Origin of the sequence: Bradyrhizobium sp. BR2003, assembly GCF_009720285.1 — a bacterium.
Taxonomy (GTDB): Bacteria; Pseudomonadota; Alphaproteobacteria; order Rhizobiales; family Xanthobacteraceae; genus Bradyrhizobium; species Bradyrhizobium elkanii.
The window spans coordinates 225,540-309,139 of record NZ_SMYJ01000045.1; the positions used below are offsets into that span (position 1 = coordinate 225,540).

The following is an 83,600-nucleotide window of genomic DNA, read 5'->3' on the forward strand; positions in this document are numbered from 1 at the left end:
GATGCTGGTCGAGATCATCCTCGGCAAGAACACCGGCGACGTCGCGCTGGCGACCGCACTCGACTATGTGCGGGCGATCGGCAAGACGCCCATCGTGGTGAACGACTCCCGTGGCTTCTTCGCCAATCGTTGCGTGATGCGTTACATCTCCGAGGGCAACGAGATGCTGCTCGAGGGCGTGCCGCCGGCGATGATCGAGAACACCGCCAAGATGGCCGGCATGCCGGTCGGGCCGCTGTCGCTGCAGGACGAGGTCGCGCTCGATCTCGGCCTGAAGATCACCAAGGCGACCGAGGCCGATCTCGGCCCCAACGCGATCGACCAGGCGCAGAAGAAGCTGATGGTCGAGATGGTCGAGAAACAGGGCCGCTTCGGCCGCAAGAACGGCAAGGGCTTCTACGACTATCCCGAGAAGGGCAAGGGCCAGAAGAGCCTGTGGCCCGGGCTCGCCAATCTGCAGCCGAAGCAACTCGATCCCGACACGCTCAGCGTCGAGGAATTGAAGCAGCGCTTCCTGGTGGTGCAGGCGGTGGAGGCCGCGCGCACCGTCGAGGATCACGTCATCACCGACGTGCGCGAGGCCGATGTCGGCTCGATCCTCGGCTTCGGCTTTGCGCCGTTCACCGGCGGCGCGCTGTCCTACATCGACTTCATGGGCACCAAGAACTTCGTTGCGCTCTGCCACAGCTTCGAGAAGAAGTACGGTTCGCGCTTCACGCCGCCGAAGCTGCTCGAGGAGATGGCCGCCAAGGGCGAAACCTTCTACGGCCGCTTCCCGCCGAAGAAACAGGCTGCGTAAACTTCCGGGGCAAACTCGCGCAGGATCAAGCCGGTCATCGATCCGACTTGATCCTGTTGTGCGACGGTCATGCCCGTCAAAGTCCCGCCACGCTTGTTCCGCACTGGCACCACGCTGCTGGCATCACTCTTGCTCGTCGATCGCCGGGGCGACGATCAGCGTGAGGGTGTCGTGCGATGAGTTTTGCGCTCAAGAAAGGTGCCGCGGACGCGGAGATCGCAGCGAACGATTCCTTGCTTTCGTTGCCGCCGTCGCGGCGGTGGAAGCCACTGCGTTTGCGGGGCAAGGGCCCGTCATGGACCGGCCTCGCGCTACTCGTTCTGGCCGTGGATATCGTGCTCGCCGCGGCGGTCTGGCAGGCCGTCAATTTCTTCCGCCATTGAGTCGTTATTCGAGAGAAAAGCGCCGGCGAGATAGGCGAACTGGTTGAAGGCGAGACAGGCGACGACGATCGGAGCGCCGGTGGCAAAGGCGAAACCGTCGGATTGGAGCACGATCGCCGCGAGCACCGCGACCAGCGGTGACTCCAGCATCAATGTCCAAACCCGAAAGTACAAACTGGTTGCCAGCCCAACCAGGGTGCTGGTCAACAAAAGGGTAAAGGCGATCGTCACACTTTTAGACCAGTTGGAGCGGAGGGCGCGCCGCAGGTCATAGTCGGTCAGTTGGATCGCTCGAACAAGGACGGCCACGCCCTCAGCCGGAACTACACCGACTTAGTATTAATCGGTATAATGCAGGTTAAATTGGGACGTTCCGCCGCCGCTGTCGAGAAAAGGGATCGGCGAATCCACAACAAAGAAGAGCCGGATCGGTCGACCCGGCTCTTTCGCGGTCATGGTGAGCGAGCTCAGGCCGCCTTGAGCAGGCCTTCCTTCTTCAGCGCCTCCTGCACCTTCGGGCGCGCCGCGACGCGGGCCTTGTACGCCGTCAGGTTCGGCAGGCCGGAGAGATCGAAGCCGAGCCGGTCTTGCGCCCACATGATCATGGTGAAGAGGTAACCGTCGGCGACCGTGAACTGGTTGCCCATCAGGTAGTCGCGTCCGGCGAGCTGGCTCTCGACATATTTGAACTTGCCCATGGCGCGGTCCTTGAAGAAGGCCTTGGCGTCGTCGGCGAGCACGGGCGAGAACATCGGGCCGAGATTCTTATGCAACTCGGTCGTGGTGTAGTTCAGCCATTCGAGCAGCTTGTAGCGCTCGTTGGAGTCCCTTGCCGGCGCCAGCTTCTTGTCGGCGGCCTTGTCGGCGATCATCTGGATGATGATCGGGCCTTCGGTGACCATCTCGCCGGTATCCAGCGCCAGTGCCGGCACCTGGCCCTTAGGGTTCACATGGAGGAAATCGTCGCCGTTTTCGAGCTTCTTGGCGCGCAGATCGACCTTGACCAGGTCGTAGGGCAGCCCAGCCTCGAGCAGGGCGATATGGGGGGAGAGGGAGCAGGCACCGGGGGTGTAATAAAGCTTCATAGGGGTATTCCTTCCCTTGTTCTTGGCGTCCGGAGAGGGATTGCCTACATGCGCCTGCATGAAATAGTCAAGATTGATGCAGATGCATTCAGTGCGGTACAGTCGGTGCCGGGACCCCTATGAGCTAGACCATGAAACGCAAGCTATCGAGCGAGGCGACGGCCGCCTGGATCCGCCTGATGCGGGTGCCGAGCCGGGTGCTGGACTGCGTCGAGCAGGACTTGAAGAAGGCCGGTTTTCCGCCGCTCGCCTGGTATGACGCCTTGCTCGAGCTGTCTCGCGCGCCGTCGGGCGAACTGCGCCCGGTCGAGCTCGAGCGCCAGATGCTGATCCCGCAATATTCGACCTCGCGGCTGATCGACAAGCTGGTCGACGAGGGGCTCGCCGCCCGGCGCGAATGCAAGATCGACAAGCGCGGCCAGTTCGTCGAGATCACCGAGGCCGGGCGCGAGTTGCAGAAGAAGATGTGGAACGCCTATTCCGCCGCGATCGACAAGCATGTCGGCTCCAAATTGTCCGACGCCGACGCGACCAGGCTGTGCGGTCTGCTCGACCGGCTCGGCTGCGCCTGTGGCGACGCCAAAGGCGACGTCAAGAACGAGACCAAGGCTGATGGCAAGGCTGCGCCTGCGCGAGACGGCGTGCCTGCCCGATGATATTGCTGATTCCATCATCCGCGGCCGTTGTGGCTCGCGGATGTCCCTGCCACCGCGCGCCTTCGATCGAAGCGCCCTTGAGTTGGATTATCTATGGCGCGTGACCAGATCGACATGACGCCGCTGCAGTCGCGCGACGAACTCGTGGCGTGGCTTGAAGCCGGCGTGAAGCCTGAGTCCGAATTCCGGATCGGCACCGAGCATGAGAAGACTCCGTTCACGCTCGAGGGCCATCAGCCCGTGCCCTATGAGGGCGCCAAGGGCATCGGCGCGCTGCTCGAGGGCATGAAGCTCTTGCTCGGCTGGGAGCCGATCATGGAGCGCGGCAACATCATCGGCCTCTATGACGTCACCGGCGGCGGCGCGATTTCGCTCGAGCCGGGCGGGCAGTTCGAATTGTCGGGCGCGCCGGTCGAAACCGTGCATCAGACCCAGTCGGAATTGATGGCGCATCTGGCGCAGGTACGGGAGATTGCAACCCCGCTCGGCATCGGCTTCCTCGGCCTCGGCATGACGCCGTCCTGGTCGCGCGCGCAGATCCCCGTGATGCCCAAGGGGCGTTACAAGATCATGCGAAACTACATGCCGAAGGTCGGCAAATACGGCCTCGACATGATGTTCCGGACCTGCACGGTGCAGACCAATCTCGACTTCTCCTCCGAAGCCGACATGGTGAAGAAACTCCGCGTGTCGCTGGCGTTGCAGCCGATCGCGACCGCATTGTTCGCCAACTCGCCGTTCACCGAAGGCAAACCCAACGGCTTCCTGTCGTTCCGTTCCGAGATCTGGCGCGACACCGACAATGCGCGCAGCGGCATGGTGCCGTTCGCGTTCGAGGATGGCATGGGATTCGAGCGCTATGTCGATTACGCGCTCGACGTTCCGATGTATTTCGTCAAGCGCGGCGAGGAATATATCGACGTCTCCGGCTCCTCGTTCCGGGATTTCTTCGCCGGCAAGAATGCCGCTCTTCCGGGCGAGCGTCCGACCTTGTCGGACTGGGCCAATCACCTCTCGACCATCTTCCCCGAGGTGCGGCTGAAGCGTTACCTCGAGATGCGCGGCGCCGACGGCGTGCCGTGGGGCCGGCTGCCGGCGCTGCCGGCGTTCTGGGTTGGGCTGCTCTACGACAATGACAGCCTCGATGCCGCCTGGGACATCGTCCGCCACTGGACCGCGCCGGAGCGGCAGGCGCTGCGTGACGACGTGCCGCGTTTCGGCTTCAAGTCGCGGATCAAGGACCGCTATCTGTTCGAGATCGCCAAGGAGTGCCTGATCCTGTCGCATGCCGGATTGCGGCGGCGCGGCCGGATCGATCATCTCGGACGCGACGAGAGCCGTTTCCTCGAGCCGCTCGAACGCATCATCGAGACCGGCCGCTCGCCGGCGGAGGAGATGCTGGAGAAGTTCAACGGCCCCTGGCAGGGCTCGGTGGAACCGGCCTATCAGGAGTACGCGTTTTAATCCCCGCTTGGCCCGGTCCGGGCCCCGAAACGCGCGTGAACGGCGGTGGTGTCGCACCCGCCGTTCATCCGCCGTACAGGTTCATGGCGTTCAAATGACGCCCCGCTAAACGCGCGGGGCTGCGCGAATTTGAAAGCAATCTCATGGGGATAGGCCGCCACTTTAGGGCGTGTGTGGTGATGTTTGCGGTCCTTGCGGCCGCTGTCGTCGCGCGCCCGGCATTGGCGCAGACCAATTTCGACCGTCCCGGCGGCGACTATCTGAACGCGCCGGTGACGACGGGCGATCCGGCCGATTGCGCGCTGACCTGCGAGCGCGACCGCCGCTGCCGCGCCTGGAGCTTCAACTATCCGACCGACGCCAACAACGGCGCGGTGTGCTGGCTCAAGAGCACCGTGCCGCCTAGGGTGCAGAACGTCTGCTGCGTCTCCGGGGTGCGCGGCGCAGGCGTGGTCGAACCGCGCAACGGCGCCATCGAAACCTCGATCGACCGCCTCGGCGGCGACTACAAGAATTTCGAATTGAAGAGCAGCGACGGCGGCGACGAGGCCTGCCAGGCCGCCTGCACCGCCGACAACAAGTGCCGCGCCTGGACCTACGCCCGCCCCGGCTATGCCGGCCGCGACGCGCATTGCTTCCTGAAGAAAGAGATCAAGCCGCCGCGCCGCAAGGCGGGGTTCACGTCGGGCGTGGTGCGGTGACTCCGTAGCCCGGATGAAGCTACGACATGCTCACTCCGCCGCCAGCACCGTGATCTCCGGCCAGAGCGCCTTCCACCGCGCCGCCTTCGTCGCATAGTTCGCCGCCGAAAAGTTCGCGGTCCGGTTCGGCCGCACGATCATGCCGGCGACATCGTCGAATCCGTGCGGCGCATAGACGTCGTAGCCGCGCGTGGTGCGGCGGATGCCGATCTGCGTGTTTTCGGTGAGGAAGCGATCGATGCCGTCGGTCGAACGCGACAGCGCCGGGTAGGGCAGGCCGTGCTTGTCGGGATACCAGAGATGGACGCGGGCCTGGTTGCGTACCTCGATCGCGACACCGAGATGGCCGAGCCGTGCCTTGAGCTCGCGGATCACCGCGTCCTCGGCCTCCCATGAGGTATCCGGATCGAAATAGAAGATGTCGTGGTCGCTGATGCCGTGATCGAGCGGCCGGCTGGTCAGCACGTTCCACACGGTCTGCACCAGGCAGCCGGCGACCAGCCATGCATCGGGCAGACCGAGGCGGTACAGCTCGTCAGTGACGGCTTGATTGGCCGGGTTGCGCAGCGCGGCTGCGAGGAATTCGCCGTGCGTCACGACGAGGCGGTCGCGTCGGTGTCCCGGACCGCCTTCTTCGATGCCAGCGTGCGCCAGCGCCGGCGCAGCAAGGGCTCGACGGTGGCGCGTTTGGCCTTCGACAGGCGGATCAGGACCATCGGGTAGTCCCGGTAGTGATCGGTGAAGTAGAACACCTTGGGCTGATGCTCGACCAGCATGTCGCGCTCATCCGGCGGCACGCCCGGCATCACCAGGCTGTCGCCGTCCTCCTTGAGCCGCACCAGCATCTTGTTGCGCACCTTCAGCGCCGCGGCGTGCCGTAGGAAGAACCGTCCTCGACCTCCGGCCACGCCAGCGCGATGCGCCTGATGTCGTCGAAGGTCACGGCGTATAACCGTAGCCCGGATGAAGCGAAGAGAAATCCGGGATCGGTTGCCCATGTGAGATGCCGCGGATTGCGCTGCGCTCCATCCGGGCTACAGGTCTGTTCGAGTTCACTGCACCGAGGTGAAGAAGCGCGCGAGGCGGAAGCCTGAGAGCCAGGTCCAGACCGGCTGGCTGCGGATGCCGAGGTCCCAGGAGCCGACCACGGCGTCGGCGCGGCCGATCAGATTGTCGATCGGCAACAGGCCGACGCCGCCGTCGCGCACCGGCACGCGGCTGTCGGCGGAATTGTCCCGGTTGTCGCCGAGCACGAACAGCTTGCCCGGCGGCACCGTCACCTCTTGGGTGTTGTCGAGCCGGCCGTTGTCGCGGATCTTGAAGATCGCGTGGTTGACGCCGTTCGGCAGCGTCTCGATATAGCGATACGCCTCCTCGCCGCCGCCGCGATCGTCTTCGGCGAAGCCGGTGCCGTCGGGCTTCAGCGTCGCCGCATGATCGTTGATGAAAAGCTGACCCTGCCGCATCTGGATGCGGTCGCCGGGCAGCCCGACCACGCGCTTGACCCAGGCCTGCGAGCGGTCGCCTGGCCAGCGGAACACCACGACGTCGCCGCGCTTCGGCGTCTCGCCGAACACGCGGCCGGTTTCCGGCAGCGTGATCTGGATCGGCAGCGAAGCCGCGCCGTAGCCATAGGGATATTTCGAGGCGACCAGCGCGTCGCCGATCAGCAGCGTCGGCTCCATCGATCCCGACGGCACGTAGAACGGCTCGGCGATCGCGCCCTTGGCGAGGAACACGACGGCCACGATCGCGGCCAGTTGCACGGCCTGCCCGCGCCAGCTGGTCGGCTTGGCCGTCACGACTTCGTTTCCGCTGCTCACTAGCCCGTTCCTCCGACCGTAATCCGTTCCATCCTGAGTGTCGGCTGGCCGACGCCGACCGGCACGCCCTGGCCGTTCTTGCCGCAGGTACCGATTCCCGTATCCAGCGCAAGATCGTTGCCGATCATGGTGATCCTGTGGAGATCGGTCGGTCCGTTGCCGATCAGCATGGCGCCCTTCACCGGCGCGCCGAGCTTGCCGTTCTCGATCTTGTAGGCCTCGGTGCACTGGAACACGTATTTGCCCGAGGTGATGTCGACCTGGCCGCCGCCGAAATTGGCGGCGTACATGCCGTTCTTCACCGAGGCGATGATCTCGGCCGGGTCGCGGTCGCCCGACAGCATGTAGGTGTTGGTCATGCGCGGCATCGGCACATGGGCATAGCTCTGCCGCCGTCCGTTGCCGGTCGGCTTCATGCCCATCAGGCGGGCGTTCTGGCGGTCCTGCATGTAGCCGACCAAAATGCCGTCCTCGATCAGCACGGTGCGGTTGGTCGGCGTGCCCTCGTCGTCGATCGAGAGCGAGCCGCGGCGCGAGGCCATGGTGCCGTCATCGACCACGGTGACGCCCTTGGCCGCGACCTGCTGGCCCATCAGGCCGGCAAAGGCGGAGGTCTGCTTGCGGTTGAAATCGCCCTCGAGCCCATGGCCGACGGCCTCATGCAGCATCACGCCGGGCCAGCCGGCCCCGAGCACCACGTCCATCTCGCCGGCGGGCGCCGGCACCGATTCGAGATTGACCAGCGCCTCGCGCAGCGCGCCGTCGGCGGCGTCGCGCCAGGCCTTGGTCTCGATGAAACGCGCATAGCCCTCGCGGCCGCCATAGCCCTTGCTGCCGCTTTCCTGCCGGTCGCCCTGACCGGCGACCACCGAGATGTTGACGCGCACCAGCGGGCGGATGTCGCGATAGCTCTCGCCGTCGGGCCGCAGGATTTCGACCACCTGCCAGGTCGCGGTGAGGCTGGCGGATACCTGCCGCACCCGCGGGTCCTTGTCCCTGACATAAGCGTCTATCTCGCCGAGCAGCTTGACCTTGGCCTCGAATGCCGGCCCGTCCAGCGGGTTCTCGTCGCCATAAAGCTTGATGTTGGTGTGGGCCGGCGCCGCGGCGAAAGTGCCGGCATAGCCGCCGCGCACGGCCGCCACCGCATCCGCGGCGCGGATCAGCGCCGGGATCGAGACGTCGGAGGAATGCGCATAGCCGACCGCGTCGTCCTTGACCGCGCGCAGGCCGAAGCCCTGCGAGGTGTCGTAGGTCGCCTGCTTCAGCCTTCCGTTGTCGAACACCAGCGCCTCGGTTTGCCCAAACTCCAGGAACAGCTCGCCGTCGTCGGCGCCTTCAAGTCCACGCGCCACCTCGCGGCGGACGGCATCGCGGTCCAGATTGGCGCGGTCGAGCAGGGAGGTCGTGGCGGGATTGGTCATGGTCACTCCGACGCAGTGGCGATTCCTGGTCATCCTTGCCTGAAGCGCAACTGATTGCCAGTGGGGAACCCGCAGCAGGGATTTCGGGGGATTGAAGCAGAGACGAGCGGAAAACTCATCTTACAACCCGGAAACCTGTACCGGTCCCGGTTCAGGCCCGGACGGCGATCATCAGAGATAGTGGTTGGGGTGGCAAACCGGGAGTGCCTGCGACCATGCGGTCGATCACAGTGCCCCGTCGGTGTCCTCACCTTGTCGTCATCACCTTGAGCGTCGATCCGCCTTCCGCGGCCGGCTTTCGCGCTCGGCTATATCGCCCGATTGCGGCTTCGGCTGCGCGGTGCCCTGTGCCGAGGTCGGAAAGCCATGCTCCTGCGCCCAGCGGTACAGTTCGTCGAACACCGGCTTGAGCGCCTTGGCCGACGGCGTCATCTCGTACTCGACCCGTGGCGGCACCTCGGGATAGACCGTGCGCTTGACGAGGCCGTTGGCCTCGAGATCGCGCAGCTGCGTGGTCAGCATGTGCTGGGTCACGCCGGGGATCGACTGGCGCAACTCGCCGAACCGCCGCTTGCGCTCGACCAGTTGCCAGAGAATGTCGCCCTTCCATTTCCCGGCCAGCACCGACAGCGCGCGATGGAATTGCGCCGACAAGTCGCCGTTGCAGGGCTCGGACGCCGCCGGAGGCTCGGGAGGCTCAATAGTCAGTTTTTTCATACTACCTCACAAAAAGCATCCTACTTGTTCTTTTCATCTTACTCCCGAATTTAGACCACCGAAAGCCGCGGCCAGCCGCGGATCGGTCGGGTGGCCGCGCGGTCCGGCCTTACGAACAACTCGGGAGTCATCAATGTCAGTTGCAGTTGCCGCGGCGCCGTCGCGCTGGAAGTCCATCAGCCTCTGGGTCGTCAGGGGACTGCTCGCTTTGGCCTTTGCCGCCGCGGGCGCCGCCAAGCTCTACGGCGTGCCGATGCTGGTCGAGGAATTCGAGCATATCGGGCTCGGTCAGTGGTTCCGCTATTTCACCGGATCGCTCGAGCTGCTCGGCGCGGTCCTGATCCTGCTGCCCCCGGTCGCGGCGTTCGGCGGCGTGCTGCTCAGCTGCATCATGGTCGGCGCCACCATTACGCATCTGTTCGTGATCGGCGGCACGCCGGTGCCCGCTCTGGTGCTGCTGACATTGAGCGCGATCGTCGCCTACGCCAAGCGCAGCCAGTTCGCCCTGCTAGCGAGCGCGCCGTGAGGTGAGCGCGATGCGCGTCTCTCACCTCAAGCTGGCGGTCGTGACCGGGCTGGTGCTGGCCTTCGCGTGCCGTTCGCCGCGACGATGCTGCTCACCGGTTCGGTCGCGGCTGTCTCGAAACCCGAGCCCAAGAAACCTGAGTTCAGCAAGCCGGAGCCGCGCATGCACCGCCTGGTGCTGCCGATCAACAGCGACGACCCGACCACGATGCGGGCGCTGATCTCGACCGCGCTCAACCTCCCGAGATATTATCGGGAGCGCAACGAGCCGTTCGAGATCGAGGTCGTCGCCTACAATGCCGGCGTCCACATGCTGCGGGCCGATACCTCGCCGGTGAAGGACCTGCTCCGGATGGTGCGGGGGCTCACGCCGGACATCCGCTTCGTGGTCTGCGAAGCCACCAAGCTCGGCATGGAGCGCGCCGAGGGGCATCCGCTGGTGTTGCTCGATCATGTCGACCTGGTGCCGAACGGGCCCGGACGCATCATCGAATTGCAGGAAGCCGGCTGGTCCTACATCCGGTCCTGAGCGATATGGCCATCAAGCCAAGCGGAGAACTTGTCATGACGTCAGCTCACGCACCGACGCGCCGCGCGGTCGTTGCCGGCATGATCGGCGTCGGCGCCTCGCTCGCAATGCCCGCCGGAGTGCGCGCAGCGTCGGGACCGCCGCAATTCGGCACCATCCGGCACCAGTTCACGCAGGTCGAAGGCGCCCGCCCGGTGCCGCCGGTCGCGATCCCGGCGCTCGCCGGCGGCGCGCTCGATCTCACCGCGTTCAAAGGCAAGATGGTGCTGGTGAACTTCTGGGCCACCTGGTGCGCGGCGTGCCGGACCGAGCTGCCGATGCTGGACCGCCTTGCCGCCAGCGGCCGCAGCGATCTCGTCGTTGTCGCTGTCAGCACCGATCGCAACCGCGCGCCGGTCGCGTCCTACGTCAAGCAGCTCAAGCTGCGCCATCTCGCGATCGGCTTCGATCCGGGCGGTCTCGTCTCGCGCGTCGACGCCGCCGAGGTCGACACGCCGTTCGCGCTCTACGGCATGCCGATCTCATTTTTGATCGGCATCACCGGCCAGGTGGAAGGCTACATGACGGGAGAGGCGGACTGGCTGTCCGCCGACGCGAGCGGGCTGTTCGATTATTATGCGGGCGTCCGCTGAGATGACGAAGCCCGGATGAAGCGCAGCGAAATCCGGGAAGACACGCTCCTGCGGTGGCGCCGGTCCCGGATTGCGCTGCGCTTCATCCGGGCTACGGCCTCTGTAATTGCGACGCCAGCCTAACCCCTAGGGCAATTTGTCATACCCCTCCGACAGGCCGTTCAGGCTGAGCGGAAAGCCGATCCCTTCTTCCGGGGTCTCGAAGATGATGAAGGTCGCGGTCTTGGCGTTCTTGAGCTGGCCGAGCAGCTTGTCGTCCATCACCACCTCGGCGACGCAGCCATTGGGCAGGCAGCGGACGAAACCGGCGCGGCCGACGTCCTGATTGTCGAGCTTGAGGCCGAGGCCGGAGGGCAGCAGCACGCCGAGCGGGGCGACCACGCGCATCAGGCGGCTCTTCTGGTCGGCGGTCTTCAGCACGATCACGGTCAAGCCGGCGTTGGAGCGGTCTTCCGCTACCACGCTCTGGATCAGCGCGCATTGCTCGGCCTGGGCGCCGGGCGGGGTGTCGCAGCGGATCTGCCAGTCGCCGTGGACCGAGCGCACCGCGCCTTGCGCGTTCGCGGGCTGGGTCAGGCCAAGAGAAAGGCCGAGAGAAAGGCCAAGGCAAAGGGCCAGAATCGCGAGGCCGCCGAGCCGGCTGGCCATCGTCAAACGAGTGTTCGAAGCGCCCATCCGGGTCGATCCTTATAGATGTTCGGTCGGTCCGGCCGTCCGGCCGCCGGTAGCACGCGCGCCATGATGCGCTTCCCGGAGCGAATCATGATCTCATCTTCTTGTTTGAGCATGATCTTTCGGAAGACCAGTCTCCACTTTTCCGGATCATGCTCAGGCGTCGACTGATACCGCAATGACGGCGCCTTGAAGGCGATCTTGAAGCCATTCTCGCGCCGGATTGGGGCAGCCCGCAGCGAATCAGGTTCCTGTGCGCTGCCCTGTCTGTGGGTACATCCGGTAATCCCCCTGTCAACTGCATGCGGCGTCGTTTCGGCGACTTTCGCTTGATTTTGCGGGAAAAATCGCAAGCGGCAGCTTCATCGCAGGCGCATGGCTTTCGGCCCCACTACTGCATTGCGAGCGCCGGAGAATTATGGTTTGAGAGGCTGGATTTCGACGCGTTCTAGCGATCTGGCTCCCGTACCCACCTTGACTCAGAGACGGGTATGTCCGGAAGGCCGTTTGTCAGGGCGGATCGTGCTGCATTTTCGGCCGCATGCCGGGGGTGCTTTGGGGAATAATGCAAGGGAGCGCGAGCGGCATGAAGATGTCGATTGGCCGGTTGGGCAGGCAATTGCTGGGGTTGGCGGTGGCGGGTGTGGCGTCTGTCGCTGCGGGGTCTGCCTTCGCCGAAATGGGGCAGCCGGCGCCGTGGGAGCACACGCTGCAGGAAGGCGCGACCCCGGTGATGGAAAACATCATCTGGTTTCATAATTTCCTGCTGGTGCTGATCACCCTGATCACGCTGTTCGTACTCGCGCTGCTCATCATCGTGGTGGTGAAGTTCAACGCCAGGGCCAACCCGGTCCCCTCGAGGACCACCCACAACACCCTGATCGAGGTGGCCTGGACGCTGATCCCGGTGCTGATCCTGGTCGGCATCGCGGTGCCGTCGTTCCGCCTGCTGTTCCTGGAGCTCGACGTGCCGAAGCCGGACCTCACGGTGAAGGTCACCGGCAAGCAGTGGTACTGGTCCTACGCCTACCCGGACAACGGCAAGTTCGAGTTCGACTCGCTGCTCGACAAGGACAAGCAGCCGCGCCTGCTCGGCGTCGACAACGAGATGGTGGTCCCGGTCAACAAGGTGGTGCGGATCCAGACCACCGGCGCCGACGTGATCCATTCCTTCGCGGTGCCGGCCTTCGGCGTGAAGATCGACTCGATCCCCGGCCGCCTCAACGAGAGCTGGTTCAAGGCCACCAAGACCGGCGTGTTCTACGGCCAGTGCTCGGAACTGTGCGGCAAGGACCATGCCTTCATGCCGATCGCGGTGCGGGTCGTCAGCGACCAGGAATTCGCGACCTGGGTTGAAGGCGCGAAGAAGAAGTTTGCGACCAACCCGGCGAATTCCTACGCCTCGGCTGGTCAGGCGGCGCAGTAAGCCTCGCGGCTTACGGCGCGGATGGACAAGGGCGACGGGACCGCAAGGTCCAAGAGGGACTGCAAGGCAGGATTTTGAACATGGCGACAGGCGCAGCGACACACGACGATCACGCCCATGATGATCACGCCCACCATCCGACCGGATGGCGGCGTTATCTCTACTCCACGAACCACAAGGACATCGGTACGATGTACCTGGTCTTTGCGGTGATCGCGGGCATCATCGGCGCGGCGATGTCGATCGCGATCCGCGCCGAGTTGATGTATCCGGGCGTCCAGATATTCCACGAGACGCACACCTATAACGTGTTCGTGACCTCGCACGGTCTGATCATGATCTTCTTCATGGTCATGCCGGCGATGATCGGCGGCTTCGGCAACTGGATGGTGCCGCTGATGATCGGCGCGCCGGACATGGCGTTCCCGCGCATGAACAACATCTCGTTCTGGCTGCTGCCGGCCTCGTTCGCGCTGCTGCTGATGTCCACCTTCGTCGAGGGTGAGCCGGGCGCCAACGGCGTCGGCGCAGGCTGGACCATGTACGCGCCGCTGTCGACCTCCGGCCATCCGGGTCCTGCGGTCGACTTCGCGATCCTCTCGCTCCATCTCGCGGGTGCCTCGTCGATCCTCGGCGCCATCAACTTCATCACCACGATCTTCAACATGCGCGCGCCGGGTATGACCCTGCACAAGATGCCGCTGTTCGTGTGGTCGATCCTGGTCACCGTGTTCCTGCTGCTGCTGTCGCTGCCGGTGCTCGCCGGTGCGATCACCATGCTGCTGACCGACCGCAATTTCGGCACCACGTTCTTTGCGGCCGACGGCGGTGGCGACCCGGTGCTGTTCCAGCATCTGTTCTGGTTCTTCGGTCACCCCGAAGTGTACATCCTGATCTTGCCTGCCTTCGGCATGATCAGCCAGATCGTCTCCACCTTCTCGCGAAAGCCCGTGTTCGGCTATCTCGGCATGGCCTACGCCATGGTCGCGATCGGCGGCATCGGCTTCGTGGTGTGGGCGCACCACATGTACACCGTCGGCATGTCCTCGGCGACGCAGGCCTATTTCGTCGCCGCCACGATGGTGATCGCGGTGCCGACCGGCGTGAAGATCTTCTCGTGGATCGCCACGATGTGGGGCGGCTCGATCGAGTTCAAGGCGCCGATGATCTGGGCGATCGGCTTCATCTTCCTGTTCACCGTCGGCGGCGTCACCGGCGTCGTGCTGGCCAATGCCGGCGTCGACCGCGTGCTGCAGGACACCTACTACGTGGTGGCGCACTTCCACTACGTGCTGTCGCTCGGCGCCGTGTTCGGCATCTTCGCCGGCTGGTACTACTGGTTCCCGAAGATGTTCGGCTACATGTACTCGGAGCGCATCGCCAAGCTGCACTTCTGGTTCACCTTCGTCGGCGTCAACCTGGTGTTCTTCCCGCAGCACTTCCTCGGCCTGTCGGGCATGCCGCGCCGCTATGTCGACTATCCGGATGCGTTCGCCGGCTGGAATCTGATCTCGTCCTGGGGCTCCTACATCTCGGGCATCGGCGTCCTGATCTTCATCTACGGCGTGATCGATGCCTTCGTCCGCAAGGAGCAGGCCGCGAACAATCCGTGGGGTGCTGGTGCGACCACGCTGGAGTGGACGCTGACCTCGCCGCCGCCGTTCCACCAGTTCGAAGTGCTGCCCCGCGTGCAGTAAGTCCACGACAACGCGGCGCACTTAAGGGTGCGCCGCGCCTTTTGAGAGAAGCGAGATCTGATCTTGTCGGTTGTCGATCACAACGCCATCGAGCTGCCTCGGATCTCCGAGGCCGAAGTGGGCGACTACATCGCGCTGTTGAAGCCGCGCGTGATGTCGCTGGTGATCTTCACCGCGCTGGTCGGGCTGATGATTGCGCCAGTGCACGTGCATCCGGTGCTGGCATTCACCTCGATCCTGTGCATCGCGGTCGGCGCCGGCGCTTCCGGCGCGCTCAACATGGCCTATGAGGGCGACGTCGACGCACTGATGACGCGCACCGCCAACCGGCCGATCCCGCGCGGCCGCATCACGCAGACCGAGGCGGCCGCGTTCGGCATCACGCTCGCCTTCTTCTCGGTGATGACGCTCGGCATTTTGGTCAACTGGGTGGCGGGCGCGCTGCTTGCCTTCACCATCTTCTTCTATGCCGTGATCTACACGATGTGGCTGAAGCGCTGGACCGCGCAGAACATCGTGATCGGCGGCGCCGCCGGTGCCTTGCCGCCGGTGGTGGCGTGGGCCGCCGCGACCGGATCGCTCTCTGTCGAGCCGATCCTGCTGTTCCTGATCATCTTCTTCTGGACCCCGCCGCATTTCTGGGCGCTGGCGCTGTTCCGCAGCGACGATTATGCGCGCGCCGGCATCCCGATGCTGCCGGTCGTCGCCGGACCCGACGCGACCCGGCTGCAGATCCTGCTCTACACCATCGTGCTGGTCGCGATCGCGCTGGCGCCGTGGCCGCTCGGCTATTTCGACGCGATCTACGGCGTCACCTCGCTGGTGCTTGGCGCCGGCATGCTGGGGCTCGCCATCGAGGTCTATCGCCGCCGCGAGGGCACGGCCGCCAACCGCGCCACGCGCCGGCTGTTCGCCTTCTCGATCCTCTATCTGTTCGCGCTGTTTGCCGTCCTGCTCGCCGAGGTCGTGGTCCGCGCGATTGCGCCTGTCTTCATCGGATAGGGAGCCGGGGGGCGAGATGGGGGCGCATGGGATATCAATGGACGAGAAACGCGAACCAGAAGGAATCGTCCTCACGGAGGCGCAGCTTAGGAGCCGCCGCCAGCGCTCGATCGCCATCGCGCTCGCGCTCGGCATCCTGGTCGTGCTGTTCTTCGCCGTCACCCTCGTCAAGGGGCCAGCCGTGCTGGTGCGACCGCTGTGAGTGAGATGGCGAACCAGGGACCGCAGCAGGGTGGGGGCGCCAAGGTCACGCGCCGCACGCTGACGCGCGACGCCGTGGTTGCCTCGATCTGCGGCTTCGTGGTGGTGCTGATGGTCGGCGCGTCCTACGCGGCCGTGCCGTTCTACAACTGGTTCTGCCGCACCACCGGCTTCAACGGCACCACCCAGGTCGCGACCTCGGTGCCTTCGGATGCGCCGCTCGAGCGCACCATTGCGGTCAGCTTCGATTCCAACGTCGCGCCGGGCCTGCCCTGGAAGTTCGAGCCGGAGCAGAACATGATCGACGTCAAGATCGGCCAGGTGGTCACGGTCTACTACACCGTCACCAACCAGTCGGCGCGCTCCACGACCGGCCAGGCGTCCTACAATGTCGCGCCGCTGACGGTCGGCGCCTATTTCCAGAAGATCAACTGCTTCTGCTTCACCGAACAGACCATGGCGCCGGGCGAAAAGCGCGAGATGGCCGTGGTGTTCTATGTCGATCCGGCGCTGGCCAGGGACAGCGAGAACGACACGCTGAAGACGATCACTTTGTCCTACACCTTCTTCCCCGTGCGCGACGCCACGCCGAAGCCCGTGGCGGCCGGCGAGGCGGAGCAGCGCAAGGGCGGCTAGAGCATGATCCGGAAAAGTGGAACCCGGTTTTCCGGGAAGATCATGCTGAAGAGATTGGAATTTGAGATTTAAGACGTGCCTTGCGGCACGCGAATGGAGAGACGGCAATGGCTGAGGCGCAAGTCAAGCATCACGACTATCATCTCGTCGACCCGAGCCCGTGGCCGGTGGTCGGCTCGTTCTCGGCCTTCATCATGGCGTTCGGCGCGATCGGCTGGATGCACCACATGTTCTCCGCGGCTCCGATCGTGTTCGGCGTCGGCACCATCGGCGTGCTCTACACCATGGCGAGCTGGTGGGGCGACGTGATCAAGGAAGCCCAGTACAAGGGCGACCACACCCGCGTGGTGCAGATCAGCCACCGCTACGGCATGATCCTGTTCATCGCCTCCGAGGTGATGTTCTTCGTCGCCTGGTTCTGGGCCTTCTTCAACTCGGCGCTGTTCCCGGCCGACGCGGTGCACGCCACGCGCGACGCGGTGTTTGGTTGCGGCGCCGGCACGGCGATGGGCGCCTGCTCGGTGCCGGGCACCTGGCCGCCGAAGGGCATCGAGACCTTCGATCCCTGGCATCTGCCGCTGCTCAACACGCTGCTGCTCCTGACCTCGGGCACCACCGTCACCTGGGCGCACCATGCGCTGCTGGAGAACGACCGTCAGGGCCTCAAGCAGGGCCTGATCCTCACCGTTATCCTCGGTGCCCTTTTCACCTGCGTGCAGGCCTATGAGTACGCCCATGCGACGTTCTCGTTCGGCGGCAACGTCTATGGCGCGACCTTCTTCATGGCGACCGGGTTCCACGGTTTCCACGTGCTGGTCGGCACTATCTTCCTGCTGGTCTGCCTGATCCGCGCCTATGCCGGCCACTTCACGCCGAAGCAGCACCTCGGCTTCGAGTTTGCCGCCTGGTACTGGCACTTCGTCGACGTGGTCTGGCTGTTCCTGTTCATCTGCATCTACGTCTGGGGCCACGGCGCCGAGACGATGGCCCACGGCGCACACTAATCGCCGGCCGACGTGCTAAGAGGGGGCGGCCGAATGGCCGCCCCTTTGCTTTTGAAGAGAACAGATGACCGATACCCCCCCGACTGTGACCGAGAGCGCACTGCGCGGCATCGCCTGCCGCTGCCCGCGCTGCGGCAAGGGTAAGCTCTATTCCGGCTTCCTGACGCTGGCGCCGCGCTGCCAAGCTTGCGGCCTCGACTTCGCCTTCATCGATTCCGGCGACGGGCCGGCGATCTTCGTCATCATGCTGGCGGGCGCCATCGTGGTCGCGGCGGCGCTGATTGTCGAGGTGAAATACCAGCCGCCGTTCTGGGTGCATGCCGCGCTGTGGCTGCCGTTGATCCTGGTTACCACGATCCTGCCGCTACGATCGATGAAGGCACTTCTGATCGCGCTGCAATTCCACCACAAGGCCGCCGAAGGCCAATTGATCGAGCGCGACCCGAAATGAATGATGTGACGACGCGCCGGCCGAGCGCGGCCGGCTTCGGCATTTTCACGTTGATCCTTATCGCGGTGTTTATCGCCCTCGGCTTCTGGCAATTGCAGCGCCGGGTCGAGAAGCATGCGCTGATCGCGGCACTCGACGCGCGGCTGGCTGCCCCGACCGAGGCGCTGCCGCCGCCGTCGGCATGGCCGAAGCTGACCTCCGCCAAGGATGAGTTCCGCCGCGTCACCCTGACCGCGACCTATGCGAAGCAGCCGGACGCGATGGTGTTCAGCTCCGGCTCCGCGGTGCGCGACGACATTTCGGGTCCCGGCACCTGGGCCTTGCTGCCGGCGAAGCTCGCGAGCGGCGAGACCGTCGTGATCAACGCCGGCTTTGTCCAGAACACGATGCAGGATCGCGCTTTCGAGGATCGCGTGGTCGGCCGCCTCGTCACCGGCGCGCCGGTTGAACTGACCGGCTATATCCGCTTTCCCGAGCCGCCGGGCCGGCTGACGCCGAAGGAAGATCTACCGAAGCGGCTGTGGTTCGTGCGCGATCATCGCGCGATGGCGCAGGCGCTCGGCTGGGGCCAAGGTGGTGCTCAGGTCGCGCCGTTCTACATCGACCTCGAGGCGCCGGTGCCCGACAGCGGCACGCCGAAGCCCGGACCGCTCAAGGTGCGGCTCAAGGACGACCACATGCAATACGCCATCACCTGGTTCTCGCTGGCTGCTGCAGTCACGATCGCCTTCGGCCTGTGGTGGCGCGGGCACCGGCGGCGCGCCTCTGGTCGAACCTAGAGCCTTTTTCGTTCCGATGGCATCGGAGCGGGGCTCTAGATTCTTATTTTGACGCGTATTCTTGATGCGAACCAGTATCCACTTCGCTCGGAAACGCTTTAGTCGCTCATGGTTTGATTGGCCTGCGAAGGGGACTTCGCGGTGAACAATCAGGGTGTGCCATGGAGAAAAACGGCGGCGGGCCAATCGTTGTCCTGGACTATGACCCCAACTGGCCGGTCATGTTCGAGACGGAGTGCGCGAGGATCAAGCATGCGCTTGGCTCGCTGGCCTTGGCCATCGAGCATGTCGGAAGCACTGCGATTCCGGGATTGCCGTCGAAGCCGATCATCGACCTGATGGTCGGTGTCCCCAGCCTGGCGGAGGCACGGGAGCGCTGCATCGAGCCGATCGAGGTGCTCGGCTACAACTACATACCAGAATACGCGGCGTGGCTGCCTGGCGAGTTGTTCTTCCGCAAGGGCCCTCCGGGGCCGTGGACCCATCATCTGCATGTGATGGAACCATCCAATCCGCGCTGGGAAACGCTGCTGGTGTTTCGCGACTATCTTCGCGCGCACATCGAGGCGGCCCGCGCCTACGCGGATATCAAGAAGGCCCTTGCTGCCTCCTCAAGAGAGGACATCGCGGCCTATCGCAACGGCAAAACTCATTTCGTCGAGGAGACGACCGCGAAGGCCCGCGCGTGGCGCGCGGAGTTGTTCGGTTGATAGTGCGGCCTTGCGACGTCTGAATTCCGCCCTAGCACATCCATGTCCGCGCCGGGGATCAATGACCCATGGGGGCGGGGCCGCCGAGCTTGACCTTGCCAAGGTCAGCGCCAGCGGGATCGCCGACAGCGCGATCAGCATCAGCACCCAGAACGCATCCATGTAGGACAGGAACGAGGCCTGGGTCTGCACCTGTTGCCCGATCCACTGGATCGCCTGTTGATGCGCCTGCGCCAGCGAGTTGCCCTGGGCGACGAAGAAGTCGGTGATCTGGTGCAGCCTCTCCTGGTATTGCGGGCTTGACGGCGTCAATCGCCACCTCTGAAGAGGAAGCGCGTTGCCACAGGGCGACCCACCGGCACAGGATCAGGTCGTAAGCCCCGCCTCGGGTTCGCGGGGGGCGACCTTTTGCGTACCTTTGCGCAGCCTGGCGAACCGCCGCGTCATTCCGTCGAGATAGATGTACACGACCGGTGTCGTGAACAGCGTCATCAGCTGCGAGACGATCAGCCCGCCGACGATGGCAAAGCCGAGCGGCTGGCGCAGCTCCGATCCAGTGCCGGTGCCGATCATCAGCGGGACGCCGCCGAGCATCGCGCACATCGTCGTCATCAGGATCGGGCGGAAGCGCGCCTTGCAGGCCATATACACCGATTGCTCCGCCGAGAGATGCTGATGGCGCTCGGCCTCCAGCGCGAAATCGATCAGCATGATGCCGTTCTTCTGCACGATGCCGATCAAGAGGATGATGCCGATCAGGCCGATCACGTCGAGCCCGAAGCCGAAGGCCCACAGCGCGAGCAGCGCGCCGAGCCCGGCGGACGGCAGCGTCGAGAGGATCGTGACCGGATGGATCGTGCTCTCATAGAGCATGCCGAGGATCAGGTAGACCGCGACCACCGCGGCGAGGATCAGGATCGGCGTCGACGCCAGCGCTGCCTGGAACGCCTGCGCATTGCCCTGGAAGCTGGTGACCACGGTCGACGGCACGTTGAGGTCGGCGGTCGCCTTCTGGACGGCTGCGACCGCGGTGCCCACCGCCGTGCCCGGCGGCAGGTTGAAGCTCAGCGTGACCGACGGAAACTGGCTCTGGTGGTTCACGGCGAGCGGCGCGGTGCCGTAGTCGATGCTTGCGATCTGGCTCAACGGCACCATCGTCCCCGCGGACGAGCGGATGTAGATGCGGTTGAGCGCATAGGGGCCGAGCTGGAACGACGGATCGACCTCGAGGATCACGTAGTAGGTGTTGAGCGTCGTGAACAGCTGGGCGACGTGACGCTGGCCGAAGGAGTCATAGAGCGTATTGTCCACCGCCGCCGGATCGATGCCGAGTCGGGAGGCCGCGTCGCGGTCGATCTGCAGCTTGAGCTGACGCGCGGTGTTGGCCTGGTCGGTCGCGACGTCGGCCAGCTCGGGTAGCGTCTTTAGCTTCTGATACAGCTTGCCGGCCCACAGATTGAGCTCGTCCTGGTTCACGTCGGTGAGGGTGAACTGATACTGCGTCTTGGACAGGCGGCTGGCGAGATTGATGTCCTGCGTCGCCTGCATGAACACCGACATGCCCTTGATCTTCTGTAGCGCGGTGTCGAGCTGCCGGATCACCTGATCGGCGGAGGCATTGCGCTCACTTCGCGGCTTCAGCAGCACGAACAGGCGGCCGTTGTTCTCGGTCACGGTCGGGCCGCCCGGTCCGATATAGCCAGTCGCATTGGCGACGGCGGGGTTCGTGGAAATGACGTCGATGACGCTGCGTTGCAGCGCCGCCATCTGTGCCGGCGAGATATCGGCCGAGGCCTCCGTGATGCCGGTGATCATGCCGGTGTCCTGCTGTGGGAAGAAGCCCTTGGGGATGCCGACGAACAAGAGGCCGGTCACCACGACGCTCGCCAGCATGATCGACAGCGTCGTCGCCTTGTGGCGTAGCGCCACAGCCAGCACGGCCTCGTAGCCTGCCTGGATCGCGCCGAAGCCGCGCTCCAGCGCGCGCGAGACCACTCCGGCCTCGGTGCCCTGGTGCGGCGACAGCAGATAGGCGCACATCATCGGCGTCAGCGTCACCGAGACGATCACCGACACCACGATGGCTACGCACACCGTGACGGCGAACTCCTGGAACATGCGGCCGATCACCCCGCCCATCAGCAGCAGCGGAATGAACACCGCGATCAGCGAGACCGAGATCGAAATGATCGTAAAGCCGATCTCGCCGGCGCCCTTCAGGGCAGCCTGCATCGGAGAGAGGCCTTCCTCGATATGGCGCGAGATGTTCTCGATCATCACGATGGCGTCGTCGACGACGAAGCCGACCGCGATCGACAGCCCCATCAGCGACAAATTGTCGAGGCTGTAGTTGAGCAGATACATCACGCCGAAGGTGCCGATCAGTGAGATCGGGACCGAGACCGCGGGGATGATGGTCGCCCACAGATTGCGCAGGAACAGGAAGATTACGCCGACCACCAGCGCGATGGTCAGCACCAGGGTGAACTGCACGTCGGCGACGCTGGCGCGGATGGTCTGCGTACGGTCGGAGGCGATCTGGACCTTGATGTCGGACGGCAGGCTCGACACCAGCTGCGGCAGCAGCTTCTTGATGCCGTCGACCGTGCTGATCACATTGGCGCCAGGCTGGCGTTGGATCGCGAGGACAACGGCGGGCTTGTCGTTGTACCAGCCGTGCAGGGTGATGTCCTCGGCCGCCACCACGGCATGCCCGATGTCGCGCAAACGGACCGGCGCGCCGTTGCGATAGGCGATGATCAGATCGTCATACTTGCTCGCGACCAGCACCTGGTCGTTGGTGGCGAGCGTATAGGCTTGCTGGCTGCCGTAGAGCTCGCCCTTGGGCTGGTTCACGGTGATATTGCCGAGCGTAGCGCGCAATTGCTCGAGATCGAGCCCCGCGGCGGCGAGCTTGGCAGGATTGAGCTGGACCCGGATCGAGGGCTTCTGCATGCCGCCGATGGTGACGAGCGAGACGCCGGGCACCTGCGACAATTTCTGCGCCAGGATGCTGTCGGCATAGTCGTCGACCTTGGTCAGTGGCTCGGTGTCCGACATCAGTGCGATCAGCAGCACCGGTACGTCGGCCGGATTGACCTTGTGGAAGGTCGGCGGCGACGGCATGGTCTTGGGCAATTGCCCCGATGCCGCATCGATCGCGGTCTGCACGTCCTGCGCGGCCGCATCGACGCTGCGGTTCAGCGCGAATTGCAGCGTGATCTGGGTATTGCCGACCCCGCTGCTCGAGCTCATGCCGGTGAGGCCCGCGATCTGACCGAATTGCCGCTCCAGCGGCGTCGCGACCGAGGACGCCATGGTCTGCGGATCGGCGCCGGGCAGTTGCGCGGTGACCTGGATGGTCGGGGTATCCACCGTCGGCAGCGCCGAGACCGGCAGCCGCACGAAGGCGATCATGCCGACCAGCACGATGGCGATGGCCAGGAAGGCGGTGGCGACGGGCTTGCGGATAAAACCTGCGGAGATGTTCATGGCAGCATGCCTGCGCTTGCGGTGGTTGCGTCCTGGACCTGGTCCTTGCCGTCATCGGGCACAATCTCGACCGTCGTCCCCGGATTGAGCCGGTACTGGCCTGCGGTGACGACGGTCTCCTTGGCCGCGAGGCCCTGTTCGATCAGCACCTGCCCGTCGCGCGATTGCCCGGTCGTGACATTGCGGATGCTGACGACGTTGTTCGGGCCGACCACATAGGCGAAGCTGCCGTCCGGTCCCTGGCGTACCGCCGTCAGCGGCACCGTGAGCGCATTGTGGCGAACCGCGATCGTCAGATGGACGTTGACGAAGCTGCCGGGCCACAGCGTCTTGCCCGCATTGGGAAACGATGCCTTCAGCTGCACCGTGCCGGTCGAGCTGTCGACCTGGTTGTTGATCAGCATCAGGCTGCCGTGGTCGAGCCTGTGCTTGTTCTGTGCGTCATAAACGTCGACCGATGAGTCGCCGTTTGCCAGCGCCTGCTGCACGCCGGGGATGTCGCCGGACGGCAGCGTGAAGATCACCGCGATCGGCTGCAGCTGGGTGAGGACCACGAGCCCGTTGGTGTCGGTCGGGTGCACGATATTGCCGGGATCGATGCGGCGGATGCCGGTGATGCCGTCGAACGGCGCCGTGATCGTGGCGTAGCTCAGCTGGGTCTGCGCGGCTTCCAGCGCCGCTTTGTCGAGCGCGACGGTGCCTTCGCCCTGCGCGACCTGAGAGTCCTGGGTATCGAGCAATTGCTGGGTCGCGAAGCCGCGATTGGCGAGCGGCTGCGTTCGCGCCAGATTGGTCCGCGCGTTCTTCAGGCTCGCCTGGTCGCGCGCCAACGCGGCCTCGGCCTGGTCGACCTGGGCCTCATAGACCCGCGGATCAATTCTGGCGAGCACATCGCCGCGTTTGACCTGCTTGCCCTCGACGAAATCGACGCTGTCGAGCGTGCCCTGCACCTGGGTACGGATGGTGGCGGTGTTGATCGGCGTCACGGTGCCGAGGCCTTCGAGCACGATCGGCACGTCATGCTGCAGCACCCTCGCCGCCGTTACCGGAACGGCGGATGTTGTGGTGGTCGACTGGACCGCCGGTGCATGGTCCGTTGCTCCGTCCGGTCGATGCACGGCGTAGGCGGCGGCGCCGATTGCGGCGGCGGCCACGAGGCTCGCGGCCGTGATCCTGAAGGTCCTCGATCTCATGGGTCACCAGCTCCATCGGTTGTCCGGCGGCCGATCGTTGCGACCAGCTCCAGGACGAAGGTTTCGGTTGCGCTCGCTGCGGCCGCCTCGGCCCCGTGGCCGGCGGCTAGGTCGAGGTGGATGATGCGTGCGTCGAGATCGGCGGCGCGCAGTGCGCCGATCAGGCTGCCTTGCGGCGCATCGTCGTTGTGGTGCACGACGAGTCGGATCGCGGTTACCGTCGGCAAGATGGGAAGGGGCAGCGCGTCGGAGGCGGCGTCGATCGCGACAATGCCGCCGCAGGGCAATTCACCCCGCAGCGCCAGCTCGAGCATGCGTCGTGCGAGCGGACCCTCGCCGAGCAGGATCAGCTGCCGCGCGATCATGCCGACGCGATCGAGCGCGGCGGCAACGCCGGTCAGGATGCCGGCATAGCTGGTTTCGCGGAGCTCGATCGGCAGCCACGTCGCAAGCGGCGTGAGCCGGCGCCAGCGCGCGAAGGTTTCGGGCACGGCGATCGATGCGGTATCAGGGGCACCGAGGACGCCGACCAGCACGCGTGCGGTGGCGCGACGGGGCCGGGCTGCGATGGTGCTGTGCGGGCTTTCGGACATGTCCGGAAGCTGGGCCCTGGCCTGATATTATTCAAATGAATTGTCTTTATCTACTAATTCACATTGTGCATGATGGCGGCATGCGGATGCGCAATCTCGACCTCAATCTCCTCTTGGTGTTCGACGCCGTGATGCGCGAGCGCAGCGTGGTGCGCGCGGCCGGTGCGCTTGCCATCAGCCAGCCCGCCGTAAGCCACGCGCTGAACCGGCTGCGTCATGCGCTGAAAGACCAGCTATTTGTCCGTACACCGTCCGGCATGCTGCCGACGCCGCGGGCGGAAGCGCTCGCGTTGCCGGTCCGCAAGGCGCTCAACGAGCTGCAACTCGCGGTCGAGGGGGATCGCTTCGATCCGGCGCAGGCGGAGCGGCGCTTCGCCATTGCCGTCAACAATTATGCCGCGGTGGTCGCGGCCGGCGCGATCATCGCGGCGGTGCGCGCGCAGGCGCCCAAGGTGCGGCTGACACTGGTGCCGAGCGGGACGCTCGATCTAGCCGACCGGCTCGACCGCGGCGAGCTCGATCTAGCGATCGCCGCCCGCGCGCTGGAGAGCGAGCGCTTCGCTTCCCGCCGGTTGATCGAGGATCGCTTCGTGGCGGTGCTGCGGGCCGGTCACCCGGCCTTGCGCAAGAAGCTGACCGGCGAGGCGCTGGTCGAGCTGCCGCACCTTGCGATCACCTCCAGTGGCGAGAACCTGGATTTCATCGACGTCTGGCTGCAGACACGCAAGGCGAGCCGCACCATCGCTTCCGACGTGCCGTATCTGTCCGCCGGCGCGGTCCTGGTGCAATCGAACATGGTCGCGATTCTCGGGCGCAAGCTCGCGCTTGAATTCCGCCGCGCTTATCCGATCGAGATGCGGGAGCTGCCGTTCGATGCATCGAAGCTGCAGAGTATCATGAGCTGGCATCGCCGCTTCGACGATCTGCCGGCGCACCGCTGGCTGCGGGACACGATCGTTGCCGCAACGCGCGGCATTTGATCGTCATCGAGATGCCCGCGCCGATCCGCGGCGCGGGGTCTCGCGTCCGATCTCCGCAGGCGTTAGTGGCCGACGGGAGCGGGGCCGCCGAGCTTGACCTTGCGCAAGGTCAGCGCCAGCGGGATCGCCGACAGCGCGATCAGCATCAGCACCCAGAACGCGTCCATGTAGGACAGGAACGAGGCCTGGGTCTGCACCTGCTGGCCGATCCACTGGATCGCCTGTTGATGTGCCTGCGCCAGCGAACTGCCCTGGGCGACGAAGAAGTCGGTGATCTGGTGCAGCGTGTCCTGGTATTGCGGGCTGGACGGCGTCACCTGCTCGACCAGCCGGCTCTGGTGGAATTGCTGACGATGCGTCAGCACGTTGGACACGATCGAGACGCCGATCGAGCCGCCGGTGTTGCGCGCGGCGTTGATCAGTGCGGAGGCCTGGTCGGTCTTGTCGGGCGGAATGCCGTCATAGGATGCCGCCATGATCGGCACGAAGATGAGCGGCAGGCCGACGCCGATCAGCATGCGCGAGCGCGCCATGAACCAGAAGCCGAGATCGCCATAGACGTTGGTCATGCTGTACATCGAGGCGGCGATCACCAGCGCGCCGGCAACGATCAGATATTTCGGCTGCACCCGGGCGGCGAGCCGGCCGACCGCGAACATCATCATCATGGTGACCACGCCGCCGGGCGAGAGCACGAGGCCGGCCCAGGTCGCGGTGTAGCCGAAATCCTGCTGCACCAGCTGCGGCAAGAATTGCGTGGTGGCGAGCAGGATGGCGCCGGTCGCCAGCATCACCAGGAAGCAGGCGCCGAACTGCCGGGTTGCGACCATGCGCAGGTCGATCATCGGATTGCGCCGGGTCATCTCCCACGGGATCATCAGCACGAACGCCGTGGCGCAGATCACAGCAAAGGTGATGATGAAGGGCGAGGCGAACCAGTCGTCCTCGAGGCCGCGATCGAGCGCCACCTCGAGCGCACCGAGGAAGGTCGCGACCAGCGCGAAGCCGATGAAGTCGAACGTGTTGCCGCGGGGCTGCGCCCCCTTGGCTTTCACGGTCGCGGGCTCCTGCAGCACGGCGGCGATCAGCGCGATCGCGAACACGCCGACCGGCGCGTTGATCAGGAAGCACCAGTGCCAGGAGAGGTTGTCGGACAGCCAGCCGCCGAGCGTCGGGCCGACCACCGGCGCCACCACGACGGCAATGCCGAATACCGCGAACGCCTGCCCGCGCTTGGCCGGCGGGAACGCGTCGGCGAGAATCGATTGCGCCACCGGCACCATGCCGCCGCCGCCGAGACCCTGCAGGATGCGGAACAGCAGCAGCGCGTTCAGATTGGGCGCGAACCCGCACAGGATCGAGCTGACGGTGAAGATGCCGAGGCAGATCAGGAAGAAGGTCTTGCGCCCGAGCGTGCGGGCGAGAAAGCCGGAGGCGGTCAGGATGATGGCGTTGGACACCAGATAGGTGGTGACCACCCAGGAGGCCTCGTCCTCGCTCACGCCCATGCCGCCTGCGATATAGGGCAGCGCGACATTGGCGATGGTGGTGTCGAGTACCTCCATGAAGCTCGCGAGCGCGACCACGATGGCGATCAGCCAGGGATTGACGGTGACGCCTGGCGCCGGAACGCCTTTGGCGTCGATGGCGGCGACACTCATCACAGCCTCCCAAGATTCAACTTCTCGAGGCGCTCGAGCAGCGACGGCGCGGGATTGATCCGTACCGTCGGCACGACGGACATGCCCGGGCCGAGCGCGACGTCGGCCGGCGGGTTGTCCATCACGATCTTCACCGGCACGCGCTGCACGATCTTGACGTAGTTGCCGGTGGCGTTCTGCGCCGGCAGCAGCGAGAACGCGGTGCCGGAGCCCGGCTGCACGCTCTCGACATGGCCCTGGATGGTGCGTCCGGGATAGGCGTCGATCTTCATCGTCACCTTCTCGCCCGGCCGCATCTTGTCGAGCTGGATCTCCTTGAAGTTCGCTGTGACCCAGGTCTGGTCGGGCACGAACATCGTGAGATTGGTGCCGGCCTGCGCGAACTGGCCGACCGCGGCCGAGAGGTTGACGACGCGGCCCGGCTGCGCGGCGGTGACCGTCGTATAGGACAGATTGAGCCTGGCCTGGTCACGCTGCGCCTCGACCTGGGCGAGGTTCGCGAACGCGCTCTTGCGCTGCGCCTTCAGCGATTCGATCTGGCGCTGCGCGAGGTTGAGCGTCGCCTGCGCGCTCAGCAGCGCAGCCTGCTGCTGATGCAGCTGCGAGGTGAACTGCTCGGAATTCTGCACCGTGCCGTAGCCGGATTGCTCCAGATGCTGGTAGCGCGTCGCCTGCTGCTGGGCGAACACCAGCGCTGCCTGCGCCTGGTCGACCTGGGCCTGGTTGGCCGATATCTGCGCCTGCTGCACGTCGAGCTGCGCATCGACATTCTCGATGTTGGCGCGGGCGGCTGCGACCTGCGCCTCGGCCTGCGCCAGCGCGACGCGATAGTCGCGATCGTCGAGCCGGGCGATCACGTCGCCGGCCGCGACATGCTGGTTGTCGGTGACCGGGACGGCGGTGATGTAGCCGGAGATCTTCGGCGCGAGGGCCGACTGCCGCGCGGCGATGAAGGCGTCGTCGGTGGATTCGAAATGCCCACTATAGTCCATGTAGAGATACCCGCCGCCGATTGCCGCCGCGAGCAGCACGGCGCCGATCGCGGAGACGACCGGACGGCGGCGCAGGAAGCCGCGCTTCGGCGCCGTGCCGGTGACCTCGGGCGGGACGATTGCCGGCGGGGCGGGCTGCTTGTCAGCGGGACGCTCCTGCGCCGGAGCTCGTGTCGTGATCTCCGGCCGCTCCGATGTGACATGGGGCTCATGCGAGGCCGGCGCCGAGGACGCCCCCTCGATGCCCTCATGCCCCGGTTGGTCGCGCTCCAAAACAGTATCTTCGAACATGATGGCTGCTCCTGGCTGATCAGCGAGGTCTACAAGGTCTTCGCGAAAGGGAACGACACCGTTCCGTTCTTCGCGACAAATAATCCCGCTGCGGCGCAGCGTCAACAAGAACGGAACTGTACCGTTCTATTTACAACTAGATGTGATAAGGCTATATGGTTGGATATTGCCGGCCCGACCGGCCCATCGAACCCGGGTCGATGCGATGACCACCAGTACCCTGAAGAAGCCGCGGGCAGCCAAAGCCAGGCCGGTCGAGGTGCGCGCCGGGCGGCCGCCGAAGGAGCTTGCCGGCGAGGTCGATGCGCGGATTCTCGAGGCCGCGCGCAAGGTCTTCCTGCAGCGCGGGTTCGAGGGCACGAGCATCGACGAGATCGCGGAAGCCGCGCGCTCCGGCAAGCGCACCATCTATGCGCGCTTCCGCGACAAGCGGGCGCTGTTCACGGAAGTGGTGACGCGGGACATCCTGTCACGCATCGCCGAGTTCAAGGCCGATCCGCCGGTCGGCGCGACCTTCGAGGAGCGCCTTACCAGCGTTGCCTCGACCTTGCTGCATTGGGGCTTCGATGCCGACCGGATCGGCCTGATGCGGCTGGCCATCGCGGAGGCGCACCGCTTTCCGGATCTCGCCGCCAACGTCAACCGCAGGGCGCGCGCGCTCAGCACCGAACTCGGCATCCACCTGCTGCGCGACCTGACGCAATCCGACGAACTCGGCAAGCTGCCGGCCTTCGCGCCCGAACAGCTGCCGACCACGGCGCGGATGTTTCTCGACATCATCGCGGTGCCGATGCTGCTTCGGGCGCTGTTCGAGGTCGATCTCAAGGCGCTCGATCCCGAGATCGATGCCCATGTCGCGCGCGGCGTCGCGTTTTTCGTCGCCGCGTGCCGGACCGGCTGGGTGGAGAATCCCAAGCCATAGGCGCGGTCAGTCCGGCGTGCGCTCCACGGCGTGACGCAGCCAGACCATGCCGCCTTCCAGCGTCTCGCAATGGGTGAGCCGGAGCGACTGTCCGGCGCCGGGGCGGTCGCCCGCCTCGCCGTGATAGTCGACGATGCTTTGCGATCCGGCGACGCCGTCGACCGCCGGAAAGATCAATGTGCTGAACTCGTCGATCAGACCGTGCTTGAGGAAGGCGCCGTTGATCCCGCCGCCGCCTTCGAGCAGCAGCGTCCTGGCGCCGAACAGTGACGCGAGCTGCGCCATCGCGCCCGGCAGATCGTCGCCCTTCGCGCCGGCAAACAGATAGGACGCACCGTCCTCGCGCAGTTCGGCGAGATGCGCGTCGGACACCTGTTCGCCCAGCACCGCGACGGCGTGATCGCCGCCGACATTGTCCTTGCCGAAATGCACGCGGCCCGACGGATCGATGCCAACGGCAAGCTTGCGACCGTTACGGTTGCCGAGATGCGCCTCGCGCGGCAGCCTCAGTGGGTTGGCGATAGGCCGCTCCGTTCCTTTGGCCATCTCGTTCATGGTGACGCGGCCGATGATCCATCCGTCGGCATCGAAGCCGTCATGAATCCGTTCGTAGTGCGAGCGCAGCACGTCGGCCGGAATCCCGGCGGCGGCCTTGGTGAAGCGGCTGGGATGAAGCCGGCCGTCGATCGACGTGCCCATGTGGCAGATAATGTGGGGGCGCATAGGCTGAACTCTTCGATGGGGGATGACCGCGCCGCAGGGGCGGGTGGGATAGCTTCAGATTTATAGACGCGCAGGCAGGTTCTCAACGCGGATAACGCCGCGCCGTTTCAACTTCGCTTGTTTAATCGAACCAGCCGTGCCGCTTGAACCAGAGCACCGGCAGGATGCCGCTCGCGATGATCGCAGCCCAGGCCAGCGGATAGCCGAACGTCCAGCTCAGCTCCGGCATCGCCTTGAAGTTCATGCCCCAGACCCCGACCAGGATGGTCGGGGGAACGCCGACGACCGACACAATGGTCAGGATCTTGAACAGGTCGTTCTGCTGGATGTTGATGAAGCCGAGCACGGCGTCCAGCAGCAGCTGGATCTTGTCCGACAGCCGGGTCTCGTAGTCGCCGAGCGAGGCGACGTCCTTGGTGACGGCTTCGAGCCGGCGCTTCGCTGCCGATGTGATCCATTCATTGCCGACGTCGTCGGCGAAGCTCGCGACCCGGCCGACGCCGAGCAGCACGTCGCGCGCGTTCGCCAGGCGATCGGCGAGCTCGCCGATGTTCTCCAGCGCCTCGCGCAGCCTGCGGCTGGAGCGCACCGGACGCTTGCTCCGCACCAGGCCGCCCTTGAAGACGCCCCGCGACAGCCTGTCGGTCTTGGCGCCGAGATGCTCCAGCACGTCGGCGCCGCGATCGATCATGGCCTCCAGCAGCGCGGTGAACACGCACATGCCGTTCTGCAGGCTCTTGTCGGTGCCGATCCGCTTCAGGACGTCGTCGAACGTGGTCAGCTGCGCGAACCGCACGGTGACCAGCACCTTTGGGCCGATCACGAAGCCGATATTGGTGATCTCGGCTTCGTTGTTTTCGTCAAGCCGCACCGCCGGCGAGCTCAGATAGAGCCGGTCATGGTCGGTGATCAGGCGGCTCGACGCCTCGATCTCGCCCAACGATCGCTCGGACGGGACGCGGATGTCGAGCACGCACTCGACGAACTGCTTTTCGTCCTCGGTGGGATCGAGCAGATCGATCCAGATGATCTCGGATGGCAATTCCGCGCCGATGCTTCGCCAATCAGAGGTCGCCGACCTGTACAGCTTCAGCAATGATCGGGCTCCATGCATGGTGGGTCGTGCGTCCCACGACAATCGCGAGGACAGCAAACCCGTTCCATGTATTCGGAAGCCTGCTGGCCCTCACTTCAGTCGATGAGAGGTTCCGCCGAGCTTTCTAAGCCGGCGCAGGTCGCTTGCGGCCTCCGAGAGCAACCAATCGCGAAACGTCATGATCTTCGGCAGGTTTGCGGTCGCCTTCGGGCAGACGATCCAGTAGGTCTTCGACAACGGCAGCGACTGCGGAAACGGCCGCGCCAGATGGCCGTTGATGAGGTCCCATGCCGCCAGCGTGGTGCGCGCCAGCGCAATGCCTTGCCCATTGATGGCGGCATCAATCACCATGCTGGCGCGATTGAGGACCGGGCCATGCGTGGCGGCAGCATCGTCAAGTCCCGCTTCCTGAAGCCAGTTATTCCAGTCGGCGCGACTGTCCGTATGGATCAGCGGAAATTTCAGGATGTCAGCAGGGTTGCTCAGGCGTCGCTTGCCGGACAATAGCTTTGGGCTGCACACGGCAAATAGCTGCTCCGGGCTCAGCCGCACCGCGTCAAGCCCCGGCCAGTTGCCGTCGCCATGGCGCACCGCGAGATCCACTTCCTCGCGCGCGAAGTCGACGTGGTGCAGCGTGGCGGAGACGCGCAGGTCGATGCCACTATGCGCCTCCACAAAGTGGCCGAGTCGGTGCACCAGCCATTTCGCAGCAAAATCCGGCGAGGTCGAAACCGTGAGCACACCGTTATTCTGCCGCAGCAATAGCCGCTCGGTGCCGATCGCGATACGATCGAGTGCGTCGCGCACGACCGCCAGATAATCGCGTCCGGCTTCCGTGATGATCAGTCGCTGCCGCTCACGGTTGAAGAGCTTTATTGCGAGCTCCGCCTCCAACGCCTTGACCTGGTGGCTCACCGCGCCCTGCGTAACGCAAAGCTCTTCAGCGGCGCGCGTAAAACTCTCGTGTCGCGCGGCGGCCTCGAAGGATTTCAGGGCGTTCAGTTGCGGCAGGCGTGGGCGCATCGCAATACTTCATGAGAAAAATTAGGGCAGGCACGAGAAACGATGCTTTGCGGGAAACCGCCCGGCGCCATTATTGAACAGCTCCAGTGCAGCATTTTCAAGCAATTTGGAGCCCCATCATGTCCGTCCTATTAATCGATACATGGTCGATCCCGCCGGTGCACGCCGCCGACCCGGCCACTCCACATCATCAATCCAGCTCAGGAACGTCGCTAGGCGCTCCGCGCCCCGGATGGTGGAGCTTGCTTGACCGGCCGTTTCAGCGCATGGCGCTGCGCGCGATTGCCGATGACCCGCATCTGCTTCGCGATCTCGGCCTGACGCGCGAAGAGGCGCTGCGCGAGGCCTCCAAGCCGTTCTGGCGCTGAGACCAAATCAGAAAGGAGAAACGGATGTCCGATCCGATCGTCTACGGTTTCCCACGCAGCACTTTTGTCAACATCGTCCGCTTGATCCTCACGCACAAGGACGTAGCTTACCAATTCCACGACCTTGAACCGGTCATGGGCAAGCCCGATCACCTGGCGCTGCACCCGTTCAACCGTGTCCCAATTCTGAAACACGGCGATCTCACCGTCTACGAGACAAGTGCGATTGCCGCCTATGCCGACGAAGCCTTCGGCGGCGTGTCGCTGACGCCGAAAGACATCAAGGCGCGGGCACGCATGAACCAGTGGATCAGCGCCGTTAACAACTATTACTACCCCTACATGATCCATCACGTGACGCACGAGCGTCTGGTTTTCCCGGAGCTCGGCATCGCCCCCGACGAGAAGGTCGTGGCACATGCGCTGCCCAAGGTCGAGACCGGGCTTGCGGTGGCCGAGCGCCAGCTTGCGCACGGCATGGATTTTTTGCTCGGCGACGAGCTCTCGATTGCGGATTTCTATCTGCTGCCGAGCACGTTCGCCTTCAGCCTCACCGCCGAAGGGCAGTCGATGTATCCGAGATTCCCGGCATTCTGCCGCTGGCGGGAACGCATGGACAATCTGCCCGCAACGCAAAAAGTTCGCGCCGCCGTGCAGCGGGTGCCGATCGAACACGCGCGCGAATGGGCTACTTCGCACCGGCCGAAATATTGACCGGCACTGTTGGCGTGCAGAGCGCCCGGTTCCGACCACCACGTGCAGCCAGAAGCCCGTTTGTTTCCGAACAAAGGGCGATGACGGAGCGTTAGTGCAGAACAAGAGGAAGGGACAACCCCATGAAAAATTCTATATCGGTTGCGTTCATCTCCGCGGTCGCAATGACCTTCGCATGTGCCGGAAACGATGCAAAAGCGCAGTCTACGCCTGTCCAACAGGCCCAGCCGCCTCAGCAGTCGGAGCAAACCCGCGAGCAGGATCGCAGTCGCGCCGGGGACGTTAAGATCGGGCGTGACTGGAAGGCTCAAGGCGGCGAGCGGGACCACGCCGGCCAGCCAACACCTGACGACAGCCGGCAGACTGTCGGTCGAGACTGGCGAGCCCATCCAGAGAACCGGGACCGCCGGTAGCTATCGAGGCGGAATTGGCGACGCTTGGTGTGCGGCGTGACCTTCGAAGAAGGAAAGCGGAAAGCCGAAGGTCAATCCCGCACGTATCTCGTTTACCGGATGGCCTCCTGTGAGCGCGTGCCGCACCGCGATGTCGAAGCTGAGGTCGTCGCGCACACGATAGATCAGCCCGACCAACCCCGAGAACGTATCCTCTTTTCCAAACTCGTTCTCGTAGAAGATCTCGGCGACGGGGCGCACCGTCCAGGTCATCGGTCCTTCGATGATAGCACCCACGAACACGTCGCCATGATGGTCGCGGGTGATGGCAGTCTCGGCATTCAAGTGAATGGTGCCCCAATCCCAGCGCTGCGAGACGATGCCGGCCAAGCTGACGCCAACGCCCGAATTGCCGGTACTGTCAGGAAGAAGGACGCCAAATTCGGTCGCAACGCTCGGGCCGGTCTTGTCCTGCAGGCTGCCGGGTACGACCACGTGCTTGAGAAACGCTCCGGCTGCAGTCAGGCTGGTCGGCCCGGGCGGAGAGAGCGACGTTTGTCCCTGGCCTTCGAAGACGGTCTCCCAACTCTCGCTCAGACCGTAGTTGAGAACCCAGGTCGGCGCGATCAGGCTTGTTCCGCTCTCATCACGCAACCGTCCGGCCGGCTGGAGCTCGACCTCCATTTCCCCCTTCTTGGCAATGGCGGCATCGGTGCCATCGAAGGGGCGATAGGCGGAGGCGGGGTCAGACCAGGCGATCAGTCCAAGAGCGATCATGAAGCGAGGCGCAAGGCATCTCGAAAAGCTGCGAAAGCCCCGGCTGCGTTTCCACATGCGCCGTCTCCCCACAAAGTCGATCTCAAGGCATTGGCTTGAACACCCAGATTGCCGCCGGTCCGGTAGGTCCCGCACGGACCGCAACAAACAGACGGTCCATCTCCGGCACAAAGAGCGATGTTCGTGCGCCCGTCGCCGTCGGCAGGCGCGCGATCAGTCGATAGTTTGCTCCGTCAATCTCAAATACATCGACGTATCCACCGCCGCAGCTCACATAAATGCGTCCGCGCTTTGCATCTACAAACAGGTCGTCGGCATCGCCGCAAGTGCCGGTGACTGCAATCGCCTTGCCGTCGGTCGAAAAGGCTGCAAGCTCGGCTGGGCTGCGATACACCAGGAGAACGCGACTTCGTTCGTGATCGATGGCCATCGCGAAATTGCCGCCCTTGTCCAACGGCCAGCTGGTGAGTTGTTTGCCGGAAGCAACGTCCACCACCGCGACGGCTCGCGCGTCAGGCAGATTGACAAAGATGCGCCCACTATCGGGCTGAAGCTGGAAGCTTTCCGGATGTGCCTTAAGGGGTAGGCTCCGGACCTTCGTCCGGGTGGATGGGTCGACGATTGCCAGGTCACCATCGCCATAGCCGACGATGACGCGCTTGGCCGCCGCGTCGACCCGAATATTGTCGGCGTCGCTGCCGAGTTCGATTCGCCCGATCGCCTTGTACTGGTTGGCTTCGTACAGCTGCACCGATCCGTCGCGGGCGTTGGCGACGTAGAGGGTGTCGGTCGACGGCTCATAGCCGACGCCTTGGGGTTCGCTCAATCCGTCAATGGTTCGGAGCAAACTGCGCGCAGCCAGATCGACGACTCCGACGCTGTCATTGCCGAGCTCGGCCACGAACAGTCGCTGCCGCTTCAGGTCGACCGCCAGATGATCAATCCGACCGCGGACATCACCGAGCAGGATCTTCGTTTCGAGCTGAAGGGGCGTTTTGTCTTCTGCCGGTTCAGTTGCCGCTGCCAACGTCGGAATGAGGGCGTCGATGCGCCGGACGATCTGATCCCGGGCCGACTCATAATCATCGGTACCCAAGGGAATGCCGGACCAGTAGGTCACGTCGGCCCGTCCGTGCCGCTCGGCGGGGATGTGATCGAACGCGACCACCTTGTCTGCGGCGGCCATGTCGTCGATGGTCAGCTGTTGCGGTGTGTTGGCCGCCTCCAGACCATCGAGTGCTAGGCCGTCATGCACCCTGACCGGCACCGACCGATGGAGGTCGATGCCGCGTGAGACCGCCCTGAACCGCAATCCGCTCTCCTGGGCAGCCTTGTTGAAATAGGCCGCCGCCATCTGGCTGTTCACCACGCCGTGCAGGCAGACAAAGACAACGATTTTGCCATCGTCCGCCGGCGCCGGCCGAGCCGATGTCAGCACGATCGCAAGCAATGTGGCGGCAATGCGCAGCGTCGCGTGGGCACTCCTGAGCAGCGTGCGCATCGTCAACATCTCACTTCAGCCCGGTCAGCACCCACGCCGGTTGCAAGGACGCCCCTGTCATTTCTTGCAGGCTTTCTTGCACATCTGATGCTCGGATTTGCAGGTCGGCCCGGCATAGTTCTTCATGCACGCCTTTTGCCGATCGGCGCAGACCTGACAGCTGGTCTGGCCGATCGCAGCGTCCATGCCCGCAAGAACTCCAACGACAACCATCGACATGACCGTGAGGCTTCGCATCGTTGATCCCTCCGAGACCAGCGTCAGCTTTTTGTCGTGGCCGTCTTGTCCAGCGCGGCACGCAGGCCCTTGGCGAGCTTGATGGCGTCGTCATTGGCCCAGAAATGCATGAAGAACAGGCGCGGCTGTTCATCCAGCATGTGGCTGTGGAGCGCGGTGACGTCGATGCCGTGCGTCCGCAGCGCCATGATGACGGGGTTGACCTCGTCATTGGTCAGCACGAAATCGCCGGTGATCGCCGCCTTGCCGCCGCCGGTCGGCTGGAAGTTGATGCCGATGGCGACGCCCAACGGACCGACCGGGCTCAATGCCATGCCCTGTTCGGTGATCGGATCGCGGCGGGGCACATTGAACTGATAAACGCCGCCATTGGCCTGGCCCTTGGCGCCGATGACCTGGTCGAGCTGCGCGGTATCGAGATCGATGGCCGGCGGCGGTGCGGCCGGCGCCGCGGCCGTGAGCGGCGTCTTGCTTTCGGCGAGGCCGTCCCGGATCGCGGCGGCGATCTTGACCGGGTCGCCGTGGCCGGCGACGTGCATGTAGAAGGTGGCCGGGCTCGCGCCAAGCAAATGGTTGTGCACGGCCGTGATCTGCAGGCCGTTTCCGATCATCTTCAGCATCACAGGGTTGATCTCGGATTCGAGCAGCACCAGGTCGCCCATCGCCATGACGCCGTCGTGCATGGGCTTGAAGGCGACCCAGCCGCCGAGCGCCAGCGCCGGCTTGATGGTGACGCCGTCGAGCGTCACCGCAAGGTCGCTGCGCGGAAAGCCGTAGCGATGCACGTCGCCGGTGACGGCGGGTTTTCTGCCCAGCGTGTCGTCGACCTTCTGCCAGTCGATCGCCTGCGCATGCGCCGACGAGACGAACGGCTCGGTGAACACCTGCCAGTCGATCTTTTGCGCGCTCCCGCCCGTGGCGAAGAGACAGGCACCGACGCCGATCAGCGCCGAAATCGTGTGTCGCATTGGATTGCTCCTTGAACCTGTTTCGATGCTTCGGATCGCGGCCCTATTGCTTCGAAAGCCCGACGATGGTCCGGAACCCGGCGATGTTCTGCACCGAGATCTCGACGGGATCGCCGAAGCGGACGGCATTGAAGATCAGGCCGTCCTGGACCTTGAACGATTCGGTCCGGTCTGGAGACAGCCGTATCAGCAGCGTGTCATTGCGTTCATCGACGCGGTCGACGACGCCGCGCAAGGTCCGGGGTGCCGGCGGGTGGACCGTAGCCGCCTCGGCCAATGCGGCGACGGCGTCCAGCCGCTCGCTGCCGCCGGTTGGCGCCGCGAGAGCTATGGTCGGCCACAGTGTGGCGACACACAGGGCCAAAGCTGATTTGGTCATGATTGTTCCTCGTTGACTTCGATTTCGTTGGTTTCGCGGCCGCTCAGTCCCGCTCCTTGACCTGGCCGCTGCTGTCGATCACGAGCCGCACCGGTTTGCCGTTCTTCATCGCCTTCGCCGTCGTGCCCTCGGCCGTCGACTTGACCTCGCTGATCTCGGCGTAGCCGGCGGCGCGAAGTTTCGCGACCAGCTCGTCCTGCGTCAGGGCATGGGCCGGCATGGCCGCACCCGCGATCGTCAGTGCGAGAATCAAATGGGAAAGTTTTCGTTTCTGCATGGTTGTTCTCCTGGTTGTGTCGTGCTGCCCCAGGTTCTCAAGACGTGCGCGGCTCCGGTCAGATGATGCCCGCTAGGCGCAGCAGTACGCCCGTGATGCAGGACGCGGCGAGGACACTGAGCATCCCGACATTGAAGCGGAAGATCGCGATCGCGGCGGCGATCGACAGCGCCAGCGCCGGCCAGTCGATGCTACCAGGCACCGGCGCGTCGAACGACAGGCCAAGCCCGTGCACCGGGAAGGTTTGCCGAAACAGCGTGTGCAGCGCGAACCAGATCGACAGATTGAGGATCACGCCGACCACCGCGGCGGTGATCGCCGAAAGCGCGCCCGCGAGCGCCTTGTTGCCGCGCAGCGCCTCGATGTACGGCGCTCCGACGAAGATCCACAGGAAGCACGGCGTGAACGTCACCCACGTCGCGAGTAGCCCGCCGAGCGTGGCGGCAAGCATCGGCGACAGCCCGCTTGCCTCGCGGAACGCGGCCATGAAGCCCACGAACTGCACCACCATGATCAGCGGGCCGGGCGTGGTCTCGGCCATGCCGAGCCCGTCCAGCATCTCGCGCGGGCTGACCCAGTGATAATAGTCCGCGGCCTGTTGCGCGACATAGGCGAGCACGGCGTAGGCGCCGCCGAACGTCACCATCGCCATCTTGCTGAAGAAGATCGCGATCTGCGTGAACACGTCGCCGGGCCCGAGCGCAACGAGTAGGGCGAACACCGGCACCAGCCAGAGCGCGAGCCAGATGGCGCCGACCCGCAAGGTGCGCGATGCGTTGGGACAGACATGATCCGGCATCGCTTCACCGAGCGTGCTGTCGATCACGGCCGAATTCTTGCCGCCATGTTCGATCGCCGCAAATTCGCTCCGGCCGAGGTGTGCGCCGACCAGTCCTGTGACCGCGGCTATTCCGATGATCAGCGGAAACGGCACGGCGAAGAAGAAGATCGCGACGAAGGCGATCGCCGCGAGGGCGATCATCACCCGGTTGCGCAGTGCGCGCTTGCCGACCCGCACCACGGCCTGGATCACGATGGCCAGCACTGCGGCCTTCAGGCCGAAGAACAGCGCCTCGACAAACCCGACATTGCCATACGCCGCATAGATATAGCTGAGGCCCATGATGGCGAAGATGCCGGGCAGGATGAACAGCCCGCCCGCCACGATGCCGCCGAGCGTCCGGTGCAGCAGCCAGCCGATATAGGTCGCCAGCTGCTGCGCCTCCGGCCCCGGCAGCAGCATGCAGTAGTTGAGGGCGTGCAGGAAACGCCCCTCCGATATCCAGTTCTTCTCCTCGACCAGGATGCGGTGCATCACCGCGATCTGGCCGGCCGGTCCGCCAAAGCTCAGGATGGCGACGCGCATCCAGACCAGCAGCGCCTCGTTGAAGGAGATGCCGTGCGCGGGCTCATGCCCGCGCGCCTTCGCTGTCGTTGCGAAGTCGGTCATGGCTTCACCTTGCTGGTCGGCCAGTTGTGCGTCTCCTTGGTCGCGTCGCGGCACCATCGGTAGAACGCGTCGTAGAGCAGCAGCCCGGCGCTCAACTGCTCGAGGTCGTCGTCGAACATGCGCGACAGCCCGAGTGAGGCGGCGAGCAGCCCGGGCGCCTCTGGCGAAAGCTCGAGCCGCGCGGTGTCGGCCGCCCGCACCATCGTCGCGAGCCGCTCCAGCGCCGGCGTCGCGAGGCCGAATTCCTTGACCATCACGTCGAAGGTGCAGAGCTCGCCGCGATGGCTCCAGAACACGTTCTCGATGTCGAACGGCGTGGCGTCGAACCGTTCGGCGACCGCCTCGACCTCCGCGGATGTGACGAACAGGAACACCGCCGCGGGATCGACGAAGCGGCGGATCAGCCATGGACAGGCGATGCGGTCGATCTTCGGCCGCGATCGCGTCACCCAGACGGTGCGGCCCCGCCCGTCGCGTTTCGGAATCTTGTCGGCGGGAACGGTCGGTAGCTCCGCTTCCCTCCAGCCGAGGTGGCCGCCCTCGAGAATCTCGGCCGTGATGTTGTTGCAGCGGAGCCAGGCGGCGGTGCCTTCGGCAAGCTTCTGCCCCTTCTGGCAGACCACGACCACGGACTGGCCGGTGAGGCGGGAAGCCCAGTCCTGGACATCGCGATGGGAGTAGCGGACCGCGCCCGGGATCAGGCGCGGATCGGCGGCGAAATCTTCATCGAGACGAACGTCGACGAGCGTCGGCGCCTTGGCCGTGCCGATGAGACGGGACAATTTTTCGGATGAGATCGATGTGTATGACGACATGGTGCGCCCTTGGTGACAGGACGCGATTCTTGGGCATGTCGCCTCGCGGGGAGATCGCACATCCCCGTAGCCGTATCAAAAACCCTGATCCCCGGACTGTCAACCGGGCTTTGCTAAATCAAGCAGCGATCGCCGATCGACAGTCACGAAAACTTCATCGCGCAGCATGGAACGAACATCCGCTGCGGGAGCGGCGCACTGCCCCGTTCAATCGCCAGCCGAAGCCGGCTCGAGCCGATCGGGCGCCTCTCCATCTCCGACGAGTTGCGAATAGGAACATACAATTCGCTGCCGAGTTGCGCGGTGGCAGGGACCAGCTCAGGTAGATGCCGACACCGAACGTGTCGCGCTCCCGCCTGTATTCATTGGAGCAATGCCGATTGATGGACAGTCATTATTGGCATGCGACGCCTGTTGCTCTTGTCGCTATGCTGCTCATCACGACAACCGGCGGCGCTCTCGCCCACGATCATCAGCACCCCGATTTGAACGGTTGGTACGAGGGCTTGCATAGCAGCAAGGGTCCCTGCTGCGATGGCACGGATGCGCAGCACATCGACGACGTCGACTGGGAAACCAGGAACGGCCACTATCGGGTGCGCATCGATGGCGAGTGGGTTGACGTTCCGAGCGAAGCCGTCGTGCCCGGGCCAAACCTGTCCGGCCGACCCATCGTGTGGCCCTACTACATAGACGGTCATCCGAAGGCGCGTTGCTTCATGCCTGGAAGCATGGGCTGACACCCGCCGCTGACATCCCGCCCGCCATCTCTGGATGCGCGCCCGGCTGGACGAGGGCGCGGTTGACCAAAATAGGGTACCCCCCTATACTACAATCATGTCGCATACCATCAAGCACAAGTCCAAGCTCGTCGGCCGGGTTCGCCGCATCAAGGGCCAGCTGGAGGCCGTCGAGCGCGCGCTGGAGTCCGAGATTGGTTGTGCCGACGTGCTGATGCTGGTGGCCTCGGTTCGCGGCGCCATCAACGGGCTCACCGCGGAATTGCTCGAGGATCACATCCGCCACCACGTCGTGGATCCTGCCCGGGAAAAGGATCCCGAGAAGGCGCAGGGCGCCGCGGACCTGATCGACGTCGTTCGTACCTATTTGAAGTGAGTGCCATGACCGACCTGTCTCAGCTGCTCCAGCAGGGCAGCGCGCATGCATGGCTGTTCGTACCCAGCGCGATCCTGCTCGGTGCGTTGCACGGGCTCGAGCCCGGCCACTCCAAGACGATGATGGCGGCCTTCATCATCGCGATCCGCGGCACCGTGGTGCAGGCGGTGCTGCTCGGCTTGTCGGCGACGATCTCGCACACCGCCATCGTCTGGCTGGTCGCGCTAGCCGGGCTTCACTTCGGCCAGCAATGGTCCGGAGAACGCAGCGAAGCCTGGCTGCAACTGGTGTCGGCGGTGATCATCATCGCGATCGCGGCCTGGATGGCCTGGCGCACCTGGCGCGAGCAGACTGCCGAACACGATCACGATCATCACCATCATCACGACGAAGCGCGCCGGCTGGTCCTGGCCGGACAATCGCTGTCGCTCGAGGTCTTCGAGGACGGCGTGCCGCCGCGCTGGCGATTGCGAAGCGAGGCCGGACCGCTGCCGGCGCCGGGCGACGTTGCCGTCGTGACGATCCGTCCCGACGGCAGCGAGCAACGCTTTCGTTTCGCCGGCTACGACGGCTATCTGGAAAGCATCGACGAAATTCCGGAGCCGCATGCGTTCAAGGCGCGCGCCTCGGTGCGCGCGGACATGGCGGAAGTCCTGTTCGAGGAGCACGACCATGCGCATATGGATCTCGGCGACGAGGACGACGCGCATGCGCGCGCGCACGCCGCCGACATCCGCAAGCGCTTTGCCGGACGCACCGTCATGACGTGGCAGATCATCCTGTTCGGCCTGACCGGCGGGCTGATTCCGTGTCCGGCGGCGATCACCGTGCTGCTGCTCTGTCTCCAGCTCAAGCAGTTCAACCTCGGCTTCGTGCTGGTGCTTTGCTTCGGCATCGGGCTTGCGATCACCATGGTCTCCGCCGGTGTTGCGGCCGCGCTGAGCCTGCGTCATGTCGAGCGCCATTGGGCCGGCTTCAGCCGCTTTGCCCATCGTGCTCCCTACGTGTCGGCCGCGCTGATCGTGTTCGTCGGCCTCTACACGGGCTGGCTCGGGTTGCACGGGATCACGGCGTGATCCGCTTGGCCCCACTTCCATCTTGAAACCTGCGCGCGGTGGTCTAGATTTGCCTCGAGGGGACAAGGCAGACTCCCCGTGAGACCTCGGTCCAAGCTCTGCGCGACATTCACCGTCGTGGAGCTTTCACATGGACACCGAACCACACACACTTCTTCGTTCCGAAAATCGTCGCTGCAAAATCGCTATCCTGTCGCGTGGCGACGCCGCGTCGCGCCGGGAGGCGACCGCGCAAAACAGCCGTTTCGTCCACGTCTTCGAAGCGCTCGCCGCCACCGGCATCGAGGCCGTTCCCGTCGTCTATGACGAGACATTCGCCGATACGCTCCGCGTCCAATTGCTGACGATGGACGGTGTTCTGGTCTGGGTCGATCCAATCCATCAGGGCAAGACGCGCGCGGCCCTCGATCCGCTGCTGCGCGAGGTCGCGGCGAAGGGACCGTGGGTCAGCGCACATCCCGACGTCATCCTCAAGATGGGCGTCAAGGACGTGCTGTACCGGACGCGTCACCTGGGCTGGGGCGCCGACACCCATCGATACGCCACGGTCGATGCGTTCCGCGCCGAATTCCCCTCGCGCTTGCGTGCAGGCGGTCCGCGCGTGCTCAAGCAGAACCGCGGCAATGGCGGGCAGGGCGTCTGGAAGGTGGAAACGGTGCCGAACACCGGCACGACGATTCGCGTGCTGCATGCGCTGCGCGGCAGCCGGCCGGAGCAGATGCCGCTGGAGGACTTCATGGCGCGCTGCGAGCCGTATTTCGGCTGGGGCGGCTGCATCATCGATCAGGTATTCCAGCCGCGCCTGCCCGAGGGCATGATCCGTTGCTATGTCAGCGCAGCGAAGGTCGCGGGCTTCGGGCACCAATTGATCAAAGCCTTGATCCCGCCGCCCCCGCAAGGCCCGGATTCTCCGGAAGCTCAGCCCGGACCGCGCATCATGTACGGCCCCGATGCGCCGCAATTCCAGGCACTGCGAAGGTTGATGGAGGACGAATGGATCCCGCAAATGATGGCGGCGCTGACGATCGATGAAGGGTCGCTGCCGGTGATCTGGGATGCGGATTTCCTCTACGGTCCACGCGACGCTGATGGCGCCGACACCTATGTGCTCTGCGAGATCAACGCGAGCTCGTGCTTTGCGATCCCCGACGAGGCGCCAGCGGCGATCGCGCGGGCGGTCAGGGATCGTATTCGTCGGAACATGGAGAACGTGAGGTGAGCACGACCTCCAGGCTCCCTCACGAATCCGCCAGGAGGCTTCGGCGGATAGGAGGGGAGGAGCCTGCCGCCGATGCTTGCCTCACGCGCGGCTCGCTGACTGCGCGATGCGAAGACGGTGACAACAAAGCCCAGTCTCGCCGGGGAGAGCACGTATCAGCCGTAACCCATCGTGCAGGGAAAGCCGGGTTGTTTCCGGTTACACCTGTGGTCCTACCCCCGAGCTCATCTCCATTGCTCGGGGCCCATGGGTGCGATCGGCGCCCGGCTTTCCCTGCGCCCTCTGCCCAAGAGGGCGGAACGAAGAGCAAAGCTCGGACAAAACATGTCGCGAGAATGCGAATGTTCGTCTCACAGCCGACGCCACATATTCGCTGTCGTCCCTGCGAAAAGCAGGGACGACAGTTGTGTTTGCGGCGTGCCCGCCAATCTCCCTCAGCAGCGCCACTCACCACTCCCCGCGACGCCGAAGCGCGCGCTTCGGGCTACCCATTGCCAGTCCGATCTTCTATGGTGAACCGTTCGGGTCGCGCGAGGCGAACTCGATAATTCCATGATATCAAAGGCTTAAGCCTCGGATCGAAGCCTTTGGAGGGCGGTTTGACGCGGTATATTTCGACCAGGGGCGAGGCCCCGGTGCTTGGCTTCTGCGATGTGATGCTGACCGGGCTTGCCCGTGACGGCGGGCTCTACGTGCCCGAGACCTGGCCGCAGCTGTCGCCCGAGACCATCGCCACCTTCTTCGGTCGTCCCTATTGGGAGGTCGCGGTCGAGATCATCCGGCCGTTTGTCGCCGGCGAGATTTCCGATGCCGAGCTCGGCCGCATGGCGAACGAGGCCTATGCCACGTTCCGCCATCCCGCGGTGGTGCCGCTCGATCAGGCCGGGCCGAACCAGTTCCTGCTCGAGCTGTTCCACGGGCCGACCCTGGCGTTCAAGGACGTCGCGATGCAGCTGATCTCGCGGCTGATGGATCACGTGCTGGCCAAGCGCGCGCAGCGCACCACCATCGTCGTCGCGACCTCGGGCGATACCGGCGGCGCCGCGGTCGAGGCTTTTGCCAATCTCGACAATGTCGACCTCGTGGTGCTGTTCCCGAACGGGCGCATCTCCGAGGTGCAGCGCCGCATGATGACGACGACCGGCGCCGCCAACGTCCACGCGCTGGCGGTCGAAGGCACGTTCGACGATTGCCAGGCGCTGGTGAAGGCGATGTTCAACAACCATCGCTTCCGCGACACGGTGGCGCTGTCGGGCGTCAACTCGATCAACTGGGCGCGCATCGTCGCCCAAGTGGTCTATTACTTCACTTCGGCGGTCGCGCTCGGCTCGCCGCAGCGTACCGTCGATTTCACGGTGCCGACCGGCAATTTCGGCGACATCTTCGCGGGCTACGTCGCCAAGCGGATGGGGCTGCCGATCCGGAACTTGCGCATTGCCGCCAACGTCAACGACATCCTGGCGCGCACGTTGAAGACCGGCATCTACGAGGTGCGCGAGGTGCACGCCACGACGTCGCCGTCGATGGACATCCAGGTGTCGTCGAACTTCGAGCGGCTGTTGTTCGAGGCGAGCGGCCGCGACGCCGATCAGGTCCGCCGCCTGATGGCCTCGCTGAAGCAGTCCGGCCGCTTCGTGCTGCCGGATGCGACGCTGGCCGCCGTGCGCCGTGATTTCGACGCCGGCCGCGCCGACGAGACCGAGACGGCGGCGGCGATCCGCGCCGCGTGGCGCGAGGCCGGCGATCTCGTCGATCCCCACACCGCGGTGGCGCTCGCGGTCGCCGACCGCGACACCTCGGATTCCAGGATTCCAAACATCGTGCTGTCGACCGCGCACGCGGCCAAATTCCCCGACGCGGTGGAAGCCGCCTGCGGGGTGCGTCCGCAGTTGCCGGTCTGGCTCGGAGGCCTGATGAGCAAATCCGAACACATCACGGTCATGAAGAATGATTCTGCCGAGGTCGAGCGCTTCGTGCTGTCGGTCAGCCGTGCTGCCAAGCAGGGAGTTGCCTGATGGGCGTTGAAATCACCAAGCTGCCGAGCGGCCTGACGATCGTCACCGACACCATGCCGCATCTGGAAACCGCGGCGCTCGGGGTCTGGGCCGGCGTCGGCGGGCGCGACGAGAAGCCGAACGAGCACGGCATCTCGCATCTGCTCGAACACATGGCGTTCAAGGGCACGGCGCGGCGCTCCTCGCGCGAGATCGTGGAGGAGATCGAGGCGGTCGGCGGCGACCTCAATGCCGGGACCTCGACCGAGACCACGGCCTATTATGCGCGGGTGATGAAGGCGGACGTGCCGCTGGCGCTCGACGTGCTGTCCGACATCCTCGCCAACCCCTCCTTCGTGCCGGACGAGCTGGAGCGCGAGAAGAGCGTCATCGTGCAGGAGATCGGCGCGGCGCAGGATACGCCCGACGACGTCGTGTTCGAACATCTCAACGAGCTCTGCTATCCGGAGCAGCCGATGGGCCGCTCGCTGCTCGGCACCGCCAAGACGCTGAAGGCCTTCGATCGCGACATGCTGCGCGGCTATCTCTCGACGCATTACCGCGCCCCCGACATGGTGGTCGCGGCCGCCGGCGCGGTCGATCACGCGCGCATCGTCGAGGACGTCGTGCAGAAATTCGCAAGCTTCGACGCCACGCCGGCGCCGAAGCCGCAGGCCGCGATGTTCGGCAAGGGCGGCGGCTCGCGGGTGGTGCATCGCGACCTCGAGCAGGCGCATCTGACGCTGGCGCTCGAAGGCGTGCCGCAGACCGACCCGTCGCTGTTCTCGCTGCAGGTCTTCACCAACACGCTCGGCGGCGGGATGTCGTCGCGGCTGTTCCAGGAGGTGCGCGAGAAGCGCGGGCTGTGCTACTCGATCTACACCTTCCACGCGCCCTACACCGACACCGGCTTCTTCGGCCTCTACACCGGGACCGATCCGGCCGACGCGCCGGAAATGATGGAAGTGATCGTCGACGTCATCAATGACGCGGTCGAAACCCTGACCGAGGCCGAGGTCGCCCGCGCCAAGGCGCAGATGAAGGCCGGCCTGTTGATGGCGCTGGAAAGCTGTTCATCCCGGGCCGAACAATTGGCACGCCATGTGCTAGCCTATGGCCGGCCGCAGACGGTGGAAGAACTGGTGGCGCGGATCGACGCAGTCAGCGTCGAATCGAGCCGCAACGCCGCCCGTGCCCTGCTGGCGCGCAGCCGGCCCGCCGTTGTCGCGCTCGGCAGCGGCAGGGGTCTGGACACGGCGGTGGCTTTTGCGGAAGGATTGACGAAGTCGAAGGCAAAGACGCTGCTGCATTAAGGGGGCCGCGAGGCTCGGGGCAGGGTGTCACGCCCGAATGGGCGGGGGAGTGTTGGGCCATGGCCCTGTTTCGTTTGCCGTCCAATGGACCCGCCGCACTGATGCCGCGCGGTCACGGGCTCTTGCTGCGCGCCCCGCAGATGTCGGATTTCCCGCAATGGGCGCAATTGCGCGAATTCAGCCGCGCCTATCTCACGCCATGGGAGCCGATCTGGCCCTCCGACGACCTGACCCGCGCCGGCTTCCGCCGCAGGCTGCGCCGCTACACCGAGGATATCGCCGCCGACCGCTCCTATCCGTTCATCATCTTCCGCGAATCGGACGGGGTGATGATCGGCGGCATCACGCTCGCCAATGTGCGGCGCGGCATCGTGCAGGCCGGCACCATCGGCTATTGGGTCGGGCTGCCGCACGCCCATCGCGGCTACATGACGACGGCGCTGCGGGTCTTGCTGCCCTCGCTGTTCGGCGAGCTCAATCTGCACCGCATCGAGGCGGCCTGTATTCCCTCCAATGCCTCGTCGATCCGCGTGCTGGAGAAGTGCGGCTTTACTCGCGAGGGCTTGGCGCGGCGCTATCTCTGCATCAACGGGATCTGGCAGGACCACCTGCTGTTCGGCCTGCTGCACGAGGATTTCCGCGGTTGAATCATAAGCCTATTGGCTGATGGCGATGTCGATTCCATGCCTTGGGTTCGCCGCCATTGCCTTGCTATAACGCCCGCGAAACGGGGAACCGGGCTTGGAGATCTGAGGATATTGATGGGTGACAGGGTGATCAGGTTCGCGCTCGCGGCGGCGGTATCGATCGGTCTCGGTGCCACCCTGCTGCCGTCGGCAGCTTCCGCGCAGTCGCTGAGCGACCGCTTCAAGAGCTTGTTCGGCGGCGGTTCGTCCGACCAGGACAAGCCTGCCGCGCCCGCGGCGCCGCAGCAGCTCAACGATGCCGACGCCGAGCTGACCTGCCCACCGGTGCAGATCCGCTCCGGGGCCTCGACCTATTCGGTGGCCGCGAACGGCAAGGAAGCGGTCGGCAACGACGTCAAGTTCCTGGCCTCGATCACGCGCACGGCGCGGCAATGCAATCTGAATAGCGGCCAGATCACGGCCAAGATCGGTATTCAGGGGCGGATCATTGTCGGTCCCCAGGGCGCGCCACCGAGCATCCAGGTGCCGCTTCGCGTCGCCGTGGTGCAGGGCGGCGTCGGCGAGAAGACGATCATGACCAAGGCCTACACCACCACGGTGCAGATGGACGAGAGCGGCAACGTGCCGTTCAGCCTGGTCGCCGAGGATGTCGTGTATCCGGCGCCGTCGCCGGCCGACAACGACAATTACATCTTCTATATCGGCTTCGATCCGCAGGCCCTGAAGCCGGAGCCCAAGCCCCGCGCGCCGCACAAGAAGAAGTAGGCGCCAGAGCGTTTTCGAGCGAAGTGGGTACCGGTTCGCGTGAAGAAAACGCGTCAGAACAAAAGCACCCCGCATCATGCGGACAGATACGGGCAAAGAAAAAGGCCGGCGCGATGAGCCTCGCGCCGGCCTTTTGTCGAAGGAGTTGAGATCGCGTCAGTTCAGCTTGGAGCGGACTTCGGCGATGCCCTTGCCGACGAGGTCGTCGGCAACCGAGCCCTTGACCGACTGCGACAGGATGGTCGAGGCGGCGGTCACGGCGGCGTTGGCCGCGGCGGCGCGGACATCGGCCACGGCCTGGGCCTCGGCCTGGGCGATCTTGCTCTCGGCGGTCTTGGTCCGCCGGGCGACAAAATCTTCCATCTTGGTCTTGGCCTCGGCCGCGATCCGCTCGGCTTCGGCCCTGGCGCTCGAGACGATCTCCTCGGCCTCGCGCTCCGCGCTGGCGCGGCGTGCCTTGTACTCGCCGAGCAGCTTGGCGGCCTCGTCCTTCAGACGGCGGGCGTCTTCCAGCTCGGCCTTGATGCGCTCGGCACGGTGGTCCAGCGCTGTCAGCAGGGTGCGATGGACACCGAGATAGCCGAACACGACCAGCAGAATGACGAAGGCGATCGCAACCCAGGTTTCCGGTTCGTAAAACATCGTCTATCCCTTCAGCGACGCGTCGACGGCGCTGTTGACCGCATTGGCGTCCGGCGTGACGCCGGCGAGTTGCTGGACGATGGCGCCGGCCGCATCCGCCGCGATGCCGCGGACGTTGCTCATGGCGTTGGTCCGGGTCGTTGCGATCTGCTTCTCGGCGTCGGCGAGCTTTGCCGCCAGCTTCTCTTCCAGCGCCTTGCGCTCGGCTTCCGAGGCCGCGTTCAGCTTCTCGCGGGTCTCGTTGCCGATCGCCTGCGCGTTGGCGCGCGCATTCGCAAGCTCGGTCTCGTAGGCCTTCAGCGCCGCGTCGGACTTGTCCTTCAGCTTCTGCGCTTCGGCCAGATCGCCCTCGATCTTGTTCTGCCGTGCGTCGATCGTCCCGCCGACGCGCGGCAGGGCGAAACGCGACACGATCAGGTAGAGCGCGACAAATGCAATCGCCAGCGACACCAGCTGCGAGGCGAAATTGGACGAATCGAACGGCGGAAAGGCTCCGCCGTGATGTCCACCATCGGTCTCGGTGTGGGCGCCGGCTTTCTGGCCTTTTGCCTCGCCATGACTCTCAGCCATGGTGTTCTCCTGTTGCTGTCATGCGCGCCGCCCTCGGGATGGTCTTTGGGACGACCTTTGGGCGGCGCGAAGGGGTTACCGCTAGTGCGGAACCGGGTTGCCGCAGAGCGGAACCGGGGTGCCGCTCAGAGCGGAACGAACAGCAGGAGCAGCGCGATCAGCAGCGAGAAGATGCCGAGCGCTTCGGTCACGGCGAAGCCGAAGATCAGGTTGCCGAACTGGCCCTGAGCGGCCGACGGGTTACGCACCGCAGCGGCGAGGTAGTTGCCGAAGATGATGCCCACGCCGACGCCCGCGCCGCCCATGCCGATGCACGCGATGCCCGCGCCGATAAGTTTTGCTGCTGCCGGTTCCATATGTAGCTCCTTGAGAAAGATAGACAGATTGGTGGGTGGAGATTCCCCGGACCGCTTAGTGTCCCGGATGAATGGCGTCGTTGAGGTAGATGCAGGTCAGGATCGCGAACACGTAGGCCTGCAGGAACGCGACCAGCAGTTCGAGGGCGTACAGTGCAATCGTGAGCGCCAGCGGCAGCACGCCGCCGACCCAGCCGAGCGCGCCCAGCGAGAAGCCGAGCATCGCGACGAAGCCCGCGAACACCTTCAGCGCGATGTGGCCGGCCAGCATGTTGGCGAACAGACGAACGCTGTGCGAGACCGGCCGCAGGAAGAACGACAGGATCTCGATGAACATGACCAGCGGCAGGATGTAGATCGGAACGCCGTGGGGGACGAAGATGCTGAAGAATTTCAGGCCGTTCTTGTAGACGCCGTAGATCAGGACGGTGAAGAACACCAGAAGCGCGAGCGCCGCGGTGACGATCAGGTGGCTCGCGATCGTGAAGGTGTAGGGGATGACGCCGACCAGGTTCGAGACGCAGAGGAACATGAAGAGCGAGAAGATCAGCGGGAAGAACTTCATGCCTTCCGCGCCGGCCGTGCTGCGAATCGTGGTGGCGACGAACTCGTAGGAGATTTCGGCGACCGACTGCAGCCGTCCCGGAACCAGTTCCCGGCCGCTCGCCAGCATCAGCAGCGCAATCAGCAGCACCGCGATGAGCATGAAGAGCGACGAATTGGTGAAGGCGATCGTGTGATTGCCGATGTGGCCGAGCGTGAAGAGGGGCTCGATATTGAACTGGTGGATCGGGTCGATTTTCATCCGCGCGGCTCTTGGTCCACCGGCTATCGTGCCGGTAATCGAATTTCAAATGTCGTGACTTCCCGCCAGCGCTCAGCGCTTGCCCGAGGCCACGCCCGCGGACCTCACCACGTTGACTACCCCGGCGACGAAGCCGAGCAGCGTTAACACGATGAAGCCGAATGGCGACGTCGACAGCAAACGGTCGACCCCCCAGCCAATCGCCGCTCCGACGGCAACGCCCGCGATCAGCTCCGAGGAAAGACGAAAACCGAGCGCCATCGCCGAAGCTCTGGCCGCACTGTCCCCGCTTTCATTTCCGGATTGATCAGTCTTGCTCCTGCGGCTGTCGCGAATTTCTGACAACCGATGATCGAGACTTCCGAGCCTTGCGGAAAGCGCAGCTTCGTCAGGAGGCGATTGATCGCGACTTCCATTTGCGCCGTCGTTGGTGTTCTCAGCCATGCTGCAAACACTAACCGATGCCGCGGATGATGGAAATTGCGCCCGTCCCCGTCAAAAGCCGCGCGGACCATACTTACCGCGTCTAATCAAGTCAAGATTGCGTCGTAACCGGTTATTGCTTTGATTCTGCTGGTTTTATTGGAAGATATTCAAGGTCAGAGTGACGCAGTGATCGCAGTGCAACAGCTTGCGTGGCATTGAGCGATATTGCGTGGCTTTTCCCGCTCTGCTGGGATCGCCGAGAGTCCCGTCCTCTCACGCAGTCAGGTTCCGCATGCCGCGCCAGATCGACTACTACTTCTCGCTGCAATCGCCCTGGGCCTATATCGGCCACAAGCCTTTCGTTCGACTCGTAAGCACTTACGATCTCAAGGTAAATTACCGGCCTGTGCTGCTGGTCGATCTGTTCTCGGAGACCGGCGGACTGCCGCTCGCCAAGCGCCATCCGGTGCGGCAGCGCTATCGGATGATCGAGTTGCAGCGCTGGCGCGACAAGCGTGGGCTGAATTTTCATCTGCAGCCGGCCAACTGGCCGTTCAACGGGCGCCTTGCCGATGGCGTGGTGATCGCGATGCTCGAGGCCGGCCTCGACCCCGAGCCCTTCCTGCAACGGGCCTATCCCGCGGTCTGGGAGCTTGAGCTCAACCTTGCCGATCCCGCGACGCTGGTGAAGCTAGCCGACGATGCAGGTTTGCCCGGCCGGCAGCTGGTCGAGCGCTCCGGCACTGAAGCGATCAGCGCGGCCTATGAGCAGAATCGCCAGAATGCACTGGACGCCGACGTGTTCGGCTCGCCCGGATATGTGCTCGATGGCGAGGTGTTCTGGGGCCAGGACCGGATCGAATTGCTTGAAGACGCGTTGAAGTCAGGCCGCAAGCCCTATAGCTCTGTTGTGTAGGGGCAGGAATCAGGTCGAGGCGGAGCAAGCCATGCCCATCGCGATGTCGCCGTCGAAATCGTCCATCGCAATTGCTGCCATCCTGATCGCAAGCGGCGGCGCGGCGATCGCGCAAACCGCACCGGACACCGAGAATGGCCGCTACGCATTGTCTCCGGCCGGCGACGGTTTCCTGCGGCTCGACACGCGCACCGGCGCGGTGTCGACCTGCACCAATTCCAGCGCCGGCTGGGCCTGTTACATGGTGCCGGACGAGCGGGCGGCGCTAGATGCCGAGATCGGGCGTCTGCAAGCCGACAATGACAAGCTCAAGGGCGAGCTCGCCGCGCGCGCACCGTCGGCCAAGACCGACGAGGCGTTGCCGAAATCGGATTCGTTGAAGAAGCCAGAGCCGAAGAGCGCCGAGGGCGAGCGCAAGATCGAGATCCCGCTGCCGAGCGACCGCGACATGGATCGCATGATGTCGTTCGTGGAGCGGGCCTGGCGGCGGCTGATCGAGATGGCCAACCGCGTGCAGCGCGACATCAATGGCGGCAAGATTTGAGGTTATGTCGGCGCTGTCTCTCCAGTGTCGTCCCGGCGAAGGCCGGGACGACGATCTAGAGGATAGATGAGTTCATCGAAGCAAATATCGCGCTCGTCGCGGTCTTCCATCGCGGCAACCGGCATCGTGTCGTCACGCCTGACCGTCGAAACGTCGGGCGCCGGCTTCACCGACATCACGCGCGAGGTTGCGAAATTCCTGCGCGAGGTGCGCGCCGGCGAGGGCGCGGTCACGCTGTTCATCCGTCACACCTCGGCCTCGCTGACGATCCAGGAGAATGCCGATCCGACCGTGCTGCTCGACCTGATGACGGCGCTCGATCGCGCGGCGCCCGAAGACGGCGGCTGGCATCACGACGCCGAAGGTCCCGATGACATGCCGGCGCACATCAAGACCATGCTGACGTCGACCTCGCTGCAGGTCCCCGTGCTCGACGGCGAGATGGCGCTCGGCACCTGGCAGGGCATCTATCTGATCGAGCATCGCGCCCGGGCGCACCGGCGCGAGATCGTGCTGCAATTCATCGGGGCGACGCGCTGACGCGCTCGACCTGGCATGTCATCCGGCTTCGGCTCCTAAAACGACATCGGCCGCGGATCGCTCCGCGGCCGATGCATTTTGATTGGGATGTCGACCGGTCAGGTCTTGGTGATGTCGACGTCCTTGGTTTCCGGAATGAACAGCGCGCCGACCACGACGGTGATTGCGGCGAAGATGACCGGATACCAGAGACCGGAGTAGATATCGCCGGTCGAGGCGGTGATCGCGAACGCGGTCGCCGGGAGCAGGCCGCCGAACCAGCCGTTGCCGATGTGATAGGGCAGCGACATCGAGGTGTAGCGGATGCGGGTCGGGAACAGTTCGACCAGCATGGCGGCAATCGGGCCGTAGACCATGGTGACGTAGAGCACCAGGATGAACAGCAGGCCGATGACCGAGGCCACCTGCGGACGGAAGACGTCGAACGGGTGCGACATCTTCACGATGCCGGCGTCACCCGGCTTCGGATAGCCCGCCGCCTGCACCGCCGCGAGAATTGCGGGGTTCGACGTCTTGGCGTCCGTATACGGCACTTCCTTGTCGTTGATCAGGATCTTCACCGGCGAGCCGGCCGGGCCCGGCACCGTCGAATATTTCACCGACGATTGGGCGAGGAAGGCGCGAGCGGTGTCGCAGGGCGCGCTGAAGACGCGGGTACCGACCGGGTTGAACAGATCGCCGCAGCCGGCGGGATCCGCAACCACCTGCACCTTGACCGTCTCATAGGCCTTCTCCAGCGCCGGATTGGCGTTGGTCGTGATCATCTTGAAGATCGGGAACAGCGTGAGTGCGCCGATCAGGCAGCCCGCCAGGATGATCGGCTTGCGGCCGATCTTGTCCGACAGCGCGCCGAACACCAGGAAGAAGCCGGTGCCGAGCAACAGCGACCAGGCGATCAAGAGGTTGGCGGTGTAGCCGTCGACCTTCAGGATCGATTGCAGGAAGAACAGCGCGTAGAACTGGCCCGTGTACCAGATCACTGCCTGGCCCATGGTCAGGCCGAGCAGCGCGAGGATCACGATCTTGGCGTTGCTCCAGGTCGCGAAGGCCTCGGTCAGCGGCGCCTTGGAGGTCTTGCCCTCCTCCTTCATCCGCTGGAACACCGGCGATTCGTTCAGCCGCAGCCGGATCCAGACCGAGATGCCGAGCAGCAGCACCGACACCAGGAACGGAATCCGCCAGCCCCAGTCGGCGAAGTCCTTTTCGCCGGTGAGGGTTCGCGTGAACAGGATCACCAGCAGCGACAGGAACAGGCCGAGCGTTGCCGTGGTCTGGATGAACGAGGTGTAGTAACCGCGCTTGCCGGGTGGCGAATGCTCGGCGACGTAGGTCGCGGCACCGCCATATTCGCCGCCGAGCGCGAGGCCCTGCAGCAGGCGCAGCGAGATCAGGATGATCGGCGCGGCGATGCCGATGGTCTTGGCGTTGGGCAACAGGCCGACGATGAAGGTCGACAGACCCATGATCAGGATGGTGACGAGGAAGGTGTATTTGCGGCCGACGATGTCGCCGACCCGGCCGAACACGATCGCGCCGAACGGGCGCACCAGGAAGCCCGCGGCGAAGGCCAGCAACGCGAAGATGTCGCGGGTCGCCGGCGGATAGTCGGAGAAGAACTGCGCGCCGATGATGCCGGCCAGCGAACCGTAGAGATAGAAGTCGTACCACTCGAACACGGTGCCGAGCGACGACGCGAGGATGACGAACCGCTCATCCTTCGTCATGCCGGCGGGCCGCGCCGAAGTTGCCGTCATTGTGGACATCTGGATTGCTCCCCCCGAATTATTGCTGCCATGCTCGTCCCGCCTGCCGGGTCAGGCTCGAATGAGCCTCAAGCTTAATTCAAGGTAACATCGCAGTGAAACCCGCCCCAATAAGACTTTTGGCTTTTGCAGGGTTGAACTTATCTTCAGGGAGAGAGCCAAAAGCGCCCTCGCATGCGTCTATTGCAGCGCACAAGCTCGGCGGATTAACTGCGTTGGCATCTGGTATTATCGAGCCCTTGCGTGATACTGCCGCGCGGGCGACAACCGAACGGCGCGGGCTTTCGAAGCCCGCTTGTGGGACTGAGATGACTACTGCTGCCAATACTCATCTTGTCATCGCCGACGATCATCCGCTGTTCCGCGATGCATTGCGCCAGGCGGTATCGAGCGTCGTGAGTTCGGCCACGATCAGCGAGGCCGGATCGTTCGAGGATCTGACCGCGTTGCTGGAACGGGACTCCGAGGTCGACCTGATCCTGCTCGACCTGAGCATGCCCGGGATCAGCGGCTTCTCGGGCCTGATCTATCTGCGGGCGCAATACCCTGCGATCCCCGTCGTCATCGTCTCCGCCAGTGACGATGCCGGAACCATCCGCCGCTCGCTCGATTTCGGCGCCTCCGGTTTCATCCCCAAGCGCTTCGGCGTCGAGACGCTGCGCGATGCCATCATGAAGGTGATGGAAGGCGACGTCTGGATTCCGCCGGACACCGATCTGTCGGCGGCCGGCGATCCCGACATGACGCGGCTGCGCGACCGGCTGGTCACGCTGACCCCGCAGCAGGTGCGGGTGCTGATGATGCTGTCCGAGGGGCTGCTCAACAAGCAGATCGCCTATGAGCTCGGCGTCTCCGAAGCGACCATCAAGGCCCATGTCTCGGCGATCCTGCAGAAGCTTGGCGTCGAAAGCCGCACCCAGGCCGTGATCGCCGCCGCCAAGATCGCCGGTGGCCAGTGGCGCCAAGGCACGCCGCCGACGTAGTCCCGAGCAACTCCGGGCGTGATTGCCGGGCTCAGGGCACGGCATTGCGAGCGACGGGTGGCGCGAAAGCACGCCCGATGGCCGCTTCCGCGAAGCCATCCAGATCCCATTCAAACTGCGCATCGGTCGAAAACCGAGTATCCTGTCCGGCATCGGCCCGTGAGAGGCCGCGTGCTTTTGGGGAGAACGCCATGACTTCAGTGACTCGCGTCGCCGGACTATCTCTGGCTGCGGCAATCCTTCTCGGTACCAGCTCTTTCAATTGCGCTCAGGCCAAGCCCCTGATGATCGTCGGCCTGGACGAGAAGCTGTTGTGGGACGACGACGGCAAGCCGGTGCTGTCAGCGCCCGGCAAGGATCAAGTGCTGATCGTCGATCTCGCCGATCCCGAGAACCCGAAGATTGCGGCTTCTCTCCCATTGAAGAACTCGGTCGTCGGCCCCCCGGTCAACGTCGCCATCGATCCGACCGGAACCGTGGCGCTGGTCGCGGATTCGGTCGACGTGGTGAAGGAAGGCGACGCGCTGAAGCAGGTGCCGGACAACAAGATCTATGTGATTGATCTCAAGGCGACCCCGCCCAAGCTGGCAGCGACCATTGCTGGTGGAAAGCAGCCATCAGGCTTGAGCTTCAGTCCCGATGGCAAGATGGCGTTGGTTGCCAACCGCGCGGACAATTCGATCAGCGTACTTTCGGTCAACGGCACTGACGTCAAGATCACCGACAGGATACCGATGCCTGACAGTGTCGCACATGTCGCGTTCGCGCCGGACGGCAAGCACGCGCTGGTCGCGCGTTTTCCGGGGCACAAGATATCGGTGCTCGATATCGCCGGCGACAAGGTCACCTACGCCAAGATAGACCTGCCAGCCGGCCAATGGCCTTACAACGTCGCTGTGACCCCGAACAGCAAGATCGCGTTGACGTCGGACAATGGCAACTCAGGCGCGTCGGACGGCAGCGTCGACACGGCCAGCGTCATCGATCTCGAAGCGAAGCCGCCGCGCATCATCGATCGCGTGGTGGTCGGCGATGGACCGGAAGGACTTGGCGTCAGTCCGAAGGGGAATCTCGCAGTCTCGGTGATCCTGCGCGGCTCGAACATGAAGAATGCGTTCTTCCATGAGAAGAACGGCAGCGTCTCGGTCCTGAAGATCGACGGCAAGAACGTGACCAAGACCGGAGATATCGAAGTCGGCGGACTGCCTGAGGCCGCGGTCTTCACGCCTGACGGAAAATACATCCTGGTCGGGAACTACCTCAGCCAGGATTTCTCGATCCTCAAGGTCGACGGAACTAACGTCACCGACACAGGCAAGCGCTTTCAGGTGCCAGGGCACCCGGCGTCGGCCGGAATGGGACCGAACTAAACCGACGCTTGGCGATCTTGCGCTGGAGCATGTGATTTTGGGTTGAGGCCACTCCGCAGGCGCGCTTCGCCTGTCGCGCTTGCGGAAGGGAGCGCCATGTCTTTGCGGCGCCTTCATGATGCGATTCGGTCCAATCGCATCATGATCCGAAGCGAGATGCGCGCCCGGATTGCGCCGGCGCGCGCTACTCCGCCGCCACCATCTGCTGGGTGCGCCACTGTCCGAGCAGGGCGCGCAGCGAGGCGGGTTTCACCGGCTTGTTCAGCACCGCGATGTTCTCCTCGCGCGCGGCGGCGCGCACCGCGGGGCTGCGGTCGGCGGTGATCAGGATCGCCGGAATGCCGTCGCCGAAGCGGCGGCGGATCTCGCGGATCGCGGCGACGCCGTTGCCGCGGTCGAGATGGTAGTCGACCAGCACGCCGGTGACGCGGCCGCCGGCGGCCTCGATCGCGCTGATCGCGCCGTCGGCATCGAGCACCGCGATCACCTCGGCGTCCCACGCCGTCAGCAGCGTCTTCATGCCGTCGAGAATGGCGGGATCGTTCTCGATGCAGACGATCAGCGAGCCGCTCATCGGCGTCTTCGATAGCGGCGTCGCCGTGGTGACCGCCGCGGTATGGTTGACGGCGGTCGCGACCGGGACGGTGACCGAGAACGCCGAGCCGCCGCTGACATTGGCCGAGATCGCGATGCGGTGGTTGAGCACCCGCGCCAGCCGTTCGACGATCGACAGGCCGAGGCCGAGGCCGCGGGCGATCCGGGCGCCCTGCTCGAGCCGATGGAATTCCTTGAATATCTCGCCGCGCTTCTGCACGGGGATGCCGACGCCGGTGTCGAAGATGCTGATCTGGAGCGTGGCGCCGCGGCGGCGGCAGCCGATCAGGACGCGGCCGCGCGGGGTATATTTGATCGCGTTGGAGATGAAGTTCTGCAGCAGCCGGCGCAGCAGCGAGCGGTCGGATTCGACCGGCAGCGAGCAGGCCACGAAGCGCAGGTCGAGGCCCTTGTCGCGGGCGATCGGCATGAACTCGATCTCCAGCGAGCGCATCAGGTCGGCCATCCGGAAGCTCGTGATCGCCGGCGTCATGGCGCCGGCGTCGAGCCTCGAAATATCGAGCAGCGCGCCCAGGATGTCCTCGATTGCCTCGAGCGAGTCGTCGATGTTCTCGACCAGGCGGGAATCCTCGCCGCCGTTCTGGCGCTCGACCAGGCTCGTGACATAGAGGCGCGCCGCGTTGAGCGGCTGCAGGATGTCGTGGCTGGCGGCCGCCAGGAAGCGCGTCTTGGAGGCGTTGGCGTCTTCCGCGATGCCCTTGGCGAGCGCGAGCTCCGAGTTCAGCCGCGTCAGCTCCTCGGTGCGGTCGCGCACCCGCTTCTCCAGCGTCGCATTGGCGCGCTCCAGCGCCTCCGCCGCCTCGAAGCTCGGCGTGACGTCGGAGAAGGTGATGACGAGCCCGCCGCCCGGCATCCGGTTGGCACGCACCTCGATCACCAGATGGCGGTCCGTGAAGCGTTCCAGATAGGGCTCGCCCTCGGTGGTGTAGGCGCGCAGGCGGGCCTGCAGCAGGCCGTCGGCGTCGCCGGACGCAGGCGGACTGATCGCGCCCATGAATTCGAGGATCTCGGACAGCGGGATGCCGAGCTGCACCAGATGCTGCGGCAGCCCCAGCAATTCGGAGAACTGGCGGTTGGAACAGATCAGCTGCAGGTCGGCGTCGAACACCGCGATGCCCTGGCGCACGTGATTGAGCGCGGTCTGCAGGATCTCGCGGTTGAAGTGCAGGGCGGCGTGGGAATCGTCGAGCAGTTTCAGCGCGGCCTTGGCCGACACCGTCCGCCGTTGCAGCAGCAGCGACATCACGAGGCGCGAGGACGCGGCCCCGATCGAGGAGGCGATCAACCGCTCGGCATGCTGCAGCAGCTCGAAATCGGCCGGAGCCGACGCCAGCAGCACGATGTTGCGGTCGACCGCGAAGGAGGCGAAGGCCTCGCGGGTCCGGTCGGGGCCGAGATATTGCGTCACCGTGCTCTGGATGTCCTCCACCGTCACCGTGGTGCGCCAGCGCCGGAAGCTGGGCGCGATCGGGGCCAGCGCGTTGGGCACGAACACGTCGGCCTGCAACAGCTCGATCGAGGACGGCGCGCGCGCCAGCGAGAACAGCACATAGGTGAGGATGTTGAGTGCAAGGCTCCACAGCACGCCGTGCAGCAGCGGCGGCAGGTCGGCGCCGAACAGCGCCTGCGGCCGCAGCGCCTCGATCCCGAACGGCCCGTGCTGCAGCAGCATCAGGCCGGCGGTCGAGGTTTCCAGGAAGCTCGGGATGAACAGCGTATAGAGCCACGTCGCGAAGCCGACCAGCATGCCCGCCATGGCGCCGCGTGCGGTGGCCCTGCGCCAGAACAGGCCGCCAAAGAACGCCGGCGCCAGCTGGGTGATCGCGGCAAACGACAACAGGCCGATCGCGACCAGCTGGGTGTTGCCGAGCGCGCGATAGTAGAAATACGCCAGCACCATGATGGCGAAGATCGAGAAGCGGCGCGCCTTCAGCAGGAAATCGCCAAAGTCCTTCTGGCCGGCACTGATGTCGTCGCTGCGCGGCAAGACCAGCGGCAGCACGATGTCGTTGGAGACCATGATCGACAGCGCGACGCATTCGACGATCACCATCGCGGTCGCTGCCGACAGCCCGCCGACGAACACGGCGAGGCTGAGCAATTGCGAATTGCCCTCGATCGGCAGCGCCAGCACGAACATGTCGGCATCGACCGCGCCGAACGGGAAGATGACGAGGCCGGCGATCGCGATCGGAATCACGAACAGGTTGATGGCGATGAGGTAGAGCGGGAACAGCCAGCGCGCCCGGGTGACTTCGGCGGGCGTCGAATTCTCGACCACGCTGACATGGAACTGGCGCGGCAGCAGCATGACCGCGCAGAACGACAGCAGCGTCATGATCAGGAAATTGCCGATCGACGGCACATATTCGATCGCGCGCACCGCCTCCGGCGTCTTCAGGGCGCGCTCGTAGAGCTCGACCGGGGAGAACATCCAGAAGGTGACGAAGGCGCCGGCGGCGATGAAGGCGACCAGCTTGACGATGGACTCGGCCGCGATCGCCAGGATCAGGCCGTGCTGGTGCTCGGTCGCGTCGGTGTGACGGGTGCCGAACAGCACCGCGAACACCGCCATCGCCAGCGTCACCATCAGCGCGATGTCGCCGATCACGGGAATTTTCGAGAACGCCTGGTCCTCGCTCAGGATGGTCTCCAGCGACGCCGCCACCGCCTTCAGCTGCAGCGCGATGTAGGGTACCGAGCCGATGATCGCGATCAGCGCCACGGTCGCCGCCACCGCCTGGCTCTTGCCGTAGCGCGCGGCGATGAAGTCGGCGATCGAGGTGATGTTCTGCGACTTGGCGAGCGCGATCACCCGGCGCAGCAGCGGCGTGCACAGTCCGACCATCACGATCGGGCCGACATAGATCGCCAGGAAGTCGATGCTGGTGCGGGTGGCGAAGCCGACCGAGCCGAAGAAGGTCCAGGAGGTGCAGTAGATCGCCAGCGACAGCGGATATATCCACTGGCTGGCGCGGCCGCGCTCGCCCGGCGACGTGCGGTCGCCGCGGCTGGCGATGAAGAACAACAATCCGATGTAGGCGAACGCCGTGGCGATTACGCCCCAGTCGTGCAGCATCGCTGCTCATCTCCTGTCCCGGCCGCTGGGGGAGGGCCGGGTGTCGGGATTATAACGCAAAGGGCCGGCCGCGCGATGCACGGCCGGCCCAAATTCGGGGTCGGAAGCGGATAGGGTTACTCGGCGGCCAGCGACTTCTGGCGCAGCGGCAGGCCGAGCCGGTCCCAGACCTGGAGCAGCGCCTCGGCCAGCGCGTCGATCAGGCCGTCGTCATGGTAGGGCGAGGGCGTGATGCGCAGCCGCTCGGTGCCCTTGGCGACCGTCGGATAGTTGATCGGCTGGATGTAGATGCCGTGGTCCTCGAGCAGCAGGTCGGAGGCCCGCTTGCACTTCTCGGGATCGCCGACGAACAGCGGCACGATGTGGGTGTCACTCGACATGACAGGCAAGCCGGCGGCCGTCAGGATCGCCTTGGTGCGGGCGGCACGGTCCTGATGGCGCTCGCGCTCCCAGTTCGAGGTCTTCAGGTGCCGGATCGCAGCCGTCGCGGCCGAGCAGATTGCCGGCGGCAGCGCGGTGGTGAAGATGAAGCCCGGCGCATAGGAGCGCACCGCGTCGATGACCTCGGCGCGGCCCGCAATGTAGCCGCCGAGGCAGCCGAAGGCTTTTGCCAGCGTGCCCTCGACGATATCGATCCGGTGCATCACGCCGTCGCGCTCGGCGATGCCGCCGCCGCGCGGGCCGTACATGCCGACCGCATGCACCTCGTCGAGATAGGTCATGGCGCCATATTGCTCGGCGAGATCGCAGATCTTGCCGAGCGGCGCGACGTCGCCGTCCATCGAATAAAGGCTCTCGCAGACGATCAGCTTCGGCCGGTCGGGACCGGCGGCGATCAGAAGCTCCTCGAGATGCGCGACGTCGTTGTGGCGGAAGATCTGGCGCTCGCAGCCGGCCTGGCGCACGCCCTCGATCATCGAATTGTGGTTCAGCGCGTCGGACAGGATCAGGCAGTTCGGGATCAGCTTGGCGAGCGTCGAGATGCCGGTCTGGTTCGAGACATAGCCCGAGGTGAACAGCAGCGAGGCTTCCTTGCCGTGGAGGTCGGCGAGCTCCGCCTCGAGCTGCACCAGCGGGTGATGGGTGCCCGCGATGTTGCGGGTGCCGCCGGCGCCGGTGCCGACCCGGGTCGCGGTCTCGACCATGGCACCGACCACTTTGGGGTGCTGGCCCATGCCAAGATAGTCGTTGGAGCACCAGATCACGACGTTGCGGCTGCCCTTCGGCGAGTGCCAGGTCGCGTGCGGGAAGCGTCCCGCGATCCGCTCGAGGTCGGCGAATACCCGGTAGCGCCGCTCGTCGTGCAGGCGGTTGAGGGCGGTATTAAAGAACTGGCTGTAATCCATCGGCAAACCCAAAAAGCGGAACCTGACCGGAATGACTGCTTCTTCTTAGAGCTTTTCCAGCTCTAATGTCCATGCATTGACCCACATCTGGGCATGCGCTGCAGCTGGGCAAATTGCCCTAGCCGAGGACCGTTCGGCTTGATTTCGGTCAAATCGCCGGGCGATGCCTTGCCGCCCGGCCGCCTTCAGCTCGTCTTGAAGCGCAGCATGCCGTCGGCATGCATCGCGGCCGTCAGGCGGCCCTCGACCAGCATGTAGTTGACATGGGCGACCAGCTCGCCGGCGGCAAAGCCCATCTGGTGCTCGTCCAGCACGTGCTTGTGGAACACCACGGGCACCAGCTCCTTGGAGGTCTGCGGCACCTCGCGGCAGGCCTCGGCGATCAGGCGGCAGCGCTCCTCATGGTGATCGGCGAGCTGCTTGATCCGGGTCTTCAGCCCGTAGAACGGCACGCCGTGGCCGGGCAGCACCATCACGTCGTAGGGCAGGGTGGTGGTCAGGCTCGCCAGCGACGCCAGATATTCGCCGAGCGAGTTCTGCTCGGGCTCGACCGCCCAGACGCTGACATTGGGCGAGATCTTGCTCAGCACCTGGTCGGCGGACAGGAACAGCTTGTCGGCCGCGCAATACAGCATCACCTGGTCCAGCGCGTGGCCGCCGCCGGTGATCACCTTGAAGCGCCGCGTGCCGATCACGACCTCGCCGCCATGGGTGAGGCGGTGATAGGACGGCGGCAGCACCGAGACGCGCTTCAGGTAATCCTGGCCGCGGCCGAGCAGCTTCTCGGTCAGGTCCTCATCCATGCCGTGGCGGCGGAAGAACAGCCGCTGCGCGTTGCGCCGCTCCTCGGTGCCGCGGTTCTGGTGATAGACCGACTGCAGATATTCCACCTGCGACATGTACAGCGGGCAGCCGAAGCGCTCGGTGATCCAGCCGGCGAGACCGACATGATCGGGGTGCGAATGCGTCACGATCAGGCGGGTGACCTTGACGTGCTTCAGCGGTCCCTCGAACAGCGTGGTCCAGGCCGCGATCGATTCCTCATTGCCGAAGCCGGCATCCACCATGGTCCAACCGTCGCCGTCGGCGAGCAGATAGATGTTCACATGGTTGAGGCGGAACGGCAGCTTCAGCCGCGCCCACAGCACGCCGGGAGCCACCTCCACGACCTGGTCGTGGCCGGGATGATTCTCCCAGGGGTATCGCAGTGCCTCCGCCGAGGAGTGCACGGGGTCGGTCTTCGTATGCATGCTACCGGCTTAGCGGCACACGGGCCGCCGCGCCAGCCGAAAAATCAGATAGTCGTCCGGAGAATGGGACGGGAAATCGCCGGAATTCCGTAGCCCGGATCAAACCAGCGGAGCGCGCCAGTCCACGCCCGCCATTCTGGGGCGATGGGACAGCATCGAACCCTCAGGGGCGCAATTGCGCCCCGAGAATCTCGAGGTTCCGGGTTCTATGCTTCGCATACCCCCGGAACGGCGCGCATGACTTTGTTACGCCGCGCGGATGTTCGACAGGAAGCCGTCGATCTCCGAGCGCAGCACGTCGGCCTCGCGGCGCAGCGCGTCGGAGGCGCTCAGCACCTCGCCGGCGGCGGTGCCCGCTTCGGCCGAGGCGGTGGAGACGCCGACGATGTTGCTCGACACCTCGCTGGTGCCGCCCGCCGCATGCTGGATGTTGCGGGCGATCTCGCGGGTCGCCGCGCCCTGCTGCTCGACCGCGGCGGCGATCGCGGTGGTGACGTCGTTGATCTCGCCGATCGTGCTCGAGATGTTGCGGATGGCGGAGACCGCCGTGGTCGTCACCTCCTGCATGCTGACGATCTGCTGGCGGATTTCCTCAGTCGCCTTGGCGGTCTGGCTCGCGAGGTTCTTCACCTCCGAGGCGACCACGGCAAAGCCGCGGCCGGCCTCGCCGGCGCGCGCCGCCTCGATGGTGGCGTTGAGCGCGAGCAGATTGGTTTGCGAGGCGATGGTCTGGATCAGGTCGACCACGACGCTGATGCGTGCGGCATTGTCGGCGAGCCCCTGCATCGTGCTGTCGGTGGCGCTGGCTTCCTCCACCGCCTTGCGGGCGATCTCCGCCGAGGTGACGACCTGGCGGCCGATCTCCTGGATCGAGGACGACAGCTCCTCGGTGCCGGCCGACACCGTCTGCACGTTGACCGAGGTTTCCTCCGCGGCCGACGCGACGGCGTTGACCAGGGCGCTCGACTGGTCGGCGGTCGCCGACATGCTCTGCGCGGTCGACTGCATCGAGTTCGCCGCGGTCTGCAGGCTGCCGAGCGCGCTGCGGACGTTGGATTCGAACGTGACGATCTGCGCTTCCATGCGCGAGGCGCGCTCCGCCTTGGCGGTGCGGTCCTTGTTCTGGTTTTCCGTGAGTTCGCGGCTCTCGACCATGCTCTCGCGGAACACCTGCAGCGCGTCGGCCATGACGGCGATCTCGTCGCGCTGGCGGCTCTGCGGGATCTCGGTGTCGAGGTCGCCGTCGGACAACAGCTGCATCGAGCGCTGCAGGCCGCGGATGCGGCGCAGGATGTTGCGTCCGACATAGAGCCAGACGAACAGGAACGAGCCGACCAGCGTCAGCGCGCCGAGGCCGATCATCACCATGGTGGCGAGCGAGATCTGCTGTCGGGCCTGGAAGGTCGAGCTGTCGGTCTCCTTCTGCACGGCGTCGACCAGCTGCTGGACGCTGATGCCGAGCCCGACATTGAGCTTGCGCGTCTCTTCCAGGATGGTCTGGCCGTAGTCGATCGCGTCGAGCTCCTTCTGGCGGATCTTGAACACGCCGGTCTTGCCTTCGCCGAGCACGAGCAGCCTCGAGGCGGTGTCGCGCACCGCAACGATCGCGGGATTGTTCGGCAGATCCTCGAGGTTGGACTTGACGCGTTCGCGCCCGGCCTTGAACTCGTCCTCGATCGCATCGAGGGTTTCGCTGGAATTGGCCGACAGCGCCGCGGTCATGTCGGCGGCCATCAGATTGCCGGCGGCGAGCACGTTGCTGATCTGGCCGACGGTGCGGGCAGCTTCAGTGGCGTCGTCCGCGGACACCTCGGCCGCGGCGAGGATGGCGTTGAGCCGGGTCTGCGCGTCGAGCATCGCCGGACTTGCGGCGGAGACGAACGCCGCCTGCGCCTTGCGCAACGCGTTGTACTGCTTGTCGCGCAGCGCGCCGACCTCGAGCCGCTCGCGCGCCGCCGAGATCAGGCTCTTGGTCGCCTCGTCGGTGTTCTTGACGTTCTCCTGCAGCGCGCTGACCACGGATTTGTCGGCGCCGAGCTCGATGATCTCGCCAAGCTTGGCGTTGGTGAGCCGCGCGACCTCCTGCACCTTCTTGGTGCGATCGTTCAGCGCGTCCTCGCTCTGCACGGCGAGCAGGCCGGGGCCTTGCGCCGCGAGCGAAGCGCTTTGCGCGGCAAGCTGCAGGCTCGCGGCAAGCCGCGGAATGTCGCGGCCGGAGAGATCGGTCATGGTGCCGCCGAGCTGATGCAGCACGATGCCGGCGCCTGCGCTGATCACCAGCGCCATGCCTGCGATCACCGCGAACGCTGCGAACAGGCTGCCCCTGACGCCCATCTGCGGCAGATGGATACGCTTGAGATTTGGTTTGCCGAGCTTGAACCGAAACGCCATTGCCCCTGTGCCCCCTGGCCCACTACGCTTGGCCACTATCCTGGCCACTACTCTTGGATGTTTCCCCGGCGCGGGAGTATCGGTGCGGCCGGTTAACAAAATCGGGAAAATTGCGACGATCTGCGGGATTTTTCAGGGCTGCCGCGCATCGACGCCATGTTGGTTCGCTGTGCGGAATCGATGCTCGCGATACGACGCAAAAAGGCCGGCGTGAGCCGGCCTTTTCCACTATCGGTTGTGGGCCGTATTCTCAGTAGCGGCCGTAGGCGGGGCCGCCGAGGTTGCCAAGATTGAAGCGGTAATTGAGGCCCGCCTTCACCGTGTGCTCGTCATTGTGGAAGCTGCCGACCGGCACCAGCGCGCCCGGCGCGGTGAAGCGGCTGTCGCCGAAGTCGTAGTACTGGTACTCGACCTTGGCCGACCAGTTCGGCGCGAACATGTATTCGGCGCCGCCGCCGATGGTCCAGCCGTTGCTGTGGTTGTCGCTGAGCGCGAAGCCGACCGGCGCGCCGCCGAGCGTCACCGTTTCGTTGTTGTCGGAATAGGCGTAACCGCCTTTCACATAGATCAGGCCCGGGCCCCAGGTGTAGCCGACGCGGCCGGTGATCGAGCCGATGCCGCGCTGGTTGTTGTTATAGACGTAACCGCCGGGGAAGATCGCGTTGAGCTGGTGGCCGCCGACCCAGGAATACTGGCCCTCGAGGCCGATCACCCACATCGGCGACAGCTGCCAGTCGTAGCCGCCCTGCACGCCGCCCATGAAGCGGGCGTCGGAGTCCGACAGCGCGAGGCCGTTGAAATTGCTGTTCTGGGAGAACACGCCGCCGAGATGGCCGCCGAGATAGAAGCCGGTCCAGTTGTAGAGCGGCGCGGCGTAAACAGGCGCGGGCGCCTTCTGATAATAGCCACGGTTGAAATCGGCGGCGTTGGCGGTCGCGCCGAAGGCAGCGACGGCCGCCGCGGCGGCTGCGGTTGCGAGCAGGAACTTCTTCATGGGGGGCAGTCTCCGGACAAGTCATGAGGCGCAGCGTGAATGGGCGCCATCCATGGCGATGGGTTAGACCGCATTTGAATAAAATGCAGTCACCGGAGGCCTGCTCGGAGCGTTAAGTCGCAGCCTTTGCGGCGAAACGTTTTGTTGTGCCTAACGAACGCTTAAGGCGGAATGAAGCAAGGCTTAACGCGGTGCGTGCGGCGCGCATTTCCCGTTAACCAAGCCGTCGGCTAGGCCAGTCGCTTGCGCACGTCGTCGCGCATCTGCTCGCGGAACGCCTGGCGGCGCGCGGCGCGATCTTTGACCGGAACGTCGTGGCGATCGAACACGTCGAACTTCTCCAGGATCGGATAGCGCTCGCTCGCCATCGCCAGCACGCGCAGCAGGGCGGCTACCTTCGGGGTCGGGCCGGTGACTTCCCACCGGCGCAGCTTCTCGGCGCCGCCGGCGGCCGACAGCCCGCACAGCTTCGCCATATCAGCCACCGTCAGCTCGCGGCCGAGCGCCTCGCCGAGATGTTCGCGCAATTTCTTCAGTTCTGGGCCGGTCACGCTGGGTCCGCTCCGCGATGGCAAATGTGAAGTGAGTCACATGACGTGCTCGAGGTGCGGGCTATACACCGCGCATGCGACTTCTAGAGCCTTTTCCGTTCCGATTGAATCGGAACGGGGCTCTGGATTCTTGTTTTGACGCGTTTTCTTCACGCGAACCGGTACCCAGCTTCGCTCGAAAGCGCCTCTGAAGGACACCATCATGCACGGCATCATCGAAAGCCTCAGCCCCGAACACGATCAGATCGATTGGAAATGGGTCGGCAGTGTGTTCGCGTTCTACGTCGTGCTGACGATCGGCGGGATGAGCGCGCTGCTGGCGCATTGATCCGCGGAAGCGGTGCGAAGGGCCGATTGCGCGGATAGCGATCACAATAAAGCGGTCACGTGACGGCTCAGGCCCCGCGGTAGCCGCCCGGAACCGGATCGCATAATCCTCCCTGAGAGGCGGTAGCCACGTCCTGCCGGCGCCTCCGTTCGGCGCCGACAGGGTGTGTTCAGATCATCAGCGTGAAGCGAGAGCGTTGGCCATTCGGGCAGATGTGCCGGGCGGCCTTGGCAAAGACCGTGCAGCGACCGCGGGTGCGGATGGCGTCGCATTTGTCGGCCAGGCACCAGGGAACGGCGGAGCGAAATGGTGCGCCTTCAGAGAGGCGATTTCCCATGAGTTCAGACAGGTTTTCCCGCCATACTCCGTCGAGTTGTAGAAGGCGTGAAATCCGATACCGAGAGCCGAGGCGAAGCGGTCTCCCTTGGTCGCTCCATCCACATAGCTTCTGAGCTTGGCGCAGAACTTGGGCAGATTTGCCGACCAGGGAGAATCAACCGCGTTCTGGGCATTGTTGAATTGGCTTTGAAGCTCGCCGTAGCGATCGGAAAAGGCCCTGTCCACTCCGAGCCAGCCGTTTCCGCCATCAATATCCGGCCCGGTGTCACGCACGATCTTGTCGATCGAGATGACGGTTTTCCGGCCGCTTCTGTAGCTAATGTTGCTGGCGGTTGACCTGATCTCATACTGCCTGGGATCGGGCGATCTGGTTTCCGCAAACGACGCCATGATCGAGTTCACCCCGTTGTTGAGCGTGGTGATGGCGTTGCTGTTCTTCTCCAGATAGGAGACGACAGGAACGATCGCCGATCCAATACCGGTGCCCGTGGCCAAGGAACCCAACGCGACCGCACTGGTGCCGACCGTCGCAATCCCGCTGACAAACTTCGTCGGGTCATTGAATCGAATGGTGTCCGACTGCTTGTACTCAAAGTGCAGCCTTATTTTCGCGTTCGCCGGAACGTCGGTGATGATGGTGCCTTCGCAGTTCTGAATTTGAACGTCGCCAAAGTTGGCTTTCGCTATGATCGGTACCTTGACCTGCTTGATCTGGTCACTCTTGGCGTTCGGGAACGTGACGACGGCCGCAAGGGCGACAGACCGGTCGTGAATATTGAATCCATCCTGGAATATGTTGCCGGTTCGCTTCGCTCCGACCCAGCCCGACGCCACGTTGTTCAAGCTCTGCGCATTGTCGCAGAGATTGCGGACCTTGAGATCGTACTCGAAGACGTCCCTGGGACTGTCGAAGGCTCTTATGACCGGCGGCGAGCCCGAAGCACGCTCAATATCGACCAACTCAAAGCCAAATGCGGACGAGGATGCCAACAGCGCAAGAGCCGTCGGCAGCAAAGTTTTGATGCGCACGTGAAATCCCCCAATTCCCTGTCGTATTGCGGAGTTTTGAAATTCGCCATGTAACTACAGTTACATGGAAGTATAGCTCCGGCCGAAAATCAACCAAAAGTAGTTTCGATCAGAGAATAGGGGAGGGCCTTGGCCGGGTCTGCGAAAAGACGGGGAGAGGGATCCCTGTCCGTTGGGTGGCCGGAGACCATTGGCTTGTACGCGACACGCCAACCGGCCGATCTTCAGATCGGGCGGGAATGTCGCAGTCCGCTGTGTGATGAAGATCCTGGTGCTGCCAGACAGGATTGAACTGTCGACCTCTCCATTACCAATGGAGTGCTCTACCACTGAGCTACGGCAGCATGCCCGGGAAAAATTGAATCGGCCCCAAGGGCCCGTCCAAGCGGGCGGTTCTTGCCACAGGCCTCCCTTTGGCGCAAGCGAAACAGCGCCCCTATTGCTCTTGAAATCGGCAGAAATCGACGGCCTCGCCGATGATTTTGGCCAATTCGGCCGATTTCGGCCGGATTGGGTTCCAGATCTCGCCGAAACCATCCCGATCCGCGCTTGCCGCCGAATCATATCGCCGCAACTGGCCGAGCGGGCAGGGTGCGCGGGCATCCGCCATTGGCTATGCTCGCCTCGCGCCGGGCGGCGGCGGTTCGAGAGTTTTGCAATGACAGGCGATCAGGACAGAGGCGGCGAGCAGGCCGGAGCCCGCGCGAAGGATTCACGACAGGATCGTCTCAAGCTGGCGCTGCGCGAAAATCTGAAGCGGCGGAAATCGCAGGCGCGCGGTCGCGAGGATGTGGCTTCCGAACCGGCCGATGGCTCGCTAGATGACGCCGGCGGAAACGAGCCGCGCCGTTAACCCGGTTCGTGCGCATTGTTAAGGGAAGCGGGTCGCCGAGATGGCTGTAGACGAGACGACAATCGATCGGCTGAGCGCAACCGCCACCGCCTTCCCGCGCCATGAGCAGACCTTTCCGACCCTGACCGCGCACGAGATCGAGCGGATGCGCCGCTTCGGCGAGCCGCGCTCATACCAGGACGGCGAGGCGCTGTTTGAGACCGGCAAGCCAGGTCCCGGCATGTTCGTGGTGCTGTCGGGCAATGTCTCGATCACCCAGCGTGACGGCCTTGGCCATGTCACGCCGATCATCGACCAGGGACCGGGCCAGTTTCTCGCCGAGATCGGCCAGCTCTCCGGCCGCCCGGCGCTGGTCGACGGCCATGCCGATGGGGTAGTCGAGACGCTGCTGCTGCCGCCCGACCGGCTGCGCGCGCTCTTGGTTGCGGAGGCCGATCTCGGCGAACGCATCATGCGCGCGCTGATCCTGCGCCGCGTCAGCCTGATCCAGGGCGGCGCCGGCGGGCCGGTGCTGATCGGCCCCGCCTCGGTCGGCAACATGGCGTCGCTGCAGAATTTTCTGGCGCGCAACGGCCAGCCGCACCACTTCCTCGACCCCGAGACCGACAAGGATGCCGCCGACCTCGTCGCGCGCTATTCGCCGACGCGGGCCGAGCTGCCGCTGGTGGTCTGTCCCAACGGCACGGTGCTGCGCAATCCGTCCGAGACCGCGCTTGCGATGGCGCTCGGCATGATCGGCAACAGCGCGCATGAAAAACTCTACGATGTCGCCGTGGTCGGCAGCGGCCCGGCCGGGCTTGCCACCGCGGTCTATGCGGCGTCGGAAGGCCTGTCGGTCGCGGTGTTCGATTCCCGCGCCTTCGGCGGCCAGGCCGGCGCCAGCATGCGCATCGAAAACTATCTGGGCTTTCCGACCGGCATCTCCGGCCAGGCGCTGGCCGGGCGCGCCTTCAACCAGGCGCAGAAATTCGGCGCCGAGATGCTGATCCCGGTCTCGATCAAATCGCTCGACTGCACGAAAGCGTCCGGCGCGTTCGTGCTCGACACCGCCTGCGGGCATACGCTGCGCGCGAAATCCGTGGTGGTCGCCAGCGGGGCGCGTTATCGCCGGCCCGAGATCGACAATCTCGATGCCTTTGAAGGCCGCGGCGTCTGGTACTGGGCCTCGCCGATCGAGGCGCGACTCTGCGCCAACCAGGATGTCGTGCTGGTCGGCGGCGGCAACTCCGCGGGGCAGGCGGCGGTGTACCTGTCGGCGCATGCCCGCAGGGTCAACATGATGATCCGCGGCGGTGGGCTCGGGGCCAGCATGTCGCGCTATTTGATCGAGCGAATCGAGGCGACGCCGAACATCGAATTGATGTTCAACACCGAGGTGATCGGGCTCGACGGCGCGGAGACGCTGCAGCGGGTGCGCTGGCGCAGCCGGCTCGCCCCCGACGAGTTCACCATGGATATCCGCAATCTCTTTTTGTTTGTCGGCGCTGATCCGGCGACCGGCTGGCTCGAGGGTTGCGGGGTGCAGGTCGACCGCGGCGGCTTCGTGATGACCGGCGTGCAGACCGGCGAGGGCGCGCGCACCGTGCCGCTGCTCGAGACCACGGTGCCCGGCGTGTTCGCGGTCGGCGACGTCCGCTCCGGATCGGTCAAGCGCGTCGGCGGCGCGATCGGCGAGGGCGCGCAGGTCGTCGCCGCCCTGCACGGCTATCTCGCTGACGCGGGCAGTCCGACGCTGTAGGGACGATTGATGCGGCAAACGCAAACGTTTCCCCGTCATCCCGAGGTGCGAGCGCGAGCGAGCCTCGAAGGATGTATCGGCCACAGCCCGGGCCATGCATCCTTCGAGGCGCGCGCAAGAGCACGCTCCTCTCAGGATGACGGGTTGAGAGGCGCACAAGGTAAAGAGGTCGCGAATGACAAAAGGCTGCACCCATATCGCCGGCATCCAGGATGTCACGCCGAGCGCGCTCGGCTGCGAGGAATGCCTGAAGAGCGGCAGCCGCTGGCTGCATTTGCGCATCTGCCGCACTTGCGGCCATGTCGGCTGCTGCGACGACTCGCCGAACCGGCATGCCACGGCGCATTTCCACGCCACCGGTCATCCCGTGATCGAGGGCTACGATCCGCCGGAAGGCTGGGGCTGGTGCTATGTCGACGAGGTGCTGTTCGACCTGTCGAAGCGCAAGACGCCGCATAACGGACCGATCCCGCGCTATGACTGATTCAGCCTCTCACACGGCGCACGTGCCGCATCGTGTGACATACGTGCGAAGATTTTCAGCAATCGCCGGCGCCGCAAAATTTTTGATGAGATGTCGGCCGTCCTGCCATCGAAGCATGTAGCAATTTTCCGTCACGCATCGTAACCTCGCATGCGGGTCTCAACGGGGAGTGCGCCACATGACGACATTGGTGCTTGTGCACGTCATTATCAGCCTGATTGCAATCGTCGCCGGCGTGCTCGTGATGTTCGGGCTGCTTGGGTCGCGCGCGATGCCGGGGCTGACCGCGATCTTCCTCGTGCTCACGATCCTGACCAGCGCCACCGGCTTCGTGATCCCGCCCTTGGTGACCGAGAAGCTGCTGCCGTCGCACATCATCGGCGGGCTTTCGCTGGTGCTGCTCGCGATCGCCTGCATTGCGCTCTATGCGATGCAGCTCAAGGGCGCCTGGCGTCCGGTCTATATCGTGACCGCGATGGTCTCGCTCTATCTCAACGTCTTCGTGCTGGTCATCCAGAGCTTCCTCAAGGTGCCGGCGCTGCAGGCGCTGGCGCCGGCCGTGCCGCCGAATCCGCCGTCCGGGCCGGTGTTTGCGGCGGTGCAGGGCATCGTGCTGGTGTTCTTCGCCGTGGTGATCATCGGCGCCTGGCGCCGGTTCAGGCCGGTCACGTTCGCCTGATCTGACGCGCGCGACATCATTTCGCGGCGACACGCGGCATAAAACACGATGCACGATCGTGCGGCGGACGCGCCGAGAACCGATACATTTGGCAGAAGAGGAGCAACCAAATGCCCACCATCACCACCAAAGACGGCGTCGAGATCTTCTACAAGGATTGGGGCTCGGGGCAGCCGATCGTGTTCAGCCATGGCTGGCCGCTGTCGTCGGACGACTGGGACGCGCAGATGCTGTTCTTCGTGGGGCACGGCTTCCGCGTCGTCGCCCATGACCGCCGCGGCCACGGCCGCTCCGCCCAGGTCGCCGACGGCCATGACATGGATCACTATGCCGACGACCTCGCTTCCGTCACCGCGCATCTCGATCTGAAGAACGCCGTCCATGTCGGCCATTCCACCGGCGGCGGCGAGGTGGTGCACTACATCGCCCGCCACGGCGAGAGCCGAGTGGCGAAGGCGGCGATCCTCAGCGCGGTGCCGCCGTTGATGGTGCAGACGGCGAACAATCCCGACGGCCTGCCGAAGTCGGTGTTCGACGGCCTGCAGGCCCAACTCGCCGCCAATCGCTCGCAATTCTACCGCGACCTGCCGGCCGGGCCGTTCTACGGCTACAACCGGCCCGGCGCAAAACCGTCGGAAGCCGTGATCCAGAATTGGTGGCGGCAGGGCATGATGGGCGGCGCCAAGGCGCATTACGACGGCATCGTCGCGTTCTCGCAGACCGACTTCACCGAGGATCTGAAGAAGATCAACGTGCCGGTGCTGGTGATGCATGGCGACGACGACCAGATCGTGCCCTACGCCGACTCCGCGCCGCTCTCGGCCAAGCTCCTGAAGAACGGCACGCTGAAGACCTACAAGGGTTTTCCGCACGGCATGCCGACGACGGAGGCCGAGACGATCAACAAGGATCTGCTGGCGTTCATCAAGGGCTGACCGCTGGCCGTGCTCTGCACGGAATCTTTGTTTGAGCGATCGTGAGGGAAGCACTGGCGGAAGGGTTCCCTCCCCCTTGCGGGGGGAGGGTTAGGGAGAGGGGGCCACCCGGCGCACTCTCTCGACCCATCTTTCGGCAATGGGCAAACCAAGATACGATACCGATCGTTTCGTCACCGATCTCGCCCAGGACCACCCCTCTCCCCAGCCCTCCCCCGCAAGGGGGGAGGGAACCTGACCAGCGTGCTCGCCTCGCGAATTTTGCGAACACCTCTGGTTCCCCCGGCACGAATTCCACCGGCCGTGGTACCTCCCGGGCCGCGAGGCGTTATAACCACCGTCATGTCGCCGCCCGCGCCGCTGAAACTGATCGCCCTCGACGCCGATGACCTCGCGGTCATCTCGGCCCATGTGCAGGACGCCCGCGTCCAGCCCTCCGACATCGTCTGGCGCCAGGACGAGAAGCGGCTCGTGGTCGGCCTGAATCGGCTGGACTGGGAGCAGACCCTGTCGGGCGGCACCTGCTCGCGCCGGCTGATCGCCGCATTGAGGTTCGACCGGGTGCTGGCATGCAAGTCGCGCAATATCGACCTGGAGGCCCCGGAAGCCACCCTGGAACTGCTCGGGATCGAGTTCTATGCCGCCGACCCGCCGGGCGGCAGCGCGCTCCTGATGTTCGGCCATGGCGGGGCGCTGCGGCTCGATGTCGAGTGCCTGGAGTGCGAATTGACCGATCTCGGGGAAGACGACCTTGGGATGGCGCCGGGCTGATTCGGCGCGTCATTCCGGGTCTGGTCCTTCGGACCATCCCGGAATGACATCCCCCCAAGGGTTGACGGCCATTATCCGTCGCGCCATTGAGCAGGGACCCGAATTCCTCCTAAGAAAGCCGTCATGCCCGTTCGCCTGGACCGACAGAGCGCCGATTTCGAGCAGCGATTCCGCGATTTCCTGGCGGCCAAGCGCGAGGTGTCGGCCGACGTCGAGCGCGCCACCCGCGCGATCGTCGACGATGTGGCGGCCCGCGGCGATGCGGCGCTGCTCGAGGCGACCAAAAAGTTCGACCGCCTCGAGGTCGACGCGGCCGGCCTGCGCATTACCGCAGCCGAGATCGACGCCGCGGTTGCGGCCTGCGACCGCAAGACCGTCGAGGCCCTGAGGTTCGCGCGCGACCGGATCGAGACCTTCCACCGCCGCCAGTTGCCGAAGGACGAGCGCTTCACCGATGCCGAAGGCGTCGAGCTCGGCTGGCGCTGGAGCGCGGTCGACGCGGTCGGGCTCTATGTGCCCGGCGGCACCGCGGCCTATCCGTCCTCGGTGCTGATGAACGCGGTGCCGGCCAAGGTCGCCGGCGTGCCGCGCGTGGTGATGGTGGTGCCGGCGCCGGACGGCAAGCTCAACCCGCTGGTGCTCGCGGCCGCCCATCTCGGCGGCGTCTCGGAAATCTACCGCGTCGGCGGCGCCCAGGCGGTGGCGGCGCTGGCCTACGGCACCGCGACGATCGCGCCGGTCGCCAAGATCGTCGGCCCCGGCAACGCCTATGTCGCCGCGGCAAAACGGCTGGTGTTCGGCAAGGTCGGCATCGACATGATCGCCGGTCCCTCCGAGGTGCTGGTCATCGCCGACGACACCGGCAATGCCGACTGGATCGCGGCCGATCTCCTGGCGCAGGCCGAGCATGATGTCAGCGCGCAGTCGATCCTGATCACCGACAGTGCACGGCTCGCCGCCGACGTCGAGCGCGCGGTCGAGGCGCAGCTGGCGACCCTGCCGCGCGCCGAGATCGCCCGCACCTCGTGGAACGATTTCGGTGCCGTGATCAAGGTGGCAAAACTCGACGACGCGGTCGAGCTCGCCAATGCGATCGCGGCCGAGCATCTGGAGATCATGACCGCGGACGCCGAGGGCCTGTCGAACAAGGTCCGCAACGCCGGGGCGATCTTCCTCGGGGCCCATACCCCGGAGGCGATCGGCGATTATGTCGGCGGCTCCAACCACGTGCTGCCGACCGCGCGCTCGGCGCGATTCTCTTCCGGCCTCGGGGTGCTTGACTTCATGAAGCGAACCTCGATCCTGCGGTGCGGGCCGGATCAGTTGCGTGCGCTCGGACCCGCCGCCATGACGCTCGGCCAGGCCGAGGGTCTCGATGCCCATTCACGTTCCGTCGGATTGCGCCTCAACCTCTCATGAACAAGCCACCAGACGACGAGGATTCCAACAATCGCATCGTCGCGGTGACGCTCGACGAGGAATCGATCGGCCGTTCCGGGCCCGATATCGAGCATGAGCGCGCGATCGCGATCTACGATTTGATCGAGCAGAACCTGTTCGCGCCCGAGGGCGCTGCCGGGCCGGGGCCCTACACCCTGCATATCGCGATCACCGGCAACCGGCTGATGTTCGACATCCGCAAGGAGGACGGCGCGCCGGTGGTCGCGCATCTGCTGTCGTTGACCCCGTTCCGCCGCGTCGTGAAGGACTACTTCATGATCTGCGACAGCTACTATCAGGCGATCCGGACCGCGACGCCGGACAAGATCGAAGCGATCGACATGGGCCGCCGCGGCATCCATGACGAGGGCTCGCGTACGCTGCAGGAGCGGCTCAAGGGCAAGGTGCGCGTCGATTTCGAGACCGCGCGGCGGCTGTTCACGCTGATCACTGTGCTGCACTGGAAGGGTGAAGGCGCATGATGATCAGGACGAAGCTTGACGGGGGCGTACCCCGATCGAAAAAAGCCTGATCGCATGGAAGCGCCGCGCGCGCGCAACCCCCAGGCCGTGCTGTTCGCATGCGGCCTGAACAGCGTGCGGTCGCCGATGGCCGAAAGCCTGCTGCAGCAGATGTTTCCGCAAGGCCTCTATGTCCGCTCGGCCGGCGTCAAGAAGGGCGAACTCGACCCGTTCGCCGTCTCGGTCATGGCCGAACTCGGCCAGGACATTTCCAGCCACAAGCCGCAAACCTTCGAGGAACTCGAGGACTGGGAGGGGCTGAACTTCGATCTCATCATCACGCTGTCGCCGGAGGCGCACCACAAGGCGCTGGATCTCACCCGCACGCTCGCTGCCGATGTCGAATACTGGCCCACCGTCGATCCGACTGGCACCGAGGGCTCGCGTGAGCAGAAGCTCGCCGCCTATCGCGAGGTCTGCGACGGTCTTCTGCTGCGCATCCGCCGCCGCTTTGCCAAGGCCGGCGCGGCGAACCTGTGAGGCTCGGCGAGGCGAGGGGACCAGCGTGTTCCGATTCGCAGAACCGCCGCTTGTCGCCAGACTGACAAACAGCTGTGCTTATGGGGCCTTGTCTCCAGGCGGGGGCGCGATTCGCGACCGGTTCCAAGGTTGTGCATCCATGCCCCATCCGATAGGTTCCGCCCGCGTTCGTCCCCCGATTCAGCTCAAAAGCCCGCATGCTAGGCCGTCCCAAATTCGTTCTTGCTTCCGGTTCGCCGCGGCGGCTGGCCCTGCTCAACCAGGCCGGCATCGAGCCCGATGCGCTGCGCCCGGCCGATGTCGACGAGACCCCGCGGCGGGGCGAGTTGCCGCGCGCCTGCGCCAACCGCCTGGCGCGCGCCAAGGCCGACGCGGCGCTGAAATCCGTGCATCTTGACGATGACCTGCGCGGCTCCTTCATCATCGCCGCCGACACCGTGGTCGCGGTCGGCCGCCGCATCCTGCCCAAGGCCAATCTGGTCGACGAGGCCGCGCAGTGCCTGCGGCTGCTGTCGGGCCGCAATCACCGCGTCTACACCGCGATCTGCGTGGTGACGCCGCGCGAGGCATTCCGCCAGCGCCTGGTCGAAACGCGCGTGCGCTTCAAGCGGCTCAGCGAGGACGATATCCAGGCCTATATCGGCTCCGGCGAATGGCGCGGCAAAGCCGGCGGCTACGCGGTGCAGGGCATTGCCGGATCGTTCGTGGTCAAGATGGTCGGCTCCTACACCAATGTGGTCGGCCTGCCGCTCTACGAGACCGTGACCTTGCTCGGCGGCGAGGGCTTTCCGATCCGCCACGGCTGGCTCAACTCCGTCGCGGTGTGAGGTATCCACTTTCGTGCGGCGACGGCAGTCGATAGCCGGATGCGATAGCTCCTCCCAGGGGCGCGCTGCCAAAATATCGAAAACAACCCCATGCAAAGGAGCCGGCGGCTCCGGCCTTCGACACGGGCAACTTGACGCGTCGGGCAAATCAGCGGTATTTTCCATTATCCAGAAATCGCGGAGACGCCCCTCGCTCCGAGGCTATCGCCCTGCGCTTGCGGGCGAGGTCGCCGTCTCGAGCCACGAGGCCAGGCACCTGCGCGGCCGGCGAAGACGCATGTGCGATGGTCCTACCCGCAAGCAGGGAGGGAGCGCAGCGGAACATGCCGCAGATGATGTAAACTCCGTCCCAGCCATGACCGACCAAGCCCGCACACCCCCGGCCACCCCGCGCGCCTGCCCGATCTGCGGCAAGCCTGTCGAGCAGGCCTTCCGCCCGTTCTGCTCGGCGCGCTGCCGCGACGTCGACCTCAACCGCTGGCTGACCGGCCGCTATGTCGTCCCCGGCCGCGAGCACGACGCGGAGGACCCGGAATAGCCAAGATTTCCCAACAAGTTGGGGAAAGAGTGCCGGGCGGGCTCGCCGCGCCGAAGCCTTTGGCGAAGGCGGGTGGACACGACGCTCCGACCTCTCTATAAACCGCCCGCTCGCTCCGGCCTTTCGGCCCCGCGAGTATGCCCAGGTAGCTCAGTTGGTAGAGCATGCGACTGAAAATCGCAGTGTCGGTGGTTCGATCCCGCCCCTGGGCACCATTTTGCTACCATTCAAGATAGAATCACGAACCATTTGCTGATCTGAGATCGTTTAAGAGGGAAGTAGCGACAGCCTCCTCAGCGACGGAAAGGCCGTGCAGTTGCATCGCCGTCGTCAACCCTCCGTCCCAATATGCAAGTGAGGCCTTTCCCGTGAGCGTCTGTCCGAGCTCCGATGCTTCTTCAACGGCGGAAACGTAGTCGACTGCATCAAACCGCCAGGACTTGGCCCCATGCTCGCACATCATGTGATTGCCGATGCGGACACCCGCCCAATCGAAATCGCCATGATAGTGAAGGCTCGCACCTGCTTCGGTCAGTTGCGACAGTAGGCACCTTTGTGCCGCGGCGGGCATTCCGTCGGTGCAAACCAACGGCTCGCAGTCGGAGCCCCAGCGATCGGCGGCGATGGCCACAAGGTTGGGGTTCTCGCAGACGTAGACCTTTCGACCCGCAACTCTCCATACCGGAGGCGTACGCAAGAGCGACCGCAGCGAGGCGTAGACTGGCTCTCCCGGAAATTGTCCGTATCTCTCCGTGCCCTCGACGGGCACATTCAGGAACAAGGCGGGTCGCGCTAATTCGTTGACCAGGACTCCGGCCTTAGCCCAGACGTCGCGGTCGCGCTCGGCGGGCTCGATTTCGGTCTCCCCTTCCGGCTCGTCGAAGCCTTTGTTGCCACTGGTCCGCGCGATGGGTCGCCGCCAGATAGTCAGGATCAAGGTCGCGGCTGGCCTGCCGCCATCGAGGGCATGTGCGTCACCCAGGACTTCGGCGGCCAATTGCGAGCGCGTCACGGCATCGGCGGGCAATCGCCGCAGCGTCGCTTCGACCCTGCGACACAGCTCGATCGCCGCATCCGGCCGCGACCCTGAAAGCCGCTTGAGCAGACCTAACCCCTTGGGGGTCTGCAGCAGCTCAACGAGCGCATGATGGGTGCATGCGTTGAGGACATCCGACCACATCTTGATCGATGCGCGTCGCGTTTCCGCCAAGTTTGCAATCGGCCCGTCGATGATTTCGAGCGCATCGCGCAGAGACAAGGCGATGCCGGAATCGCGGAAGGTCGCATCGACTCGGCCGACATCGACCTGCAGCGAGGAGGAATGGCGGATAGGGCGGCCCAGCAGCGACGCCAACAGGGAGTACTCGTCGGAGGTCAGCTTGCTGATGCGGAAGCTTTCGACCTCCTCGCCGGCCGGCGCCCGGGCGAACCGGTCGCGCAACCGCTTGCGCAGGCTCGCGTATGCGTCGCCGCCGAGCAGCCGTTGCAGCCGGGGATCGACCGGTCGGCTCATGAGAGCGCGAACCGGCGGTCGGGATCGCCTTCGCGCACCTTGGCTCTGCCGTCCCAGCTCCATCGGGACACGAAGACCGCGTCGATTCCCTCGCGTCGCTGGAGCTGGCAGATCGCGACGCCCGGAAGCTCGGCGTAGCACGCCCATTCCCGCTCGCTGGTGATGACGAAGTCGAGATCGAATTCGCGGATCAGCCCCATGCAGTGCGCCCGCGCGGCATCGTCGATGCCGGCGAACGCCTCGTCGAGCAGCATGAGACGCGGCGCATGCTGGTAGCTGCCCTGAGTGTAGAAGCTCGCGATGGCGGCGAATAACGGGACGGTCAGGCCGAGCGCCCTTTCCCCGCTGGACGCCGGGCCGGAGAGCTTGCGCCAGGTCCCGTCCTGCCACCGCTCGACCCGGAAGCGGTGCCAGCGCCTGTAGTCGAGGGCCCGCGCGAGCTGCTCGATCAAGGGTCCCGCCGAATCCTTGCCCGCGCCGGAGTCGGCCCGCTCCCGCTCCGCCGTGATGCGTTGCCGGAGCATCGCCCCGACCACCTTCCGGTCCTCGGTCGACCACAGGTCGGCGTTGACGTTCAGGAGGCGCTTCCGCGCAGCCTCCAGGCCGACGGGAGCGCCTTCGTCTTCGGTGAGCGTCGGCCACGTGAGGCGATAGCGCACGCCGGTCGACGTCGGGCGGCTGTGCAGCTCCTTGTTGATCAGGTCGCGCCGGCTTTCGGCGGCCTGGAGCAGGCGCTGGACCTCGGACGCGATCTCCTCCTGCAGGTGATCTTCCAGCACCTCCCGTTCCCTCGCGGTCAGGAGTTCGCTCCGCTGGGCGATCTCTTCGGCGAGGCGAGCGGCGAGCCGGTCCGGGCGTTCGGGTCTGTTCTGATAGACCACGTGAACGATCAGTCCCCAATCGTTCTGCTCCGACAGTGCCAGGTGTCCGAGCGCGCTGAGCGCGGTCTGCAGCTCCGTTAATCCGACGCTGATCTGCTTCTGGATCCGCGCCCAGGCCTCGTCCTTGTCGTCGAGCGTCGACAGCGCCTGTTCGGCGCGCCGCGCCAGGCCGAGGGCCGGATCGATCGTCCAGGGAGCTGCCATGTCCGGCAGCACGATGGTCGGGATGGCCGCGGTCAGCAGACCCGTGGCGCTGAACTGCTGGAAGCGCGATATCGCTTCCGTGCGGGCTTCGCTCCGTTGCTCGAAGACGCCGGTCGCGGTCGTGACCTGCTCGTGTGCGACCGCGCGCGCTTCGCCCGACGTCCTGAGGACGTCCTCGGCCTTGTCCAGCGCGGTCTCTGCGGCATCCAAGCTCTCGCGGGCTTCGTTCAGCTGCCTCCGCAGCTCTTCGACCCGGGCGCCGATGGCGTTGCGCAGCACGTCGAAACGCGCCGCGGCCTGTTCGGCCTCGACTTTCGTGGTCGAGAGCAGTCTCTCTTGAGCGGCAGCGGCATCGCGCGCCTCGCCTTCCCGGACGCGTTGCCGCTCCAGATCGGGCAGTGCGACGCGCATTTCGGCGACGGCCTGCGTCAGGTGCGCCGAGGTCGTCTGGTATCGTCTCAGCGCCGCCTCCACCGCCTCGAGTTCGGAAGGCGCCGCCGGCAGGCGAAGGTCGATGGCGTCCGAGGCCCGCCGTTGCCGCGCGGCGGTCAACGCTTCTTCGCTCGCTTGATGTTGGATTGTGGCATCGGCCAACCGCTGGCGAGCCGAAGTCGCTTCGCGGGCGGCAGTGGCAGCGGCGAGGTGGGCGAGGCGGAGCGCGTCGTCCGTCGGCGCCCGACGCCACTCTTCGGCCGCCTCGCTCTGATCCCGCACGAGCCTGTCGGAATCGGCATCGAGGTCCGCCACCTCGCCGGCGATCGCCGCAAGCCGTTCCGAAATCTCCGCCAACCTCCGGGAGCGGGCGGCGGCGCGCGCGGAGTAGCCGATGTAGACGGCCTCCGGTTTGGTCCACGCACCGCCGAGTGCGCCGAGCCGGAAACGCCCGTCGGGAGCGACCCACGATTCGAGCTCCGCGAGTTCTTCGTCGGCGCAGGCGATCCCGTGCAGGATGCGTTCCACCGTGGCGGGCGGGACGCCGGCGCCGCTCGGCACGTCCGCGATCAGCCAGTCGCCGAGCGAGGGAAAATGCTGCCTTCGCTGCAGCATTTGCGTGTCATGGATGGGAATATCGCCGTCGGCCGACTGCAGACGGCCGTCGGGCGAAATCCACGCGTCGAGCAGTCCGGCGGCCTCCAGCGCGGCTTCGAGACCGGCGCGCTGGGAGACCGTCACCCCGGCGCGGAAGTCCACGATCCTCCAGAGAGGTGCTCCCTCGCGCGCCGCTCGGCTTTCGCCGTCGCGCGTATGCGGCCTCGGCGGTTCGGAATCGACGCCGCCTTCCAATCGGTCGCGCTCGTCGTCGAGATCCTTGCGCTCCGACAGCAGGCCTCGCCGTCGGGAATCGAGTTCGACGCGGATCGTTGCCAGGCGCTCGCTGGTCTGCTGCTGGGCGACCTGCAGAAGCGCGCGTGCGGGATTGACGTCGTCCGGCGCGAGGACCCACTCCGCCAGGGACGCGAGGACCGCGAAGCGGTCGTCCAGCGCGACGAGATTGTGTCGCAGGCCGGCGAAACACCGCTCCCACGCGTCGATCAGGCTCTGCCCTTCGCGCTCCACGCCGACGTCGGCCGTTTCGCGCCGCTCGGCCGCGGCGTCCGCGGCATCCTGACTTTCGTCCCGGAGGCGCCTTCGTTGCTCGTTCAGGAATTCCGCCGCCGTCACTTCGGCATCTCGTCTCCGCAACGAGGCGATCTCCTCGTTCCTGTCGGAGACGAGCGCACGAAGATCGGAGCTCGCCTTCTCGAAGGCGTGAGGCGCCAGCGCCGCGAGCCGGCCGGTCTCCAGTTTGGCGATCGGATTGTCGGCGTGCTGGCTCGATACGCCGGCGCCGTCGGCGCATCCGGCGGTTTCCCGGCGCAGTCCGGCGACGCGGCGTTCGATCTGCTGCGCGCGCTCCGCGGCGAACGCCGTGTCGCCTTCGCTGTTCTTCAACCGTCTGCGTGCCGCCTCCGTCGCGGTTTCTGCGTTGGACAGGGCGCGTCGCCGCGCGTTCATGTCCGTCTCCGCCGATTCCAGGCGGTTCGCGTCCTCCATCCCAGGCCCGGACCGGAGAGTCTCGAGGCGGGACTGCCCGCGTTTGAATTCGATTTCGGCCGCGTCGCGAACCCGTCGCGCCTCCGCTTCGCCGGCCAGGGCCTTCTCCAGTCTGCCTTGCGCCTCGCCGCGCGAGCGGCTTGCGTTGTCGAATTCTGTCTGCGCCTGGCGCAGCGTGCGCGCCTGGCGGCGGCTTTGCGTGCCGGCGTAGTTCCGATACTTCTCGTCGAAACGATCGACCGCTTCGGCGAGTGCCTCGTATTCCTTCAGCTGCTGTCGATCCTCTTCCAGCTGGCCGAACGCTTCGGCGACGTCGGCCAGCAACTCCGGTGCCAACGGTGGCAGCGCTTCCGTCAGGGCGTTCGACAGCGCCGTCTCGTCGGGCTTCTTGGACAATTGCGGCTGCCGCAATTGTATCAGCGTATCCATCAAGGCGTCGTAACGTCGGCTGCCCAGATGGAAAAGCCGCTCATCGACGGCGCGACGGTAGTTCGCCGCCGTTTCGAACACCTGGCCTCGGCTCTCGATCGCTTCGCGCAGACGCTCTCTCGTCAGGACCACCCGCTGCTCGCTCA

The 83,600-nt window shown here is 65.1% G+C and carries 84 protein-coding genes, 2 tRNA genes and 2 pseudogenes (1 of these 88 only partly in view); 47 read left to right on the forward strand and 41 right to left on the reverse strand.

The genetic code is table 11. From position 1 onward, the window contains the following. Positions 1–799, forward strand: partial view of a 3-hydroxyacyl-CoA dehydrogenase NAD-binding domain-containing protein gene (locus tag E2I15_RS35380; protein ID WP_137482382.1) — the 3' end only. 1,415 nt of this gene lie to the left of the window's left edge; the window shows 799 of its 2,214 coding nt (coding positions 1,416–2,214); its start codon lies off the left edge, out of view; its stop codon occupies positions 797–799. A gap of 311 nt (positions 800–1,110) precedes the next feature. Here E2I15_RS35380 and E2I15_RS39425 read toward each other — a convergent pair whose 3' ends face one another. Together E2I15_RS39425 and gstA are read right to left on the reverse strand one after the other, a co-directional pair. Beyond that, positions 1,111–1,491 (reverse strand): hypothetical protein, encoded by a 381-nt coding sequence (locus E2I15_RS39425; protein WP_246668299.1) that lies wholly within the window; start codon positions 1,489–1,491, stop codon positions 1,111–1,113. A gap of 158 nt (positions 1,492–1,649) precedes the next feature. After that, positions 1,650–2,267, reverse strand: coding sequence for a glutathione transferase GstA (gene gstA, locus E2I15_RS35390; protein WP_137482383.1), 618 nt, complete (start codon positions 2,265–2,267; stop codon positions 1,650–1,652). A gap of 131 nt (positions 2,268–2,398) precedes the next feature. Here gstA and E2I15_RS35395 point away from each other — a divergent pair, with 131 nt between their 5' ends. The 3 genes from E2I15_RS35395 to E2I15_RS35405 all read left to right on the forward strand — a co-directional run bounded on the left by E2I15_RS35395 (position 2,399) and on the right by E2I15_RS35405 (position 5,088). Then, positions 2,399–2,923 carry a MarR family winged helix-turn-helix transcriptional regulator gene (locus E2I15_RS35395; protein ID WP_137482384.1) on the forward strand — a complete coding sequence of 175 codons (525 nt, stop codon included), beginning with the start codon at positions 2,399–2,401 and terminating at the stop codon, positions 2,921–2,923. Positions 2,924–3,016: 93 nt separating this feature from the next. After that, positions 3,017–4,387 (forward strand): glutamate--cysteine ligase, encoded by a 1,371-nt coding sequence (locus tag E2I15_RS35400; RefSeq protein ID WP_137482385.1) that lies wholly within the window; start codon positions 3,017–3,019, stop codon positions 4,385–4,387. Between the two features lie 143 nt (positions 4,388–4,530). Then, a complete protein-coding gene (locus E2I15_RS35405) occupies positions 4,531–5,088 on the forward strand; it encodes a PAN domain-containing protein (protein WP_038384458.1) in 558 nt (185 codons plus the stop codon). Between the two features lie 30 nt (positions 5,089–5,118). Here the strand turns inward: E2I15_RS35405 and E2I15_RS35410 are convergent, their stop codons facing one another. The 5 genes and pseudogenes from E2I15_RS35410 to E2I15_RS35430 form a co-directional block, all read right to left on the reverse strand. Beyond that, positions 5,119–5,685, reverse strand: coding sequence for a nucleotidyltransferase family protein (locus E2I15_RS35410; protein ID WP_137482386.1), 567 nt, complete (start codon positions 5,683–5,685; stop codon positions 5,119–5,121). Next, positions 5,682–6,031, reverse strand: a pseudogene (locus E2I15_RS35415) (MmcQ/YjbR family DNA-binding protein). The gene E2I15_RS35410 and the pseudogene E2I15_RS35415 overlap by 4 nt, the downstream one beginning before the upstream one ends. Before the next feature lie 109 nt (positions 6,032–6,140). After that, positions 6,141–6,911, reverse strand: a complete 771-nt coding sequence (gene lepB, locus E2I15_RS35420) for a signal peptidase I (protein ID WP_016847099.1) — start codon at positions 6,909–6,911, stop codon at positions 6,141–6,143. Further along, a complete protein-coding gene (tldD, locus tag E2I15_RS35425) occupies positions 6,911–8,335 on the reverse strand; it encodes a metalloprotease TldD (RefSeq protein WP_016847098.1) in 1,425 nt (474 codons plus the stop codon). Before tldD ends, lepB begins: the two co-directional genes overlap by 1 nt. Before the next feature lie 261 nt (positions 8,336–8,596). Then, positions 8,597–9,052: a winged helix-turn-helix transcriptional regulator gene (locus E2I15_RS35430; RefSeq protein ID WP_137482387.1), complete on the reverse strand. Its 456-nt coding sequence runs from the start codon at positions 9,050–9,052 to the stop codon at positions 8,597–8,599. A 133-nt stretch (positions 9,053–9,185) separates the two neighbouring features. Here E2I15_RS35430 and E2I15_RS35435 point away from each other — a divergent pair, with 133 nt between their 5' ends. The 3 genes from E2I15_RS35435 (at position 9,186) to E2I15_RS35445 (ending at position 10,738) form a co-directional block, all read left to right on the forward strand. Further along, positions 9,186–9,578, forward strand: a complete 393-nt coding sequence (locus E2I15_RS35435; RefSeq protein WP_137482388.1) for a DoxX family protein — start codon at positions 9,186–9,188, stop codon at positions 9,576–9,578. A gap of 66 nt (positions 9,579–9,644) precedes the next feature. Further along, entirely contained in the window at positions 9,645–10,106 is a 462-nt protein-coding gene (locus E2I15_RS35440) for a DsrE family protein (protein ID WP_246668300.1), read from the forward strand. A gap of 35 nt (positions 10,107–10,141) precedes the next feature. Beyond that, positions 10,142–10,738, forward strand: coding sequence for a TlpA family protein disulfide reductase (locus E2I15_RS35445; protein WP_246668301.1), 597 nt, complete (start codon positions 10,142–10,144; stop codon positions 10,736–10,738). A 126-nt stretch (positions 10,739–10,864) separates the two neighbouring features. Here the strand turns inward: E2I15_RS35445 and E2I15_RS35450 are convergent, their stop codons facing one another. Then, entirely contained in the window at positions 10,865–11,413 is a 549-nt protein-coding gene (locus E2I15_RS35450; RefSeq protein ID WP_137482390.1) for an invasion associated locus B family protein, read from the reverse strand. Continuing rightward, positions 11,389–11,763: a hypothetical protein gene (locus E2I15_RS35455; protein ID WP_137482391.1), complete on the reverse strand. Its 375-nt coding sequence runs from the start codon at positions 11,761–11,763 to the stop codon at positions 11,389–11,391. Before E2I15_RS35455 ends, E2I15_RS35450 begins: the two co-directional genes overlap by 25 nt. 233 nt (positions 11,764–11,996) lie before the next feature. Between E2I15_RS35455 and coxB the strand changes: the two genes are divergently transcribed. The 9 genes from coxB to E2I15_RS35500 all read left to right on the forward strand — a co-directional run bounded on the left by coxB (position 11,997) and on the right by E2I15_RS35500 (position 19,316). Beyond that, positions 11,997–12,836, forward strand: a complete 840-nt coding sequence (gene coxB / locus E2I15_RS35460; RefSeq protein ID WP_137482392.1) for a cytochrome c oxidase subunit II — start codon at positions 11,997–11,999, stop codon at positions 12,834–12,836. Positions 12,837–12,916: 80 nt separating this feature from the next. After that, positions 12,917–14,533: a cytochrome c oxidase subunit I gene (gene ctaD / locus E2I15_RS35465; protein WP_069280298.1), complete on the forward strand. Its 1,617-nt coding sequence runs from the start codon at positions 12,917–12,919 to the stop codon at positions 14,531–14,533. 63 nt (positions 14,534–14,596) lie between these two features. After that, entirely contained in the window at positions 14,597–15,535 is a 939-nt protein-coding gene (locus tag E2I15_RS35470; RefSeq protein WP_018269060.1) for a heme o synthase, read from the forward strand. A gap of 37 nt (positions 15,536–15,572) precedes the next feature. Beyond that, complete coding sequence (locus E2I15_RS35475; RefSeq protein ID WP_018269059.1) at positions 15,573–15,737, forward strand: cytochrome c oxidase system small membrane protein; 165 nt, start codon at positions 15,573–15,575, stop codon at positions 15,735–15,737. 5 nt (positions 15,738–15,742) lie between these two features. Then, positions 15,743–16,372 (forward strand): cytochrome c oxidase assembly protein, encoded by a 630-nt coding sequence (locus E2I15_RS35480; protein WP_137482393.1) that lies wholly within the window; start codon positions 15,743–15,745, stop codon positions 16,370–16,372. Between the two features lie 107 nt (positions 16,373–16,479). Continuing rightward, positions 16,480–17,376 (forward strand): cytochrome c oxidase subunit 3, encoded by an 897-nt coding sequence (locus tag E2I15_RS35485; protein WP_137482394.1) that lies wholly within the window; start codon positions 16,480–16,482, stop codon positions 17,374–17,376. Positions 17,377–17,440: 64 nt separating this feature from the next. Continuing rightward, positions 17,441–17,827: a DUF983 domain-containing protein gene (locus E2I15_RS35490; RefSeq protein ID WP_026191934.1), complete on the forward strand. Its 387-nt coding sequence runs from the start codon at positions 17,441–17,443 to the stop codon at positions 17,825–17,827. Then, positions 17,824–18,606, forward strand: a complete 783-nt coding sequence (locus E2I15_RS35495; protein ID WP_137482395.1) for an SURF1 family protein — start codon at positions 17,824–17,826, stop codon at positions 18,604–18,606. Before E2I15_RS35490 ends, E2I15_RS35495 begins: the two co-directional genes overlap by 4 nt. 161 nt (positions 18,607–18,767) lie before the next feature. Next, a complete protein-coding gene (locus E2I15_RS35500) occupies positions 18,768–19,316 on the forward strand; it encodes a GrpB family protein (RefSeq protein ID WP_137482396.1) in 549 nt (182 codons plus the stop codon). 366 nt (positions 19,317–19,682) lie between these two features. On the opposite strand, the gene E2I15_RS35505 is transcribed toward E2I15_RS35500, so the two are convergent. The 3 genes from E2I15_RS35505 to E2I15_RS35515 are packed head-to-tail and all read right to left on the reverse strand — an operon-like array spanning position 19,683 to position 24,594. Further along, positions 19,683–22,808, reverse strand: coding sequence for an efflux RND transporter permease subunit (locus E2I15_RS35505; RefSeq protein WP_137482397.1), 3,126 nt, complete (start codon positions 22,806–22,808; stop codon positions 19,683–19,685). Further along, positions 22,805–24,001 carry an efflux RND transporter periplasmic adaptor subunit gene (locus E2I15_RS35510; protein ID WP_155262744.1) on the reverse strand — a complete coding sequence of 399 codons (1,197 nt, stop codon included), beginning with the start codon at positions 23,999–24,001 and terminating at the stop codon, positions 22,805–22,807. The genes E2I15_RS35505 and E2I15_RS35510 overlap by 4 nt, the downstream gene beginning before the upstream one ends. Then, complete coding sequence (locus E2I15_RS35515) at positions 23,998–24,594, reverse strand: hypothetical protein (RefSeq protein WP_246668302.1); 597 nt, start codon at positions 24,592–24,594, stop codon at positions 23,998–24,000. Before E2I15_RS35515 ends, E2I15_RS35510 begins: the two co-directional genes overlap by 4 nt. A gap of 86 nt (positions 24,595–24,680) precedes the next feature. On the opposite strand from E2I15_RS35515, the pseudogene E2I15_RS39920 reads away from it, so the two are divergent. Together E2I15_RS39920 and E2I15_RS35520 are read left to right on the forward strand one after the other, a co-directional pair. Further along, a pseudogene (locus E2I15_RS39920) lies at positions 24,681–24,863 on the forward strand (LysR family transcriptional regulator); the annotation flags it as partial. 48 nt (positions 24,864–24,911) lie between these two features. Further along, a complete protein-coding gene (locus tag E2I15_RS35520; protein WP_422109878.1) occupies positions 24,912–25,574 on the forward strand; it encodes a LysR substrate-binding domain-containing protein in 663 nt (220 codons plus the stop codon). Between the two features lie 62 nt (positions 25,575–25,636). On the opposite strand, the gene E2I15_RS35525 is transcribed toward E2I15_RS35520, so the two are convergent. Both E2I15_RS35525 and E2I15_RS35530 read right to left on the reverse strand, forming a co-directional pair. Next, positions 25,637–27,235, reverse strand: coding sequence for a DHA2 family efflux MFS transporter permease subunit (locus tag E2I15_RS35525; RefSeq protein ID WP_137482399.1), 1,599 nt, complete (start codon positions 27,233–27,235; stop codon positions 25,637–25,639). Beyond that, positions 27,235–28,500 carry an HlyD family secretion protein gene (locus E2I15_RS35530; RefSeq protein WP_137482474.1) on the reverse strand — a complete coding sequence of 422 codons (1,266 nt, stop codon included), beginning with the start codon at positions 28,498–28,500 and terminating at the stop codon, positions 27,235–27,237. The genes E2I15_RS35525 and E2I15_RS35530 overlap by 1 nt, the downstream gene beginning before the upstream one ends. 223 nt (positions 28,501–28,723) lie before the next feature. On the opposite strand from E2I15_RS35530, the gene E2I15_RS35535 reads away from it, so the two are divergent. Next, positions 28,724–29,440 (forward strand): TetR/AcrR family transcriptional regulator, encoded by a 717-nt coding sequence (locus E2I15_RS35535; RefSeq protein WP_137482400.1) that lies wholly within the window; start codon positions 28,724–28,726, stop codon positions 29,438–29,440. A gap of 6 nt (positions 29,441–29,446) precedes the next feature. Here E2I15_RS35535 and E2I15_RS35540 read toward each other — a convergent pair whose 3' ends face one another. The 3 genes from E2I15_RS35540 to E2I15_RS35550 all read right to left on the reverse strand — a co-directional run bounded on the left by E2I15_RS35540 (position 29,447) and on the right by E2I15_RS35550 (position 32,282). Continuing rightward, on the reverse strand, positions 29,447–30,163 hold the full coding sequence (locus E2I15_RS35540) for a dihydrofolate reductase family protein (RefSeq protein ID WP_137482401.1): 717 nt from the start codon (positions 30,161–30,163) through the stop codon (positions 29,447–29,449). A gap of 121 nt (positions 30,164–30,284) precedes the next feature. Beyond that, positions 30,285–31,259, reverse strand: coding sequence for a magnesium transporter CorA family protein (locus E2I15_RS35545; protein ID WP_137482402.1), 975 nt, complete (start codon positions 31,257–31,259; stop codon positions 30,285–30,287). A 90-nt stretch (positions 31,260–31,349) separates the two neighbouring features. Beyond that, positions 31,350–32,282 (reverse strand): transcriptional regulator GcvA, encoded by a 933-nt coding sequence (locus tag E2I15_RS35550; RefSeq protein WP_137482403.1) that lies wholly within the window; start codon positions 32,280–32,282, stop codon positions 31,350–31,352. 242 nt (positions 32,283–32,524) lie between these two features. Here E2I15_RS35550 and E2I15_RS39605 point away from each other — a divergent pair, with 242 nt between their 5' ends. Both E2I15_RS39605 and E2I15_RS35555 read left to right on the forward strand, forming a co-directional pair. Then, on the forward strand, positions 32,525–32,650 hold the full coding sequence (locus E2I15_RS39605) for a DUF1127 domain-containing protein (RefSeq protein ID WP_256438804.1): 126 nt from the start codon (positions 32,525–32,527) through the stop codon (positions 32,648–32,650). 24 nt (positions 32,651–32,674) lie between these two features. Further along, on the forward strand, positions 32,675–33,364 hold the full coding sequence (locus tag E2I15_RS35555; RefSeq protein WP_137482404.1) for a glutathione S-transferase family protein: 690 nt from the start codon (positions 32,675–32,677) through the stop codon (positions 33,362–33,364). Between the two features lie 413 nt (positions 33,365–33,777). Here E2I15_RS35555 and E2I15_RS35560 read toward each other — a convergent pair whose 3' ends face one another. Genes E2I15_RS35560 through E2I15_RS35595 form a run of 8 tightly spaced genes read right to left on the reverse strand, consistent with a single transcriptional unit; the run spans position 33,778 to position 40,160 of the window. After that, a complete protein-coding gene (locus E2I15_RS35560) occupies positions 33,778–34,590 on the reverse strand; it encodes a hypothetical protein (RefSeq protein WP_246668303.1) in 813 nt (270 codons plus the stop codon). Positions 34,591–34,615: 25 nt separating this feature from the next. Then, positions 34,616–36,034: an arsenate reductase/protein-tyrosine-phosphatase family protein gene (locus E2I15_RS35565; RefSeq protein ID WP_246668304.1), complete on the reverse strand. Its 1,419-nt coding sequence runs from the start codon at positions 36,032–36,034 to the stop codon at positions 34,616–34,618. Positions 36,035–36,091: 57 nt separating this feature from the next. Then, positions 36,092–36,271 carry a hypothetical protein gene (locus tag E2I15_RS35570; protein WP_137482407.1) on the reverse strand — a complete coding sequence of 60 codons (180 nt, stop codon included), beginning with the start codon at positions 36,269–36,271 and terminating at the stop codon, positions 36,092–36,094. Positions 36,272–36,294: 23 nt separating this feature from the next. Next, entirely contained in the window at positions 36,295–37,239 is a 945-nt protein-coding gene (locus E2I15_RS35575) for a DUF1259 domain-containing protein (protein WP_137482408.1), read from the reverse strand. Positions 37,240–37,282: 43 nt separating this feature from the next. After that, complete coding sequence (locus tag E2I15_RS35580) at positions 37,283–37,618, reverse strand: hypothetical protein (RefSeq protein ID WP_246668305.1); 336 nt, start codon at positions 37,616–37,618, stop codon at positions 37,283–37,285. Positions 37,619–37,661: 43 nt separating this feature from the next. Further along, positions 37,662–37,895, reverse strand: a complete 234-nt coding sequence (locus E2I15_RS35585; RefSeq protein WP_170991714.1) for a hypothetical protein — start codon at positions 37,893–37,895, stop codon at positions 37,662–37,664. 58 nt (positions 37,896–37,953) lie between these two features. After that, positions 37,954–39,345, reverse strand: a complete 1,392-nt coding sequence (gene chrA / locus E2I15_RS35590; RefSeq protein ID WP_137482409.1) for a chromate efflux transporter — start codon at positions 39,343–39,345, stop codon at positions 37,954–37,956. Beyond that, positions 39,342–40,160, reverse strand: a complete 819-nt coding sequence (locus E2I15_RS35595) for a chromate resistance protein ChrB domain-containing protein (protein WP_137482410.1) — start codon at positions 40,158–40,160, stop codon at positions 39,342–39,344. Before E2I15_RS35595 ends, chrA begins: the two co-directional genes overlap by 4 nt. 383 nt (positions 40,161–40,543) lie before the next feature. On the opposite strand from E2I15_RS35595, the gene E2I15_RS35600 reads away from it, so the two are divergent. The 8 genes from E2I15_RS35600 to E2I15_RS35635 all read left to right on the forward strand — a co-directional run bounded on the left by E2I15_RS35600 (position 40,544) and on the right by E2I15_RS35635 (position 48,290). Beyond that, complete coding sequence (locus E2I15_RS35600; RefSeq protein WP_246729475.1) at positions 40,544–40,900, forward strand: hypothetical protein; 357 nt, start codon at positions 40,544–40,546, stop codon at positions 40,898–40,900. 97 nt (positions 40,901–40,997) lie between these two features. Further along, positions 40,998–41,276 (forward strand): metal/formaldehyde-sensitive transcriptional repressor, encoded by a 279-nt coding sequence (locus E2I15_RS35605; RefSeq protein WP_016847064.1) that lies wholly within the window; start codon positions 40,998–41,000, stop codon positions 41,274–41,276. A gap of 5 nt (positions 41,277–41,281) precedes the next feature. Continuing rightward, positions 41,282–42,352, forward strand: a complete 1,071-nt coding sequence (locus E2I15_RS35610; protein WP_137482411.1) for a nickel/cobalt efflux transporter — start codon at positions 41,282–41,284, stop codon at positions 42,350–42,352. 130 nt (positions 42,353–42,482) lie between these two features. Beyond that, positions 42,483–43,571 carry a Cj0069 family protein gene (locus E2I15_RS35615; protein WP_137482412.1) on the forward strand — a complete coding sequence of 363 codons (1,089 nt, stop codon included), beginning with the start codon at positions 42,483–42,485 and terminating at the stop codon, positions 43,569–43,571. A 599-nt stretch (positions 43,572–44,170) separates the two neighbouring features. Beyond that, entirely contained in the window at positions 44,171–45,586 is a 1,416-nt protein-coding gene (thrC, locus tag E2I15_RS35620) for a threonine synthase (RefSeq protein ID WP_170991715.1), read from the forward strand. After that, positions 45,586–46,878, forward strand: coding sequence for a M16 family metallopeptidase (locus E2I15_RS35625; protein WP_137482414.1), 1,293 nt, complete (start codon positions 45,586–45,588; stop codon positions 46,876–46,878). Before thrC ends, E2I15_RS35625 begins: the two co-directional genes overlap by 1 nt. Before the next feature lie 59 nt (positions 46,879–46,937). Beyond that, entirely contained in the window at positions 46,938–47,525 is a 588-nt protein-coding gene (locus E2I15_RS35630) for a GNAT family N-acetyltransferase (RefSeq protein ID WP_026191927.1), read from the forward strand. Positions 47,526–47,639: 114 nt separating this feature from the next. Then, the gene (locus tag E2I15_RS35635; protein WP_137482415.1) at positions 47,640–48,290 is read left to right on the forward strand and encodes a hypothetical protein; all 651 of its coding nucleotides are present in this window, start codon (positions 47,640–47,642) and stop codon (positions 48,288–48,290) included. 156 nt (positions 48,291–48,446) lie between these two features. On the opposite strand, the gene E2I15_RS35640 is transcribed toward E2I15_RS35635, so the two are convergent. The 5 genes from E2I15_RS35640 to E2I15_RS35660 form a co-directional block, all read right to left on the reverse strand. After that, positions 48,447–48,932, reverse strand: coding sequence for a F0F1 ATP synthase subunit B family protein (locus E2I15_RS35640; protein WP_137482416.1), 486 nt, complete (start codon positions 48,930–48,932; stop codon positions 48,447–48,449). A 3-nt stretch (positions 48,933–48,935) separates the two neighbouring features. Continuing rightward, on the reverse strand, positions 48,936–49,502 hold the full coding sequence (locus tag E2I15_RS35645; RefSeq protein ID WP_137482417.1) for a F0F1 ATP synthase subunit B: 567 nt from the start codon (positions 49,500–49,502) through the stop codon (positions 48,936–48,938). Positions 49,503–49,627: 125 nt separating this feature from the next. Beyond that, positions 49,628–49,858, reverse strand: a complete 231-nt coding sequence (locus E2I15_RS35650) for a F0F1 ATP synthase subunit C (RefSeq protein ID WP_016847054.1) — start codon at positions 49,856–49,858, stop codon at positions 49,628–49,630. A gap of 55 nt (positions 49,859–49,913) precedes the next feature. Next, complete coding sequence (locus tag E2I15_RS35655) at positions 49,914–50,663, reverse strand: F0F1 ATP synthase subunit A (protein WP_016847053.1); 750 nt, start codon at positions 50,661–50,663, stop codon at positions 49,914–49,916. A gap of 72 nt (positions 50,664–50,735) precedes the next feature. Continuing rightward, positions 50,736–51,107 (reverse strand): AtpZ/AtpI family protein, encoded by a 372-nt coding sequence (locus tag E2I15_RS35660; RefSeq protein ID WP_026191926.1) that lies wholly within the window; start codon positions 51,105–51,107, stop codon positions 50,736–50,738. Between the two features lie 274 nt (positions 51,108–51,381). Between E2I15_RS35660 and E2I15_RS35665 the strand changes: the two genes are divergently transcribed. From E2I15_RS35665 to E2I15_RS35675, 3 genes are all read left to right on the forward strand, one after another. Continuing rightward, complete coding sequence (locus E2I15_RS35665) at positions 51,382–52,005, forward strand: 2-hydroxychromene-2-carboxylate isomerase (RefSeq protein WP_137482418.1); 624 nt, start codon at positions 51,382–51,384, stop codon at positions 52,003–52,005. A 31-nt stretch (positions 52,006–52,036) separates the two neighbouring features. Continuing rightward, entirely contained in the window at positions 52,037–52,549 is a 513-nt protein-coding gene (locus E2I15_RS35670; RefSeq protein WP_137482419.1) for a hypothetical protein, read from the forward strand. A 66-nt stretch (positions 52,550–52,615) separates the two neighbouring features. Beyond that, a complete protein-coding gene (locus E2I15_RS35675; RefSeq protein WP_137482420.1) occupies positions 52,616–53,089 on the forward strand; it encodes a secondary thiamine-phosphate synthase enzyme YjbQ in 474 nt (157 codons plus the stop codon). Positions 53,090–53,187: 98 nt separating this feature from the next. Here the strand turns inward: E2I15_RS35675 and E2I15_RS35680 are convergent, their stop codons facing one another. Continuing rightward, positions 53,188–54,852: an MFS transporter gene (locus tag E2I15_RS35680; protein WP_137482421.1), complete on the reverse strand. Its 1,665-nt coding sequence runs from the start codon at positions 54,850–54,852 to the stop codon at positions 53,188–53,190. Positions 54,853–55,160: 308 nt separating this feature from the next. On the opposite strand from E2I15_RS35680, the gene E2I15_RS35685 reads away from it, so the two are divergent. Continuing rightward, on the forward strand, positions 55,161–55,835 hold the full coding sequence (locus tag E2I15_RS35685; protein ID WP_137482422.1) for a response regulator: 675 nt from the start codon (positions 55,161–55,163) through the stop codon (positions 55,833–55,835). Between the two features lie 191 nt (positions 55,836–56,026). After that, positions 56,027–57,205 carry a YncE family protein gene (locus E2I15_RS35690; protein ID WP_246668307.1) on the forward strand — a complete coding sequence of 393 codons (1,179 nt, stop codon included), beginning with the start codon at positions 56,027–56,029 and terminating at the stop codon, positions 57,203–57,205. Between the two features lie 184 nt (positions 57,206–57,389). Here the strand turns inward: E2I15_RS35690 and E2I15_RS35695 are convergent, their stop codons facing one another. From E2I15_RS35695 to E2I15_RS35720, 6 genes are all read right to left on the reverse strand, one after another. Beyond that, positions 57,390–60,899: a PAS domain-containing hybrid sensor histidine kinase/response regulator gene (locus E2I15_RS35695; protein ID WP_137482423.1), complete on the reverse strand. Its 3,510-nt coding sequence runs from the start codon at positions 60,897–60,899 to the stop codon at positions 57,390–57,392. A 116-nt stretch (positions 60,900–61,015) separates the two neighbouring features. Then, positions 61,016–62,245, reverse strand: coding sequence for a 5-aminolevulinate synthase (gene hemA / locus E2I15_RS35700; RefSeq protein ID WP_137482424.1), 1,230 nt, complete (start codon positions 62,243–62,245; stop codon positions 61,016–61,018). A 185-nt stretch (positions 62,246–62,430) separates the two neighbouring features. Further along, positions 62,431–63,495 carry an MBL fold metallo-hydrolase gene (locus tag E2I15_RS35705; protein WP_137482425.1) on the reverse strand — a complete coding sequence of 355 codons (1,065 nt, stop codon included), beginning with the start codon at positions 63,493–63,495 and terminating at the stop codon, positions 62,431–62,433. Positions 63,496–63,741: 246 nt separating this feature from the next. Next, positions 63,742–65,886: a methyl-accepting chemotaxis protein gene (locus E2I15_RS35710; RefSeq protein WP_137482426.1), complete on the reverse strand. Its 2,145-nt coding sequence runs from the start codon at positions 65,884–65,886 to the stop codon at positions 63,742–63,744. A 250-nt stretch (positions 65,887–66,136) separates the two neighbouring features. Further along, on the reverse strand, positions 66,137–66,880 hold the full coding sequence (locus tag E2I15_RS35715) for an outer membrane protein (protein ID WP_137482427.1): 744 nt from the start codon (positions 66,878–66,880) through the stop codon (positions 66,137–66,139). Positions 66,881–67,110: 230 nt separating this feature from the next. Continuing rightward, the gene (locus E2I15_RS35720) at positions 67,111–67,431 is read right to left on the reverse strand and encodes a hypothetical protein (protein WP_137482428.1); all 321 of its coding nucleotides are present in this window, start codon (positions 67,429–67,431) and stop codon (positions 67,111–67,113) included. Between the two features lie 202 nt (positions 67,432–67,633). On the opposite strand from E2I15_RS35720, the gene E2I15_RS39610 reads away from it, so the two are divergent. After that, positions 67,634–67,759: a hypothetical protein gene (locus E2I15_RS39610; protein ID WP_276487141.1), complete on the forward strand. Its 126-nt coding sequence runs from the start codon at positions 67,634–67,636 to the stop codon at positions 67,757–67,759. 177 nt (positions 67,760–67,936) lie between these two features. On the opposite strand, the gene E2I15_RS35730 is transcribed toward E2I15_RS39610, so the two are convergent. Together E2I15_RS35730 and E2I15_RS35735 are read right to left on the reverse strand one after the other, a co-directional pair. Continuing rightward, positions 67,937–69,127 carry a hypothetical protein gene (locus tag E2I15_RS35730; RefSeq protein WP_137482429.1) on the reverse strand — a complete coding sequence of 397 codons (1,191 nt, stop codon included), beginning with the start codon at positions 69,125–69,127 and terminating at the stop codon, positions 67,937–67,939. A gap of 269 nt (positions 69,128–69,396) precedes the next feature. Further along, positions 69,397–69,471, reverse strand: a tRNA-Thr gene (locus E2I15_RS35735). Positions 69,472–69,566: 95 nt separating this feature from the next. Here E2I15_RS35735 and E2I15_RS39430 point away from each other — a divergent pair. The 12 genes from E2I15_RS39430 (at position 69,567) to E2I15_RS35795 (ending at position 78,608) form a co-directional block, all read left to right on the forward strand. Next, positions 69,567–69,980 carry a hypothetical protein gene (locus E2I15_RS39430; protein WP_246729476.1) on the forward strand — a complete coding sequence of 138 codons (414 nt, stop codon included), beginning with the start codon at positions 69,567–69,569 and terminating at the stop codon, positions 69,978–69,980. Between the two features lie 40 nt (positions 69,981–70,020). Beyond that, the gene (locus tag E2I15_RS35745) at positions 70,021–71,718 is read left to right on the forward strand and encodes an FAD-dependent oxidoreductase (RefSeq protein ID WP_137482430.1); all 1,698 of its coding nucleotides are present in this window, start codon (positions 70,021–70,023) and stop codon (positions 71,716–71,718) included. A gap of 175 nt (positions 71,719–71,893) precedes the next feature. Further along, positions 71,894–72,202, forward strand: a complete 309-nt coding sequence (locus E2I15_RS35750) for a UBP-type zinc finger domain-containing protein (RefSeq protein ID WP_137482431.1) — start codon at positions 71,894–71,896, stop codon at positions 72,200–72,202. Between the two features lie 178 nt (positions 72,203–72,380). Further along, a complete protein-coding gene (locus tag E2I15_RS35755; protein ID WP_137482432.1) occupies positions 72,381–72,881 on the forward strand; it encodes a hypothetical protein in 501 nt (166 codons plus the stop codon). Positions 72,882–72,991: 110 nt separating this feature from the next. After that, the gene (locus E2I15_RS35760) at positions 72,992–73,816 is read left to right on the forward strand and encodes an alpha/beta fold hydrolase (protein ID WP_137482433.1); all 825 of its coding nucleotides are present in this window, start codon (positions 72,992–72,994) and stop codon (positions 73,814–73,816) included. Positions 73,817–74,158: 342 nt separating this feature from the next. After that, positions 74,159–74,587 (forward strand): DUF2948 family protein, encoded by a 429-nt coding sequence (locus tag E2I15_RS35765; protein ID WP_137482434.1) that lies wholly within the window; start codon positions 74,159–74,161, stop codon positions 74,585–74,587. A gap of 123 nt (positions 74,588–74,710) precedes the next feature. Beyond that, the gene (gene hisD, locus E2I15_RS35770) at positions 74,711–76,006 is read left to right on the forward strand and encodes a histidinol dehydrogenase (protein WP_137482435.1); all 1,296 of its coding nucleotides are present in this window, start codon (positions 74,711–74,713) and stop codon (positions 76,004–76,006) included. Then, positions 76,003–76,509: a UPF0262 family protein gene (locus tag E2I15_RS35775; protein WP_016841326.1), complete on the forward strand. Its 507-nt coding sequence runs from the start codon at positions 76,003–76,005 to the stop codon at positions 76,507–76,509. The genes hisD and E2I15_RS35775 overlap by 4 nt, the downstream gene beginning before the upstream one ends. Positions 76,510–76,563: 54 nt before the next feature. Then, on the forward strand, positions 76,564–77,028 hold the full coding sequence (locus E2I15_RS35780) for an arsenate-mycothiol transferase ArsC (protein ID WP_137482436.1): 465 nt from the start codon (positions 76,564–76,566) through the stop codon (positions 77,026–77,028). 197 nt (positions 77,029–77,225) lie between these two features. Next, positions 77,226–77,855: a Maf-like protein gene (locus tag E2I15_RS35785; RefSeq protein ID WP_018269043.1), complete on the forward strand. Its 630-nt coding sequence runs from the start codon at positions 77,226–77,228 to the stop codon at positions 77,853–77,855. 355 nt (positions 77,856–78,210) lie between these two features. Next, positions 78,211–78,393: a DNA gyrase inhibitor YacG gene (gene yacG / locus E2I15_RS35790; protein ID WP_137482437.1), complete on the forward strand. Its 183-nt coding sequence runs from the start codon at positions 78,211–78,213 to the stop codon at positions 78,391–78,393. Positions 78,394–78,532: 139 nt separating this feature from the next. Then, positions 78,533–78,608 (forward strand) — tRNA-Phe (locus tag E2I15_RS35795). Positions 78,609–78,631: 23 nt separating this feature from the next. On the opposite strand, the gene E2I15_RS35800 is transcribed toward E2I15_RS35795, so the two are convergent. Together E2I15_RS35800 and E2I15_RS35805 are read right to left on the reverse strand one after the other, a co-directional pair. Further along, positions 78,632–79,906, reverse strand: coding sequence for a TIGR02679 family protein (locus E2I15_RS35800; RefSeq protein ID WP_137482438.1), 1,275 nt, complete (start codon positions 79,904–79,906; stop codon positions 78,632–78,634). Continuing rightward, complete coding sequence (locus tag E2I15_RS35805) at positions 79,903–83,586, reverse strand: TIGR02680 family protein (RefSeq protein WP_349629434.1); 3,684 nt, start codon at positions 83,584–83,586, stop codon at positions 79,903–79,905. Before E2I15_RS35805 ends, E2I15_RS35800 begins: the two co-directional genes overlap by 4 nt. Between the last annotated feature and the right edge of the window lie 14 nt (positions 83,587–83,600).

What these genes read in the sequence shown, in the direction of transcription:
- E2I15_RS35755 (WP_137482432.1), top strand. Translation starts at nt 72,381, where the DNA reads ATGACGACATTGGTGCTTGTGCACGTCATTATCAGCCTGATTGCAATC.
- E2I15_RS35405 (WP_038384458.1), top strand. Translation starts at nt 4,531, where the DNA reads ATGGGGATAGGCCGCCACTTTAGGGCGTGTGTGGTGATGTTTGCGGTC.
- E2I15_RS35580 (WP_246668305.1), bottom strand. Translation starts at nt 37,618, where the DNA reads ATGACCAAATCAGCTTTGGCCCTGTGTGTCGCCACACTGTGGCCGACC.
- E2I15_RS35600 (WP_246729475.1), top strand. Translation starts at nt 40,544, where the DNA reads ATGGACAGTCATTATTGGCATGCGACGCCTGTTGCTCTTGTCGCTATG.
- E2I15_RS35505 (WP_137482397.1), bottom strand. Translation starts at nt 22,808, where the DNA reads ATGAACATCTCCGCAGGTTTTATCCGCAAGCCCGTCGCCACCGCCTTC.
- E2I15_RS35430 (WP_137482387.1), bottom strand. Translation starts at nt 9,052, where the DNA reads ATGAAAAAACTGACTATTGAGCCTCCCGAGCCTCCGGCGGCGTCCGAG.
- E2I15_RS35605 (WP_016847064.1), top strand. Translation starts at nt 40,998, where the DNA reads ATGTCGCATACCATCAAGCACAAGTCCAAGCTCGTCGGCCGGGTTCGC.
- E2I15_RS35685 (WP_137482422.1), top strand. Translation starts at nt 55,161, where the DNA reads ATGACTACTGCTGCCAATACTCATCTTGTCATCGCCGACGATCATCCG.
- E2I15_RS35610 (WP_137482411.1), top strand. Translation starts at nt 41,282, where the DNA reads ATGACCGACCTGTCTCAGCTGCTCCAGCAGGGCAGCGCGCATGCATGG.
- E2I15_RS35435 (WP_137482388.1), top strand. Translation starts at nt 9,186, where the DNA reads ATGTCAGTTGCAGTTGCCGCGGCGCCGTCGCGCTGGAAGTCCATCAGC.
- E2I15_RS35515 (WP_246668302.1), bottom strand. Translation starts at nt 24,594, where the DNA reads ATGTCCGAAAGCCCGCACAGCACCATCGCAGCCCGGCCCCGTCGCGCC.
- E2I15_RS35800 (WP_137482438.1), bottom strand. Translation starts at nt 79,906, where the DNA reads ATGAGCCGACCGGTCGATCCCCGGCTGCAACGGCTGCTCGGCGGCGAC.
- E2I15_RS35575 (WP_137482408.1), bottom strand. Translation starts at nt 37,239, where the DNA reads ATGCGACACACGATTTCGGCGCTGATCGGCGTCGGTGCCTGTCTCTTC.
- E2I15_RS35760 (WP_137482433.1), top strand. Translation starts at nt 72,992, where the DNA reads ATGCCCACCATCACCACCAAAGACGGCGTCGAGATCTTCTACAAGGAT.
- E2I15_RS35670 (WP_137482419.1), top strand. Translation starts at nt 52,037, where the DNA reads ATGCCCATCGCGATGTCGCCGTCGAAATCGTCCATCGCAATTGCTGCC.
- E2I15_RS35655 (WP_016847053.1), bottom strand. Translation starts at nt 50,663, where the DNA reads ATGAAAATCGACCCGATCCACCAGTTCAATATCGAGCCCCTCTTCACG.
- E2I15_RS35400 (WP_137482385.1), top strand. Translation starts at nt 3,017, where the DNA reads ATGGCGCGTGACCAGATCGACATGACGCCGCTGCAGTCGCGCGACGAA.
- yacG (WP_137482437.1), top strand. Translation starts at nt 78,211, where the DNA reads ATGACCGACCAAGCCCGCACACCCCCGGCCACCCCGCGCGCCTGCCCG.
- E2I15_RS35450 (WP_137482390.1), bottom strand. Translation starts at nt 11,413, where the DNA reads ATGGGCGCTTCGAACACTCGTTTGACGATGGCCAGCCGGCTCGGCGGC.
- hemA (WP_137482424.1), bottom strand. Translation starts at nt 62,245, where the DNA reads ATGGATTACAGCCAGTTCTTTAATACCGCCCTCAACCGCCTGCACGAC.
- E2I15_RS35660 (WP_026191926.1), bottom strand. Translation starts at nt 51,107, where the DNA reads ATGGCTGAGAACACCAACGACGGCGCAAATGGAAGTCGCGATCAATCG.
- E2I15_RS35780 (WP_137482436.1), top strand. Translation starts at nt 76,564, where the DNA reads ATGGAAGCGCCGCGCGCGCGCAACCCCCAGGCCGTGCTGTTCGCATGC.
- E2I15_RS39610 (WP_276487141.1), top strand. Translation starts at nt 67,634, where the DNA reads ATGCACGGCATCATCGAAAGCCTCAGCCCCGAACACGATCAGATCGAT.
- E2I15_RS35395 (WP_137482384.1), top strand. Translation starts at nt 2,399, where the DNA reads ATGAAACGCAAGCTATCGAGCGAGGCGACGGCCGCCTGGATCCGCCTG.
- E2I15_RS35560 (WP_246668303.1), bottom strand. Translation starts at nt 34,590, where the DNA reads ATGTGGAAACGCAGCCGGGGCTTTCGCAGCTTTTCGAGATGCCTTGCG.
- E2I15_RS35690 (WP_246668307.1), top strand. Translation starts at nt 56,027, where the DNA reads ATGACTTCAGTGACTCGCGTCGCCGGACTATCTCTGGCTGCGGCAATC.
- ctaD (WP_069280298.1), top strand. Translation starts at nt 12,917, where the DNA reads ATGGCGACAGGCGCAGCGACACACGACGATCACGCCCATGATGATCAC.
- E2I15_RS35540 (WP_137482401.1), bottom strand. Translation starts at nt 30,163, where the DNA reads ATGCGCCCCCACATTATCTGCCACATGGGCACGTCGATCGACGGCCGG.
- E2I15_RS35630 (WP_026191927.1), top strand. Translation starts at nt 46,938, where the DNA reads ATGGCCCTGTTTCGTTTGCCGTCCAATGGACCCGCCGCACTGATGCCG.
- E2I15_RS35555 (WP_137482404.1), top strand. Translation starts at nt 32,675, where the DNA reads ATGTCCGATCCGATCGTCTACGGTTTCCCACGCAGCACTTTTGTCAAC.
- E2I15_RS35535 (WP_137482400.1), top strand. Translation starts at nt 28,724, where the DNA reads ATGACCACCAGTACCCTGAAGAAGCCGCGGGCAGCCAAAGCCAGGCCG.
- chrA (WP_137482409.1), bottom strand. Translation starts at nt 39,345, where the DNA reads ATGACCGACTTCGCAACGACAGCGAAGGCGCGCGGGCATGAGCCCGCG.
- hisD (WP_137482435.1), top strand. Translation starts at nt 74,711, where the DNA reads ATGCCCGTTCGCCTGGACCGACAGAGCGCCGATTTCGAGCAGCGATTC.
- E2I15_RS35495 (WP_137482395.1), top strand. Translation starts at nt 17,824, where the DNA reads ATGAATGATGTGACGACGCGCCGGCCGAGCGCGGCCGGCTTCGGCATT.
- E2I15_RS35650 (WP_016847054.1), bottom strand. Translation starts at nt 49,858, where the DNA reads ATGGAACCGGCAGCAGCAAAACTTATCGGCGCGGGCATCGCGTGCATC.
- E2I15_RS35500 (WP_137482396.1), top strand. Translation starts at nt 18,768, where the DNA reads ATGGAGAAAAACGGCGGCGGGCCAATCGTTGTCCTGGACTATGACCCC.
- E2I15_RS35565 (WP_246668304.1), bottom strand. Translation starts at nt 36,034, where the DNA reads ATGCGCACGCTGCTCAGGAGTGCCCACGCGACGCTGCGCATTGCCGCC.
- E2I15_RS35785 (WP_018269043.1), top strand. Translation starts at nt 77,226, where the DNA reads ATGCTAGGCCGTCCCAAATTCGTTCTTGCTTCCGGTTCGCCGCGGCGG.
- E2I15_RS35445 (WP_246668301.1), top strand. Translation starts at nt 10,142, where the DNA reads ATGACGTCAGCTCACGCACCGACGCGCCGCGCGGTCGTTGCCGGCATG.
- E2I15_RS35710 (WP_137482426.1), bottom strand. Translation starts at nt 65,886, where the DNA reads ATGGCGTTTCGGTTCAAGCTCGGCAAACCAAATCTCAAGCGTATCCAT.
- E2I15_RS35715 (WP_137482427.1), bottom strand. Translation starts at nt 66,880, where the DNA reads ATGAAGAAGTTCCTGCTCGCAACCGCAGCCGCCGCGGCGGCCGTCGCT.
- E2I15_RS35550 (WP_137482403.1), bottom strand. Translation starts at nt 32,282, where the DNA reads ATGCGCCCACGCCTGCCGCAACTGAACGCCCTGAAATCCTTCGAGGCC.
- E2I15_RS35680 (WP_137482421.1), bottom strand. Translation starts at nt 54,852, where the DNA reads ATGTCCACAATGACGGCAACTTCGGCGCGGCCCGCCGGCATGACGAAG.
- E2I15_RS35665 (WP_137482418.1), top strand. Translation starts at nt 51,382, where the DNA reads ATGCCGCGCCAGATCGACTACTACTTCTCGCTGCAATCGCCCTGGGCC.
- E2I15_RS35640 (WP_137482416.1), bottom strand. Translation starts at nt 48,932, where the DNA reads ATGTTTTACGAACCGGAAACCTGGGTTGCGATCGCCTTCGTCATTCTG.
- E2I15_RS35695 (WP_137482423.1), bottom strand. Translation starts at nt 60,899, where the DNA reads ATGCTGCACGACTGGGGCGTAATCGCCACGGCGTTCGCCTACATCGGA.
- E2I15_RS35675 (WP_137482420.1), top strand. Translation starts at nt 52,616, where the DNA reads ATGAGTTCATCGAAGCAAATATCGCGCTCGTCGCGGTCTTCCATCGCG.
- E2I15_RS35745 (WP_137482430.1), top strand. Translation starts at nt 70,021, where the DNA reads ATGGCTGTAGACGAGACGACAATCGATCGGCTGAGCGCAACCGCCACC.
- E2I15_RS35510 (WP_155262744.1), bottom strand. Translation starts at nt 24,001, where the DNA reads ATGAGATCGAGGACCTTCAGGATCACGGCCGCGAGCCTCGTGGCCGCC.
- tldD (WP_016847098.1), bottom strand. Translation starts at nt 8,335, where the DNA reads ATGACCAATCCCGCCACGACCTCCCTGCTCGACCGCGCCAATCTGGAC.
- E2I15_RS35775 (WP_016841326.1), top strand. Translation starts at nt 76,003, where the DNA reads ATGAACAAGCCACCAGACGACGAGGATTCCAACAATCGCATCGTCGCG.
- E2I15_RS35490 (WP_026191934.1), top strand. Translation starts at nt 17,441, where the DNA reads ATGACCGATACCCCCCCGACTGTGACCGAGAGCGCACTGCGCGGCATC.
- E2I15_RS35525 (WP_137482399.1), bottom strand. Translation starts at nt 27,235, where the DNA reads ATGAGTGTCGCCGCCATCGACGCCAAAGGCGTTCCGGCGCCAGGCGTC.
- E2I15_RS35480 (WP_137482393.1), top strand. Translation starts at nt 15,743, where the DNA reads ATGGCGAACCAGGGACCGCAGCAGGGTGGGGGCGCCAAGGTCACGCGC.
- E2I15_RS35635 (WP_137482415.1), top strand. Translation starts at nt 47,640, where the DNA reads ATGGGTGACAGGGTGATCAGGTTCGCGCTCGCGGCGGCGGTATCGATC.
- E2I15_RS35705 (WP_137482425.1), bottom strand. Translation starts at nt 63,495, where the DNA reads ATGCATACGAAGACCGACCCCGTGCACTCCTCGGCGGAGGCACTGCGA.
- E2I15_RS35765 (WP_137482434.1), top strand. Translation starts at nt 74,159, where the DNA reads ATGTCGCCGCCCGCGCCGCTGAAACTGATCGCCCTCGACGCCGATGAC.
- E2I15_RS35750 (WP_137482431.1), top strand. Translation starts at nt 71,894, where the DNA reads ATGACAAAAGGCTGCACCCATATCGCCGGCATCCAGGATGTCACGCCG.
- E2I15_RS35625 (WP_137482414.1), top strand. Translation starts at nt 45,586, where the DNA reads ATGGGCGTTGAAATCACCAAGCTGCCGAGCGGCCTGACGATCGTCACC.
- E2I15_RS35570 (WP_137482407.1), bottom strand. Translation starts at nt 36,271, where the DNA reads ATGCGAAGCCTCACGGTCATGTCGATGGTTGTCGTTGGAGTTCTTGCG.
- E2I15_RS35485 (WP_137482394.1), top strand. Translation starts at nt 16,480, where the DNA reads ATGGCTGAGGCGCAAGTCAAGCATCACGACTATCATCTCGTCGACCCG.
- E2I15_RS35615 (WP_137482412.1), top strand. Translation starts at nt 42,483, where the DNA reads ATGGACACCGAACCACACACACTTCTTCGTTCCGAAAATCGTCGCTGC.
- E2I15_RS35645 (WP_137482417.1), bottom strand. Translation starts at nt 49,502, where the DNA reads ATGGCTGAGAGTCATGGCGAGGCAAAAGGCCAGAAAGCCGGCGCCCAC.
- coxB (WP_137482392.1), top strand. Translation starts at nt 11,997, where the DNA reads ATGAAGATGTCGATTGGCCGGTTGGGCAGGCAATTGCTGGGGTTGGCG.
- gstA (WP_137482383.1), bottom strand. Translation starts at nt 2,267, where the DNA reads ATGAAGCTTTATTACACCCCCGGTGCCTGCTCCCTCTCCCCCCATATC.
- E2I15_RS35585 (WP_170991714.1), bottom strand. Translation starts at nt 37,895, where the DNA reads ATGCAGAAACGAAAACTTTCCCATTTGATTCTCGCACTGACGATCGCG.
- E2I15_RS35475 (WP_018269059.1), top strand. Translation starts at nt 15,573, where the DNA reads ATGGACGAGAAACGCGAACCAGAAGGAATCGTCCTCACGGAGGCGCAG.
- E2I15_RS35595 (WP_137482410.1), bottom strand. Translation starts at nt 40,160, where the DNA reads ATGTCGTCATACACATCGATCTCATCCGAAAAATTGTCCCGTCTCATC.